Here is a 115343-nt window from a genome sequence, read left to right on the forward strand (position 1 = left end):
TTCATCATCGATCGCACCCTTTTCAGATCTCTCAGCTGAAATGTAACTGTATAGAGCAGGTATGACATACAAAGTTAAAATACTTGCAAAGATCAAACCACCAATGATCGCAATACCCATCGACTTACGGCTCTCTGCTCCTGCACCCAACGCAAGTGCAATCGGCAGGATACCCAGTACAGTAGAAAGACTCGTCATTAAGATGGGTCTGAATCGTGCAACTGCTGCTTCCTTGATAGCCTCAAGGTTTGATAATCCCTGAACCTGTCTCTGATTTGCAAACTCAACGATCAGGATACCATTTTTGGTCACCAAACCGATTAGCATGATCATACCGATCTGACTAAAGATGTTCAGCGTTTGATTAAAGTACCAAAGAGTAAGTAATGCACCGGTCAAAGCCAGCGGTACTGTGAACATGATCACAAGCGGATCACGAAAGCTTTCAAACTGTGCGGAAAGTACCAGATAAACGAGTATTAATGCCAAGAGGAACACGTATATCAGGCTCGAAGAACTCTCAACGAAGTCTCTTGAGGGTCCTGACAGTGATGTTGTAAAAGATGCATCCAACACTTCATCAGCTATTGCATCCATAGCTTCAATGCCATCGCCGATGGTCTTGCCAGGTGCCAAACTAGCCGATACCGTGGCTGACGCATATCTGTTGAACCGATATAATTGAGGCGGGCTACTGGTTTCTCTAAGGGTTACAAGATTATCCATCTGAATGATATCCCCCTCGTCATTGCGCACATAAAGTGATTTAAGGTCGATCGGTGCGTTCCTGTCTTTTCTGGACATTTGCCCGATTACCTGATATTGCTTTCCGTTTTTAAGGAAGAAGCCAAAGCGCTGACCACTATATGCCAGCTGCAGAGTTTCTGCAATATCCCTGGTTGAGACTCCCAAAGCCTGTGCTCTGTCTCGATCGATCGTGATCTCAACTTCCGGCTTGCTGAACTTCAGGTTCACATCCACAAATGCAAAGGTTGGATCCTGACTCGCTTTTTCCATGAATTCAGGAATTACTTCCTTTAATTTGTCGATAGTGTTAGCCTGCAGTACGTACTGTACGGGTTGGCCACCTCGGCCACCTCCAATGCTTTGCTCTTGAGCAACAAAGGTTCGTGCCCCACTCAGATCCTGTATCTTTGTTGAGAGATCATTATATATCTCCTGTTGTGATCTTTCCCTCTCTGAAGCATCAGTCAATATGAGTCGACCAAAACCGGAATTAACCGATCCTGATGAGCCAAATCCCGGAGATGTCACCGTGATCAATCCTTCAGTTTCAGGAACCTCTTCCAATAAAAAATCTGTCAGCTGATTCATGTACCGGTCCATGTAATCAAAAGTGGCTCCCTCAGGGGCAGTTGAACTAACGATCAGTCTGCCTCTGTCTTCCAACGGTGCGAGTTCTTGCTGAAGATTGTTTAAAAATACCCATATGCCACCAATACACAATACCGTGATGACAAGTGCCATCCAGCGCTTTTCCATGAATGATTCAAGGCTTGACTTATATACCTCATTTAGTTTAATAAAGAACGGTTCTGTTTTCTTATAGAACCAGCTGTGCTGTGCATCTGATTTCAGAAACTTTGTGGAAAGCATAGGTGTAAGCGTTAGTGCCACAAAAGATGATATAACTATGGCGCCGGCCATCACTACACCAAATTCCAGGAACAATCTTCCGGTCAAACCTCCAAGAAATAAGATCGGCGTGAATACAGAAACAAGGGCCAGCGACGTAGCCACAACTGCAAAAAAGATCTCCTGCGAGCCGAGGATACCGGCCTCAATCACATCCATTCCATTTTCGATCTTGGCGTAGATATTCTCAAGTACTACAATGGCATCATCAACCACCAAACCTATAGCCAAGACGATAGCAAGTAAGGTCAGAACGTTGATGGAAAACCCGGCAATGTACATGATAAAAAAAGCACCAATTAGTGCTATCGGGATCACGATGATCGGGATCACTGTGGTCCGGAAGTCACGCAAGAATAAAAAGATGATAAGCACTACCAATCCAAGTGCCAGGAAGATTGTTTGTTGGACCTCGTCAATGGATGCCCTTACATATTCTGTGGTGTCAAAACCAACAGCAGTTTGGATATCTTCGGGCAGGTCAGTTTTGATCTGATCCACCCGCTTGTAAAATTCATCGGCAATCTCGATCTGATTGGCACCTGGTTGTGGTACTATAACCACACCCACCATAGGTATACCATTTCTTTTCAGGATGGTCCTTTCGTTGGCGGCACCGAGTTCCGCATTTCCGATGTCTTTGAATCGGATCACATTACCATCAGACTCAGCGATGATCAGGTTGTTGAATTCTTCAGGCTCATAAAGTCTACCCTGTGTCCTAACCGTCAGTTCAGTCAGGTTGCCCTCAATTCTACCTGATGGCAATTCCACATTTTCACGCTGAAGTGCTTGCTGTACATCAAGAGGTGTCAGTCTGTAGGCAGCTAGCCTAAGTGGGTCCAGCCACAGGCGCATGGAATATTCTTTTTCGCCCCAGATCTGTACACTGCTTACGCCGGGGATAGTCTGAACCCGTTCTTTAAAATCATTGAAGGCAACATCAGACAGATCCAGCAGACTTCGTTTATCACTTCTTACGTTAAGAAAAACGATTGGACTTGAATCGGCATCCGCTTTGGATACTACGGGCGGATCGGCATCAGGCGGTAGGTTTCTTACTGCACGCGATACACGAGACTGCACATCATTGGCGGCATCATTAAGGTCAATCTCAAGCTCAAATTCCACAGTAATGGTACTGCGCCCTTCACGACTTGTTGAGGTAATGGTTCGAATACCGGCAATACCGTTAACCTCCTCCTCAAGCGGTTCGGTGATCTGCGATTCAATGATCTCAGCATTAGCACCGGTGTAAGAGGTACTCACCGTTACAATGGGAGGTTCTGTAGCCGGATATTCCCTGATTCCAAGGAACGTGAATGCTACGATCCCTAAGATCAAAATTACCAGCGACATCACGGTAGCGAGTACCGGGCGTCGAATACTTAATGACGATAGACTCATAGTTCACCCTCTCCATATTTATCAACCTGATCAACACGTACGGGCATTCCTGTTCTCACTTGCAATAAACCGGTGGTCAAAACGGTATCTCCGGGAGCAAGTCCCTCTACGATCTGAACATCACTTTCAGTTCGGATGCCTGTGGATACCTGCTGTTCGGCAACCTTCCCATCCCTCAATACATACACTTTTTGTCCCTGTAACTCTGGAACCACAGCTATGGTTGGGATCATTAAAGCATTATCTATCTCTTCCAGTATCAATTCGATATTTGCGAATGCACCGGGCAGTAATCTATTATCATCGTTATTGGCTCTTGCCCTGATCCTGATCGTCCGGGTTTGTGTTTCGATGCGGGGTTCGATCGCATATATGATCGCTTCAAAATCCTCATCCTGCCCCTGAACGCTAAAAATGGCACGATCACCCACTTCCACAACACCGGCGTATCTTTCCGGTACCGAGAACTCAACTTTAATTGGGTTGATGGACTGAAAGTTGGCAATATTTGTGGTCGGGCTGATATAGCTCCCATTACTAACATACTTCAAACCAACTACCCCGTCAAACGGTGCGTTGATCTCTGTCTTATCGATCTGAGCCTTAATGAGCTCAGTTTCGGCTTTTAAAATATTAAGTTCATTGAGGGTTGCATCATACTCCTCCTGACTAATCCCCCCGCGTTCCAACAATTGTTGCTGTCTCTGTTCACGCACTTGAGCTAAACCGATTCGAAACTGAGATTGCTCAAGTCGTGCCTGAAGTTCACTGTCATTTATCTTGATCAGCATCTCACCGGTCTTCACCTGCTCCCCTTCTTCAAGTTTCAGCTCCACGATCTTACCGGAAGTCTCACTCCTGAGTTCGATCGCTTCGTTGGCCAGCAGGGTTCCGGTAGTAAATATTTTATTTTCATAGACCTGTGGCTCAACAATGTGAACATCCACAGAAAGTGGATTGCTCCCAGAGTTTTGCCCCGAAGAATTTCCTTCACCTGCTGACTGTTCTGTTAATTTTGGATAAGCCAGCAGCGCAAGAACTGCCACAACACCTGTTATTATAAGTATTCGCTTCATGTATCAGGATGTATTGTATTAATGTATATAGTTTAAAGATAACTACTAGAAAGCATCAAGCATTCTTTGTTCATGCAAAGCATTGTAAAAGTGCATAAAAAAAGCGGTTGTTTGTTGCCAAACACCGCTTTTTTAAAATAAATATGTAGTCAAACTCAGGCTACTTGAGCTTCAAGCTGCTTGGTTAGATGAGTCTTTGGTACTGCACCAACGATCTGATCAACAACTTCACCATCCTTGAAGATGAGAAGAGATGGAATACTTCTGATACCATATTTGACAGAAATTTCCGGATTACTGTCTACGTCAACTTTTCCGATCTTAGCTTTGCCTTCATATTCTTCGGCCATTTCTTCTACGATCGGTCCGATCATTCTGCAAGGCCCGCACCATTCAGCCCAAAAATCCACCAATACCGGTTTGTCGGCTTTCAATACCTCTTCTTCAAAATTTGAGTCTGTAAATTCAATTGGTTTAGCCATAATGCTGTTATTTATAATTTGATAGTTTTCTTTAAGTTCTCCTCTAATATCGGGATTAATCATACAAGAAATCACATTCTTTTAAGTTATTGGGGCCATAGCAGACCTTTATACTTACTCGATATTCTACTTTAGCTACAACAGATTCTATGACGTTCTAACCTGTAAATCTTAATCAATTACCATGAACCAGCTGAACTGCTTCTTCACCCAGTACTTCACGTAATCCCCTGAGTAATTCATCGTTTGGTTCAACCACAAAATTTCTGACATTCATCCGTATTGGAGCATTTGCTTCATCACTGTGTATGAGCAATCGAACCTGAGAACTGCCTTTATTCAGTGAGAATAAAGTCTCAACCTTCTTCAGGTCATTCTTATCAACATCAGAGGTTTTGATATCGATCTTGATATTAAGCTGCTCCTGATATTTTTCACGAAGGTTTTCCACCCTTTCAAAACTATTGGCAATAACCTTCGGCTCACCACCACGTTTATCTACAACACCATCAATGTATAACACATTATCGGTCTGCAGAAGATTCGCATATTGATCAAAGGTCTTGCTAAATGCGATCACTTCTGTAGAGCTATTCATATCCTCAACCTGCAGAAAGGCAAAAGGACGTCCTTTTTTATCGGTTACCCGTTTAATACCTGTAACTATCGCAATGAATCGAATATTGGCTCGGTCCGACATCCGACTCAACACATCATCACTCAGATCCTGTCTACCAAAAAGCCTGACCTCTTCCTTGAAACGGCTCATCGGATGTCCACTCAGATATAAACCGATCAGATCACGTTCTTTGTTCAGCCTCTCAATCTGTGACCACCTTACAATCTCTCTTAAATTTGGTTCCTGAGAACCGGGACCTCCACTATCCCCACCAAACAGATTACCCTGATTCAACCGTATTTCCTCCTGCTTGCGAACTGCATAAGACAGGATATCCTCAATTGATTCGTGAAGTTGTGCCCGATTTTCATTCAGCGTATCAAATGCACCGCCAATGATCAGACTTTCAAAGGTTTTTCGATTGCAGACTCTGAGGTCTACGCGGGTTGCAAAATCAAAAATTGAGGTGAAGTCACCGTTTTCCTCTCGCTCCTCAACAATATGCTGAATAGCGGATGAACCGACGCCTTTGATAGCCGACATTCCATACTGTACTCGTCCATCTTTGGCGCGGAATCTACCACGTGCCGTATTGATGTTTGGCGGATCTACCGGAATGTTCATGCGCTGACATTCCTCAATGAAGGACGCGATCTTCTTGACATCACTCATGTTGTGTGTCATAACAGCAGCCATGTACTCAGCCGGATAATTGGCCTTAAAATACATGGTGTGGTAAGCCACTACCGAATAAGCTGCGGAGTGAGACTTGTTAAATCCGTAACCCGCAAACATCGCCATTTTGTCGAATACCGCCTTGGCAGTATCCTCATCATAACCTTTTTCAACAGCCTGACTTACAAATTTCTCTTCCTCCGGTGGAAGCAGTTCCGGCTTTTTCTTACCCATGATACGGCGAAGTACATCCGCTTCACCGAGTGAGTAACCACCCATTCGCTGCGCCACTTTCATGATCTGCTCCTGATAGATCATGATACCAAAGGTTGGCTCAAGAATATCTTTCAGATCATCATGATCGTATTCTACCTTTTCACGACCGTGCTTTCGCTCAATGTAATCCGGAATGAACTGCATTGGGCCGGGACGATACAGAGCGTTCATAGCGATCAGGTCATTCATACCCGTAGGTTTTAAGTTCCGCAGATGCTTGCGCATCCCTTCACTCTCAAATTGAAAGGTCCCTAGCGTTCCACCATGCTGATAAAGCTTATAGGTCTTTTCATCATCCAGCGGAATATCATCCAGATCGTATTCCTTGCCGTGATTTTCTTTTACGTATCCAATAGCTGATTTTAAAATGGACAGGGTTTTAAGCCCCAAAAAGTCCATTTTAAGCATACCGGCACTTTCGATCACATTTCCGTCGAACTGCGTCACGTACAGTTCAGCATCCTTTGCCGTGCTTACCGGAATAAATTCAGTGAGTTTATCAGGAGCGATGATAACTCCTGCCGCATGGATCCCGGTGTTACGAACCGAGCCTTCCAGCACATGGGCCATTCTCAGCGTTTCGGCTTCCAGGCCCTCCCCGTCTTTGATATTCCTGAGTTCCTTTACCTCTGAAAAAGCATCATCCAATGAGGTTCCGGGTTTTTCAGGAACCAGTTTAGCGAGGCGATCGGCATCCGAAAGCGGAAGGTCAAGCACCCTTGCCACGTCACGAACAGAAGAACGCGCTGCCATAGAACCAAAGGTGATAATATGAGCAACCTGATCTTTTCCATATTTATCAACCACGTATTCGATAACACTTTGTCGGCCATCGTCATCAAAATCAATATCGATATCGGGCATCGATACACGCTCAGGATTCAGGAATCGCTCAAAGAGCAGATCGTATTTCAGTGGATCAATATTCGTGATACCGGTACAATAAGCAACGACCGAACCGGCGGCTGAACCACGTCCCGGACCAACATAAACGCCCATATCCTTGGCTGCAGCAATAAAATCCTGAACGATCAAAAAGTAGCCGGCAAAGCCCATTTCCCTAATGATACCGAGCTCAAGCTCAATTCTTTCAGTTACCTCTTCATCAATTTCTTTGTAGCGTGGTTTTGCTCCCTCATAGGTCAGGTGCTTTAAGTAATCGTCTTCAGACTCAAATCCTTCAGGAAGATCAAACCGCGGAAGTTGGATCTCCCTTTCAAGTTTGATCGGCTCAATCTTATCAACGATCTCCTGAGTGCTTGCGATAGCCTGGGGCATATCCACAAACAACTCTTTCATCTGTTCCTGAGTTTTGAAATAGAATTCATCATTCGGGAAACCGTAACGGAAACCACGGCCTTTACCTTTCGGCGTACTCACCAACTCCCCATCGTCAATACAGATCAGGGCGTCGTGGGCTTTGGCATCTTCCTCGTTCAGATAAAAGACATTATTGGAGGCAACCAGTTTAACGCCATATTTCTCAGAAAATGACTTAAATACTTCGTTAACTCTCTTCTCTTCCTCAAGCTCATGATTCAGAACTTCCAGATAAAAGTCGTCCCCGAAAGTTTCCATCCACCATTTCAATTCCTCCTCTGCAAATTCCTGCCCCTTGTTAAGGATCAGGTCAGCCAGCCACCCTCTGACCCCACCACTCAGACAGATCAGATCTTCTGAATGTTTGGCGATCGTCTCTTTATCTACACGAGGAAATTTGTAGTAATACCCTTCAGTAAAACCTACCGTGCTGATCTTTGAGAGGTTTTTATACCCATTTTGATTCTTGGCGAAGATCGGAATCTGATACCGGCGGTCACGATTATCTCGCGTAAATTTCTTTTGGAGCCTGTCTTCAACTACATATAACTCACATCCGATAATGGGCTTGATCCCCTCGGCATGGGCCGCCGAGGCAAAGGCAAAGGCCCCGTACATATTTCCGAGATCGGTCAACCCTACAGCCGACATACCTTCGTCTTTGGCCTTGGCAACCAGTTCTTTGATTCCTGCAGTAGCCTGCAGAACTGAAAATTTTGAGTGATTATGGAGATGAGTAAAGGTAGCCTGCTCTACTACCTCGCTACCAGTTGTCTCTTCTTTGTTTCCACTTTTTTTTTGAGCCTCTAGCTGCTCGTCGGTCTGCTTGGTCTTGAACCGTGACGGGGAAACGAGATCAATGTATTCTTCCCGCTTCATGTAGCTTTGTGCCGACTCATAAAGTTTTAGCATCCATCGGGAAATTGATCTTGGTAGCGCCTGTTCGCACCATCTCAAGGAATATTCGGGCGGTTGCTTCCACATCGGCAGCGGCATCATGGGCATCTTCAAAGCCCTGATCAAAGAGAGCATGGTGCAATTCACCTAAGGCCGGCCATTTATAATTTCCGCCACGGCCGCCTTCTATCTTGGCTACATCTGTTCCATCTATTTTTGTATCAACCTTAGGCTTGTCCAGAATAGCAGAAGAGATCTTCTTTCTAAGATACTCAGCACCCATGATCTTCTCATCAAAACTTACATTGTGCCCGATCAGAAAATAGGCGCGGTCGATATCTTTAGAGAATTCCTTGAGCACAAATTCGAGTTCAACCCCTTCTTCATGAGCACGTTCAGTTGAGATACCGTGAATTTTCTCAGAATTGAAAGGAATAGTAAACCCTTCCGGCTTAACAATGTAGTTCCCGCTGTTAATCAACTTACCGGTGTGATCATGCAGCTGCCAGGCAAGCTGAACGAGCCTGGGCCAGTTGTCTAATTCCGTAATAGGAGCCGAAAAATCCTGAGGTAACCCGGTGGTTTCGGTATCAAATATCAGATACATATAGATGTTTTCATTGAATAGAACTTCGAACTTTGAATATACTATTCATTCCTCTAGATATCGAAGTTATTTCCACATGATTTATCCACATTTTAGGTTCGATCTTTAGCCGGGATAAAATTTTACATCTACCTTGGTTTCATTACATTAGTAAGTGATACCTAAAGTGACCAACAAAATATACCTGCCATGAATACATCGAATCCTTATCCTCTTTTCAAAGCCTATATCCTGACTCTTTTCCTTTTTTTTATGGCAATGCCATTAATGGCTCAGTCAACAGTAGGGACTAATGTCCACGTGGATATCTGGAACAGTGAAACGCCGATCGTGCAGGGAAGTAATGAGGAAGTGAGAGGCACGCAGTGGTATCGCGAAGAATGGACGCCGGGCAGGGTTATTTTACGTGATAACAGCATCACTGAGGTACATGATATCAACTACAACACTTATGAGGATAAGATCATCTTCAAAGATGGAAATATAATGAAAGCCTACGATCCAACTCAGGTTCGGGGATTTCAATTTTTGGATAGAATGGGAAATAAAACTCAGGAATTTGTTACTGGTATTTCTGACCGGCAATATGGTATCGACCCTTATGACCTGTTTCGTGTTATCTATAATGGTGATACCAAGTTTTTAGCCCGTCACGAAATGATATTTATCCGTAACAGAGGACGTGATATAGTCACCAATAAACGCTACAGTGAATATGATGAGACTGTAACTTACTATTTAATGAAAGACGGGAAGCTAACTAAAACCCGTTTGCGAAAGCGCAACATCCTGAATGACATTGGTGACCAAAAAGATGCTCTCAACGATTTTGTTAAGTCGAGCAAGCTCCGGCTCAAGTCAGAAGAAGATGTGGCAGCGCTACTCAATTATTACGATCAGATCAAATAACAGACAAAAATCAGGGTACATGACCAGTGCGTTATAGGATCACTTCAAATGAATTATGATCTTTGGATTCGTCCACATCGGTAACGTCTATGTCCTTTACATAGCTTGATACCGGGCCATCCTTACATCGCTCAATAAGTTCTTTCACTTCACTCTCGGTTCCCTGAAATACAGCTTCCACCCTGCCATCCGGTAAATTCTTTACCCATCCTTTTATACCAAGTTTATCCGCATTCTTACGGGTAAAGTGCCTGAACCCTACACCCTGTACCCGGCCGGTTATGTAAATGTGTTTTTTCACTATATACTTATTTTTTACAATTTAAATTCTATTTTCCTTTTCTATTTAATACAAAGGAATCATTACCTTTAGAGTTCAACAAAATCCGGAAAAATGACCTTAACTCAACTTTCTTATATCGTTGCCGTCGACAAATATCGGCACTTTGCTACTGCTGCACAAAAGATCTATATCACACAACCAACACTCAGCATGCAGATCCAAAAACTGGAGGATGAACTCGGCGTATTGATCTTCGATCGGTCCAAGTCTCCGGTGGTCCCTACTGCGATGGGTGAGCAGATCATTGAGGAAGCTAAGAGCATTTTGAGCGGTGCAAAACATATTGAGGATATGGTGGCTGTTCAGGGCGATTCACTCAAAGGCACCTTCCGAGTTGGCATTATCCCAACCATTGCTCCCTACCTGGTTCCATTATTTCTAAAACCATTTATTGATAAACATCCTGATGTTGAGCTGATATTTGAAGAGGCACTGACTTCTGAAGTGCTAAAAGGATTAAATGAGGATTATTTTGATGTTGGGATCATCGCTACGCCAACCGATCAGAATATTTTTGAGAAAGATCTTTTTCTTGAACCGTTTATGGGGTATGTGAGTCGGGAACACGAACTGGCTAAGAAAGACCGGATCACTATTGATGACCTTTACCAGGAAGATCTGTGGCTACTGAATGAAGGACATTGTTTCCGGGATCAGACCATTAAACTATGCAAGAAGAATAACGAGAAGCTCAATAAATCGCCTATCATGTTTGAGAGCGGGAATCTAGAAACCCTGAAGCGATTGGTGGAGCAAGATTTTGGTGTAACCCTGATGCCTTATCTCGCCCTCAACGATATTGACAAACGCTGTGCAAATGGAGTGATCAAAAACTTCAAGGACCCTATCCCTTCCAGAAAGATTCGCCTGGTTTACAGCCGCGAGTTCCTGAAACAAAACCTGATCGAAGCATTTGCGGAAGTCATTAAAGACTCGATCCCTGATGATCTCCGTACCCAGGAAGAGAAGATGGTTATAGAATAATAGAACATGACTTAACGCCTCTTCTTTTTCAACATCTTTATTGTCTGTTTGGAGAGCTAGGTTTAAGGATAGATCTATCTTAGAGACTAAAATATATCACTCAAAAACTTCGGGGTAATCGGCTTTGGTTTCCAAACGACCAGACGAATGATTGAATTCATAGATGTATTTTTAAATAAAGATAATCGAATTACAAAGATCTTTCCTGAATCAAGAGTGTGACTTTTTCATCTTGAATATTAGCAGAAAGAATGATCTACACTTAAGCCTGCGGCTAGCTTTTCTTTAACAGCCCGGATCCGCCCAAAACAACGGCTAAAGCTCCACCAACGAGCATCAGGATGGCTTCGGTAGAACCTGCCCCGCCAAAGGCCTGGTCAAGCTCTGAGCCTAGTGAGTTGTATTCCTGATATCCAAAATAGAGCAGGAGTACACCGGCAATGAGAAGTGCAATAGAAATCGTTCGCTTCATAATATCGATATTTGTTTGGGTTGTCACCTATCTAAGAATTTTAGAAAACAAGCGCAATCAAGTCAAGAATAAAACTCAAATTACTACGTCACAGTAGTTTATCATAATTGCAAACTACAAGCAATTCAAGAATAAAAAATTCGAATAGCCCTGCCACGAACTGTCACCCTCTCTTCTTAGTTTAGTGGTGAAGTAGTATAGATAAATTTTAAAGTGGTCATCCTGAACCCGACTTGTCGGGATGAAGGACCTTCACTACTCAGATCTGTGAAGGTTCTTCGCTTTCGCTCAGAATGACTTATAAAATAAAGACCAGCAAAATACATGCTCGAAATAACCAAAGCCGGAAATCATGGAATTTTGCTGCCGCAGCTGGGCATTGGGCTGGATTACAGCGGCTCCAAGGCTGATCATGTGTTCGTTTCTCATGGTCATGCAGATCATATTCCATGGAAAGTGGATGCCATGGTTTACGCGACGCCTCCCACTAAAAAGTTCATGGAACTGCGAGGGGTTAAATATGAGGTACAGGTCCTGCCATTCGGTGAAACCATTGAGACAGAAGCAGCCAGGATAACTTTTTATCCTGCCGGACATATTCTTGGCTCTGCCATGACTTTTGTTGAAAGTGAGTATGGAAACCTGCTTTATACCGGCGACTACCGGACACCACCCTCGCCTGCCACGGAAGGATTTGAACTGCCCGATACTCCTATCGACAGTTTTATTACTGAAGCGACATTCAGTTTACCGGTGTACAAATGGCAGGGCTATGATGAGTTAAAAGCAGAGATATTGAATTTTGCCCGTTCTGCCCTGGAAGAAGAATTACACCCCCGTCTTTCTGGCTTACAATCTCGGAAAGGCACAGGAGATCATGCATCTGCTGAGCGATCATGGAACATCCCGATTCAAATTCATGGAGCCGGATTTAAGCTCTGCTCGGTCTATGATGAGGAAGGCATCGATCTTGGAAATTACGAAAGCTATGACAGAGACACCTGTGAAGGTAAGATTCTGATCTGCCCAAGTTCAGCCATCAGCAACGGTTTCGCATCAAATGTTAGCAGGAAACGGATCGCCTACTGTAGTGGCTGGGCCGCAATGGAATCGAGACGGAGTCAGCTTACCGTAGATAAGCTCATTCCCATCTCCGATCATCTCGATTTTTTCGAACTGATCGATCTATGTGAAAAGCTAAAGCCTGAAATGACTTACATCACCCATACCCCAAACCCGGATGTGGTGAAGCATTACCTGGATGAAAGGAATCTGGCTTCCAGGTTTTTGTAGAAAGGTTGAAACTGAAATTCAAAATTTAAAATTCAAAATGAAAAAGTTGTTTGCCTGAATATAACCTCTTTTTAAAGCCTCATACTAAAGCAATCGCTGATACAGCTTTGGATAAAGGGGCCATTTTAAATTTTTCATTTTAAATTTTGAATTAGCCCGTGACAATTCAAGCACCACATACCTTCCTCAACCTATCAAAGGTTGCGCAGTCTATAAACGAAACGCGTGGCAGTAATGCAAAGATCAAAATTTGTGCAGATTATTTTGAGTCACTTGAGGATGAGAAAGATCTAGAACTGGCAGCACAATTCCTTGGAGAAGGGGCCTTTTCAGACATTTCAGGGAAACGGGCCTCTGTTGGAAGCCGAACGTATTCAACCCTGGCAGCTGACCTGTGCGAGATCGATTACGACAAGGTATTCAAACCCAGTAAAACGGCATTGGGCAGTTCCTCCGAAACAATAGAGAAACTATTCACCAATATTCCGGAAGCACGTGAAAAATGGTCGCCGCAATACCTGACTCTAAAGGAAGTGGAAGCTATTTACGAACGCCTTCAGGCAGTTTCTTCAAGAGCAGATAAACAGGAGATACTGTCCAATTCATGGGCAAAAATGACGCCCCTTGAAATAAAGTACTTTCTGCGCATTATGGGGAGAGGATCTCTTAGGATAGGATTTGAGACAAAGAGTATTGTTTCATCTATTGCGAAGGCTTTTAAGAAGAAAGGTTGAAGATGTTCGCTACGTTCATATGATCACCGGAAGCATTGGGAAAACGGCCATACTTGCACGAAATGATCAGCTTGAAGACGCCCGATTCAAACTCTTTCAACCCATTGCCTTTATGCTTGCCTCCCCGATCGAAAGCCGATCCGTTGAGAATTTCACGGATTATCTGGCTGAAGAGAAATTTGATGGGATGCGCTGCCAGATCCATGTCAAAGGTGATGAGGTCCGTATTTTTTCCAGAGATATGAATGAGATCACTCACTCTTTTCCTGAGATCGTCACTTTCTTTGCAGATCGTGAAATGCCGGGTATTGTGTTGGACGGAGAAATCTGCGTATTCACGGACAATACCATCATGCCCTTTCAGCACCTTCAAAAACGAATGGGGCTTAAAAAACCATCCAAAAAGATCCTTGAAGAGCATCCAACCATATTGATCTCTTACGATGTGTTGTTTTTTGATGGTGATCCTGTGTTTGAACAGACCCTTTTGGAACGCCGGGATCTGCTATCAAAACTATCCGAAGAACATAATTTTCCGTTAACCACACAACATCTCATCAACCATGAAGATGAGATCGAAATACTCTTCGACCAGGCCCTAGCCCACGGGAATGAGGGTTTAATGCTGAAACACAAGCATTCCACCTACGAATATGGTCAGAGAAGGAAGTCTTGGTTAAAAGTTAAGAAACCCGGCGGCTCTATTGATACCATCATGATGTATGCTCATGCCGGAAGTGGTAAACGCGGTGGCACGTACTCGGATTTCACTTTGGGGGTTTCTGTGAGAGATGACGAGAGATATGAAGAGGAATTCATTCCTATCGGGAAGGCTTACGGCGGATATACCGATGAGGAATTAAAAAAACTGAATAGCAGGATCAAAAAGATCACGGCCGAAAAATATGGCCCAACCCTGGGACTTTATCCGGATATTGTAGTAGAACTGGAGTTTGATGACATTCAGGTCAATAAAAGAACAAAGGCCAATTACACTCTGCGTTTTCCCAGATTTAAAGCCATCCGTTGGGATCTTTCACCGGATGATGTAGATACCCTTAAAGATGTTGAACGATTGTATGAGGAGAAGTTGAATCAGGAACGCCTCAAGCAAAGCAGCAATCCTTCCTTCGAGTTTAAATAATCCTTCAAGTTTACCAATATTCATATTTTTACATACGAAGGGGAATGCGCACCAATTTTAAGAAGTTAAATTAATCAGTATCGGGCCTGAATACCATCCTAAATGCCTTTTAATAGCATTTAACAATCTAAAGGGAGAGCATTTAAAATAAATCGGGTTAAAGGGTTAAACTACATAATACATGCAAATGAAAGAACTAAAGAATTTGACGAAATACATAATAACGGCCGTATTTCTGATCGGTATTACTGCTTGCTCAGGAGACGGTGGTGAGTACTCAAATCAACAACAAAATCAATCGGGTGTGATCCCATCTGTTGAAGCTGTTCAGGCTCGATATGGTTCGCTGCCACTGGTCGAGCGATTCAGCGGAAATGTAAGATCAGAGAATCAAGTTGCCCTCTACCCCGAGATATCCAGCGTGGTACAGGAAGTATATGTCCAGAACGGTGACTTTGTGAAGCGAGGCGATCCAATAGTAAAACTGAACACCGGCATCCTCGAAAAACAATTGCAACAAGCTGAAGCTAATTTTAAGATCAGTAATGCTCAGCTAAAACAAGCTCAGGCTCAGTTTAATGAGATCCAAAGTGAATATCGCAGAGTTAAACAACTTGAAGAAAAAGATCTGACCAGTGAGGCTGAAGTTGATCAGATCGAGGGGCAATTGCTATCAGCTGAGGCTGATGTTGAACTTGGCTGAAGCCCAAAGAGATCAGTCGGCATCGTTAGTTGAGCAGCGCAGAGAAGAACTTAGTAAAGCTATTATTAAAGCACCTATTTCAGGAACTGTTGGGCAGCGTAATGCTGAGATCGGTATGCAGGCAAATACAAATACTCAGCTGTTTCTGATCGGTGACCTTACAAAACTAAAAATTGAGATCGTTCTGACCGAAGAAATGCTTAATCAGATCAATGTCGGTCAAACTGCAAGGGTTTTCGTTAATAACAACGAAGGTAAACAAATCGCCCTGGAGGCCAAGATCTCACGCATATCCCCTTTCCTGAATGAAGTAACCAGAAGTACCGAGGCAGAGATCGATGTTAATAACCAGGATGGCCTTCTGAGACCGGGTATGTTTGTTCCTGTTGATATCCTCTTCGGTGAAAGTGAACAGGCTACACTTATTCCGGTAAGTGCTCTTTATACAAATACTCAAACCGGTGAAAGCGGTGTATTTTTAGCCAGTTCACTTGGTTCAGAAATTGAACCGGTCAGTGACAGTTCAGCAAATGGTTCAAACGGACCGGCTGCCATGTCGACTCCAACCCCGGTTGAGTTTGTCCCCATCAACGTTATTGCTCAGGGTAGAATGGAGCTAGGCGTTTCCGGTGTTGAAAGCGGACAGTGGGTCGTAACCATTGGTCAGGATCTGCTTGCGGAAGGAAGAGAAAGAGCTCGCGTAAGAAGTATGAGCTGGGATCGTATTTACGAATTACAAAATCTACAGCGTGAAGACCTCCTGGAACAGATCATGCAGGAACGCGACCGTTCTTCCAACAATATGAATCTTTAATCTGAAGCATCATGCCAATTACAGAAACTTCGATCAAGCGACCTATTGCCACTTCGATGCTCTTTCTGATCATCATCACCCTTGGTGTTATTGGATTTCGATTCTTACCGGTTGATCTGCTACCACCTATAGAGTATCCACAGCTCACTGTTTCAACCAACTATGCCAATGTTGGTCCTGCAGAAATGGAGCAGATCATCACAGAACCCGTTGAAAATGCCCTTGCCGGTGTACCCGGTGTGGAGCGCGTTCGTTCCAGCTCAAGTCAGGGAAGCAGCCGTGTAACCCTAGAATTTGCCCAAAGTGTGGATGTTGACGTTGCTTCAAACGATGTCCGGGCAGCACTAGACCGCGTTCGTGATGACCTCCCACCCGAGGCAGACCCACCAAGGATCTGGAAATTCGATCCCAATAACTTTCCGATCGTGATCATCGGTGCAAATTCTGACATGAATCTGGCAAAACTCACAACCGTATTAGATCGCGAAATTTTACAACGATTTGAGCAGATCAACGGTGTTGGCTCAATCGATATCTGGGGCGGTATTGAAAGAGAAGTTAAAGTCAATATACGACGGGATCGTCTGATCGCAAGTGGACTGTCGACTGCTGACGTACAACAAGCGATTGCCGGTGAAAATGCTAATCTACCAGGCGGTAACGTAAACTCCGGTGTGAAGCAGCTTTATGTGAGAACCCTTGGCGAATATGAATCTATCGAACAGATCGCCAATACGGTTATTACCACTGTCGATCAAAAGCCCATTAGAGTTAAGGATGTTGCTGAGGTTACTTTTGGATATCAGGATTTGAACCGTGTGGTCTATATTGATGAGCAGCCGATGGCTCGTTTCGGAATTCGTAAACAGACCGGTGCCAACACAGTAGCTGTAGCCGAAAATATCAGGCAGGAAGTGAAGCACATAAATCAGGAACGTAATGATCTTGAATTATTCGTAACCACAGACCAAAGTGAATTTATTCAAAGTTCCATCGATAACGTACAGAACTCTGCTCTTTGGGGAGCCCTGCTCGCTGTTTTTATTCTCTACATTTTCTTCAGAAATGGATCCTCAACCTTCATTATTGCAGTTTCTATTCCGATTTCTATCATTGCAACATTCGCCCTGCTTTATTTCAGTGACCTGACGCTGAATCAAATGAGTTTTGGGGGGTTAGCTCTTGGTGTAGGTCTTATTGTTGATAATGCTATCGTAGTACTTGAAAATATTATCAGGCTTCGGGAAGAAGAAGGTGAAGACCTCAAACCAAGTGCGCTGATCGGAACCAAACAAGTAGCCGGTGCTATTGTTGCCTCTACTCTTACCACCTGCGTGATCTTTTTACCGGTAGTGTTTATGCAGACCGTATCAGGACTGCTATTTCAGGAACTGGCACTCGTGGTTGTATTTGCCCTTGCCTGTTCCCTGCTTGTAGCCCTCACGCTTGTACCAATGCTTTCAAGCCGTTTCCTAACCGTTAAAAAAGGAGGAAATAACAAAAAAGGACGATTTCAAATATTCTTTACCCGCATGGAAGGCAAGTACTCACTTGGCCTTGAAAAAGCACTCAGACATAAACCTGCTATTTTCGGAATTACCGGTATACTTGTTATTGGAAGTTTCCTGGCCATACCAACTATTCCTGTAGAATTGGCGCCTCAAACTGATGCCGATGAGATCGATATAGATCTCCAAATGGCTGACGGTACTAATATCGCCGTTCAGAATTTATATCTGAAAGAGTTGGAAAATATCGTAAGGGCAACTTTACCAATGGATGATGTGGAATACTTTACCACTGAGGTTCGTGATGGCCGAGCCGAGGTTGAAATTGCCATGGTGCCTCAGTCTGAGCGATCCCAAAGTACCTCTGAACTGGCTGAAGAAATTCGTGGAAACCTGGAAGGACAAATTCCGGGCGCCGATATCAGAGTGAGTGCACAATCTGGACTTTGGATCATGCGACGCATATTTGGAGGTGGCGGTGCCGAAGACCTGCAGTTTGAACTGCGTGGTTATGATCTTGAAAAAGCCTATGATCTGGCTCAGGATATCAAGCTTCGGGTTGAAAAACTCCCGGGCATTGTCGAGGTACGATCAGGACAATCAGAAGGAACTCCTGAAGAAAGAATTTTATTCGATCGCGAAAAGATCGCAAATCTTGGTCTCTCTGTAAGGGAAGTAGCTCAGGTCATCCAAACCAATATTGGTGGCAGCCGAGCCGGTTCCTACCGTATTGGCGGTGATGAATATCCTATCACGGTACGACTGAGACCTGAAGACCGACTCGGAACTTTAGACATCAATAATATTTCCGTAAATCTACCCGGTGGTGGAGTGGTTCCGGTTTCATCTGTCATTGTTAAGGAAAGCGGTCGTGGACCTGAAGATATAAACAGGATCAACGGACAACGCGTCACCAACATCACCGCAAACCTTGAGTCGGGAGTGGCGCTGGGTGAAGCCGTAGAAACTATACAAGCTGAACTTGCTGATTTCCCTCTGCCTGAAGGATTCAGTATAGTTTACGGAGGTGAGTATGAAGAACAGCAAAAAGCGGCCGCTGATTTTAGTATGTCGATCATCATGGCTTTGATCCTTATCTATATGGTGATGGCCGGACAGTTCGAGCGTTTTCTCGATCCATTGATCGTAATGTTTTCAGTTCCGTTGGCAATGATCGGAGTGATCCCTGCCCTGCTGATCACAGGCACCACGATCAACATTCAAAGCTTGATGGGAATGATCATGCTGGTCGGTATTGTGGTGAACAATGCCATTGTACTGGTTGACTATATCAACCTGATGAGGCGCGATAAAGGCTTACCCGTTTTTGATGCCGTTATCGAAGCGGGGCGACTCAGACTTCGTCCTATTTTAATGACTACACTGACAACCGTATTGGGACTTCTGCCTCTCTCATTTGGATTAGGTGCAGGAGCAGAAATTCAAGCTTCACTGGCACGAGTCGTTATTGGTGGTTTGACGGCCTCCACGTTGGTTACCCTGGTATTTATTCCAGTAGTTTATGTGACAGCCGATAACATTATGGAAAAAGCTAAAGCGATCAGCTGGAATCCGTTCACTTCAACCAAAGAAGTAGAATTGGTTAAATAACCCGATCTAAAATTATCTTAAATAGAAACCCACAGGGTCATAACCCTGTGGGTTTTATTTTATCTGAAATATTGGCTCAATTAAGAGCCTGCTCAACTGAATTGATCAAGAAAGATGTCAGGCTTTTATCAGGCAACAGAGTTTCGCCACTCCATTTGAAATCAAGGCCATCCAAACGTTCAGCCACTGATTTTTCTCTTCCACCGGGGGAGAGAAAAACAGGAATCACAATTACATCCCCTGAAATATTACCTTGTCTTACCACCGCTCTTAAATGCTGCTTGGCCTGTTCATGTATGTCCTTTGGTGCATCATCACGCACAGTTAGAGCCATAATATTTTTGAATTTTGAAGCCCCTTCCTCTTTTTGTTTTTGTTGAACCTGAGCCGCAAGAGACTCCATGCTTTGAACCCAACCGGTATTATCTTCCTCACCATTGGGTCCGTGAGCAACCAAAACTACGGTTTCTTTCTCCGGAGTTTCACTAAGAGATAATATTCGCTTCCTCAGTATGTCAGCAACAATAGGGTGATCATCCAAAGCATCGGTGAACTGTACCGGTGAGTGTACTTCAATTTGATTGAGCTTTGGGGGAAAGATCATGTTATGCATGAAGTGTGTTTCATCCAAATCCACTCCTGCCATTTCTGCAAACTCATCGGTGTAATGCATCACGGGCATCGGCTGATCTGCCAATTCATCTCTCACACCCAACAGATATTCAGCCTGCCTCAGAATCGGACTATGCTTTGATATAAATAAAGGAATGACTATGATACGTTCTACGCCAATTGCTTCCAGACTTCGCACCGCTTTTTGGAGGGAAACATAATTGGCCATCCCCCAGGCATATTCAACCGGATAGGTTTCAGTCAATGGTTTAGCTGCCTGCTTTACCATTTTGTTCCATGTGGTACCCCCACCATGTGCCATGATCAAAATTCCAACTTTTGATGCTTCCTTATGATCCGTTGCGCTCATTTGTAGATAGTTTAACTGAGTTGATGAATATTTTTTACCCTGAAAAGATACGAATTGAAGGGATTTTCTGAAGTGAGATCGGCTGGTAATTTGTATGTGGTTTATAACCTATAACCTCACTGGTACCCTAGATCCCGGCAGGCATTACGAACCTGCGGTTAGGAACGAGTGTTAACGAGTGCTAAACCTATAAATCCAATTCATAAAAAGACCATCTTCAGATCAATTACAGGGAGATGTTCGTCACCTAAATTAGGCCCGGAAAAACCACGACTCACTGACTGAGTCGTGGTTAAAGGCAATCAGGCTTCCTGAAGGTTTTCTTTCACTATTCGTTCCTGTACATCGTGCGGTACCGGGGCGTAGTGTGAAAATTCCCTTGTATAGGTTGCACTGCCCTGAGTCATTGACTTCAGTTTGGTGGAGTAATGATCAAGTTCTTCCAACGGTACATGGGCCTTGATCTTCTGAATGGATCCTTCACCTTCCATGCCCTGAATCTGACCCCTTCGGGAACTCAAGTCACTCATCACATCACCCATATAATCTGAAGGCACATTCACCTCTATCTGATAAACAGGCTCCATCAGTTTTGGAGCCGCTCGCATGAAAGCATCCTTAAAGGCCATAAGTCCCGCTGTTTTAAAGGCAGCCTCATTGGAATCAACAGAGTGCATAGACCCATCATAGACTGATACCCGTATATCACGGGCACGGCAGCCACTCATTGGAGCATTTTCCATTTTTTCCATCACACCCTTAAGAATGGCGGGCATGAAACGATTGTCTATTACTCCACCTACAATGCAATTCTGAAATATAAGCTTTCCGCCCCAGTCCAGGTCATGCTCCTGAACATCACGAACTTTCAGGTCATCCGGAGTACTCATGCCATCCTCATAAGGTTCAACCAAAAGTTGCACCTCAGCAAACTGCCCGGCCCCTCCCGATTGTTTCTTATGCTTGTACTGTGAACGAACACCTTTGGTGATGGTTTCCCTGTATGGGATCTTAGGCGTGATGAATTCAACATCCAGTTTGAACCGGTTCCTCAGCTGATCCTCGATCACTGCCAGGTGTTCTTCTCCCTGTCCGTGAATAATAACCTGTCGCAGTTCCTGACTGTGTTCGATCCTTACAGAAGGATCTTCCCTCTGTATTTGATGCAGGGCATGCCCAAGTTTATCTTCCTCACCTTCTCGTTTCAACTTAACAGCCGTTCTGATGGTAGTTGGTGGAAATTCAATAGGCTGAAGCTTTACATCATGCCCTTTTTCGTGAAGGGTATCATTCACCTCACCGTCTTTAAGTTTTACAACCGATCCAATATCACCGGTTCTTATCTCACTGATCTCCAAGCGTTTTTGTCCTTCTGTGAGAAACAAACTCCCCAAACGCACCGAGGAATTGTTTGAGCTGTTCACCATATCCATTCCGGGCCTGATACTTCCACCATACACTTTAAAATAGATCAGATCTCCTACATGAGATTCGGAATGCGTCTTAAATAGGAACATGACAGGTTTACCATCAGGGGCGAGCTTAAATTCATCCCCATCCACAGTTTTAGGGGGATTTCCCTGAAGTGGATTTGGGGCTACATCATCCAGGAAGCCCATCACCCGACCGGTTCCCATATTTTTGGAAGCCGTTGAGCAGAAAAGAGGAAAGATCTGACCATTTACCAACGAAATGTGCAGGCCTTTTTCCATCTGTTCTTCATCCAGTTCACCCTGCTCAAAATAGATATCCATCAGGGTTTCATCGTTCTCGGCTATGGTCTCTACCAGTTCCTGATGAAGTTTTTCAGCCTGGGGTTTCATGGAATCAGGAATCGGGAGCTTATCCGGCTTTCCTCCACCATCGGGAAATTCGTACATAGTCATACGAAGTACATCAATGATGGCATGAAAATCTTGTCCCTCACTATAAGGAAACTGTACGACCGTAACCTCTCTTCCAAAATGCTCTCTTGCCTCATCCACGGTTTTCCAGAAATCAGACTGATCAGTATCCAGCTTATTGACTATAAACATAGACGGCACGCTGTATTTCTGCACATATTTCCAGAGGGAGTCGGTTGCTGTTTCCACTCCCTGTTCACTGTTAAGCACAAAAATAGCCGTATCGGCGATCCGAACGGCTCCTGCTACTTCACCTATGTAATCCGAAGTGCCGGGTGTGTCAATTAAGTTGATCTTGTGCCCTCTCCAATCCAGGTTCAAAAACGAAGAGTAAATGGATTTTCCCTTTTCTTTTTCCAGTGAATGGTAGTCAGACACCGTATTCTTTTCTTCTACTGAACCACGACGGTTAATAGCTCCGGCTTCGAAAAGCATCGTTTCGGCCAACGTTGTTTTCCCGGAGCCGGAATGGCCCAATAGAACAACATTTCTGATGCGGGTTGGATCGTAAACTTTCATAGGATCTCCTTATTAATTGACACCAGTTTTATTGCAGCTTAGGTAGCTTAAAAACTAATTCCTGCAAAGAGCAGAAACAGTCTTCAAAATTACCGTTAGATCTGGTTCCGCTCGATTCGGGTCAGAACCAATTGTCTTTGCAGCAAATATTTAAGTGTGTTTTCTTTAAAACAGATTTTAACTTCTGATCGCTTTAGTTGGTTATTGGTTTATTTTGATTGGAAACGGTAAACATTCCAAAGAACCATTTCCCAATAACCAATAACTAAGCTTGCGCCATAAATTCAATGAACAGTAGCCATACTTCTTGAACAGTATGTGAAGAAATAAAATAATCGGAAGCTTGAATAAATCAACATGAAAAATATACTGCTGATACAAACTGGTGGAACCATAGCCATGAATGCCAAAGGCGCCGGGGTGGAATTGGATCCTGATACCTGGTCAAAGGTATTATATGAGGAAATTCCGGAACTCAGTGACATAGCTGAGATCACCACCTTTCCCTTGTTCTTTGAGGATAGTTCCGACCTAAACGCTTCCCACTGGGTTCAACTGGCTGATTGCATAGAGAATAAATACAGCAATTATGACGGATTTGTGATCCTGCACGGAACAGATACCATGGCTTATTCCGCCTCAGCACTTAGCTTTGGACTCAAAAATCTGGGAAAACCGATCATATTTACGGGGAGTCAGCTACCCATGAGTACCATTCGAAGTGATGCCCGCCGTAATTTAGTGAATGCTATTGAGCTGGCAACTATGGATTTTAAAGAAGTTGGGATATGCTTCAACGATGCCCTATACCGTGGTAATAGAGCCACTAAAATGAGCATTGGGGATTTTGACGCCTTTGGATCACCTAATTTTCCTGCGTTAGCTGACATCGGCATCCAAATTGAAACCCGTGTTTCTGAACAATTCGCTTTGGGTAAGTTTCAGAATAAAGCTCACTATTCGGATGAGGTTTTTGTGCTTACGGCTCACCCCAATTTAAATCCGGAATTTCTGAAAGATTTGAACTTGAACAAGATCAGGGCCGTCATCATACGCGCGTTTGGGAGCGGTAATTTCTGCATCAAGGGTAAGTACAGCCTCCTCCCGTTTCTGGATAAATGCAGAGAAAAAGATGTGATTGTCACTATTGTATCTCAGGCCGATTTTGACTCCGTTGACCTTACCCAATATACAGCCGGCCGTGCTGCCCTCGAACATGGTGCCATCAGCGGTAATGATATGACGCTGGAAGCCGCACTCACCAAACTCATGTTTTTATTGGCACATTACGACTCCAAAAACGATATTGAGGCGTTGTTCCAGAAATCTATAGTGGGAGAACTTTAAATAGGTGTTAGGTTTTAGGTGCAAGGTTTTAGAAGTTTCTTGCACAAAAACTAACACCTCATATCTAACACCTAAAACCTAATACGATGTTTTTCATTTTTGATCTTGAGACCATTCCTGATATTGATTTCATTCGTCAGGTGTTGAACGACCCTGATTCAGATGAGGAGAAATTACTTGAACGGGCGAGTGAGGAATTAGCTCGTAACTCGTCCGGTTTCCTACCGCCTATGTATCACCGGATGGTTTCCTGGGTGGGACTTTGGATCGAAAACACCGGAGGCCCTAAACAAAAGCTAGCCTGGAGTGGTGAGGATGAAAAAGAGGGTCTGCTGAAAATTTTCGATGCTATTGGCACTTATAAGGATTTCGGCCTCATTCACCACAACGGTAAAGGTTTTGATATCCCCGTTCTCACTTATCGCGCTTTAAAGCACGGGTTGCAGATGCCGGTTCGTATGAACGATTACGACATCCGTTACCGCTATAGCCGCCATAACGTTGATCTGGTAGATGAATTCAGTAATTACGGGGCTAGTTCGTGGCCTAAGCTTAAGCACCTTGGCCAGCTTATCGGTATTCCATTCAAACAGACCGGAGAGGGAAATGAGGTATACGCCATGTACAAACGCGGTGAGCTCGATCTTATCGAACACTATTGCTATGAAGATGTGATGGCGACCTACATTGTTTGGCTCTACTTTGAGTTCACGGCCGGGCATATTCCCGAAGATCAGTTCCAAAACTTACGCGACCGCGCTATGAGTAAACTGGAAGAGATACAAAGCGGTCCGCCCAAATAGGTAATCAATCTCCGAGGCGGAGTATCAGAAGCTTTATCAACTCAAAAATCAGGAATTAAGAACTCGAACTCGATCTGACGGATAACCCGTCTGATCGATGAATTGGGGCTTGGGTGGTTAAAACCGGCAAACGGTCAGACGGACTTTAAGCCGGCAGACCGTGAATAGTGAATTCTGATATTCTCGGTCAAACGTATCCATCACCCCGTTTCTCTTCAGTAATGTTTTTCTACCCTGGTTTATGGGAAACAAAATGATGGATTACATGCAGCAGCGCACCATCATTTGGCTCACTTGAATTCGAATTACCACGTCTGAGTTCAGGAGAGCCGGGTGATGGAACTACAACCTCGAACTCGATCTGACGGATAACCCGTCTGATCGATGGATTGAGGATTAGGTGGTTGAAACCAGCAAACGGTCAGACGGACTTTAAGCCGGCAGACCGATGAGTAGGAATAATTCTCGGTAACGACCAGCATAGTCTCCGGTAATGACGGAGAACATGTATCACATGCAGCACGACCAGTAATAATTGATCTAAAACCGTATTACACACTAGGTGCTCTCTCTATCATTTTCGTGATAACGTCCGTGGCAACTGTAATATACCGCATCCTATATCACTGTAATCGGCATTTCCGTATCCAAAATGGTTCTATCAACTTACAGACCATACGCTTTGGTTTTTAATGTACCATTGATCGGCAGCACGGCGCGCACCAAGTCCCCAGGTCGGATAAGGATGAATGGTATCTGCAATACCCCGCATACTCACACCATTTTTTATGGCAAGGGCATATTCTGAGATGATCTCCCCGGCATGTGCTCCAACAGCTGTCGCTCCCATGATCTTTCCGGATAATTTTTTTGCATAAATTTTTATCAAACCGGTTGTTTCTCCTTCGGCTAAGGCCCTGTCTATCTTTGAATAGGGAAATCTGTACACCTCAAACTTTACTCCATCCTCAAGAAGTTGATGCTCGGTTTTTCCAACATGAGCCAGTTCAGGATCTGTGAAGGTTACCCAAGAAACCATCTTTTTTTCAATTTTCATGGGAATGAATTTAAGGAGTGATTTAGTCGCTGCGATCTTGGCCATATGATCACTCATATGCGTAAACTGATACCTGCCTGTCACATCTCCCTGCAGCATAAATGTGCCTTTGATTGGTACGGCACGACTCGTTCACCGGAATATTTCCATCTTCAGTTTCAACGCCTGCAGCTTCAAGGTTAAGACCCGCTGTGCTTGCTCTTCGCCCTGTTGCCATCAACAAAGTATCCCCTTTGATTACATCGACTTCTCCATCCCTTTTGATATGAACTCTGATAGAATTTCCATCCTGTTCGATCATTTGAATGGAAGCATGCAGTTCGTAATTCACACCCTGTTTTTCAAGTTCACCCTTTAGGATGTCCACAAGTTCAGGATCATCGTTTGTGAGAATATTAGGTGCCATATCGACTACCGTCACTCTAGATCCCAAATTCACAAAAGCCTGCGACATTTCCGTACCGATCGGTCCCCCACCAATTATAATGAGGTCTTTGGGCAGGTCTTCGATCTCGAACAGACTTTCATTCGTTAAATAATCGACTTTATCCAAGCCGGGAATATCAGGGATAAATGGTTTGGCTCCTGTCGCAATGATGAATTTTTTAGAGGAAACAGTTTTCAATTCTCCATCAGGCTGTTGTATCTCTATGGTGTGAGAGTCCGCAAAAGATGCCATTCCAAACGCAACTTCAATGCCCATTTCCTCAAATATCTCGGGGCGATCGGCGTCTTCATAAACTTCCTTTCGAACCTCATCCACGTGCTGCATCACTTTTTTAAAATCAATATTCGGTTCACCATCTATTAAGCCGAATTTACCTGCCTCCCTGATCTGCTTAGCCACTTTTCCGGCTTTAAGCAATGTTTTAGAAGGAATGCAACCCGTCCACGTGCAGTCGCCACCAAGACGGTCAGCTTCCACCATCATGGTTTTTGCACCGAAATTCGCAGCTATTCCGGAAGCAGTGAGACCTGCTGCCCCACCGCCAATTACGATCATATCATACTCGTATTTAGACATGTTTCTTTTGCTTGTATATCATTTCGTCTTAGTAAGATTAGTATACATATAATATTCTGATAGAATTCAATGTTCAAAGTAACAGACGCTACCAGAGTACCGCAGCCTTACCTAATCTTTTTATAAAACAAAAAAGGCAAAGAGTTTTTCAACCCTTTGCCTTTACATGAATCATTTAGAATGTAATTCAGATCAAGCTTCCTGAGCATTCTGTGTTTCCTGCTCTTGAGCATCTGCTTGCTTTCTGAGTGTAGCCTGAGCTGAGGCCAGATGGGCAACAGGGACTCTAAAAGGTGAGCATGATACGTAATCAAGACCTGTTACGTAAGCAAAGTTAATACTGCTGGGATCACCACCGTGCTCTCCGCAAATACCGATCTTGAGGTCTTTATTGACCATTCGGCCTAAGCGAACACCGGCCTGAACCAATTGTCCGACACCTTCCTCATCAAGTACCTGAAATGGATCCTGTTTAAGAATTCCATTTTCAACGTACGCTGGCAGGAATTTAACAGCATCGTCACGGCTGTAGCCAAAGGTCATTTGGGTCAGGTCATTTGTGCCGAATGAAAAGAAATCAGCTTCCTCAGCGATTTGATCGGCAAGAATAGCTGCACGTGGCACCTCTATCATAGTTCCGACCTTGTAATCAAGTGACACGTCTTCTTTCTCAAGAATCTGCTTAGCTACTTTATCAACGACTTTTCGCTGATTTCTGAATTCTTCAACGCCACCAACCAACGGAATCATGATCTCAGGAAGTACTTCTTTGCCTTCTTTCTTGAGCTCAATAGCGGCTTCAATGATTGCCCGTGCCTGCATTTCGGTGATCTCAGGATAGGTAATTCCCAGGCGGCAGCCTCGGTGACCCAGCATAGGGTTGAATTCCTTGAGTTGATTTATTTTAGCCTGAAGTTTCTGGACAGTCACACCCAGTTCTTCAGCTACCTTTTCGATCTCCTCTTCTTCCTGTGGCAGGAATTCATGAAGTGGTGGATCCAGTAAACGGATCGTCACCGGCAATCCTTCCATAGCCTCAAAGATCTCAATGAAATCCTGTTTTTGGAAAGGGAGCAGATTATCTAAAGCAGCTACACGCTCTTTCCTATTATTGGCGATGATCATTTTTCTCATGAAATTCACGCGCCCGGGTTTAAAGAACATATGTTCTGTTCTTGCAAGACCTATACCCACAGCACCATGACCACGGGCAGCAGCGGCATCTTCCGGTGTTTCAGCGTTGGTGCGTACTTTCATTTCTTCCACTTCACCAACCCAGCTCATGAATATCTGGTACTCTTTACCAAATTCAGGTTCACTCAGTTCTTTTGCTCCTAAGATAACCTCACCCGTACTTCCGTTAAGAGAAATGTAATCTCCTTCTTTTACGGTAACCTCACCGTTTGTAAAAGATCCGTTTTTATAGTTGATTACGATATCGCTACATCCTGCCACGCATGGTTTCCCCCATCCGCGGGCAACCACGGCAGCATGACTAGTCATACCGCCGCGTGAAGTCAAAATACCCTCAGCAGAAGACATACCACCCACATCCTCAGGACTGGTTTCAATACGAACCAAAATTACCGGATCCTCAGATTTCTCAGCCTCTGCAGAATCAAAAACAACTTTACCTACAGCTGCTCCCGGTGAGGCGGGCAAACCTTTACCAAGTATCTTGGAACCATCATCAAGATCTTTAAACTGAGGGTGTAATAATTGCTCTATATGAAGAGGATCGACCAGATCTCTGATGGCTTCTTGTTTGTTCAGTACACCTTCATTCACCATATCAACGGCGATCTTGACAGCTGCTGAACCGGTACGTTTACCATTCCTTGTTTGAAGGATATATAGATCACCATCCTGAATGGTAAACTCGATATCCTGCATATTCTTGTAATGAGCTTCCAGTTTTCTGGTGTGCTTCATAAGCTCATTATATTTTTCTGGATTAGCTTGCTCCAGTTCCTCAATATGTTTTGGAGTCCGAATTCCTGCCACAACGTCCTCTCCCTGGGCGTTGATCAGATATTCACCATATAGCTTTGCTTCACCTGTAGCAGGATTTCTGGTGAAGCACACACCGGTTCCGCTTGTTTCTCCCATATTACCAAATACCATAGCCTGTACGTTCACAGCCGTACCGATCAATCCAAAAATATTACTGATCTGTCGATATTTGACCGCTCGTGCACTGTTCCAGGAATTGAACACAGCATTTACTGCAAATTTTAGCTGCTCCATTGGGTCTTCAGGGAACATGTGTCCGGTATTTTTTCTGTAAATCGCTTTATATCGCTCTGTCAGTTCTTTAAGGTGTTCTGCACCAAGATCAAGATCAGTCTCAACCCCGACTTCTTTTTTCATATTCTCTATCGCTTCCTCAAACTGATCGTGACTTACGCCCATTACAACATCACCGAACATATCAATAAAACGACGGTAGCTGTCGTAGGCAAAGCGTTCGTTATTGGTCTTTCGGATAATGCCCTCAACTACCTTATCATTGATCCCAAGGTTCAGAATAGTATCCATCATGCCCGGCATGGAAACAGCAGCTCCGGAACGAACAGAAATCAGTAGCGGATCTTTTTCGTTACCTAATTTCAGCCCCATTTCAGCTTCAACATGTTCAACCCCTTTTTTGATCTGTTCTTCAAGTCCTTCAGGCCAGCTCATTTCATTATCGACAGTTGCTTTACAAGCTTCGGTTGAAATCGTAAAGCCAGGAGGCACGGGAATACCGATTGTACTCATTTCAGCAAGATTAGCCCCTTTTCCACCCAGAAGTTGTTTCATTTTTCGGTTACCGTCTGTGTTCAGCTTTCCAAAGCGGTACACAAAATTTTCTGAAAGACCCATGTCGTTACCTCATTTTGTTTTCATTTTGAGAATCAGGTTCAATGCCCAATGTTCTTTCTTATCGGGTTTTTGAACCGAACGCTAAAAAATGCAATTCTAATGTGAAGTAAATATGTAGCCCGGAAAAGCGCTTTTATAATGATAAGTTTAGGTGCAAATTATCTCCTCTACTATTTCAATAACCAAATTCTCTTTTTCCTTCAGCTTAACTTCAAGTTCAAAACAGTGCATATTTACTGCTTATTTTGAATTAGCTTTCATGCTACTATCGTACCTGCTTACATTTTTTCTACAGATATGATTAACAAAAACCGTGCCTTTATAATAATTTACTGCTTTGTCTCTTCTTTAATTTTTGATCTAACATTTAAAACAGTAGAATATACTCCATAGATTACCATCAAAATAACCAGTCCATATACCCATAATGGCACATTATGGCCGGCTACTATCAGATATACATAAGCCGAAATAAAAAAGAAGGTAGCACTCAAGGCGGGTAAAACAATGGACTTCTTCTTTCTGTAATTTTTTACCAACCAAGCTATACTAAGTGTAAAAAAGGGAATAGCCCCCACATATATACTCCCAAAAATAATTGGATTAACTCCGTAATTATCACCCAGACTAAAAAACCATGTTTGGATCGTTTCTATTAATTCAGCCAAAATAAGTGTATTTTAAAAAGTGTAATAGTTTTCTGTTCCGATGCAATAATGAACCGATTTATTACGATAATCAGTTCAGTATACAAACTAGTACAATTTAAGCTGTCTAACTTGAGGTCGAAAAATAAAATAGCCGCTCTATTTCTCACACTTGGTGTGTGTGGGATCATGCTATCTATGATGCACTATCATAGTGAAGGACTTCTTTGTGTACACCACGCTCAGGAACAGCATTATACTGAAAATGAACTTCTTTGTCCTGTAGCGGGCCTTGTTGCGGTGACGGCTGACAGCAATCCGACAGATCTAAACCATCTGCTTCAGTATCAGGAAACGTTAGTTGAAGTACAGGAATTACTGCTTACAACAGAAGTTCCTAATACCCTCCTCGGGCGTGCCCCGCCATATATGATTTAATAAACTTGTAAAACTTTCCTGCCATAGCTCTATATGGCAACTCTAAATTATATTCATCAAAATTAAATCATAGATCACAATGAAAAAGTATAACCTATACTCGGTATTAAAGAACGTATTTGTACTAGCTATTAATAGCATCTGTAAGCATTTCATGCTCTAACTCAGCTTCCAGTGAGGAAGAAGAACATCCGGAACCAGTAGGTTTTGTATTAAAATTGAACGGAGATGATATTGTTGAAAAATATCCAAATCAGGATCTTATCAATAACTTCCCCGAAATTGAATCCGATGATGAAACTGCATTGATCGAGATCTTTTTTATCGACGATGACGGAAACGAATTCGTGCCTGACGAACCGGAAGTTTATCTCGATTTTGAGATATCAGACTCCAATATTATCGAAATTGAGCAACACGATGGTGAACTTTGGGAATTTCATGTATTAGGTCTACAGGAAGGAACTGCAAACCTAACCCTTCTTCTCATGCATGATGGCCACCCGGATTTTGAAAGTCCGGCTATCGAAGTCACAGTCGTTCCGGCTGCAACAGCAAAATCAAACTCGGATAAGTAATTGAGGTTTCTAATCATTTCAATTCTTTTATTAGCTGGAGCGTCTCTTAATGAGAATGCTCTTGCTGATAACAGATATATTTTATCCGGTACTGTAACAGACGCTGAAACAGGTGAACCGGTCTCATTCGCATATGTCCATATTGAAGAACTTAACCGTACGGCCGTTGCTGATAATGATGGTTATTACGAATTAAAAAATATACCGGCAGGTAATTTTACGCTAACAATTCACAGGATCGGGTATAGAACCCAAACCAAAGAGATAGCGATAAAAGAAGCTGATGAAACTGTTAATATTATTCTTTCATCCACTGTACTTGGGTCACAATCGGTAGAGGTCATTGGACAAAATGACCGTAATGTTGAAGGTTCAAACCTTGAGCATGCTTCAAAGAAAGTATTTGGCTCAGATCTTCGGCAGAATCTTGGAAACACCCTTTCACAGACCCTCGCCAACCTTCCCGGTTTTGATGAACGAAAAATGGGTGGAGCACCGGGTCGACCTGTAATTCGTGGCCTTGGCGGTGAGCGGGTTCTGATCTTACAGGATGGCATGCGTTCCGGTGATGTTTCTTCACAATCTTCAGATCACGCGGTAACCATCGATCCCATTTCTGCTCAGGAAGTGGAAATTGCACGAGGCCCTCAGGCACTGGCTTATGGTGCTAATGCCATCGGTGGTGTCATCAACGTAGTACGAAATCAAATCGCATCCAGTACACCGTCTAAAACGACCGGTAATTTTACACTAAACGGGGAAACTGTTAACCGGGGCGTCTCAGGTGCGCTTGATATAACCGCTCCGGTCAGAGATCTTGCCGTTAGCCTGAGCCTTAACGGACGTACAGCTCAAGATATTTCCACCCCTATTGGTCAGACGGATAACACTTACTATAGATCTACCAATAATGCCGTTGGTTTAAGCTGGATCAAGAACTGGGGATATATTGGAGGCGCATTCAGTAGTTACTTTAACAATTATGGCATCCCCCCGGATCCACAAGGACATCCGAATGGTGTAGACATAGAAATGGAAAAATTTCAGTACGATCTAAAGTCGGAAGTGATTTTGAATAATGATTTTGTGAATGTAATTGAAGGCAGTTTTTCGCTTAAAAATTATACTCACCAAGAAATTGAATCGAGTGGTGCTCTTGGCACTCAGTTTGGACTTGTAACCTCCAATGCAGAGATCAAGGCCAAGCACCAAAAGATCGGTTTTGTTGATAAAGGGTCGTTTGGGCTTTGGGGTGAGATAGAGGATTATGCCATAATTGGTGCCAGTACACCTGATGCAAATAGTTATAAACTGGCGGCCTTTTTAGTTGAAGAAGCAGATTTCAATAAGCTGCATCTTGAGGGTGGTTTGCGTTTTGACTGGGTCATGAACAAACCGGTTGAGGATGATCCTAATTCTGTGATCGGCAATATCAGGGAGCGCACTTTCCCTGCCCTTTCAAGCTCATTCGCAGCTATCTATTCCCTGAACAGCAGCCTGTCAGTAGGAACAAGCCTGCTTCATTCATTCCGGGCACCATCACTTGAAGAACTGTATTCTGAGGGACCACACCTGGCGTCTTATTCATATGAGATCGGAAATCCGGAACTTGATCCTGAAAGAGGTCTCGCTAAAGAGTTATTTCTACGATATCAGAAGCCTAAAGCCAATGCGGAAGTCACTTTTTACCATAATAATTTCGCAAATTATCTGTATGCCCGTGATACCGGTCAGCCAAATAATAGAAGGCCTGACCTTAATAATTATCAATTTGTGGGAGAAGAAGCCGTTCTTTACGGAACTGAATTATCAGGAGAGTTCATTCTAAGATCCAATTTTGTGCTAAATGCATCCATGAGCTATACCCTTGCTGAACGAAACGTATCAGAGAGTGAGCAGCAAACCACTGGTTATGATGGAGATACACGACCATTACCAATGATCCCGCCATTTAAGTCTAAAGTTTCCTTTAAATACAGCAAGAATGGATTTGAATTGGGAAGCCGGGTTCGCTTTTCCGCAGAACAAGACCGAACCGGAGAGTTTGAGACACCAACCGATAACTACACTCTTTTAGATCTTTTTGCGCAGTACCGCCATGAAGGTGGCAAGTTATTGCACACCTTTTCACTGAATGCCAATAACCTGCTCAATCAGGAATATTATGATCACCTCTCACGCATCAAGGATCTTAGACCTGAACCCGGAATTAATGTCAGCCTTCTTTACCGGATATATTTCTAGAAAAGTATAGATAAAGAAAAAGCCCCGGAAGGTTCAGAACCGGGGCTTTAGTTTTCAGCTTTAAGGAGTTAGAATCGACTAACTGTTAGGGTATAAACATTAATCTCAACTTCTAAGCTATTTACAAGAGTGATCTTTAACACTTTTGTTACATTTTTTTGTAAATATTTTTTAAAAAGCTTTTCAGATAATTTTTAAATCATCATTTGAGCAAAGAATTAGTGTTGATACAAACTATTATATACCTTTGTAATCACACATAACCCTAGCGAATTCTGATATCTGAAATGAGCACCAAACCAAATCCATCACAATACTTTAAGGTTTTAAAAATCGGTTCGCTTTTCATCTTCTTGGTGTTTTTTCATTCCTGCGCACAGTTAAGTGAGCTTGCAAATGTAAGTAAGCCATCCTTATCCGTTGTGGATATGAACATCACAGGATTAACTTTGCAGGATATTGAGCTGACAGCTGATGTAGAGATCGATAATCCTAATAATGTGGGAATTGATCTGAGCTCTTACAGCTATGCTTTAGACGTTAACGAAAAGAATTTTGTGGCCGGAAATGAGCAGCGTGGTATGACCATCAATGCAAAAAACAGCAGTATTGTACGGGTACCTGTTACTCTGACTTTTTCTGAATTGCTACAAACCTTTCAAAGTATGAGAGATCAGGATGAGTCTGATTACAGTTTTGCAGCTGATTTTGGTTTTGATCTGCCTGTACTTGGCACCGTAACTGTACCTGTTAAATATGCCGGAAAGATCCCGGTTGTTAAGCAGCCAAGTATCTCCCTTTCAAATTTTTCAGTTGAGAATCTGTCTTTGTCCGGTGCAGATCTGATAGTCGAACTCAGTGTTCAGAACCCAAATGCATTTCAGCTTATGGTTGATGACCTGAATTTTGATCTGGAAGTAAACGGTCTAAGATCTTTTTCAGGGAGTATTAATGATGAGATCCTGATCGACAGAAAATCGGCTCAAACCATAAAATTACCTTTTAACATTAGTTTCCTCAATGCAGGTATGGCCGCTTACCGGCTTCTTAACAGTGATGAAAACCTAGAGTACAAACTGACCGGTTCCACCCTCATTGGATCTGATCTGCCTTATTTCAAAAAATCTAACTTCGATTTTGATAAATCAGGGTCAGTCGATATCCTTAAATAAATTTAAACTCAAAGTTTACCCATTGACATACGTTAGCTACTACGAAAGCCCGATCGGTTATATCCGAATTCTTTCAAATGGAAAAGCCATCAAGGAGATCAAATTCATGGATTCGGATGGTCCTGAAGATCCCGATGTTCATACTGAATCAGCCCGAACACAGCTTCGTGAATATTTTGAAGGGAACCGACATAGCTTTCAGCTGGAGCTGGAACCTGATGGAACCGAGTTTGAACACTCAGTATGGAATAAACTGATGGACATTCCTAAAGGTGACACCTGCAGTTATGGAGAGGTTGCCAAAAAGATCGGTGACGCTAAAGCTTCACAAGCCGTAGGGAGAGCCAATGGTAAAAACCCTATCGCGATAGTCGTGCCATGTCACCGCGTCATCGGTTCAGACAATAAACTGACCGGTTATGCGGGCGGACTTGAACGTAAAGAGTGGCTTCTGAAGCACGAAGGTGCCCTGCTTATCTAACTTATTTTTACGGATGGAATGAAGCCTTAGTTGTACATTGCGATCAAATAACATTTCATAACCTAATTCTTATCCAATGAGATCTCTGAAGCTTTTGTTATTCTTTTTCACTATTGGCAGCGTCAGCCTTTTTGCTCAGATGCCGGATGCCCCTGAACGATCCGAAGGCGACGGTCCCCACGAACGGCTTATTATTCGCGGCGTAAATTTAATTGATGGAACCGGATCTCCTGCCACAGGTCCGGTAGATATTGTGGTAGAAGGAAACAGAATTGTATCTATCAGCACGGTTGGCTATCCCGGACTCCCCATAAACGAGAACCGACGTCCACAAGCTGATGAGAATACCAAGGTTTTGGACGCCGAAGGCATGTATCTGCTACCCGGATTCTTTGACATGCACGCGCATACCGGTGGCAATGCTCAGGGCACGGTTCCTGAATATGTGTATAAACTTTGGCTTGCTCACGGAATTACTACTATACGCGAACCGGGATCTTTTAACGGCATGGACTGGACCCTCCGCCACAAAGAGCTTAGCAAGAACAACGAGATCACAGCACCAAGGATATCAGCATGGATCGGGTTTGGAATGGATTATGGCAAAGAGATCACCACGCCTGAAGATGCCCGTAATTGGGTGCGTATGATCGATGAAAAAGGTGCAGACGGTATCAAATTTTTTGGAGCACAACCGGCCATTTACTCTGCAGCTATCGATGAGGCTAATAAGCTAGGTTTGGGAACAATGACTCATCACGCCCAGACACGAGTTGTGTACAACAACGCTCTGCATTCTGCTCAATATGGTTTAACCTCATTGACACATTGGTATGGTTTACCGGAAGCCATGTTCGAACACCGGGTGATTCAGGATTACCCATTAGACTATAACTACAACAACGAACAGCACCGATTTGAGGAAGCCGGAAATCTTTGGAAACAAGCAGCAGAACCGGGTTCAGATAAATGGAATTCTGTAATGAATGAAATGCTTGAATTGGACCTCACTTTAAATCCGACTTTCACTATTTACGAGGCTAACCGCGACCTGAGTGCTCAACGCCGAGCTGAGTGGCATGAAAAATACACCTTACCCTCAGTCTGGGAATTCTACCAACCTAGTAAAATGTCTCATGGTTCTTACTGGCTGGAATGGGGAACCGAGCAGGAAATTGCCTGGAAAGAGAATTTCCGATCGTGGATGCAATTTGTGAATGAGTATAAGAACAAAGGCGGCAGGGTCACTTTGGGCTCTGATGCCGGATATATCTATAAACTCTATGGTTTCGGATATATTCAGGAAATGGAAATGATGCGCGAAGCCGGATTCCATCCCCTCGAGATCTTCCAGTCAGCTTCACTGAAAGCTGCAGAAGTTTTGGGTGTAGACGATGAGCTCGGTACTATTGAAGTTGGCAAACTTGCTGATATGGTGATCGTGGATGCAAACCCTATGAAGAACCTTAAAGTTTTATACGGAACCGGTGCCATTTACGTTAATGATGAAAACGTACCCGTTCGAAAAGGCGGTGTTCGATACACTATTAAAGACGGTATTGTGTTTGATGCGAAAGAGCTCTTAAAAGATGTGGCCGATATGGTAGAGGCTGCCAAAAGAAAAGAAAATTACAAGATCACCCAACCGGGACTGGATTGGTAACAGAGGCACAAGATACATGAGTTGGAATTCACGGCGTGATCTACGAAAGGTTCACAGGTGGGGAAGCGCACTGATTGCCATCCCTTTTCTTTTGGTTCTTATCACAGGGCTTCTCCTACAGGTTAAAAAAGAAGTAAATTGGATTCAGCCTCCCTCACAGCAGGGAGTGTCAGGCATACCTTCTATCAGTTTCGAAGATATTTTGTCAGCCTCGAGAGCCGTTCCGGAAGCAGAGATCTCAACATGGGAGGACATCGATCGTTTAGACGTTCGTCCCGATAAAGGAATTACAAAAGTGAGAGCCGTGAACCGATGGGAAATTCAAATCGACAATGAAACTGCAGAAATTCTTCAGGTGGCCTACCGCAGATCTGAGTTATTTGAGTCTTTACACGATGGTTCATGGTTTCACGATTCAGCAAAACTTTGGGTTTTTCTGCCCTCTGGCGTAGTCGTAACCGTTTTATGGATTACCGGTATTTACCTCTTTTTTGTCCCATATGTGGCAAAGAGAAAAAATCGGCGTGCTCTCAAAAAAATGAATAGCTGAATCCGGTTGATTTCCCCTTCTTATTCCACTAAACCTCTCCCATATTCAGCCTTATCTATCCCAAAAAACTGATGGAATAACTCTTCAGCACGTTTTTTGCCTTTTTCGGTAACTATAACAGATTTGGCCTTACTCTTGGAATTGCCGATAAATCCCTTTTCGTGGAGGCGATCGAAATGCTCCCAATTGTGTCTTTTCCATGCTCTTACGGCATAACGGTTCGGTGGCTAAGCAGCGAGGCGGCAATGTTCTTAAGTCTTTAACTGAAAATTCGGAGTATCCGTAAATACGGCATGGATTTCAAAGTCGGCAGGTGTAGGAATGTGCTCCTTGGTTTGAGCAAATCCCGGGATAGTGAAATATTGAAATGCAATAATCATGGCAGCGAGCAGTTTATATGGTTTAATTCAAATTGTTGACCATCTCTTTAGAAAGCTAAACATAGGAAAATGAAGTTGAGAACAGATAAAAATATGAAAGCGTCTCTATTGAAATATTCATTTTGGGGGAATGTTTTCATATAAACTTCATACCCTACACATAAATTCAAACAAATATATATTAACTAAAAAATGCGTACCTCAATTTTATTGAAATACAGCAGACCGAAAATTTAGGGAAAGCATGGAAGCATTAGATTTAGCCCGTTGGCAGTTTGGAATCACCACTATATACCACTTCGTTTTTGTGCCACTTACTTTAGGTTTATCCGTCCTTGTGGCAATAATTCAAACGTTTTGGTATCGAACAGGAGACGAAAGGTATAAGCAGCTCACCAAATATTTTGGAAAATTATTCGTCATTGTCTTTACGCTTGGGATTGTGACGGGTATTGTGCAGGAATTTCAGTTCGGGATGAACTGGAGCGAATATTCAAGGTTTGTTGGAGACATCTTTGGAATCCCACTGGCCATTGAAGCACTGATGGCATTTTTTATGGAGTCCACATTTTTAGGTCTCTGGCTGTTTGGCTGGAATCGGCTCAGCAAGGGAGTTCACCTCTTATCCATTTGGCTGGTTGCCATTGCATCGAATCTCTCAGCTATCTGGATTTTGATGGCTAATTCCTGGATGCAGGTTCCCGTGGGATATGAGATTGTAGGAGGCAGGGCTGAACTGTCCGATTTCGTGGCCATTCTGCTGAATGAACGACTGCTTGTTCAAATGCCTCACACCATCATTGCAGGGTTTGTTACCGGTGGCCTTTTTGTGCTTGGAATCAGCGCCTGGATGATGTATCGCGGGAATCAGGTTCAAACGTTTAAGAAATCAGCACAAATCGCTCTCGTATTTACGGCAGTGGCTTCTCTGTTAACTGCAACTACAGGGCACAGCCAGGCTCAGGACACCGTAAAAAGTCAACCGATGAAAATGGCTGCAATGGAAGGCTTATGGGAAACCGAACAGCCGGCAAGCTTTTCACTTTTTGCTCTGATTGACCAGGAAAACCGGACATCAATGAGAGAAGTGAGATTACCATATATGCTGAGCGTACTGGCTCACAACAATGCCACTTCAGAAGTGAAAGGGCTGAATGAACTTCAGGCTGAAATGGAAGAAAAATATGGAGAAGGAAACTACATCCCTCCGGTTAATACAGTCTACTGGAGTTTTCGGGTAATGGTAGGCTTGGGTACTCTTTTCATATTTATAGCATTTACTGGACTCATCTTATGGTGGAAGGGAAAACTTGAAACCACTACTTGGTTTCATAAAGCTCTGATGGGTGCTCTTTTCTTGCCATATGTAGCAAATTCAGCGGGTTGGCTGGTGACAGAAATGGGGCGTCAGCCCTGGGTTGTCTATGGGCTGCTTCTTACTTCTGATGGGGTTTCACCCTCAGTAGCAGGCAGTTCAATTTGGATCAGTATGGCAGCATTTACCCTGGTTTACGGATTTCTGGCGGCTGTTGCGGTCTTTCTGGTTGTGAAATATGCAAAACCCGGAATCCCTAAAGAGAGCGATAAATCCGGACAAGATTCGGATGAGGTTTCCGACAAATCAGACGCTTTTGCTTACTAATTTCAGGATATAAATAAATAAGACTATGGATTTTCAATTACTCTGGTTTATTCTAATCGCGATACTTTTTATCGGCTACTTCTTTCTGGAAGGCTTTGATTTTGGAGTTGGAATACTGATGCCGTTCATCAGCCGGGATGATGTTGACCGAAGGGTGTGTATCAACACGATCGGTCCATTCTGGGACGCCAATGAAGTTTGGCTAATTACCGCAGGTGGTGCCATGTTTGCCGCATTTCCCCACTGGTATGCAACCCTCTTTAGCGGATTTTATCTGCCGCTTTTGCTCATACTGATAGCATTAATATTCAGGGCAGTCGGTTTTGAATTCAGGTCAAAAGTAAATAAGGTTTTCTGGAAGCGAAGTGCGGATCACTTTATTTTTTGGGGCAGCCTTATTCCGGCATTTATTTGGGGAGTTGCCCTTACAAATATCGTGATGGGACTTCCGATCGGTGAAGATATGAACTTCACGGGCGGCCTGTTTGGACTGCTTTCACCTTACGCCATTCTGGGTGGTTTAGCTTCAACCATAGTATTTACACTTCATGGCGCGGTATTTTTAACACTCAGGACCGACGGACCGCTTATGGAACGTGCATCAAAAGTTGCCCAAAAGATGTGGATTCCTGCAGGGGTGCTCCTACTGGCCTTTGCACTCTTAGGATACAGGTACACCGTTTTATTTGACGGATTGGGCCTCATTCCCGGAACGTTCCCGGCTCTGGCGGTTCTGGCATTTGTTTCGGGTTACTTTTTACTGAAAATAGGTCGAACGGGCTGGTCTTTTGCTGCTACAGGTGCCACCATTTTATTTGGAACGGTCGTTGCGTTTGAAGGTCTCTTCCCAATGCTTATGCCGTCCACGCTAAATCCCGACTGGTCACTGACAATTTACAACGCATCTTCAAGTGAGCTTACTCTTACCATTATGAGTGTGGTAGCTCTTCTGTTTCTGCCATTGATTCTCGGCTACCAGATCTACAGCTACTATGTGTTCAGAAAGCGGGTAACGCGCGATTCAATCCCGACTCATTAACCCATTTTGATGCGTTCTGTACATCCACATAAAGTTGAGAAAGCTCAAAAACGCCTGTTCCGGGATGCACTTACCCGGCGTGGATTCATAGCGGGAATTCTGTTGACTGCTGTGCTGACGGGTTTCACAATTCTTGTTCAGATGTACAGCCTCAGCGTATTGATTGATGCCGCATTCCTGAAAGAGTGGAATACAGAAACGTATTTTCCTTTTATCCTCCTTCTTGTTGGTGCCGTAGTGGTGAGAGCCGTCTTGGCCTGGTCAGATAAGTGGCTCGGACTGAAGCTGGCAATTACTCAGAAAACCGGTTATCGGAAACGTTTTCTGCACAAAATTCATGAAATAGGCCCGATCAGGCTTAAGAAAGAGATGACGGGCGAACTTATCGGTGTACAGCTTAACGGTATTGAGAAGCTGGATGATTTTTTCAGTCTCTACGTGCCTTCAGCTATCCGGATGGGCACAATTCCCATAATTATTTTCGGGGTGGTTATGTGGCTCGACTGGCCCTCAGGTCTGGTTTTGATGATTACAGGGCCGCTGATCCCAATCTTCATGTATCTGATAGGCACCAAAGCCGGTGATAAAATCCGGGAGCAGTGGAGTTCGTTCCGTCGCATGAACGCCCATTTTCTCGATACAATCCAGGGAATGGATACGCTTAAGCTTTTCGGAAGAGAAAAGAGTGCCGGCCGCAGTATCAACAACGTGAGCAGAATGTTTCGAACAACCACCATGAGGGTGCTGAAAGTGGCTTTTCTCTCCGGGATGGTTCTCGAACTGGCGGCCTCAGTAAGTACGGCCGTTGTAGCCGTGGAAGTCGGAGTCCGGCTCATTGAAGGAATGATTGGTTTTCAACTGGGCCTGTTTGTGCTTCTGCTGGCTCCAGAATTCTACCTGCCGTTCCGCTCATTTGGCAGCGCCCATCATGCCGGTATGGAAGGAGCAGAAGCCGGCGCCCGGTTATTTGAAATCCTTGATGAAAATGCGGATAGGCACACAAATCCAGATCCTGTAGTCTCTGATTTCCCAGACTCACCATTTTCTATAAAGCTGAAGAACTTAAAATTCAGCTACCCGGAATCGAACAGTGAGGTATTGAAAGGCGTAAATCTTGAACTTGTGCCGGGTGAAGTTCATACGCTGACCGGACCCAGCGGAGAGGGCAAGTCAACCCTTTTGAATATACTCGGCAAGCTTCTCCACCCGAATGACGGAGATATTCTTGTAAATGGAATTTCCCTTAATGAGCTGGATTCAGGTGAATGGAGAGACCGGATTTCATATCTGCCGCAGTTTCCGCACTTTTTTGCCGGAAGCATTGCAGATAATATCCGTCTGGGAAATGATGAGGCAACGGAAGAAGAGATTATTGAAGCGGCGGAGCTTTCATTGGCACACCCGTTCATTTCAAATCTTCCGGACGGGTATGATACGAACCTGGGTGAGGGCGGACTGAATTTGAGCGGCGGCGAACGTCAGCGATTGGCACTGGCCAGGGTATTCCTGAATAAATCCCCCATCTATCTGCTGGATGAACCCGGCAACTTTTTGAATGAAGAGCTCGAAGAACTGCTGCTTCACTCCATCAAAAAATTGTCTAAGGACCGTATTGTACTGATCACGAGTCATCAGCCAAGAACCATTCTCGCATCCGATCGGCTATCTATTTTAAGCGACGGAATTATATCGGAAAGCGGCTCACCGGATGATCTTTTTCCAACTTTCGTGGAGACTACTGATGCAGGGGAGGATCAAAGATGAGAGAACTGAGTGAAGTACTACAAGAGCTTTTTAGTTTAAAAAAGAGAGTTTCATTATCCCTTGTACTTGGCATCTTCACGGTTATTACGGGTGTGGGACTGCTGGCAGCGTCCGGTTATCTGATCAGCTGGGCAGCGCTGCGTCCGCCAATTTTGGATTTGATTCTGGTTTTAGTAGCGGTCAGATTTTTCGGGATCTCCAGAGCTGCCTTCAGATATGCGGAACGACTTTTTTCGCATGATCTCACGTTCAGAATACTCAAAAATTTACGGGTCCGTTTTTACGAAAAAATTGAACCGTTGCTTCCGGCAAAGGCGATCCGATATCGCTCAGCCGATCTTCTGAGCCGTTTTTCTGACGATGTGGATCAGCTCCAGGAATTTTACCTGAAAACAGTCAGCCCGGTAGCTATTGCGCTATTCTTTATTGTTCTCACCACCATTTTGACGAGCTGGTATTCACCTGTTTTGGGCCTGACAATTTTCACTCTTATGCTTTTGAACGCATTTCTGATGCCAATTTTTGTCAGGTACAAAGCGGGAAAGTCTGCCGAGGAGTTATCCGCCGGAAACGCTGAGCTGAGTCAGTTTATGAGTGATCATATTCGGGGGGCAACGGATCAGCTGTTTTCCGGGCACCATCAGCAGTGGATTAACAGTGGCGAAGAGATAATTGATGAACTTGCTGATATTCAGAAAAAAAGAGCGGGAGCTTTTGGCCTGGAGTCCGGTCTGTTCACGCTTTTAAGTCATATCAGTTTACCGGTCTCTTTCATTTTGCTTTTGCCGCTGATACTGGAAGGTGCAATCAGCGGACTTGTTATGACCGCAATTGTATTGGGTATTTTTTCAGTTTTTGAAGCCCTGGAACCAATGGGCAGCGCGCTTCAGCACTTTTACGAATCCAAAGAGGCAGCAGGCAGATTGCGAGAGATAACCTCTACATCTGAGTCAGATTTAGAGCAAAACAAGAGAGTTGATTTTGCTCCCAACAAGTTTTCAGTCACTTTTCAAAACGTGCAATTTGGTTATGATGATAAGCCGGTACTCAATGGATTGAATTTAAAGATTCAATCCGGAGAGCATGTGCTTCTGAAGGGAGCTTCCGGATGTGGGAAAAGCACAATGGCTCATCTTCTTGTAAAATGGTTTGAACCGTGGAAAGGTGAAATCAGGATAGGAGATCAAAACATCAGAGAATTCAATGGAAGAGATGTTCGTCGATACATAACCGTAGTAGGGCAGCATACACGACTGTTCAATACCTCGCTGCGCAATAATTTGAAAATTGCCAAACCGGAGGCAACAGATGAAGAACTGGTTGAGGCACTAAATCGTGTGGGGTTCAGTGAAGTGCTGAAAACACTTCCAAATGGGTTAAGTACGCAAGTAGGTGAACTGGGTTTAAGACTGAGTGGCGGTGAACGACAGAGAGTCTCGTTGGCAAGGGCACTTCTCAAGGATGCACCCATCTGGATTCTGGATGAACCTCTTTCCAGCCTGGACCGGGAGATGGCTGATGAAATCATGCACACGCTTCAAGACTTGATAGAGAACAAAACGGTGCTTCATATCACCCATCAGAACAGCAAGTACTTTACCGCCGATAAAGTATATCTAATGAAGGAAGGTGAAGTTTATCAAGAGGCCGCTCAACTTGTTTGATGGCTGTATCATAAATGAGGTTCAACTGGAAACCTTGTGGGCAGATAGAACAATCCATCTATTACAAGAAGATGTCTCCACTTCGTCCCGGTCAACTGCACCGGGACTTCGGTCGACATGACAGATTATTGGTTTTAAAAGCGGCGGGCACCGGGTAATGTAGCAGAACAACATTTTACTACGCCCGCCGATGGTAGAGGGAATCATTCCCTGTACCGGCGTAATCATAGCCGTTCAAAGCTCGGATCTTTTATGGCAGTATAGATATCATAGCAACAGCTACCACTCTGAGTATGAACCCACAAGGTTTTCTGTTGAACCATAAATAATATGTAAATAAAAAAAGACAGGGATGCGATCCCTGCCTTTGTAACCTGATAAATCGGAAATCTAAATACCGTTAGTCGAGGTCTTTTTTACAGAAATACCAGTCAACGCACTCATACCCCTCTTCCATACGTTTTTCTGCTTCTTCTGCAGTTGCGGGTGGAGGTACAATTACTTTATCTCCGGGCTCCCAGCCTTCCGGGGTGGCAATATTATGCTTATCAGAAGTCTGCAGTGACTTAACGAGTCGGAGTATTTCTTTCACGGAGCGTCCGTTGGTCATCGGGTAATAGAGCATTGCTCTGAGAATCCCCTTATCATCAATGATAAAGGTGGTGCGAACTGCTGAGGTATCGCTGGCCCCGGGCTGAATCATTCCGTATGCATTGGCAACTTTCATTGACAGGTCTTCGATAATCGGAAATGGGATTTCTACCCCAAAATTTTCCTTGATATTACGAATCCATGCAAGGTGTGAGTGGGTGCTGTCAATTGAGAGTCCAAGCAGTTCGGCATTCAGCTCGTTGAATTTATCAGCATTTTCAGCAAAACCGATAAATTCTGTAGTGCAAACGGGAGTGAAATCTGCCGGGTGCGAGAAAAGTACCAGCCACTTTCCCTCATAGTCTTTCAGTGATTTAATACCTTGAGTTGTTTTCGCTTCAAAATCGGGTGCCTTTTCATTGAGTCTGGGCATTACGATGGGTTGTTGTTTTTCTTCTTCCATGTCTATTATTACTTGGTTTGTATTTATTACTACATGTTAATACAAGTAATATATCCCAATCAGTTTCTGAGTTCAAATAGAACCTTACTATAGTGTGCATTTGAATCAACGATGCCCATTATTTTATGCGATCTGATTGGAAGAGATGATCAAATGAAATGCGCATGGTTTATGATTCATTTCGAACCTTGGCTGCATAGCTAAATAGAGAAGCTGCCACTACAAATAGAGTGATAAAGAATCCGTTTACAGCGATGATTTCAAATATGGAGCTTCCCGTTGCATCAGCCGTGCCCATAAGCAATGCGGTAATTGCAATCACTGTCTGCATAGCGGCCATTGCAAACATGGTGAGTATCGTGCTTTGAATTTAGATATGAAACCGCCCATGATCCCGGTGAAAATGACAAGAAAGTAGAGCAGGTTGATGTCGTTATTTTCCGAGCCAATAATTCCAACGGCCATATTTACCCAAACGAGAAAGAGACCGGTAAAAAGTGCAAAACCGATATGTGTTTTTCTCGTTTTTTGCGAAAGAATCGAGCGGCTACAAAAGGATATACATTCGAATTAAAAATCAATGCTTTCTCGCCATAATCAGCATTTTTACGTTGATTATAATGAATCGAAAAAACTGCCAGACGGGATTTGTTCGCTTCCAAGCGGTAAATTTCGACGGTGTTGGCGGATAGTAGTTCTGTTCGTAAGGTGTTCGAAGAGATTCTTTCTTTTCCATGATTAATATTTTTGATTTGAAAATTTTATTCGGGAATCATTCTCCAAAGAGGTTTGGCTTTTGCTTTGTACATAAATCCAAAGTGGAGCAAATGTTTGATCCAATGTCCGGCCAATCCAATTTCGCCTGTGGTATATCTCAGAGAACGTCCTGTATCGGGGTATGTCTCAAAATCCGGAATTATGGGGTACATCGTCATGGATACAGCAGTTCCGTTTAAAGCATTGGCTCCGGCCGAAGCAATACAGGCGGCTCCCATATTCGCCATGGATGCTCTTCGTACGGGGCTCTCGGCATCACCTTTTATCATGTCTGCGATATTTAATGCAACTTCTCTTGCCATTACCCCTGAAGGCATTCCGGTTCTAGGCGGTGTGGGTGAAATAGGTGTTCCATTGGTACTTTTTGCCGGTTTGGATATTGCATGAGGCGGCGCAAAGGCAATTCCAACGGCAAAAATATTACTATACGTCGTATTTTGATAGGTCTCCGGCCAATCCTTCGGACTCCACTCCTCATACGGTTTACCCGAATAATCGGCATCCACTTTCATGAAACCATTTGGGGCAAAAAGCTGATCTGTTATCTCCTCACCCTTTTTATTGAACGCCTGAAAGGGTACGCCGGTAAATGGCGGCAGCATCATGGAGAAATCAAACCCCTGTTCGGATTCTTTGCCGTCCAGTGTTTCGTAAATAAATTTATTTTCTTGAATGCCTTTTACACCGGCCTGTTTAATCCATGAAATACCGCGTTCAGTAAACAAAGACTCTGTAAATATTCGGCTGTGAGTTACATATCCTCCGCGTTTCACATGCATTCCGCCCATTCCAAAATCACCAAGCTCCATTTCGTTTGTGATCCAGATAAGATCAGCCTTATCGCGAACGCCATGTTTTCTCACCAAATAATCTACGTTAAAAAGGTATTCAAACGCTGCTCCCTGGCAGGTGCAGGTTCCATGGCCTGTGCCAATAACAATTTTCTGTCGCTCTCCCTTCTTCATGCGTTCGATGGTTTCTTCCAGGTGCCGATAAGCATGCTCGGCATGACCGTGAGTACAGACCGATGTTGTGTATCCATTATCGGGGCCAAGTCCTTCCGTTTTATCGAATCGCAGGCGCGGACCGGTTGAATTTATAAGATAGTCGTATGTCAGGATCTCTTTTTCACCCTTTCGCTCCGGGCTGGTGTAGCTGATCTCAATAAATGGCTTGGTAGTTTCTTTATTTCCTTCAGGATAAATGGCGGTAGCTTTTGCCTGATAAAATGGAATTCCAACTTTTTTATATATGGGAGCAAGATCAAATGTTACCTGGTCTGTATTCATAAATCCCACACCCACCCAGATATTTGAGGGGATCCAATTCCATTTCGAATTTGGGCTCACTACAACTACTTCGTGATCCCGTTTCAGCTTTCCGTAAGCGTGAAGTGCCGCTGTATGTCCGGAAACACCGGCTCCCATTATCAATAGACGTGCCATATGTAATTCCTCCAGTCAAATTATAAATGAACTACTAAACTCTCTTTATTAATAAAGTAGCAAATTCATTTGAAATCAGAATGAAAATTTTTAGATGTCTTTAACTTAAACCATAAGCTAGAAGAGATGAACCGCTGTGACTAACGCCAGGACCAGCACAACAACCGCAATCATTAAATCAAGCTCAACATTTTTAATAAGTACCGGGTGAATTCGGGAGTTGCCGAGATTATGGAGTTCTGTTTTCTAATAATCAGTCCGGCTCATACAGGCATAGAATGGAATCTTTACAAATTCATGGAGATGCCGCCATAGAGTACGCTACATTTCATGTCGACTGGATTTCGAATGAAGGAGAGGAGTGGTCATATAATGCCCGAGCACTCGTGCACTGGAAGAAGGATGAATATGGCGTCTGGAAAATCAAAACGATGTTGTTTAACAATCCTCCGCCGGCGGATGTGCAACTATGAAATGGAAAGAGTTTTTATCGGTGATGGATTTTGGGATTTCGCTCATGCCGTCATTGGTCTCCATCATCGGAACACTGCCTTACTTTGAACGGCCATGGATACCGGTCATTATTGGATTGGCGGTACTATTTGGTTTGATTGGACTATTCATTCACAACAATCTTGGTAAGAAGGAGAAGGCATTGGCTGAAATACTCGCCACCGGATACTTCATCAACTTTCTGGAACCGATGGCCAAAAATATTGGCAAAACAACAGAAGTATACTTTAGGAATGATCAGTCATTAAAGCACTTTGATATCGACTGTATAGAGATTACCGTGTACATGCCTATGAATTCAGACAGCCTGGTTGAAATATCCGATGCGCTGAATAATCAAAGAGGGTACCAGAATATCGACATTATCAACGCAAAAGACGGAACGCCGTTTTGGGCGCGGGTAAAAGCAGAAGAATATCGTTTAAACCTGAGTTCGATTCTAAAATGCTGATTATTGAGTTCCCCTCCTGTGTAAGGAGGGGTCAGGGGAGGTAGCCTTAGGGTTTTGAGTCTTTAGTGTCCTGAATTCATCAATTAAACCACCCCTAAATCCCCTCCTTGAAAAGGAGGGGAACTTTCAACCATCTAAATCAAGATATTATTAATCGAACTTAGGTTTTAAAGATTGCTGATTATCCCAGGACCTTGTTTTCGCTGCCCAGATTTGTAAAGATCAGCCTGGGTCATACCAAGACCGAAAAAGATTAAACAGTATTAAGAGGGGTTTGCTGAGCAACTGGAGGATCTGCTGGAAGTAATCGTCAGGACTATGTATTGAGAAAAGTGAGGGTTGAAAGAATATAATTCAGCCCCATTAATTTTTTTCCTTATCAAAAGGTATATCCAAATTCTCCGTCCCGGAATCATCGCCATTAGATGACCACTGTTTTTGAAGATAGTAGCCGATTAACAAAAATATTGAGCCGAAACCCATAAAAAGAGGGATTCGCAAGAGCGCACTGGTCTGGCTCAGATCAACAAAAAAGAGTTTTGCAACAACTACCAGTATTGTGGCCATTCCCACCGTTCTGACCAGACTGTTGCCAACACGAAATCCAACAATTAACACTGCGATACTGTAAATACCCCAGGCTACTGTTATCCAAATCTGCGAGTGATCAACCATCCATAATTCTTTCGCTATCCAGGCCAAAATACCCAGATGTGCAATCATTCTGTATAGAAATCCTTCGTTTTTACTGTCCAGATAGATGGGTGCCAGTAAGCCGGTAATAGCTATTACAAGCAGTTCCGAAAGAGCCGGAAAGTGAATCAAGGCCAGGTTGCCGGTCTGCGGATAACTCAGGTAGTTGATGAGCAGCACCCAGCCTGTTACAAAAAGCAGATGGGAAATCCATGAAAATGAAGTCAGCTGTTTTTTGCTGATCACTATCCGGATTGCCATGGCTTCAAGCACGATGACAACAAGTAGTACTCTTCCGTCCAGCAGCAGAATCAGCCCCAGCGTAAATATCACTGCCGAACTCACAAAATGTACGGCTGCGAGTCTTTTGAACTGCTTTTGTTTCAGAAGAAAAGAATATCCCCCCAGTGCAGCCGAAAATAGAAGAGCGGCATACCCGAGTTCATTAGCAGATGTCTCCCAGATCAACCCGGAAAACAGAAGCAGAGCAAGCGGGCATATAGCGGATAAAAGCTCCAGATGTGCCTGACTTCCTGAAGGTTTCCCAATACTCCCTTTAACTTCATTGATATAAATTCTTATTGGAAAAATCCAAACCAGAACGGCCAGATATACAGAGACTGCCTGTATGAGCGCCCTGTGTAAATCGGGCGGACTGCTGACGTCCAGAATGTTAACCACACATGCAACAAGCAGAACAATACCTCCGCCAATCGCCTGGCTCCAGAGAAGTGAATTCCATCTTTTGAAACGATATATGGAGGCGGCACCGGTTAGAATAATGGCCGTATAGATCATTAGCATGGCCAATGAACCATCCCCGCGATATAGCAGAAAAGGGGTTGCCAGCCCGCCAAGAATTCCGATTAAAGATAGGATAGCCGAATTTTGCTGAACTGAAATGGTGAATGATAAAACCGTCACAGCCACCATAAACCCGAATACGACCGAATAGGACATAAAATCGTAGAGTTGAAACGTGGCAAATCCGGTAATATAGAATACACCGATTCCACCGCCGATCAGAAACTGCCGGATTGTTTCACCTGAGGAAGATTTAAATCCCAGATAGAGCATCACTCCTCCGGTGATCAGGCCAAACGTGCTCCGGATTTCTGGAATGAGCCATCCCTGCTCAACCGAATACCGAAACAGAAAAATCACCCCGAGCAGCAGCATTCCAACGCCTAACCAGTAGAGCCAGTTCTCCTTCAGGATTCTCGGGATCTGAGGTTTGTATTTCTTTGATTTTTCTTGATAAGGATCAGGTGTGCGATAGGAATCTTTTTCGGAGGTTCCAGTTTTGGGACTCTCTTTTCTTATTGGACGCTCCGCCGCTTCCGAGGATGCAAGAATCTGCTCAAGTTTTTCCACCCGTTGTTCGAGCTCTTCAATGCGCCTGCGGTCCGGGTGTTTTTTATGATCTGATTCCATCAAGGTTAAGGTATAATGAAATATTATTTGCAGTTCATTTTCTGAAGGACGATGTACATTTAATAATTTATTTCTCGATCAGACTTTTATGGCAGATTATAAAATTAAACGGAGTTCGCATGAAATTCTGATTCTTTGACCTGATGATATACGATGTCCGATATTTGTAAAGTTTCCGGTAGATGAATGGGCATTTCTGCGCGTAAAGACTGATTAAGGTTCTGAATTCTTTTTTTAATAAAAAGAGAAGAAACTTATTTCGAAACTCATTTACCTGTTGTTCACAATATCAGATGTAATCGGATAGTAACCAAATTTGGGCTCACTACAACTACTTCGTTGTCCCGTTTCAGCTTTCCATAAGCATGCAATGCTGCCGTATGTTCCGAAACACCGGCTCCCATTATTAATAGACGTGCCATATTGAGTCCCTCCAGTCAAATTATAATAGAACTACTAAACCTATATAATGAAAAAGTAGCAAATTCAATTATATCCGTCTTTTATTAAAGGCCCTCAGAATCTTGTTGATGATCCGGGACACCAGGCAAAAACCGCAGGGCAATAATCACCGTTATCATTACCTGTATGTATATCAGTGTCCGTGTCATGTTTATGTTTAATGTGTATCGGGTGAATAACGGCGCAGCCGCTAAGCTATAGGTTTGCAATATTTGATATTATCAGGCTTGAAGAAATTACAAATCTAATTTTTCTTTGTACATCTGCATGTTCAGCTATTAAGGCCAAGGTAGTTTACTCAATTTTTAAATGGCAGGAATTCGGACAAGCTTGCAATCAATGTCGGAATAGAAAAATTTTATGTGGATAAGATTTTTATTCGGGATTCAGCCTGCCACCGCAATATTTACAATATTCTGCATCAGCATCATGTCCTTCCTTGGAACAGTGGGGGCAGACCTCGGTGGTTTGTTTGCTCCATCTCTTGCGACTTAATTCGGCAGTAAATATTCCGGTAGGTATGGCAATAATGCCATATCCCATAATCATGATTATTGCTGAAACCAGTTGTCCCAAATTCGTTTGCGGAGAAATATCACCGTAGCCTACTGTAGTTAACGTGACAATTGCCCAATAGATCCCTCTTGGAATACTAGTAAATCCGTTTTCGGCTCCTTCAATAACGAACATCAGTGAACCAACAATCACCGTTATTGTAACGACAGTGTAGATGAACACAATAATTTTACGGCGGGATGAAGCCAGGGCCTCCCGAAGCTGGTCGATCTCAAGAATATATTGGGTAAATTTGAGTACCCGAAAAATCCGCAGAACCCTGAGCACACGAATCACCAGAAAGAACTGACTTCCCGGAATGAGTAAACTCAGGTAAGTCGGTAAAAAGGAGAGCAAGTCTACAATCCCGTAAAAACTGAAAATATACCCTCGGGCCTTCTCTACAGTTAGGATACGAAGAATATACTCAACGGTAAATAATATTGTAAAAACCCACTCGATTCTATAAAGCCAGTCGCCGTACGCTGCCCGATAGCTGGAGACACTATCGAGCATCACCACCAAAACACTGACAACAATACTGAGGATAAGAATGATATCAAACGCCTTGCCGCTGGGAGTATCGGCTTCAAAGATAATTTTGTGCAGTCGGTGCTTTAAACTCAATTGATTATCACCTTCCATAAAGATTTAGCCTTAATAATAACACGGACGAATTTTATGCAGTAAAATAGTAAATACAAGCAAAAATCTTGCATTTATATACTTTACATGGACAGCCACACTAAGAAGCATTTATAAAAATGGTAGGAAGGCTTTGAAGATACAATCGGGAAAACATTATGAACTGATTTGAAAGATTCAACACGGGATGATCGGCAGTTTTCACCTCTTCAGGGAAATTCAGGATAGCCTACGACCCAAATTCTTTGGCAAGTGATTTTGAAATGGATTTGATGTCATCATCTGCTTCAAATCTGATAAAATTACAAAAACAATTGAAGACAAAACCACTCCGGATTTGTTTTAAGACATCTAAAAAATATTTTTAGATGTCTTTAACTAAAACTATATGACTGAAGAGATAAACCATATTCCACCAGCGGTGATGATACATTATATAGCTTGAATTGAGTACCTGAAATACAAGTAAAGATACATTTGAAGTTTCGCTTTATTCTCTCCATCATTGTAATTCTTAGATATTTAAGCTGTCATCTCAAAAAATGGAACATCGATTTTATCAAAAAAATGAATCGGAACAGAAGAGAATACTCCAGAAAACCGGAGCTGTTTTGTTTGTGATGAGTATCATAATATTGGCAATCTCATACTTGACGGATTTCTATTTATTAATATTTCTGATTCCCGTATTTATATTGATTGCAGCTCCATTCATCGATCTGCCAATGGGGAAAAAGAGCGGCAAGTTTATCTACTATTCCCCTCTGTTTATCACAGAAGAAGAGAGGAATAACAAGGTAACTGTCCACGGGGGTACACTCTTTGATTACGTCTACACCATCAAACCGGATATGCAGGGCCGTGAGAGAACCCAATTTGTTCTATATGGATATATTTCAGGTTTGGTGAATTTTGTCTCAGTGCATGAGAATCAAAATAAAGATAATCTGAAAGTCCGAGGAACGTCCTACATCATTAACCGGCGTACAGCAAGGCGCTTTGGACTTCAACCGGTTCAAAAAGATTTTCTTCAAATTTTGCTTCTTCTCTTCAACTACATTCCTATCACTATTTCATACTCCTTTTTAAAGCAGAAACTGCAGTTTCCAAAAATGTCTGACGTTCAAACATACGAGGGGACATTATCAGAAATAGCGGCACATAAAGAGGAACTGATCCGACTTAAAAACCGACTAAAGCCAGAATAAATGAGTCTTTTCAATAACAAATATATCCAGTTCAACCTTTACCGTGATGCAGACCTGGAGGCGTTTTATGACATTGATTCTAAATACAGGCGGAGCATCATCTTTGCACATATGATGATTCACTTTCTGCCGGTTCTTATCGTGGTTTTGTTCTTTCGGGAATACTGGGGAGAGGCTTATATGCTCGAGGTATGGAGCATAAGCCTACTTTGCTATGCAGCTATTATTGTTGAAACGACTGCCTACATGTATCCAAAATCCCGGAAACATTATAAGCGTTTATTCCCCTGGTTACTTATACCATTTGCAATCATTTGTGGTTATGGGGGCTATGTTATCGGAGCCGAAGTTTTTAAGCCTGAATCCGGATTGCGCCAGCTGAGCACTCTTTACACCAGTATAGGCGTAGGATGTGGTGTATTTCTCTGGACCTACTTGGGAATGTCTCTCATACTGAAAGCATCCAGAGCTATTTATACAAAAAAAGCAGCCATCGAAGCCGATGTTCGATTTGCAACAGAAGTTCAAAAAAGAATTTTGGAAGATGTAGCTATCGAAAAAGATTCAACCAGTGCGTATGCCATGTCTGTTCCTGCAAATGAGCTGGGCGGTGATTTTTTTGAGCTTTCACAGCAAGATGATACTATTTTAGCTTGTGTCGGCGATGTTTCCGGTCATAGTTTTGGAGCGGGATTGTTAATGACTATGACAAAAAGCGCTCTTCAAACGCACCTCGAATACAACAGTGATCCGTCAGAAATCACAAAGGCGCTTAACGGAATGTTTCTTAAACAGTCTGACCGGGCCATGTACGCAACCATGGCGATGCTAAAACTAAATATTTCGTCTCAAAAGGCTGAAGTTTGTAATGCGGGTCATCTTCCGGTGCTTCATTATGTGGCTGCTACGGAAGAGCTGGTAACACGCCGTAACAAAGGTCTTGGATTGGGCATGGTCAGTAAAGCGGAATATACCAATCTGGAATTTTCTGTAGACAAGGAAGATGTTCTTTTTCTCTATTCAGATGGATTAATTGAAACCCGGGATGAAAATTTGGAAGTGAGGGACTTCGGTTTTTTTGAGCATATAATAAAACGGAGAGTTGCCGAAAACCATACAGATCCCAAAAAGCTGACATCAGCGATTCTTAAAGATACTGAAGAATCTGACTATTCGGATAGGTTTGAAGATGATGCAACTTTGGTAGCTATAAAGGTGTAGCTTGAAAATTTAGACCAAGTAGCGGAGTCGAGTTTTTTTTCAGTAACTAGTTCATTTTTGTTGATTTAAAATATGATACTGGCTGACTTAGTTTGAGATTTGTAAAACTACGAAGTACAAATTTGATAACTGTGGTATTTACTCTTTCAAAATCTCCCAAAATCCTCGTGGCGAAATAATCTTGATCCGGGTGATCTTCTTTGAAAGAACCAATAGATCTTTATCACCGGTAACTAAAATATCAGCTTTTGCACTTAATGCTGACTCCAATACCCAACGGTCATCTTCATCTCTGACTTTAATTTTAGAAGGTTTTTCAGGAATTGGTTCTATATGGTGTTTACGAAGAAATAAAAGCGTCCTGGAAACTTTGTTTTGTGGGACCTTAAGTTTTGTGATCAATACGCGTTCCAATTCTTGTAGCACAAATTCTCCTGTCATTAATTGATGATCAGCAAGAATTACTTCAAGCAGGTCTGCACACAATCCTCTTGCTGTGAAGGCACTTACTAAAACGTTGGTATCTGTAAATATTTTCATGCTACACTCCGGGATGAGCATTGATCAATGACGTATATAGCGTTTTTGGAGTGCACCGTAAGACCATAAATCTTTATAAAAGTATGCTCAAGAAATTTCACGAAAAACATCTTCATCTGTGAGCCAACCCTGAGCTTCTCCATAGGGTAAAAGTTCTTTACGCAATTGTTGAAATGACTCGATCGCTAACTGACGCTTTAAAGCTTGCCTTACCAATTCACTTTTTGACTGGCCGGATCGTAATGAAGCCTCTTCAAGAAGCTGTTCAAGTTCTTTATCAATTCGAATGGTGAGAGTTGTGTCCATGGTAATAGAATCAGATTAATTGTTTTACAATGTAACACAGATGTAACGGTCAAACAATTTATTTATTTGGAAAGGGTTACTACGATTCGGTATTAATTTTAACGCCAATAATATTTTTTGAAGTCAGTTTTTTAGTATCCTTATTATGGATTGAAAAAAATCCGAAACAGTCTTTTTTTACTTCAAATCGTTACTCTGTGATTCGAATCTTATCAATATCTCTCATACCGATTGTAGTTCTTCTATTTTATCTGGCTTTTGCGGAACCCGCACCTGAAACTCCTGTTGCCGATCCGGATCCCGAAGAGTGGGTGATGGATGATGAACTGGCCGCGTATCTGGATCAATTTGAACGAGAGTTTGAAGAGGGATTGAACAACAAACGCATTCCCGGTGCGGCGGTCGCTATTGTGAAAGACGGACGGGTGGTATTTCAGAAAGGATTTGGCGTAAAGGAGAAAGGGAAGCCTGATGCCGTGAATGAACATACCGTGTTCAGATTGGGCAGTGTATCCAAGGGCTTTGCATCAGTGCTTACAGGAGTGCTGGTGGAAGAGGGAGCCGTTGATTGGAATCATCCTGTTTCGGGCTATCTTGAGGAATTCAGGCTGCATGACCCGGAACAAACCGGCCGGGTAGAGGTTCGGCATCTGTTGTCGCACACGTCGGGATTGCCCCGCCACGCATACACAAATCTGGTGGAAGACGGACTGAGTCTGGATCGCATCATCCCACGGTTTGAACAGGTTCCCCTCATTGCAAAAGAAGGAGAACAGATAGCCTATCAGAATGCGGCGTATTCAGCGATAGAAAAAGTACTGGAAGTCAGAACGGATACGGATTTTAATACTCTGCTGGATAAAAGGCTTTTCACACCGTTAAAGATGGATCATGCATCGGCAAGCTACGACAGCATTGGTCAATCGGAAAATCGAGCATTGCCTCATGTGTACTACTCCCGCTCCCGGGGACACGTTCCCATCTCCATCTCCAAAAAATATTACAATGCGGTTTCATCAGGGGGCATCAATGCGTCTGCTTCCGATATGGGCAAGTGGCTGCTGCTGTTAACCGGCAATGCTCCTGATGTGATCTCCAAAGAGACGCTGGACGAAATGTATACACCTTTAGCCAGCATCAACAATCGGAGATTTAGCAGGCATTGGACCGGGGTGAACCGCTCGCACTATGGAATGGGGTGGAGAGTGCTGGATAATCACGGACAGAAGATCGTATACCACGGAGGATATGTGAATGGATATCGCAGCGAAATCGCGTTTGCTCCGGAAGATGGGGTGGGGATCTGTATTCTGATCAATACCAATTCAAGTTATCCCCTGGAAGTAATTCCGGACTTGTTCAATCATTTTAAGTCAGAGAATCAATAAGTATCGGTATTATTTTCAGTACATGCGGGCTAAAAACCCTTTCATTTCTTCAGCAAATGTGTCAATTATTTTATCTTTAGCATAAAACATGCTGCGATAACTTATTTATTTGACTTTACATGAAAACGCTACTGTTATTTTTAATAGGATTGTGTCCTATTACCCTTTTTGCCCAAATCAATGAAAGCGATACACTTAAGACAAAAGCAAGCCTTTCTTTAACCGGCTTATATCAACAAGGGAATGTTGAGTCCGTCATTTTCAGAGCAAAATCGGAGTTTAGTTTTCATCCATGGAAGAGATCAGTTTTTAAAACCAATAACTCCTACGTTTATCAGGAATTTGGGAATCAAAAGGCAGATGAGGATATACTTAGCCAAAACTTTTTGTATATACATCCTGATAAGAAAGTGCATCCTCTACTGCTTGGTTTCGTAAGTACCAATTATCGAAGAAAAATTAATTTACGTTATTTAATGGGTGTGGGGGTTACATTCCAGGTATTAAGCAAGAAGTATCACTGGCTAAAATTTTCGATTTCCAGTGAAATTGAACAGACGGATTTTTCCGCGTTTGATTTCAATCGATCACAGTACGACGGAACAAAGTCTATAAATACTATTCGGGGAACTCTTTGGATTAGTGGAAAGTATCATCTGGTCAAAGAGAGGGTGATTTTAAGTCATGAAAGCTATATTCAGCCTTCTCTCGAAGAGAATAATAATTTTAGATGGCATGCGGAACTTGGATTGGAAATGCCTGTCTGGAAGTTTTTGAATTTTAGCATAAACTATCTTCAATCGTATGAGAGTGTTGTGATTCAAGGTCAGAATCAGCAGGACAGATTTTTGACATTCGGAATTACCCTGAAAAGTTTTTGATAGGGCAAGGGGAAACACCCGAAACACAGCCGCTGAATAATCGTGAAACAGCGCATGGAAAAGTTCTCGGAAAAGGATATCGAATGGCTGCTGAATCTGCACAAAAACGGTGATAAATCTTACCCCGGCAGATCAAAGCAGCAGACAAAAAGCCGGAGCTGGAAACGCTGGGCATTCCGTATTGCTTTTGGGCTTAGCGCGCTTCTTTTCCTGATTATCTTTCCGTTTTTTCTGCTGATACGATTTTCGGTCTACCTGAACCTGACGTACGGTCTGGGCGCATGGAGCTCACTTACCGGCGGAATCCTGGCAACCATATTCCTTCTCTGCTTCTACCTGTTTCTCCTCTCTTTCAAGGTAACCAACAAGAAGTTGCTGATTAAACTTGGAGGAATTGGCGTCAGTACAATGGTGCTTGGGTTTTGTCTTTTTTCGCTCTTCTATCTATCAAGCGTTAATGCAAAAAGCGCAGACGTTCAAAGCGTTTACCGCTCCATGCATCCAATCTTACGGGTCGCTGTGTCTACAGTCACACTCGCAGAAAGCGAATTGGTGATTACCGATATTGAGCGATTTGAAGAGGATTACACCAGAATGGGTTTGGCTGTTAACCAGAGGTCATTACACTACCGTCAGGAGAGCGGCTATGTTCATGCAGTGGATATCCGTACGATAGGTCATGGTATTTTACGAAATGCTTTACTTCGAGGATCCCTCGAGTTGATGGGCTTCCGAACGATCAGGCATGTGGGTACGGCTGATCATCTGCATGTGGAATTGAGAGATAAACCATCTTAGGACAATGAATTCAGCCGATTACTCTTTTCCACTCTGTAGTTTAAATCAGGATAGTGTAATCAAAAACACTCCCGCCACCATAATAATCACTCCCACCAGCCTCTCGCGCAGGCCTTTTTCATTGAAAAAGAGGTGCCCCCAGAAGACACTGAGAATGGCGCTTCCCCTTTTGATGGAAATCACGTAGGCCACAAACACAAAATTGATGGCGATCATCTGGGTGACAAACGTCAGGGCGTTAAAGACGCCAATTGCAATCAGCGGTTTGGCCTGATTTATGATCTTCTCTTTCGAGTGATCCGAGAATTTCAGCATGATTGGGAAGAGGGAAACGGCCAGAAAGCTTGTCATGGCCACAGACCAGAAAATTGGTGACGAATTCTGAACGCCAATTTTGTCGATGTTCGACGTAAAGCTCCAGATAAATGCCACAAGGAGCATTAATCTCGGTCCCGGATCAACCAACAGCCGTTTAAATGGCTCCAGAATTCCTTTTCCACGCGTCTGAATGTTCAGCATGTAGGAGCCGCCCACAATCAGTAAAACCCCAAACACACCAATAGTTGACGGATATTCACCCACCATAAACGGCGAGGTAATCAGCAAAAACATGGGTGTGAATGTGATCATCGGAATGGTGACCGACAGGTCCGACATCCGGATGGCCCGCATGTAGAGCACCAGGCTTACCGCATTGAGCAACCCGCCAACCAGGATTGCCTTCCAAAACGAGGCGTTCAGCTCAGGGATACCCACGTAAAACAGAATGGGCAAAAGAATAGGCAGTGCAAAAGCCGACATCGCCCAGGAGATAAAGAACTCGTTGATCTGACCAAGCCCAAACTTACCCGACAGATCTTTCAGCGATTCAAACAGAGCCGTTAAAAATGCAAAGCCAAGATAGATCATTGCGCCTGACTGCGTTGTATCAAATTCATTGCAAGCACCCATATTTTCCGGTTACTGTACATCTATTATCCCAAATCATTTTTTTATATTCAGCCATCGAAAAGATACATGAACCAGCTCAACAAATCAGATCTGATGTTTCTGCTGCTAAAATATATACTAGTCTTCAGTTCTGTTGTATTGTTTTGAGCTTGCACTGCGGCTTTCAATGATAGAACAACGACACCGGAATGCAGAAATCACTGAATGGATAAAGAAATTTGAGCCGGGTAAAAAGCCAATTGACCAGTAAAAGTCTCATGACTCAAGACCAAGATTCACTCTGAATAAACCGCCTTCACTCTCTCCCGTAAATTATAGACACTGCTCATTACCTCGCCATAGGCTCCGGCACTTCGGATGGCAACCAGGTCGCCCCGCTCAATTTCAGGTAGTTGAATGCCTTTCTGAAAAGTGTCGGAGGTTTCGCAGATCGGGCCGACTACATCATAGGTTTGAACGGGTTTGTCTGAGGTGAGCACATCCACTCGGTGATTGGCCTGGTAGAGGGCAGGGCGGATCAATTCGGTCATCCCGGCATCAATCACGGCAAAGTTGGTGGTTACTCCCTCTTTGATGAAGAGCACTTTGGAGATCAAGCTTCCGCACTGACCCACAATACTCCGGCCCAGCTCAAAATGCACCTGCTGACCTTCGCGGAGCTCCAGATTTCGGTCGAACACCTCAAAAAAGGATTTGAAATCGGGAATGGGATTTTTATCCGGAAATTCATAATCGATTCCATAACCGCCGCCCACATTGATATGGTTAAGCCGGATTCCGTTTTTTTCGAAATGATCCTGCATTTCATTCACACGGTTGCAGAGATCCCTGAATGGCTGAAGGTCGGTAATCTGGGATCCGATATGGAAATGAATTCCGGTCAGGCTGATATTCTCCAGACCCGGCAGCATCTCAAACAGATTGGGCAGTTTGTCAGCGGTAATGCCAAACTTGTTTTCATGCAGCCCGGTGGTGATATACCTGTGGGTTTTGGCCTCAACATTCGGATTCAGCCGGATGGAAACGCTGGCGGTTTTTCCGCTCTTTTTGGCCAGACCGTTCAATACCTCCAGCTCCTGCAGCGATTCACAGTTAAACGAAAAAATGTTGTGATCCAGGCCTATCTGAATCTCCTCATCTGTTTTTCCCACACCGGCAAAAGCGAGCTGATCCCCGGTAAATCCGGCCTCAGTGGCCCGCTTGATCTCATTCCCGCTCACGCAGTCGATGCCCAAACCGTACTCGCGAATCACTCCCAGAATCGGCAGGTTGAAATTGGCCTTGATGGCAAAATGCACATGATATCCTTTTGAGAGTCCGTGTGTTTTGATCTCATCCAGCGTACGGCGGAGCAATCCGAGGTCGTAGTAGTAAAACGGGGTCTTCTGTGACTTAAATGTCTCTAAAGTTTGAGCGTCGAACATCTATATTTGTTGGTTCATAAAGAGCGATTATGATACGGAAAACTTTAATCAGTTTTCAGGTTGACAGGGTTCAGTGTGTCAGTATTCTGAAACTTCATAATTATACAGTTCAATTCCCGCCTGCTCGTACTCATCACCCGGCAGCCAGAAATATGCGGTATCTGCGTTTCCAACCAGGAATGACGCCATCACGAATGATCGGACATAAGCCGTTACATAGTCGTAGTTAATGGTCTCCGGTTCATCCGTCGGGCGATGATAGTACTGATTGATCTCGTCATCAAAAGCGGTGAGCCCCATGCTGTAGGTTGGCGACGGAATTCCGGCCCGGGCAAAATGAACATTATCAGATCGGTTAAAGAGATTCTGCTCCGGAACCGGATCGGGGATGGCTTCCAGCCCAAACGCTTCGGCAGAGGCTTTCAGATCTTCATCAGCTTCGGTACGCCCAAGACCAATTACCGTCACTTTGGTGGTATCATTATAGCCGGCTCCGTCAATATTCAGATTATAAACGGTTTGACTGAGTGGAATGGGCGGATTTTCAGCGTAGTATCCACTGCCTAAAAGTCCTTTCTCTTCGGCTGTCCACGCTGCAACGATCACCGATCGTTTGGGAGGATTTTGTGAAAGATATTTGGCCGCGGCCAGAATTCCTGCAGTTCCAACGGCATTGTCCCGCGCTCCGTTGTTTATGGTGTCCTCCTGCGATGGATCGCCAGTTGTTCCGGTATGGTCGTAATGAGCGGTCAGCAGCACGTATTCATCTTTCAGTTCCGGATCACTTCCTTCAATGATTCCAACCACATTGCGGCTGTAAAATCTCTCAGACTCCTCGCCGTGAACCGAAAGCATAACGGTTTCACCGCCAATACTGTTTAGAAATGTGGTTATATCTCCCTGCGTAGAGTTCATCCAAAAGTGGGGAATCGACTCCTCATCTGATGGACTCTCATCCTCACCGTTATCATCGAGTGAAAGCTGATCCCGGCTTAAAAATCCGGCCAGTGTCTGCCACGGCAGCTGTGGATTTTCATACAGCTCAATCAAACCGAGTCCGCCTGCTTCGGCAACCTGCGTCCGTTTCTGAGGTGATGCCTGGAATAGCTGTTGCGGGCTTTCCATTCCCGGGAGTCCGGCTTTTGCGATGACAATTTTACCCTGAAGATCATGCTCTGCAATTTCGTCCTCAGAAGCATATTCCAAAACGATAACTTCAGCTTCCTTATCTCCGCGGAACGGGCTAAGGGAGAGCAAGTGACGATTCATCGTAAACGTGGAGTCCAATACGCTCATCTGAACTGTTTCCGGTGTCCGGTTCATTCTGAAGGGGACATGCTGATAGAATCCATCAAGTCCCGGAGCAGATTTCATCCCATACTGCTGAAAACGGTTGGCGATGTAGCTGGATGCGATTTTGAGTTCCTGTGTGCCGGTATCACGTCCCAGAAATTCATCGGATGCTAAAAAATAGACGTCAAATTCGACATCACTTTTCAGGATGACCTGTTCAATATCAGACGGTGATGGGGTTTGTGCTGTAGCGCTTATCGCTGTAAATGAAAAGACGACGATGATTCCGAGAAGTATTCGTTTCATAAATATGGGAGTGTTTTGATTGAACGTTCAATTATGTTTTTCGACTGCATGGGATCTCATTTACGGAATAATGCTGAAAAAGTTCTCACCAACCCTGATGAGAATAGCAAAATTGGAGCGGTAAACAAATGAAACTGCAAAGTTTTGACAACTGTTATAATGTTTTTTTCATATCAAAGCGGTATTCTGTTTCCTTTCGATTACGCTTGTAACTGACTGTTTTCTATTGATGGACGAAATTTTTTCATATCCGCTGCCCTTTGAAGATCCGGTGATCATCTTTGCCCTGGTGATGCTCATCATTTTGCTGGCACCGATTGCGGCTAAAAAGCTGAAACTGCCGGCAATTGTTGGGCTGATTCTGGCCGGAACGATTGTAGGCCCGGGGCTCCTCGGGCTGATTGAGCGCGATTTCACAATCGAACTGCTGGGTACGGTCGGACTGCTCTACCTGATGTTTATGGCCGGCCTTTCACTCGATTTGATTCAGTTTGAGAAACTCAGAAATAAAAGCATCGGGTTTGGCCTGGTCTCTTTTCTGCTTCCACAGCTGGCCGCGCTTGCGGCGGGAGTCTACCTGCTCGATTACTCCATTGCAACATCCCTGCTGCTTGGTGCGATAGTTGGATCTCATACACTTCTGGCCTACCCGATTGCTGAGCGATTGGGGATTACTAAAAATGTGGGTGTGACCATGTCGATGGGGGGAACGCTGGTCACCGACACTCTCTCACTCGGAGTATTGGCTGTTGTGGCGGGTTCGGTGGGAGATAGCAGCGGACCGGGATATTGGACAGGATTCGCGGCTTCCGTGATCGCATTTGTTACGGTTTCCGTACTTCTGTTACCCCGCCTGGGACGATGGTTCTTCCGGAACGTGAAATCACGGGAGAATATGGACTACATTTTTCTTGTGGCCATTCTTTTCACCACAGCCTTTTTTGCAGAGCTTGCCGGACTGGCCCCGATCATTGGCGCGTTTTTGGCAGGCCTGCTATTAAACAGACTGGTTCCCCCCAGCGGTACTCTAATGAGCCGCGTGCAGTTTGTGGGAAATGCTCTCTTTATCCCATTTTTTCTGATCAGTGTTGGGATGCTGGTGGATGTGTCGGTTCTGGGAAGCCTGGACGTGTGGTTGAAAGCGATAATTTTCAGTGTACTGGTATTCGCGGGAAAGGGGATTGCTTCGCTTGGAATTACAAAGCTGTTCAAATTATCGAGAGAGGAGGGATTTGTTATTTACGGCCTCACTACACCGCAGTCTGCGGCTACGCTTGCGGTAACACTGATCGGTTACGATTTGGGCTTTTTCGATTCAACAGCGGTGAATGCCGTAGTTATTATGATTCTGATCACCTGCCTGGTTGGTCCGTGGCTGGTGGAAAAATATGGCCGTGAAGTTGCCACCCAGGAAGATAAAAAACCGTACAAATCATCCGAAGCTCCTCAACGGATTTTGGTCCCGCTGGCCAACCCCGAAACTTCCGACGCTCTGATGGATATTGCGTTTATGGTTCGCAATCAGAAAATGGATCAGCCACTTTATCCGCTGACTGTTGCGCGCGATGGGAGAGATTCCGAAGCTCAGGTTGCCCGTGGCGAGAAGATGCTGAGTCATGCCGTAATCCATGCGGCAGCTGCTGATGTACCGGTTATTCCGGTGACGCGCGTGGATTTTAATATTGCAAAGGGAATTGCAAGGGCGGTGAGTGAAATGCGAATTTCCAACATAATTATCGGTTGGAATGGCCAGATTTCTGCTAAGCAGAAGATTTTTGGGAGTATTTTGGATCAACTTCTGGAAGAGGTTCAGACCATGATTATGGTGAGCAAGATTGAGCGGCCTGTCAATACATCAAAAAGAATAGTGGTGGCGATACCGCCATTTTCAGAGTTTGAGCCCGGTTTTACGGAGGCCGTACGATCACTGAAATTAATGGCGGATCAGATCGGGGATGAACTCGTCATTGTGACAACCAAAGCCCGTCAAAGTTTTGTAAAACCGAAAGTGAATGACATTCAACCCGAACCGGATATCACTTTTGAGACGATTGAGAAGTGGGCTGATCTGCCGGCCTGGTACGATGGATTTAAAGATGAAGGAGATCTTTTTGTACTTGTGAGTGCCCGAGACGGTGCAATATCCTGGAGGCCGGGACTGGATCGCCTTCCCAGAGTGATTGCGCAGCGCTATCCCGAATTAAGTTTTATTACGGTCTATCCTGCTCAGGGACAGCCTCGGATGAACGCGGATTCTACCCAGCCGGAAAAACTGCAGTTACTGCAGAAGAAACGGATTAAAGTAGGACTGGATCAGGGAGAAGCCGAAGAGGTACTGGAACAGATCATCCACAAAGATCCGGCTTTCGACAACATTGACCTGAGCCGAATTACAAAACGTTTACTCAAAAACTCTGCCGACTATACACCGGAGGTTATGCCGGGAGTACTGCTGTATGAGGCTCACACATCAAAAGTGAAAGAGCAGCTTTTATTTCTTGGGGTCAGCCGGGAGGAACTGAATCTGAAGCAGGTAGCACATCCGGCACATGTTATCCTGATTTTACTCAGTCCAAAGACGTTCTCTGCAGATCGCCATCTGGAAGGGGTAAACGAGGTGGCTCAGCTTATTAAACCGGGAAAAAATCTCTTGAAAGTAAGGGAGGCGGAATCAGCAGAAAAAGTCTACCGTGCAGTGATGGAAACGGAATTGTAGATATTTCTGCTTACTGAGAATCCTGAATAAACAGATTTCAATAAATCAAAGTCTGTACGGTGGCTGATAAAACCGATAATTTTTAGTTTAAGCTAAACTATAGCTATTTTTGCCGTCAAACTTCAAAACACTTTAACCGGAACCGGTTTGCTATATGGACGTTTTTTCCGCAGCACCCCATCATGATATATTTCTACTTGTCTTTCAGGTAGGTGTTCTTTTGCTGGCAGCACGGGCTTTAGGTGAAGTATCCACAAGGCTTGGCCAACCATCCGTTATTGGCGAAATTTTGGCCGGGATTATTTTGGGTCCCTCGCTTTTGGCCGGTGTGTTTCCCGCTTTTGGAGAGCTTATTGTGCCTCAAACGGAAGTAAGGCCGCGAGAAATGTAGCAGAGCTGGCGTTTTATATTGCTAAATCAGATAGAAATAAGGAAGTATTAGCTCTGAATGTTATCATTGACGAACTGCGCCCTGTTTACAATACAAAAGAGAATTATGTTCAAAACAGAAACCTCTTTGCAAACGAATCCGTTAATGAGCTGAAAAGATTGGGTGATGCCTTTGATGTAAAAACAGAGGCGATGGTGCAAAAAGGCAAAAATATCGAAGACAAAATTACAGAGATTGCAAAGGAAAATATGATCGACCTGATTGTTGTAGGAACGAATATCAGGCCGGGAACAAATCGACTTTATCTCGGGCCGAGAGTGGAGAATATTATACAGATGGCCCCTTGTCCGGTCATTGTTTTTAATACCTAACTGTAAAATTAGTTATTACGGCTAATCAAGCCTTTATTCCGTATATAACAGTTTTAAATTCTTTCATTAAAGGGATAAATATCCAAAAAGAAATACTGTCTTGAAAAAGCATAAGCGACTCAAAAAAGACCTCAAACTATTTGATGTCTATGCCATAAGTACCGGAGCTATGTTTAGCTCGGGCTTTTTCCTGTTACCGGGACTTGCAGCGGCTCAAACCGGTCCTTCGGTTGTACTGGCCTATTTCGTAGCAGGAATCCTGATATTACCGGCCATGTTCAGCGTGGCGGAACTTTCCACGGCTATGCCAAGGGCGGGCGGCGCTTACTATTTTATAGACCGCAGCCTTGGGCCACTTTTTGGTACAGTGGGCGGTATGGGATCGTGGTTAGCACTTATATTTAAAAGTGCATTCGCGCTGATCGGTATGGGAGCATACATTGCCATCTTTATTGATCTGCCCATCACACCGGTTGCAATAGCTTTAACAATCTTTTTTGGTATCACCAATGTTGTAGGTGCCAAAGAGAGCAGCTGGCTGCAAAATGTAATGGTTGCCACCCTGGTGAGTATTCTTTTCTTCTACGTTTTTCAGGGCGCTTTTGCAGTTATTGATGTTGATTTTTTTGATGTAATGCGAGAGGAGTTCACACCCTTCTTTGAGTTTGGACCACAGGGATTTTTTGCAACGATTGGTTTTGTTTTTGTTTCGTATGCAGGGCTCACCAAGGTTGCAAGCGTCTCTGAAGAGGTGCAGGATCCCGACAGAAATATTCCTCTTGGCATGATGTTGTCGCTGGCAACGGCCACCTTTATTTATGTAGTCGGTGTGTTTATTATGGTGATGGTCCTGGAACCGGATGCACTTCACAAAGATTTGACTCCTGTGGCTACAGCCGGCGAACTGTTTTTGACCTGGTTGCCGGGTGAAACCGGCTTAATACTGGTAGTAATAGCAGCAATTGCGGCGTTTGCTTCAACAGCGAATGCCGGGATTATGTCTGCTGCACGCTATCCGCTGGCCATGGCGCGCGACGAGTTGATTCCTACCTATTTTTCAAAACTTGGTCGATTTGGAACACCAACCATTGCCACAGTAGCCACTACCATTCTGATGATTTTTCTTTTGGTCACTTTTAATGTTGAGGCTGTGGCGAAACTAGCCAGTGCATTTCAGCTGCTATTATTCGGGATATTGAATATTTCTGTGGTGGTAATGCGGGAAAGCAAAATTGAGGGGTACGATCCGGGATTTAAATCGCCTTGGTATCCCTGGATGCAGATTGCTGGATTCTTTATTTGCGTGTTCTTGATTGCCGAAATGGGATTGCTGTCTGTATTATTTACCGTAGCTATTGCCGCTATAAGCGTTGTGTGGTATTTCACTTACTCTAAAGAAAAAGTGGAGAGGGAAGGAGCTATTTATCACGTATATGCAAAGCTTGGGAAATATCAGCATGAGGGGCTTGAGCGGGAAATGAGAAGCATTATGCGCGAAAAAGGCTTAAGAAAAGAAGACCCTTACGAGAAAGCAGTTGGCCGTGCACTTGTACTGGATCTTTCAAGTGATCATAAAATTGGTGATATAACTGAAAAGGTAAGTAAAAAATTAGCTGATAGGGTTGACATATCTGCAGATACGATTTACTCACTTTTTGTCGAAGATTATCGAGAAGGTATTATTCCGGTTGGTCATGGGTGTGCCATAAAACATATACGTATTGATAAAGATATCGATACCGAGGTTGCTCTGATTCGTATTAAAGACGGACTCCCATTTGAGAATATAAACCTGGAGAGCCATCAAAAAGATCTTGACGAAAATTTAAACAGTCTGATCTACCTGATAAGCTCCACAAAAAGGTCGGGTCAACATCTTCGCATTTTAGCACACTTAGCCGAAATGATTGATACAATCGACTTTAGGGATAGATGGCTTGAAGCTAAAGATGAGGCTGAGTTGAGGGAAATACTGTTGCGGGATGAACGGTTTATAAATCTCAGAGTCAGTAAGGATGATCCCACAAAAGAGATGATAAACAAAAGAGTGAAAAACCTGGATCTTCCCGGAAGTACACTCATAACAGTTATTAAGCGTGGGGGAGAAATAATTTATGCCCACGGAAAAACCCGAATAGAAAATAATGACCGGCTCTCACTCATCGGTGATAAAGAGGATCTTAAGAAACTGAAAGAGAAGTATGAGATTGATTGACAGCTTTACCAATTAGGGAGGCTCTGAATCTTGTTGTATTTGGCATATTGCTGTAGCTGAGTTTAGTCTAAATCTGTATGGTTTCTCTGTTACGATGGCTTAAGTGTTGGACTCTTGATGTTTGATAAGTTACTTTTACAGTTGAAATTAAATTGCTGACTACCTAAAAATCTGAGCAATAATCAATGAAAGCGACGGCAATCCTCACCTGGATTAAAAACCAGTTGAACATCCTTGACTGGCTGCCGAATTACACTAAAAAAGATTTAGCGGGAGATCTGAAATCCGGAGCAACGGTTGGTGTTATTGAAATACCGCAGGCAATGGCATATGCCGTTATTGCCGGACTTTCTCCAATTTACGGTCTTTATGGCTCACTGATACCTCTCCTGATCTACCCGCTATTTGGAACCTCCCGTCACCTGGCACTGGGAATTGTAGCCACCGACATGATTATTATCGCGTCGGGTGCATCGATGGTGGCTGCGCCGGGGACAGATAAATATGTCACAGCCGTCTTGCTGCTCACAATGCTTGTCGGACTGGTTCATATCGCTATGTCGCTTTTTCGAATGGGTTTCCTGGTGAATCTGCTATCCAAACCCGTTATTTACGGTTTTATGGTTGCGGCTCCGATTATTATCGGGTTCAGTCAGATGGGAAATCTGATGGGTATTGAACTTGAGCGCACGCAGTATGTGGGAGTGCTTGCCATGCAGATCATCGATCAGATAGAGATGATTAACCCGGTGGCGCTGGCAATCGGGGCAGGCGGACTGGTTCTGCTTTTCGTTCTGCAAAAAATCAATCCGCTCTTTCCACGGGCTCTTTTGCTGATTGCCGGCGGTGGAGTTGCAGTCTGGTTTTTTAACCTGGAACGCTTCAATATTGATGTGATTGGCGTTGTCCCCGCCGGACTTCCGTCTTTTGAGCTGCATGAATTTACCAGGGAGGATATACGACTGCTGCTACCGACAGTTACTACGCTGGTACTCATTCAGTTGATGGCGATTATGTCGCTCGGTAAAACGTTTGGGAATAAGTACAAATATCCGATCGATCCCAACAAAGAGTTCTTCGCGCTTGGAATGGCCAATTTTGTAGGAAGCTTTTTCCAGAGTCCGCCAATATCGGGAAGTTTTTCGAGGACGGCGGTGAGCGATCAGGCCGGTACCCGAACTCCACTGTCTAATGTGGTAACGGCAATTATCATTGGGCTGACACTTCTCTTTTTAACTCCGCTCTTCTACTTTGTGCCGATGCCGGCTTTGGCGGCGGTAATTATTGCGGCAACCATCTCACTGCTGGATCTGAGCGAGCTGCGCTACCTGTTTAAAACCAAGCGTTCAGAAGCCTACATTGCAATATTCACTTTTTTATGCACGCTCATAATCGGTATTCAGGAGGGAATTTTACTGGGTATCGGGGCATCTCTCTTCTCAGTTCTCTATAGAACCAGCCGGCCGAATGTTGCTGTTCTGGGTCATATTGAAGGCTCACGTACGTTCAGGGATGTGGAAAGGAATAAAAAAGCTCAGCCTATTGATGAGCTGCTGATTCTCCGGTTTGATTCCTCTCTGGAATTCAGCAATGCCGACTACATCAAGGATTTTATAATTGATCACAGCGGTGAACAGAATAAACAGATTCGGGCTGTTGTGATTGATGCCAAAAGTATTAACGATATCGATACTACGGCAATTGAAATCCTGCAATCCGTAAGAGAGACCTTGGAGGAGTGGGACATTGAGCTCCATTTTGCAGGTTTGAAATCCCCGGTTCAAAAATTACTTACCAGATCGGGTTTGGCCAGAAAACTGGGCGGAACTCATTTTCACGAGAGCACCCATGATGCCATTACCTATCTGCTTGAAAAATGGGATCGTGAGGAAGAAGAGAAAGAAAGCGAAGATGAGAAAAATGGAGAAAATGGTACTTCAGAAAAGCCGCATCGCCTGAAAGACTATCTCAGTGATACGGACTGATTTCTGATATAATTCTATTTAAGCTCAGTTCGACATAATAATTTGAACAAAAGCCTCCCCTCATTCACAAGGAGGAGTTGGGAGTGGTTTTCATTCATTGCGAAAGGTTTATGGTTAGAAACTAGGCATCAGATTTTTTTGAACCTCCCCTAAATCCCCTCCTTGCAAAAGGAGGGGACTTTTCACATCCAAATTCAAAGTTTTTATCTCGAACTCACGTTATTTAAGCTTTTCAATAATCTCTTCAAGGGATAGAGATTGCTCTTCACTCTCTTTCATGTTGCGGAGTGTAAACTTGCCTTCCTTCAATTCGTTACTTCCAACGATCAAAGTATAGCGGGCATTTTCGCGGTTGGCGTCTTTCATCTGAGCTTTCATGGATCGTCCCATGTAATCCATGGTAGCTGAGAGATTGTTGGAACGCAGCAATGGGAGCTGTTTCAGTCCCCACTTTCGGGCTTCATCACCCAGGGTAACCACATAAACATCCACCTCTTTGGCAGTGCCGAGCTGAATATCCAGCTCTTCACACGCGATCATGAGACGCTCCATTCCGGCCGCAAAACCGACGGCAGGTGTGGGTTGTCCGCCAATCTCCTCCACAAGCAGATCGTACCGGCCACCGCCGGCCAATGCGTCCTGTGCACCTAAATCCGGACTGATCAATTCAAATGCCGTTTGTGTGTAGTAGTCCATTCCGCGAACAAGGTAAGGGTCTTCCTCGAACTCTATATCAAGATCCTGCAGGTATTCTTTTACCTTATTGTAGTGTGCAAGAGATTCCTCGCTTAGGTAGTCTGTAATTACCGGCGCTGATTCAATAAAGGGCTGATCCTCCTCTTCTTTGGAATCCAGGATACGAAGCGGGTTATTTTCATACCTTTTTTGAGAGACCTCACTTAGCTTATCAAAATTGGGTTTCAGGTGTGATTTTAGAGCCTCTTTATACTTCTCGCGACTTTCCGGATCTCCGATGGAGTTCAGCTTGAGCGTCGTATTCTTGATGCCCACTTTATTGTAGATGTGAATCATAAAGGCGATCACCTCCACATCAGCCACCGGATCGTCACTGCCAATTACCTCAGCGCCAAACTGGTGAAACTGTCGCTGACGCCCTTTTTGAGGACGCTCGGCACGAAACATCGGACCGATGTAGTAAAGCTTTTGTGAACCGCCACGCTGATCGAGATGGTTTTCTACGTACGACCGAACCACAGGAGCCGTCAATTCCGGGCGAAGAACATAGTTATCTTCACCGCGGCTGAATGAAAAGATCTCTTTGGATACGATATCGGTGAGCTGGCCCAATCCCCTTACGATCAGCTCGGTCTGCTCCATAATGGGAGTTCGAATTTCTTCCAGATTGAACTTCTCAGCTTCCTCACGGATCAGGTTTTCTAGATATTGCCATTTTCGAACATCATCGGGAAGGATATCCACCATTCCCAGGTGTGTGGTGTATTTCGGTTGCGCCATTCTTCAGTCGCGTTTACAGTGTTTTTATTATTTCGGTTCAAAGATAAGATTGATTTGGCAAAGATAGTAAGATTGATATTTGAAGTTTAAGGTGGAAAGGTAAAATCAAAAGCTAGCAATTTTTTTCTCGCAGAGTTAACCGCGGATTTACGCAGATTTTCTGCGAGAATCAGCGAAATTTTTCTGCGTATCTCTGCGAGAAATTAGTGTGGATTGATAATTGACCATAGCGACTAAGCTGAAATTTTCTATTTTGCCAATAAGGAAAATTCAACACTTACATTATGTTCAAAACGTTTATACTCTCAATTCTTTTCTCTCTGATATTTTTGAATGGTTACGCTCAAGACCGGGAACTTGTATACGAATCAGGTGGAGAACTGCCGCCGGAGAAATCATCCTATGATGTACACTTTTATGATCTGAATCTGAAACTGAATCCGGCAGACAGCACCGTATCGGGAAGCGTCGGAATCCATTTTGATGTGGTTCATCCCACAAACGTGATTGCTCTTGACCTGGATCCGCGGCTGGATATTGAAACGGTAAGCTGGATCGGTGACGAGAAAGAGCGGTCAGTACGGATAGAGAGATTTGAAAACTCCAAGACGTTCAACATCTATTTCCCGGAAACCCTGCAGCCGGGTCACAACACGTCGCTTGAAGTGGAATATTCGGGAAGACCGATAGTGGGAGAAAACCCACCCTGGGATGGTGGATTGGTCTGGGATCGAACACCATCCGGAGAGCCATGGGTAGGTGTTGCGGTTCAATCGATCGGAGCGTGGGTATGGTGGCCGAATAAAGATCATCCGACGGACAAAGCGGATTCCGTTGCCATTAACTTCATGATGCCTGAAAATCTGGTGGTTGCATCAAACGGCCGGTCCCGGGGTGAGACGGATCATGGCGACGGGTGGAAAACCTCACACTGGTTCGTATCAAGCCCAATCAACAACTACAATGTGACGGTAAATGCGGCTCCATATGAAACCATCAGCGAAACGTACATAAGCACTTCCGGCGATGAGATGGAGATCACATTCTGGATTCTGCCTGAGTTCAGGGAACAGGGTGAGGAACTCTTTCCGCAGTTTGCAGAGCAGATCCGGTTTTTGGAAGAGGTTGCGGGGCCGTATCCGTTCAGGGCTGATAAATATGGAGTAGCCCATGCACCGTACCTGGGAATGGAGCACCAAACCATTATAGCTTACGGAGCAAATTTTGAAAATGACAACCTGTTCGGACAAAATGCCGGGTTCGACGACCTGCACCAGCATGAGCTTGCTCACGAGTGGTGGGGGAACCTGGTTTCGGTTTGGGACTGGCGCGATTTCTGGATCCATGAGGGGATAGGGACCTACATGCAGCCGCTCTATGCTGAACATCTGAATGGTGAGGAGTCTTACAGGAAGATGATGGACTTTCTGCGAACACGAATTTCATCCGAACGAGCAGTCGCTCCGAGGGAGTCGATGACGTCGCAGGATATCAGAGAAGGAGAGCGCGGCGGGGATGTCTATTACAAAGGAGCATGGTTTATGCATACGCTGCGGTATGTTGTGGGAGATGATCATTTTTTTCAAATTTTAAGGCGATTTGCCTATCCAACCGAGGAGATGGAAAGTGTTACAACCGGTGCGCAGGTTCGCTACGCCACAACGGATGATTTGATGTATCTTGCACAGGATATCAGTGGGATGGAACTGGATTGGCTGTTTGAAGCTTATTTGCGCCATGCAGAACTGCCGGATTTAAATATAACGCGAGCCGGCCATCAGGTAGTGATGGAGTGGAGTGTCCCCGGGAAGATGAATTTCCCGATGCCTGTAGAGGTTCGTGTAAATAGTGAGTTGATAACGCTGGTACCTGAAAATAATCGGATCTCATTTGAGATACCCGAAAGCGCAAGTCTTGAGGTTGACCCGAACAATTGGATACTGAAAGAACTTTAAATAAAATGATACCCAAAACTTTAAATCAAAATACTATGAAATTACGCCTGATTTTATTGATGCTGATCATGGGTTTTGCAACAGCTTTGCAAGCTCAGCAAACCTATATTCATGCCGGAGCTTTATTTGACGGAACCGGTGAAGAGCTTCGTTCAAATGTTACGATTATAGTGGATGGAGACTCTATTGTAGATGTTCAGTCCGGATTTTTGGAACCAGATTCGCAGAGTAATCTGATTGACCTGAGTGATAAAACCGTATTGCCCGGATTGATTGATCTCCATGTCCACCTGGAAAATGAGACCGGACCGAATAACTACCTCGACAGATTTACGAAAAATCCCGAGGATGTGGCGTTTGAGTCAGCGGTTTATGCAAAGCGAACTCTGATGGCCGGATTTACAACGGTTCGTGACCTGGGCGGTTCAGGCGTAAACACCTCATTGAGGGATGCGATTGCGGCAGGTTATGTTGATGGCCCGCGAGTGATTAGCGTTGGTAAATCGTTGGCTACAACCGGCGGACATGCCGATCCAACCAACAGCTTTAAGAGAGATCTGATGGGTAATCCCGGACCGGAATCGGGTGTGGTGAACGGTGTGGCTGAAGCGCGCGAGGCGGTTCGTCAGAACTACAAGCTGGGTGTGGATCATATCAAAATTACGGCAACCGGCGGCGTATTGAGTGTGGCCAAATCAGGGCAAAACCCACAGTTTATGGATGATGAGCTGGAAGCGATCATTGAAACCGCGCGCGACTACGATATGCACGTTGCGGCTCACGCTCACGGAAAAGAGGGTATGCTTCGGGCGGTCAAAGCCGGAGTACATACCATTGAGCATGGTACCTACATGGATGAGGAAGTGATGCAGGCAATGGTTGATAATGGCACCTACTACGTGCCTACGATTACTGCCGGTAAATTTGTTGCCGAAAAAGCGGAAGTGGAGGGTTACTATCCGCCGCTTGTAGTGCCAAAGGCCAGGGAAATTGGTCCGCTTATCCAAAATACATTCGGTGAAGCGTATAAATTTGGAGTCAAGATTGCATTTGGAACGGATGCCGGCGTGTTTTATCACGGAGACAATGCCAAGGAGTTTGGCTATATGGTAGAAGTGGGAATGCCGGAGGCTGAGGCATTATTAAGTGCAACTCAAACCGCATCTGTTGTTTTAGGTCTCGAAGATCAAATAGGCAGCGTGGAATCCGGCAAGCTTGCGGATTTGATCGCTGTGGATGGAAATCCCCTAACAGATATTACAATATTGGAAAGTGTGCAATTTGTTATGAAGAAGGGAGTAGTGTACAAAAACGAGTAGATCTGAGTTTTTAAATTATCATATGAAATAGAAAAAGCCCGGCGATAAAACCGGGCTTTTCTTTTTTAGTTGATCGAATGTTTGTCTTAATCACCAAAAAGTGATTTCAGAAATTTACGATGTTTTTCCTGGTTCTTCTGAACCAGAAGGGGCACACCAAAAGCGTAATCTACGATCTTATCTGTAAAATCGTGACTGACCAGGCTGTTTAACGTTTTAGATTTCAATGAGATGATGATGAAATCAATTTGATCTCCCACAACCTGACTGTACACCTCATCTGCAATCTTGCCTTTTCTGTGCAGTGTAAGTTCAAATTTAATCTTATCTGAGATACCGTTATCGTTCTTAAACTTCTGCATCTTCTTCTCAACTTTTTGATCCATCTCTCTTTTTTCTTCTTCAGAAAGTGAGTATGGGAAAAATTGTGCACGATATCTGTAAATATGTTGTGCAGTTACGTTCTCGCTGTTTACAAGTCCTGAGGCAGTCTGAATAGATTTAGCAGACTCTTCTGAGAAGTCGACGGGTACCAGAACTTTCTCCATGTTGTACCGGCTGTTTTCCGGAACAAAGAGAACGGATGCCGAGACATATCTCAAAATTCTCTTAGGAATGACGCCTTCACCTGTATATCCAATTTTTTTACCCATCAGAATCAGGTCGGGCTCCAGGGAATTGGTCACATCGATAATCTGATCTGTAGGTTTACCTTGTTTGATAACAATTCTAATTTCAATAGAATTATCATCAAAATGGCCACTCACTTTTTCCTTAAGTTCATTCCGGATTAAGTCCAGAAACTCCTCTTCAGTCTCCAATTCCGGGAACTGCTCCACAATTTCCAAGGCAGTTGGGCCGGATTCGATCGTGTGGAAAAAGGTGATGGTTTTAGGTTTTACAACGGATGTTAAAAATGCCGTGTACCCGATCAATACTTCATCCATATCGGACAGATCGAGGCATGCCAGCCAGTGTTTTGAATTAATCATAATGTCCTCACTTCGATTGTCTTTGTTTTTGAATAGCGTTCATTACAAGATCCCTGTAGGATTTCCGCTCTTTATCGCGATCTTTGCGCTGCAGATCCTCATGTTCTTGTTGCAGGCCTTGTTGTAAACTGTAGCACATCACAAGCAGAACAATTACAAATGGAAGACCGGTACTTATAGCACCAGCCTGCAGTGCTGTAAGTCCGCCACCAACCAACAGTACGGCAGCGACAACTCCCTCAGTGGAAGCCCAGAAAATTCTCTGACCTACCGGAGCATCCAGTTTACCGCCACTTGTTAATCCATCAATAACTAATGAGCCTGAGTCAGATGAAGTAACAAAGAAACTCATTACAAGGATAATGGCAAGGAAGGATGTAATAGTCGCCCATGGGAACTGGTCAAGCAAAATAAATAGTGATGTTGTTTGATCCGCCTCAACTGCTGATGCAATTTCAGCAAGTCCGTTTGTTTCAAGAAAAATCGCACTTCCGCCGAAAGCACTCATCCACAGGAATGTGATAAGAGTCGGCACAATCAATACGCCGAGTACAAACTGCTTTACAGTTCGTCCCCTCGAAATACGGGCAATAAACATTCCCACGTAGGGTGACCATGAAATCCACCAGGCCCAATAGAAAACGGTCCAGGAAGACATAAAAGAACCCTCTTCATAAGACTGGGTCCAAAATGCAAAAGATGGGAAGTTTTGTGCGTAATGTCCCAAATTTTGAATAAAGGAGCTAAGTATAAAGAATGTCGGACCAACAACAAGGATAAAAAGTAGAAAGAGACCTGCAATACGGATGTTGAACTCACTCAAAACTTTAACTCCCTTGTCAATACCAAGTACAACAGAAATTGTAGCAATTGCTGTTACACCGACAATGATTATGACTTGAAGCATAGTTGTATTTTCAAGCCCAAACACATACTCCATACCGGCTCCTGCTTGCGAAGCTCCAAGACCAAGTGAGGTAGCTAAGCCAAATAGTGTGGCCAGAACTGCTAAAACGTCAATAACATCCCCAATCCACCCGTTAATGCGATCGCCTAATAATGGATAAAAGACCGATCGAAAAGAGAGGGGTAGTTTTCTGTTAAAAGCAAAGAAAGCGAGTGCAAGTGCCACGATAGCATAAACTGCCCATGCGTGAAGACCCCAATGCAGAAAAGTAACTCCCATAGCATCGCGAGTCGCTTCAACAGTTCCAGCTTCGGCGTGCGGCGGATAGAGAAGGTGCCACATTGGCTCAGCTACTGAAAAGAACATAAGTCCTATCCCCATTCCGGCACTAAATAACATGGCAAACCATTCCATAGTGCTAAAATCCGGCTCGGCATCTTCGCCACCCAACCGAATATTTCCATACTTGCTAAATGCGAAGTAGAGTGCGAAACCAATGAAGATGTTTACGGCTATCACAAATAGCCAACTCGCCCATTCTGTAATACCTGATTGAATAGCGCTGAATGTATTTTCGGCCGCCTCACCTGCAATTAAGGTTCCGGCAATTAGAAGTGTAATCAATATTACAGATGGCCAAAATACAGGTTTATGTATATCAAAATATCGATTAATACCGGTTTTTTTTGACTCCGGTCTGTCATCTTGTCCTCGTAATGCCATACGTATTTCACCTATTATTTAAAGTTAAAGTGCTCAGCGGCCGATAATAGAAATTTTGAGCGTTTGAAGAAGATATGATCACATCTTCAAATGGATCAGCCGCTAAACACAGTCAGGATAGTGATTTAATCTGTGGATTAGAAGTAGAATCCGATATTGATATTAAATCGGATATTATACTCGGATTCTCCCAGTCCGAGATCCTCGTGACCGGGTCCAACACCCACGCCAAAGCTATCCGTCAGCCAGGGTTGATTGACTCCCTGTGCTATATCGAAATAGGTGAATACGGGTCCGGCTGAAACCAGAAATCCGGTGATATTTTGAATGGTGTGTTCAAAATTGTCATCCAATGTTAAATTATCACCTGTTGCTCTTGTAGTCGTTCCTTCACCGGTAGTGTTACTCATATAACTGAAGTCGTTATAGAAGTTGAGATTGGTGATCGGTCCCCAATCTACATCATAGGAGTAAGATAGTCCCAGAGTAGCAATCCATGCATCCGTGGATACCTCGTACGGAATTCCATAGGCTCCCATATATACCGTGCTAAGATCGGTTCCTGAGTTATCAGCTACATCCATACCGTAGTAAAGAAACTGAGGTTTGATGTTGATATTACCCATGTTATAGTCGGCATGTACGGCAAATGCATATTGACTGTCCATTTCATCACGGGCCGAGTTGTAGAGTTGTCCATATTGAATGGATGCACCCACTTCGCCATTATCAAGCTGATAGGCTCCCCGAACATTAAATTGGTTTCTTTCAGTAAGTGAAGCATTTCCACCGGGTACTACGTCATACGCATAACGTCCGGAACCACCGCTTCCAAAATTGCCGGTACCGCCAACGGGTCCCTCAGGATCGGCTTGGAAAAAATAGGCAAAATCCCACTGCATGTTATTTGTAGTCTTGGTGAACTTCACACCCATATCGTGATCATCCTCGAGGCCAACATAGTAGGGAAGGCTGAACCACCAGTTGTTTGAGTTGTACTGCAGATTACCAAACGGTACCTGCGTTACACCAAGCTGCATTTGAGTCTGTTCGGTGAAATTGTATTCCAACCAACCCTGCTTTATAAAATGCGTTCCGAATGTAGGATAGAATCTGTATTCGAAATTTAATCCAATTCCGCCTGGGTTATCGTATAAGACATTAACTCTCCAGGTATCCATCGTGAATTGAGAGCTTTGAGCATCTATGTCACTCTCATAGCTGGTAAGCAGCATATTATACCGAAGAGCGCCACCTACGTGTAGCGATGATTCATCATCAGATTGCGCTTCCGCAAGAAAAAGCAATCCGGTGAATAAGGTGAAAATAACACCTATCAAAAAAGTTGTAATCAGTTTATATAAACCTCTCATGTGTAATTGTTTAGTTAGTATTTGTTTTGGTCAGTTATACTTAAAGAAAGGGAATTGATGTTGTATAATTCCAATTATTTAGGGCTTTTGGAATTGTTTACAGCTAAAGTATTGTTCAATGATCGTTTACAATTATTTTTAAACCTTAAATCGAACTAATGAATACCCTTATATGGTACAGAAATGATCTCAGAATCGAAGATCACGAGCCATTTGTGCGAGCGTCAGAGGAAGGCCGAGTAGCTGCACTTTACTGCTTCGACCCCAGACAGTTCAAGGAATTGGATTATGGGTTTAGGAAAACGGATTCTTTACGAGCTCAGTTTTTAATTGAATCCATTCAAACGCTGCGGAAAAAACTAAGAGAGGTGGGAGGAGAATTAATGGTCAGATTCGGAAAGCCTGAAGAGATTATTCCTGATTTGGTTGAAGAGCTTGAAATAGATCAGCTTTACTACCATAGAGAAGTTACGCCGGAAGAGATCCTGGTAGAAGATAGTGTTCAAAACTCAGTAGAAATACGTAGTGAAGGTTATTGGGGACATGAAATGTATCATCCCGACGATTTGCCGTTTTCGCTGGATAATATTCCCGGTGTGTTCACGCAGTTCAGAAAAAAAGTGGAGAAGAAAGGTGAGGTTCGAAAACCTCTGCCTGTTCCTGAAAAGGTGGACTTCGTTGACATCAATAAACCGGGTGAAATACCGGATTTGAATGATTTGGGTTTAGAGAATAAAGCCCCGGATGACCGAGCCGTACTCAATTTTAAGGGAGGAGAGGATGAGGCTTGGAAGCGTCTGAATCATTACTTTTTTGAAAGTGACGAGCTTCGAAATTATAAATTTAAACGAAATGGTCTGTTGGGGGCAGATTTTTCATCCAAGTTTTCTCCGTGGCTGGCCAATGGATCTATCTCGGCACGATCGATTCATGATCAGGTTGAGAAATATGAGAAAGAAGTACATAAAAATGTATCCACGTATTGGATGAAGTTTGAGCTGATCTGGCGGGACTATTTCCGATACTCAGCACGGAAACACGGAGCTAAGATCTTTAAGCTGGGCGGCATTCAGGAGAAAGACCTGGACAAACAAACGGATGATACTCTATTCGAAAAATGGAAAGAGGGAGAAACCGGGATTCCTTTTATTGATGCGAATATGCGGGAGCTGAAGCTGACCGGATATATGAGCAATCGCGGCCGGCAAAATGTGGCGAGCTTTCTGGCACAGAATCTCAATTTTGACTGGCGCTGGGGTGCCGCCTGGTTTGAGTCTCAGCTGCTCGATTATGATGTGTGCAGCAACTGGGGAAACTGGGCGTATAATTCAACCGTGGGACACGATCCCCGAAACCGGTATTTCAACATTGTGGGTCAGGCACAAAAATACGACTCTGATGGGGAGTATGTCCGCCACTGGCTGCCGGAGCTGCAATATGTGCCGGATGAGTTTGTCCATGAGCCGTGGAAGATGAGTGAGGATCAGCAAAAGCTGAATGAGTGTATACTCGGGGAGGATTATCCCAAGCCCATGATTGATCTGGAAGCGAGCTATGAGGAGATTAAGAAGCGGGGGTAAATCACATCCTGTAAGATCAATAACTTACACTTAGTCTTTTAACTTGAATATGTTTTCCTGAAAACTTACTATGGGTGATGCTTAAATCAGGAAAACAAATAGCACCTGAGTTTATCAGGTTGTTTTTACTCGAGAAAGTTCGTTCACTCTCATTTGGAAGAGACGTTGTTTCTGCTCTGCTGATGTTTATTTTTATTGGATTTTTACTGTTCTATCTGGTAGGGCTGGCCGTCTTTCTTGGGCTGATTTTGAAGAATTTGTTTGAGGTTCAGGATGTGCCGTCGTTCCTAAATGAGGGCGCGGTATTTTACCTGCTTGCAGAATTTTTGATTCGCTTTACATTTCAAAAGAAGCCGCTTTTTGATCTCAATAGCTTTCTCCACCTGCCCATTAAAAAATCCGGGATAATTCACTATTTGCTGGCGCGATCCCTTTTTTCGCCCTTTTCCCTTCTGGTGATAATCCTTTTCGTGCCGGTTACTATTTCTGATATCAACCCGGTTTATGGCCCGCTCTATTCGTCATTGTGGATTGCCACTCTATTCTTTTTAAGCATCGCCATGCATAATCTTGTGCTTTGGCTAAAAGAGGTGAATGATGAACGATTTATAGGTACAGTGTCAGTTTTTACTATAACCGTTGCGCCTTTTCTTTTGCTTTACTTTGATGTCATCAATCTCGGTGAAATTACCGCTCCTTTTTTTAATCTCTCTTTATTGGGACCTGTTCCGCTGATCGTAAGCATTGTTGTTTGTATTAGTTTGTTATATGTTCGTCTACCGGCGATATCTCGGTAAAGCTTATCTTGACAGTGTCACAAAGCAGAGTTTTGCTTTTATGAGCGGTGCCGGCAGAGATCTCTTCAGCCGATTTGGTGTGGCAGGCACTTACGCCGATATGGAGCTGAAATTGATCCTGCGCCATAAAAAAAGTCGTGGTTATCTCATATTATCATTTGTAGCCATATTCTATGGGTTTTTTATGTATAGTACAGAGGGACCAGTGATGGAAGCTTCCGCAGTCTATCTTTTTGTGGGTATACTTATTATCTCCGTCTTCTTCATTAATTACGGTCAGTTTTTTCTGAGCTGGAACGCCAACTCATTTGATTATTTCATGGTTAAGCAAAACGGGCTTGAGGCGCTTGTTCGCGGGAAGCTACTGCTTCTAATTGTTTTCATTCTCTTTTTGTATCTACTCTCTCTTCCATATGTATATTTCGGTTGGCAGATCGTGATATTTCACACGGTGGCTCTTCTTTACAGTGTAGGAATTGGTATTCATGTTATTGTAAGGTTGTCGCTTTGGGAACCTAAGCCGATGGACATTAATAAAGGAGCAATGTTCAACTACGAAGGCATCGGGTTCGCACAGTTTCTAATGGGCATTCCGTTTTTTCTACTTCCATATGTTATTTATGCTCCTGTAAGCATTCTGTTTGATTCCTACTCGGCAATGGCTGCTGTAGGGCTTTTTGGACTTACAGGAATCATCTTTTATGAAAAGATAGTCTCATACAACGTTAGACAATTACAGGCCAGGCGCCATAAAATATCATCATCATTCAGGCAGGGAACATGATAAAAGTTGAGAATTTAAAAAAGATGTACGGATCCGATGAGGCTCTGAATATCACGGAACTTATGATTGATAAGTCGGAGTGTTTTGGACTTGTAGGCAACAACGGTGCAGGCAAAACAACGCTCTTTCGTCTGATTTTGGATCTTATCCGTGCATCTTCAGGCAAGGTTACTATCAACGGGGAAGATGTAACAAAGACGGAGGAATGGAAAACTTATGTCCGTTGCTATCTGGACGAACACATGCTGCTCTCCTTTCTTTCTCCGTCAGAGTACTTCGAAACACTCAGGAAGATTTTTGGGTTGAGTGAGCAGGATATGGAGAACCACCTTGAAAAGTTTTCTCCGCTGTTTAATGAAGAGATTCTTGGAAAGAAAAAGTATATCCGGGATCTCTCGAAAGGAAACATCAAAAAAGTAGGTATTGCTGCTGCATTCATGGGAGCTCCATCTGTAGTACTGCTCGATGAACCGTTTGAAAATCTGGACCCGACGTCTCAGAACCGGCTCAAAAAAATTATTACGGATGAGCGCGAAATAAACGGCACTACATTTCTTATTTCAAGTCACGATCTGATTCATGTGACTGATATCTGTAACCGAATCATTCTTCTCGAAAAAGGCCATGTGCTACGAGATCTCAAGGATGAAAAAGAGGTGATGGCCGGCGCCCTGGCTGATTATTTTGACCGGTGATTAAAGGATATCTCTCGACTTCAATCTTCTCCGCTTCCGCTTCGAAGATTTTCGCTCGAGATGACAGACTGTATAATCCCCTCTCGAGAGGGGAAAAGCGCAAACGAAACGGCGAAGCCGGGTGAGTTTAGCGAGGGGTGTGTTGCATACGTTGATCTGGAGAAGAACAGGTTTTCCGTTTCACGGCCTTATTCGAACACACCCCTGAATTACAAAACCAACGCTTCGCGCTGTTTTGTGATTCGGTCCCCTCTCGAGAGGGGATTTCGAAGCCTTTAAAATGTTTTTGCTTGCAATCTGTCACTGGTAGCACAGTGAGGAGCGTCAGCGACGAATGGAGCCGAGACATCTCCTCTTGAAAGGCACGGAATTATAATATGAAGATCTCTCGATGCGTTTGCCTCTGCATGCCTTTTTTACAAATGCCCCTGTCTTCTCGACCGATCGAACATAGAGAGAGTGGAGAGATCTCCATTCGGATGGCAATGAGCAAATACAGCTAGATTATCTTTTGAAAAACAAGTAGCCTACCCCCGACAGGTTTTCAATTAAAAAAATTTCTTTAATTAAGACTACATTGTAATCGGAATCAATTATCATTTAAAAAATTAAATCATGGCAAAAAAGGAAGTGAAAGATTTTACTGTCAATGGAAAGAAAATCACTTGTCCGATTTGTGAGCACGATCAGTTTTGGACGCGCAGAACGTTAATGAACACGCGAGGAGCCAGTTTCTTCAGTTTCGATTGGTTGAACCGGGATGCGATTAATAAAATCTGCGACAACTGCGGATATGTGTATTGGTTTTACCGGGATAGATTGGATGAATAATGATTTTGGTAAAGATTATTTAAATTTAAAAATGCAGCTGAAATGAAAAGAGAGATCAAACGAGTTTTAACTATCACCGCATTTGCCTTTTCTGCACTTATACTGATTGTGATAATCAATCAGCTCATTCAGTTTGCAAACTATTTGGGAGACATTCACCCGGTGTTTGGACAGATCTCACTGGTGGTTTTTTTGTTGATTGCTGCAACTGCAATTTTTGCTCCGATTTGGCTTTATATCAAACTTCCCGACAGGCTGATTCCTCCTGAATCTGATGAAGGTGCAGATTTCGATCACTACATCAAAGAGCTATCCGGGCGATTGAGCAAGAATCCTATTGTTAAGATGGATCAGGTGTCCGGCGTGGATGATGTTAAGGAGGCAATAAGATTATTGAATAAAGAATCTGACAAATCGATTAAGCGAACTGCAAACCGGGCGTTTATTACCACGGCTATTTCGCAAAACGGTGCGCTGGATGCACTCTTTATACTGGGGCTCCAGTTTCGTCTGATCTGGGAAATTGCCCATATCTATGCTCAGCGCCCGACGATCAAGGATTTGAGCTATTTATACACGAATGTGATGGTGACCGCATTTATAGCCAGCAGCATAGATGAGGCGGAGTATTACGAAATTGTTGAATCATCCATGTCGCAGGGGATTGGCTCGGTACTCTCATTTGTACCCGGAACCTCGATGGTCATTAATTCGGTGATTACCGGAAGCTCGAATGCGTTTTTGACCTTGAGGGTGGGGAAAGTTGCACAGCAGTATTGCGGTACGCTGGTTAAAAAACGCCGGCAGTCGATACGGAATTCAGCAACGGCGGAGGCCGCTAAAATGCTGGCGGGAATTGTGTATAATGGAACTAAGATTGTAGTAAACCATATTGGCAAGGCCCCGTTGAGACTGGCTTCCAAACCGTTTCGGAGAGGAAAAAAAGATCAGGAAGAGTAGTTGCTAACCAGCCGGTCGGCGGAATCAGTTGGGTTATTGTGTTGCTCTTCGGGGTTGCGTACCTACGGCACGCTGATTAAATGGGCATGGTCCATTGCGTTTCTACCCATATTACGTCCCTAACGGGACGTGGGATTGAGCTCAACCCGAAGTATCTTAGACAGAGCATTATAAACCGAGTGTTGTACCGATAGGCTAAATTATTGAGTTCCACATGGATATTGGCCAATTAAGATGTAGGGAATTCAATATCGAAACTGTCCCGCTAGGGACAGCATATGGGTAGAAAAAACCATCACCATTCATTCTCAAGCACCGCAGGTGCGACTCTGTTGGATTGCGTACCTACGGCACGCTGATTAAATGGGCATGGTTCATTGCGTTTCTACCCATGTTACGTCCCTAACGGGACGTGGGATTGAGCTCAACCCGAAGTATCTTAGACAGAGCATTATAAACCGAGTGTTGTACCGATAGGCCAAATTATTGAGTTCCACATGGAGTTTGGCCAATGAAGATGTAGAGAATTTAATATCGAAACTGTCCCGCTAGGGAAAGCAGATGGGTAGAAAAAATCATCTCCATTCATCCTCAAGCACCGCAGGTGCGACTCAATCGAAATTGTGACCCCGCCGGGACTCGAACCCAGATCTAAAGCTTAGGAGGCTTTCGTTCTATCCTGTTGAACTACGGAGTCATTTTTACCGCAGAGGCGCAAAGGCTGTGGAGAGGGTTTAAATTTCTGGCCTCTTGAGCGTTAGTGAGTCGTTTTTGCAATCAATAGCTTTGTTTTAAATGCAATATCAAGTGAATCATTAAAAAGCTGTTTACGATGATAAAATCAATTACAGAACACCATACACAACACTCCGCGCACTTTGCGCCCTTGCGGTAAATGGAGCCGGAGATCGGATTTGAACCGACGACCTATTCTTTACGAGAGAATTGCTCTACCCCTGAGCTACTCCGGCTTTTGTGAGTGCTTAAGATAACAAGAATTAGGAGTTTAGAACAAGAGTCAGAAAACAATCAATATGGTACGAGAATGTTGCGTACCTACGGCACGCTGATTAAGTGGGAATGGCTCATTTTGTTTCTACCCATGTTACGTCCCTAGTGGGACGTTAGGTTGAGAAGCTAGGGAGAGTAGAATGTTTGTAAAATTTTAAATATGAACTATTGCATTCCATGCCCATTTATCTCCTGATTGGCCGGGTGTTGGAACTGTCCCGTCAGGGACAGCATATGGGTAGAAATGGAGAACATCTAATTCTATCTCATAGCACCGCAGGTGCGGCTCTTATCAGAGTTGCGTACCTACGGCACGCTGATTAAATGGGCATGGTTCATTTCGTTTCTACCCATGTTACGTCCCTAGAGGGACGTGGATTTGAGATCTATCTCATTCATTTATGAAAATCAAATGATCTACCCTTGATAAGTGTAAATGTGGATTATGTAGGCCTGGATATTTGAAGGTAGGGAATACAGTATTAATACTGTCCCGCTAGGGACAGCATATGGGTAGAATAAATGCTCCTTTAAATCTCAATAAGCACCGGAGGTGCGACCCTCACGGTTTCTATGGAAACGCAAAATCAAACCTTTAAAACCATGGCAGAAATTAAGCTTCCGCTACGTCAGCTTCCGGATTCTTCCCAAAAAACTTCAAGATGAAATAGAGGATAATTAATCCGGCAAGAAGTCCCCAGGCCGGGTGCATCCAATCAAAAGCTGCAGGGAGTTCGCCGACTGCCAATGCCACAAATGCAACAACCAGCGCATATGGTAGCTGCGTTCTAACGTGGTCTATCAGATCACAGGCAGAAGACATGGCGCTAAGTACGGTTGTGTCAGAAATGGGCGAGCAGTGATCCCCGAATACGGCTCCGGCCATAACGGAGCTGACCGCTCCAAGCAGAATTCCGTAGTTCTCACCACCGGCAAACCCGACTCCGGCACCCATCGCGATGGCCAGGGGAACAACCACAGGAAATAAAATTGCCATGGTTCCCCAGGATGTCCCGGTTGAAAATGCGGTAACTGCAGCGATAAAAAAGACGAGGCCGGGCAAAAGTTCGAGCGGCAAGGTGTCTTCCAGAAGTCCGGCCAGATAGGTGCCGGTTCCGATCTCCTGAGTTACCGCGCCAAGTCCCCATGCCAGAATTAATATGATCACAGCCATCAGCATAGACTGCATTCCTCCAACCCAGGATTCCAATGCCTGATTGATAGTTAATATTTTTTGAAAAACAACCAGTCCAATGGCAACTATACACCCTGTAAACGATGCCCAAAGCAGGGCAGCAAAAGGATCGGCATTACCAATAATAGCGGTTAACCCGCCTTGGCCGGGTTCGAGACCGGCGCTTCCTGTACTGTAGAGTCCGTAAAGAGCAACCAGAATGACCGAAATAACAGGGAATGCGGCATTCTGCCATCTTTTGGGTTTGTCCTCCCTTGGCTGAAGACTGGAAAGACTTACGTCTGTAGCGGGCATGGAACCTTCCCGAATCACACCGCCGCCGGATGCAGCCCGTTTTTCAGCATCGTACATGGGGCCAAATTCCCGCTTCATTAAAATCGTCATCAAAACAAAAGCGAGTGCCAGAATAGGATAGAACAGATAGGGAACAGAGTGCAGGAAAATCGTGAATGCGTTATCTGCCCCGGCCATCAGCTGAGCAGAAAGTTCAGGATCAGCAGTAATCTCAGCGATTCCGGAAAGGGAGTTTTGAATCTGAGTGATTTCGAAACCAATCCAGGTGGTGATTACGGCGCTCACCGCCAGCGGAGCCGCCGTGGAATCCACAATATAGGACAGTTTTTCCCGTGAGATTTTCAGCCTGTCGGTCATCGGGCGCAACGCATTACCGCGAATGAGCGTATTCGCGTAATCATCAAAAAAGATGAACAGTGCGGATGCCCAAGATAGAAGCTGTCCTTTCTTCCGATTTGTGGCAAACTTACCGAGTATATCAACAGCTCCCTGTGTACCGCCACCGCGCGACATCACTCCAACCATTCCTCCCAGCAGCATACTGAATACGATAATAGCGATGTGATCGGCGTTCACCAAAGCGTTTACGAGCAGATCCAGGGATTGAGCCGTTCCCTCAAATGGATTCAGGTTGACCACGAAAAGAGCGCCAATCCAGATTCCTGCAAAGAGTGATAAAACAACCTCACGGGTAATCAGAGCCAAACCGATGGCCACGATGGGAGGGATTAAGCTAATCCAGGTACCGAAGTAACCATTGCCGTCAGTTTCGGTTTGTACCCATGCCTGGACATCGAGCCATCCAAATACGAGCAGAGAGAGAAGAATGAAGAGAGTTACAAAGCCAAATTTTTTCATCACGATCTGTTATGGATAATCTTTTTTCAGAAGTGAAAATACAAGCATTGACATTAAATACAATTTAAATATCCAAGATAAGTGGAATATGCCGTGAATGGGTAAATTTTTGTTAGCTCGTCAGATCCCTAAAAGCTTATAAAGCTATCAAATGTAGAGCAGGGGTTTGGGATTTGAACATTAAGCAAAGCTCAATATTGGTGTGAGCGTGACAGTGATTCCATATTTTGATATGTTAGAACGCGAATGGTTAATATATTGGCATCCACAATAAAAGGAATATTTAAAACGGGTAATTCATTGACTAAGGGTAGCAGATCACATAAAAGATTTAGCCGGCGAAGGGCACAGCTGGTGAAAAAAATCGAAGAGAAGGGGATAAAAGATCAGAATGTGCTTCAGGCCGTGAACTCGGTTCCAAGGCATATCTTTGTTGATACGGCTTTTGAAAATCGGGCTTATGAAGATTCAGCGCTTCCTATTGGCAATGGTCAGACTATTTCTCAACCGTACACGGTGGCTGCACAAACTGAACTTCTAGAAGTGAAAAAGGGTGATAAAATTCTTGAGATTGGCACCGGATCAGGATACCAGGCGGCTATTCTGTTACACATGGGTGCAGAAGTGTATAGTGTTGAGCGTCACGAAAAACTTTACCTGAATGCCAAAGAGATTTTACAGGAGCTTGGTTACCGTCCACATTTAAAATTGGGTGACGGCTCTCTGGGGTGGAGTGCCTACGCACCGTACGATGGAATTGTAGTTACGGCCGGTGCGCCCGTAGTGCCGGAAGACCTGAAACAGCAGCTGGAAATTGGAGGAAAGCTGGTTGTACCGGTTGGAGATCAGAAAAGCCAGGTGATGATACGAATTACACGAACCGGTGAGGATGAGTTCAAAGAGGAGAGACTGAATCACTTTAAATTTGTGCCATTGATTGGAGAGAAAGGCTGGGACTGATAACATTGAGTCAGCAAATTGCTCCTGAATTATCCGGGAAAAATAAAAGATCATTTACACTTCAGATGCTATCCGGTTCCAGTAAAAGAGGTTACAGGAAATCAGCTAATCGTTCCTTCTATACTGATCTGAATAAAAGAAAAACTCTAAAAAAAGTGCGATTAAAGAGATTGAGAGTGGATAATTCGCGCAAATCTAATCTTTGTTAAAAATCTATTTTTGAGGGTTAGTATCTGTTGTGTCAACTGTTTAGCGTCAAATCAATAGGTAGTAGTTATTTTTTAAGGTAAGGAACGCCCATCCGTTTTTTAGATGTTATTTAGCCAATCTGATACAAAATAATTTTATGTCAGATCCTTAACCCTAATCAAACAGATACGATTTATGAAACGAATTATAATGATAAGTACGCTAGTACTGGCTACGTTTTTTATAGCCATGGCACCGTACAGTATTTCAACACAGAATGACGACAATCACGACATTGTGAGCATTGCGCAAGATACAGACAATTTATCAACTCTTGTTGCCGCTATCGAAGCAGCCGGATTGGTTGATGTTCTGAAAGGCGACGGACCCTTTACGGTTTTCGCGCCTACAAACGCTGCGTTTGAAGCACTACCTGATGGAACTCTGGAAAGCTTATTGATGCCAGAGAACCGGGATCAGCTGGTGAAAATTTTAACCTATCATGTGATTTCCGGCGAAGTGATGTCAGGAGACCTGAGTAACGGTATGAAAGCCGGAACTGTTGAAGGTTCTGAAGTAACAATTACACTGGGTGATTTCGGTGTCAGAGTAAATGGCGCGAATGTAGAAGCTGCTGATATTGATGCATCCAACGGTGTTATTCACGTGATTGATGCTGTAATACTGCCACCACAAGACAATTCTGGATACTAAAATTCAAAGAAATGTTTTGGTTAAAGAGGCCCGGCTTGAGAGAGTCGGGTTTTTTTTGTTTATACGATTCCCCTTACACTTCACTATTCAAAATCTAATGAGAGTTAGAGATAAAGATGCCTCAATCTGACGATTATCGATAAAATTATATCGAACTCAGGTTAATCTAAATGTGAGTAGAGCTTCCTTTCAGTCTATCCTGCTCTTTGAATTTCCTCATTTCAAATTATTTCCGCAGGTGATGGTCAATCATTTTTCTGTATAGAGTTTCAAAAGTTTCGGGCAGATCGGTTTGAGTACTTACTCTAAGAAGTTGGTCGGCAATGAGCTCATCAGGTGATTCATAGCCGGCAGAAAGCTTTTCAAAGTCTTCCAATCGCGCATCGGAGACAACTTCTTTCTCTTTTTCCCTGGATTTTAATCGGGAAATGATGGTTTCGTCAGAAGCCTGAGCTTCAATAAACATGTAATTGGCATCCAAAGACTCAAGCAGCTTAACCAAATTCTGTCGGTTTGATCTCTTGCTGAATGTTGCATCGAGTATTGCGCTCTTCCCGGATTCCAGAACTGTTGTGATTTTCTCAAAAAGATGCCCGTATGTTTTTTCAGACATCTCTGCCGAGTAAAGTTTCTCCCGTTCTTTAGGATTTGAACGTTCATACAGTGGAAGGCCCGCCAGGTTTTTTCGTGTGCGGTCGGATGAGAAATGATCGATACTCAAAGTTTTAGAGAGATGTTCGGCTAACGTACTTTTCCCTGTACCAATACGCCCCATAAAAATCAGTACTACAGGCCGTGATCCCAAAAGCGCATATCGCAGGGAGAGATGAAAATAATCGGTAGCTGTTTTTTGCAGCTTTTTCCGCTTCTCCGGAGAATTTTCATCTCCGGCACTTTGCAGGCTCTTTACCTTTCCTTTTACATATCCCCGGTAGCACTTATAAAATTCGATGATTTTGGATAAGTCAGGGTCATCGAGTTTTTGAGTCATCCGATCAATAAAATATCGGCTTTCATTCCGGCGGTCTTGAAAATCCAGATCCATAGCCAGGTAGGCCAGATCGGCAGCCAGATCGCCACAGCGAAATCGCTCGTTGAATTCTATGCAGTCATAAATACAGATGCTTTCGGGACCGATGTGAATATGTTCGAGGTGCAGATCCCCGTGGCCGTCCACGATTCGTTTCTGATTTATTCGCCGGTTAAAAAGGGATTGATTTTTTTTATAATAGCGATCGGTGAAATATTTAATGGCCTGATACTCTTCATTTTTGATTGTCTTACCTATGAATGATTTTGTTTGCTGAAAGTTTTCATCGGTGTTGAACCGGATCTGTTCAATTTCACCATATTGAAGAACATCATCGTCCGGATCCTGTTTCAGATAAAAATTCGCCAGTTTTTCAGCAACCCGGTCCAGATGCTTCAGGGTAAGTGTATCATTTTCTATATAGGAATAGAGGAAATACTTTCCATCCAGCAGGTTCATTTTAACGGCATATTCAACAATTTCTCCAGGGGATTCTGTATTGAATGAAAATCCATCACCATTTTTTGAAATGGGAACAACACCCAGATAAATACCGGAGCAAAGTCTTCTGTTGAGTTCTACTTCTCGTTCACAAAAGTGCTTACGCTTTTCGAGGGTGCTGTAGTCGAGGAAACCGAAATCAACGGGCTTCTTAAATTTATAGACAAAAGGAGGGACCATAAACACATGAGAAATGTGTGTCTGAATGTGCTTAACACTTTCAGGTTGATGAGGATATGCTTCCTTTTGCTCAAGGAACTCCCACAAGCTGTTTACTGATTCTGATTCATTGCCGGATTTGCTCATGATTTTATCAGCCCTTTTTTAAATATTTAATTTCAGGTCTCTCCAGTGATCTTTGGATGCATCAACCATTATATATACGCGTTTACCGGTTGAGATTTTATTGGAAAGTGTCCCTCCGACAGCTGGGGGATGATAATTACTTGATTTAAGCCAAACACCAAAAATTTGGGTGAAATCAATACTTATGTGGTCATCCCCCTGCTCTCCCGAAAGCTTTCGGGATCGCTTTCCCTCCGTCAGCCGACGGAGGGACTATTTCAATATTTTAAAACCAACTGGTAAACGCATTACGTATCTAAATTCCAAAAAAAACTCAAGGAGTCACAATTTTAGTTCATAATCAGGAGAAAAATATTTTTTGATTTTTTAGTGTGTAGTGAGATCTAAACAGCCATCGAAAAAATCTTGCATCTTTAAAATTTTAATTCTACACTTGTAGAAACAGTTCTAACAATGTAGAATTATGAAGCTATCAAAATCTGAAGAACAACTGATGCAGTACATCTGGAAAAGCAAAAAGGCGTTCATGAATGAACTGCTTGAGATGTATCCGGAACCCAAACCTGCAAATACCACTGTAGCCACGCTATTAAAAAGGATGAAGGACAAGGGATTCATCGACTATGAACAGATGGGCCGGTCGCGGCAGTACTATCCGGTTGTAAAAAAGTCGGACTATTTTTCCCGGCACATCAACGGATTGATTAAAAAATATTTTGATGATTCGCCCTCAACGTTTGCGTCTTTTTTTACTTCAGAGACCAATTTAACCGAAAAAGAACTTCAGGAGCTTAAAAGTATCGTAGAACAGGAAATTAAAAAGAAGAGATCATGATCGCTTACATTTTAAATTCCACTCTTTGCTTACTCGCGCTATTTCTAATTTACAGGCTGCTTCTGGCCAACGAAAAGAGCTATCGCTTTAATCGTTTCTATTTATTGATAGCTTTGGTACTTGGGCTATCACTCCCATCACTCGATTTTTTCATGGGAACCAATCAATTCATTGTGGGTCCTTCCGAAAATATTGCGGGAATTGATGCTGAAAAGATTACGGCCATCAAACAGGCACCTACTATTTTTGTAACCGGCAATATATTCCCGGAAAATGTAGAGCCACTGGAGTTCACTGCTGCTGAATCTGCCGGCACCGGCACAAGATTTCCCATGTTCACGGTTTTGTTTTTTACCTACGCTTTGATCTCACTTATTCTGTTTTCCCGGTTTATATATGGCATTTATTCTATATATAGTCGTGCAAGAAAAATGGACGAGGTAGATCTGGGAAGAACCAAGCTAAAGCTTTCAGAACGGACTGTTGTTCCTCATTCATTTATGGATGCTATTTTTGTGAACAAGCATGATTTTGAAGAAGGGATGATCAGCGATCAGATTCTGGATCATGAAATAGCGCACATAAACGGTAAACACACCCTCGATGTATTTTTTGTGGAGCTGCTAAAAGTCATCTTCTGGTTCAATCCTGCACTTTATCTATTTCGTCGAGCCATATTGATCAATCACGAATTTTTGGCCGACGAAAAGGTAATTGATAAGTATGAGGATGTAAATGACTACCAAAATCAACTGTTAAAAGTGACGGAAAATCACGCCAGAGTAAATTTTGCCAGCAATCTGAATTTTTATCTCACAAAAAAGCGACTTCTAATGATGACTAAGAAACGGTCATTTGTTCGAAGTTCCCTAAAGATGGCGGTATTAACTCCTGTCCTGCCTCTGTTAATTCTGATGTTTAATACCAGGGTGATTGATAAAGATCACTTACTGGGAACCTATGAAACTGAACTATTTGCCGATACGGTTCAAGTGGATGAAAATTTTTCCTATCTGAAGTGGAAAACAGAGGAAGGTGATTTCTTTCATGGCTCCAATAAATTATTTGATCCTCAGACAGGAATACTTAAAAAGGAATCGATATATCATGAGGGGAATTTGATTGCTCATAAAAGTTATAATGACTTTGGCCAGGTTTGGTTTCGTACGGACTACAAATATGAGAATGGGTTACCAATTACTAAAAGGACGAATATATCAGGTGATCTGATGTCTGAGTTTATCTATCCGGTCCCTGATAAAGAATACCGGGGTGTTCAAAGATATTACACTGCGGATGGCAGTCTGCAGTATGAGGCTAATTTTTTGTCACACTCAGAAAATTTCCACGGATTGGTTACCGAATTTGGTACCGAGGGAAATATCATTGAACAAGAACGCTATGAGAATGGTGAACTCATAGAAAAGATCAAATAATTTGTGATGAGTTATTTTAGCAACCAATCTTATTTATTACTAAGCGAAAAGGTGAAATTGCATTCTACTTTTGCGGCTCAAATTTCCGGATTTAAAAGTAACGACAGCCTCATAAATATTGATGTCAATGAATGTAAAATTATGAAAAGGAGGGAGGCATGATTACTTATCTAATCTATTCATCGATAAGCCTTACCCTCTTGCTTCTCATATATCGCTATTTCCTGGAAAAAGAGAAGCGGTTTACGTTTAACCGGGTATTCCTGCTTTGGTGCCTCATTTTCTCTTTCACCATTCCGATTGATTCCGATGGGCTTGGAACAGGCTGAAATGCCCTGGTCTGCAATGTTCACATCCGGTGATAATGAAACAACGAACTACGTGATCGCAGAAGGCTTATGGATAGATTCAGAAATCCAGACGGCAGCAACGGAACGTAGCTCAGGCGTTATACCAAGTCAGACGCTCTACACAATCGCCTTTCTTCTGTATGTTTCGATATCGGCTCTGCTGTTTATCAGGCTGATACGAATCATTCACAGAATCCAGTTAAAGATCCGGCGCAATCCAAAACGGCTCATACAAGGTTGCGAAGTAGTTCTTCTGAATGAAAAGGTAGTGCCGCACACGTTTATCAATACGGTTTTTCTGAACAGGAAACAGTTTGAAAGTGGAGAAGTTCCTGAATGAGGTGCTGAATCACGAGCTTACCCATGCCCGGCAGAAGCATTCACTGGATATCCTTTTTGTGGAGTTTTTAAAAGTGATCTTCTGGTTCAATCCGCTGCTTTATCTCTACAAGCACGCGATTGCACTTAATCACGAATACCTGGCTGATGAGGCGGTGATTTCAAAAGGCACTGTCATAGAAAACTATCAGCGCATGCTGTTGAAAACCATGGAAGGGAGTGCTGTCCACGGATTGGTAAGCAGCCTCAATTTTTCTTTAACCAAACGGAGACTACAAATGATGACTCAATCCAAAACAAGAGTGAAGTTTCTTCTAAAACTTGCCATGCTGCTCCCGCTTTTTGCCGGACTGTCGCTGATGCTGGGATGTGAACCGGCCACGAATGAGATTTCTGATGAAATTGAATCGGTTGATGAAGTAACCATTGAAATTCTGAATGATAATGCACTGCTGGTGAATGAGAAGCGTATGACTTTGGATGAACTGGAGGGCTATTTATCGGAACTGCCCGAAGGCCCGGAGTTGGTCAGGATGAAAGTCAGCCCCGATGCTGAATTTGGATTCATTACAGATGTTCAAACTATTCTTCGAGAGAATGAGGCACTTCGGATAAATTACTCTACGGAAAAAAGTGATGATGGCAGTGAGCTGGAAAGAGTCACAAATGAGTTTTTAGATGCAGCAAAACAATACATGGATATTGAGACGACTCCCTCAAACAGTGATAAAATTAAGAGGAAGTATGATGAAGTACTGGAACTCTACGAAGCAATTCAGTCAGTTGATAGCGCAGATTTAAATGCTCCGCCGCCACCTCCGCTGGTACCTTCACCGGAACAACGCTTCGAGGATAGTGCTGATTTGAATCTGCCACCGGCTCCTCCTGCACCACCGGCACCGGTAGAAGCAGGAAATTTGATGCAGATCTTAATGAACAGTCAGGGTATGCTTTTGATGAATGAAGCTCCGGCTGAATTAAACGAGGTAAGAGTAAATATCAAGCAGTTTGTGGAGAACAGTGCCTCAAGCCCATCCAAAGCTGTGATAGGAATAAAAACAGTCCCCGATACTCCTTATGATCAATACCTTGAACTGCTGGATGAAATCAAAGCAGCCTATGCTGAGCTGAGAAATGAAGAGGCTCAAAATCAATTTGGCCGTTCCTTCGCGTCTCTCCAGGAGAACAGTTCAGAGATGGAGAGAATAAAAGAGACTTATCCGATGAAGCTGTCTATTGTGCCGCCGGATAAAAATTAACCGGTCGCATCTCATCGAACCGTTACAGAATTTGCCGGTATCCAAATCAGCTCGTCTTGTCCGGTTTTTGCCCGAACTTCAAACTCCCATTCGCCTTCGGGTATTTCATACTTCCATTTATTGCCGGAAATGTACGAGAATCCTGTCAGCTGTTTTTCCTCTTTGGGCAGGAGTGTGAAGCGGAGTAGCTCATCCATGCAGACCCAATCTTGGGGCATTTCACTGTGCCAGATCAGTTCTCTGTCACTGCCGGATGAATCGTAAGCCAGAATTTGAAATGCACACGGACCGGTTTCGATCCGTGTAGTGTCGCTTGAGGTATTTTCAGCCCAAATTTCTGTTTCGAGTGATTGGCTTAAATGATCCCAACTGATTTCAGCCCGGAGCTGAATACCGTCATCTATTTTTATACTGTGATTCGGCAGTCCCGGTTCATCAAAACTCTTTAAACGTTCTTCACAAGAAGCGAATGAAAAAATGAATAGCACCGAAAGCAGGTAGACAGGAAGTGATATGTTTTGAAATGGAATCATGACTTAAAAAATTTTAAAAATAGACTGATAATCCAAAATAATGAAAGGTCAAATCCATTAAATTCCCTCTTGGAGTCCTGAGTCCTGAGTCCTGAGTCCTGAGTCCTGAGTCCTGAGTCCTGTAAAATAAAAAACCCCGAACCGGCAGGTGCCAATTCGGGGCTATAAATTTTGAACGGTTCTGCTCCGGTTTATTTCGGATTCAGAATGTTATCAATTCGTCGTTCTGCATCAGCGAGGTGAATTTTTGTAGCACGGTCGCTCACACGGTTTTTCGTGTTGTTGATATCGCGCTGCAGAATTTCAAGCTGCTCGCGAACCATCGGACGAATGTCGGATTGACTTACGTCAACTGATGTAAATCCTACAAACTGCCGGAATGCAGCCGGTACACTTGGAAGCTCTTCAGTCATCAGATATTCCATTCGTTCAATGTATGCACGCTGTAGATTTCTTCTGTAAACAGAGATCGCACGATTTCTGTCGAGCTCGGTCCAGATGGTTCCGCGAACATCATCCATAAACTCATATGGAGAATACACATCTGCATCCAGTCTGTTGTCGTACTCGATCAGACGAGCAATTCGCTGTGGATCGATCAGGTTGTTCAGTACGGAAACTTGTCTTCCGCGGAAATTATCAACAAAATCGGCCTGATTTACACGGCTCAGGATGTCCTGATTCAGAATCCATGAAGGATCAGAGAATGCATGTGTTTTCAGGAAGTCCATTGCTTCTTTTTGAATCTCTTTTGGTGTCGGTTCATACACGCCACCTTCCTGGTCGAAGGTTTTGTCGTTTTCATAAACACCACCCACATTCTGAGTTACGTGGCCCATGTAACGGCTCCACTGGCCCAGAATTTGGCCATAGAGTTCATCCAGCTCGGAGAAATCTTCACCATACTGGCTTGTCCAGTCGATCAGGTTGTCGGTGATGACCTGCAGGTTGGCAATTCCGTAGGTACTCGCCTTCATGCTGTTGTCGCCCAGATCTTCATTTTGAGATCTTGGATCAATCTTGGAACCGGTTTGGCGTCCGTAGAAGTAAACAGGATCGTCTGCACGTTCTTTTGTCCATTCGTGGAGCTGTTTTTCCTGTTCTTCGAGTGACATGTCGCCGAACCAGGTGTAGCCCCACTTTACGGCCCATTTATCGTATGGTCCGACTCGAGGGAAGAAATTTGTTACTCCGTCACCCGGCTGTGCGATGTAGTTAAATCTGGCATAGTCCATAATGGATGGAGCTGTACCGTGATTGGACGTGTAGGTTGGAGATCGAAGTGAATCGACCGGAACAGCGGCACTGGATCCAAAGTTGTGCGGAAGTCCGAGTGTGTGACCTACTTCGTGTGCCGAAACAAAACGAATCAGTTCACCCATCACGTCATCATCAAACTGAACGGAACGAGCTTCCGGGTTGGCAGCTGCTGTCTGGATGAAGTACCAGTTTCTAAGCAGGCGCATCACGTTGTGATACCACCCAATAGCAGAGGTCATAATTTGACCGGATCTTGGATCGTGTACATGAGGACCGAATGCATTTTGTATCGGTGATGCAAAATACCGGATAGTTGGATAGCGTGCATCTTCAAGGCTAAATTCGGGATCGTCTGTAGGAGCCATTTTGCCGTAGATGGCATTTTTAAATCCGGCTTCTTCAAACGCTACCTGCCAGTCATCCACACCCTGAATCAGCCACTCTCTCCACTCTTTGGGAGTTGCCGGGTCGATGTAAAAAATGATCGGTTCTTCGGGTTCTACCAGTTCACCTCTCATATAGGCTTCTTTATCTTTTGGAACCAGTTTCCATCGGGTTACATGGCTAACCGGTTTTGCGCGATGCTCTTCGGTTCCAAAATCAGTCTGTGTGGTTGAGAAGTAACCAACTCGCGCATCTGGCTCACGTCGCTGCATTGGTTCTTCCGGAAGCAGATGCATGCTGTGATTGATCTCAAGTGAGATGGTATTCGCATCCGAGTTGGACGGTGGATTCTGAGCGTCATAGGTGAGGATGTGTCTCGCTTCCACGTTCTCAGGGAAACTGCGAATCTCTTCAATAAAAGTTCGGTCCCCATCAACACGGCGTACCTGGTACCGGGTTCGGTTACCTTGTTGCAGGCCAAGAGCCGGTACATCGGTTGTAAACAGGCTTGTTATATCAATGACAGATCCTGTTGAATCAGCATTTAAAGCCGCAATGTCAAAAGATGCGAGAATGGGCTCAAAATTCGAATTTCTTACAGCCTCGTAAACCGGCAGAGTGTCTGAAGCCGTATTACTGAAAGAGACGCGACGCATTAAGATTTTGTCATCTCGTTTTTCCCAGCGAAGTACCTGGGTATTATTCTTCATGCCCCCGTAGGCAATACCGTCTGCAGTTTTTGCAATTCGTGAAACCATAAGCATTTCACGGTCCAGCATTTCGTCGGGTATTTCGTAATAGTATGTTGATTTATCTTTGTAAACATTGAATAGTCCCTCATCTTTCTCGAAGTCATCTTTGATTACTTCAGAAAATGCTTTGGGTTCATCGGAAGATGAAGCTGCATCCCGGCTTGGGCGTTCTGATGCATCATCAGAACTTTGAACGCTGTCTGTACTGGCACAGCCGGCGATCAAAAACGCAGCAAGAAGCATTACTGAAAGCTTTTGTACGATATTTATCATAAAACGTATGTATTAGTTAAGATTAAGCCTTTAAAATGTATCATTTTAAAATATCCAAGATGAATGTAAAATGATGATAATAATACAGTTTTCGAAGAAATGATTATTGAATGAAAAGCGTCGAAAAAACATTACGATAAAAGTATAACTCATATCCGTTTATAAATATGAACACAAAGAAAATCGAGTTTAAAAGTTCAACGGGTGATTCCCTTGCAGCAAAAATTGATTATCCCGATGGTGAACACAAGGCGTGCGCACTGTTTGCCCACTGCTTCACCTGTTCAAAAAATTTGAAGGCTGTTGGAAATATTGCAAAAGCATTGAATAAAAACGGAGTTGCCGTTTTACGCTTCGATTTTACGGGTCTGGGCGACAGTGAAGGAACATTTGAGGATACCAACTTCAGTTCCAATGTTGAAGATCTTGTCGCCGCCTCAGAGTATATGGGAGAAGAGATGAGTTTGCCGTCAATCCTGATTGGTCACTCCCTTGGCGGCGCTGCTGTGATTCAGGCTGCCCATAAAATGGATTCAGTTAAAGCGGTAGCCACGATTGGTGCTCCGTCCGATCCAAAACATGTAGAGATGCACTTTGAGTCGAAAAGAGAAGAAATTGAAGAGAAAGGATCTGCTATTGTAAATCTGGCCGGACGTCCGTTTAGAATTAAAAAACAGTTTCTTGACGATTTGGAGAAAACAAAAATGGATAAATATATTGAGAATCTAGACAGGGCTTTATTGGTTATGCATTCACCGTTGGATGATACGGTAGGCATCGATAATGCGGCCCATATTTACAAAACTGCAAAGCATCCGAAAAGTTTTCTTTCTCTGCATGAAGCGGACCACCTATTGATGGATGAGGCTTACAGTCTTTATGCGGGAGCGATCATCGCCGAGTGGGCATCGATCTATCTCTAAATTTTATTACATTCATCGATAAGCATAACAGTAAATCAAAATCAATCTTTACAATATGACTAAGTTATTCATTTCAACATTTACAGCATTATTAATTTTCGCATCCTGCACTCAAGTTGAGCAGGAAGAGACCGTTATGGATTATGAAACTCAATCCATTGATCAGGCGGTTGTAGTGATGCACGCAACAGAAGGTAACAGCGTTGAGGGAACGGTTGTTTTTACACAAACAGAAGAAGGAGTGCGGGTTGAGGCCGATATTTCCGGTCTGGAAGCAGATTCAATGCACGGTTTCCATATTCACGAATATGGCGATTGCAGAGCGGATGACGGAACCTCTGCCGGCGGACATTTCAACCCCGAAGAGATGGAACACGGCGGGCCGGATGATGAGATGAGACATGTTGGCGATCTCGGAAATCTTCAGTCTGATGCAGATGGAAATGCAACGACGGATTTTGTTGACTCCAAACTTCAGCTTTCAGGAATGAGCTCCATATTGGGACGGGGAGTAATTATTCATGCCGGTGAAGATGATCTTGAAACACAGCCTACAGGAGCTGCAGGAAGCAGACTTGCATGCGGTGTAGTTGGTGTGGCAAATCCGCAATAATGAAATACGTTATCACGTTTATCTTTTAACATAAAACCCTGCCATAGAGCAGGGTTTTTTATTTCTAACAGGTATCTGTTTTTGTTAAATTGATTCTATGAAATATCTACTCTTTGCTATTGCTCTACTTACTGCTCAAACGGTATCCGGTCAAAACTACAACGATGTTGCCGGAGAATGGACCGGCGCTATTCAAATTAACGGTCAAAATCTGACTACAGATTTTAAATTTAGCTACCAGGACGGTGAGCTGGATGGGACTATAGACATTCCGCAGCAGATGGCGTTTAATCTCCCAATAGAGTTCACAAAGGCGGAAGGCGACTCTCTTATCTTTCAATTTCAGACAGGAACGGGAGTTGCAGTATTTAGAGGTGTCTGGCAAAGCTCTGAGAATAAAATCTCAGGTATGTTTGAACAGATGAATACAAGTTTTCCTTTTTCCATTGAAAAGAATGATGATGCCTTGGCTGATGATAATGGCGTATCCATAGGAGATGATATAACTATTCAAACCCGTGCAGGACAGGTGAGCGGTACACTTCTGCTGGCAGATGAGCCGGCTCCCCTTGTGGTTCTTTTAACCGGATCAGGTTCACAGGATAGAGATGAAACGGTAGCCGGTTTTAGTATTTTTGCGCAACTGGCAGATTCACTTTACAGCCATGGGTATTCATCCTTCAGATATGATGACAGGGGAGTGGGACGATCCATGGGTGAAACGGATGCAACTTTGTATGACCTTGCCGAAGATCTGGAGGATATTGTCTTGCATCTTCAGGACGAGTACGGTTCCGCAATATCAAAAACTGTTTTGTTGGGGCACAGTCAGGGTGGTTTGGTTGCCGCACTCTCATCAGATGAAATCTCAATCGACGGGATCGTTTTTATGGCAGCACCTTTTTTGCCCGGGAGTGAGATCATCAACAGTCAGATTAAAACAATATCAGAAGCTCAGGGTATTGACGATGAGATTGTTGAACAAAATCTGGAGTTTCAGCAGAGAATTTATGAAGTAGTTCGAAATGAGGACGACTGGGATGACATCGAGCAGGATCTGTATGACCGGCTTGAAGAGCAGATTAACGAACTGCCTGAGCAGCAGCGCGAGGCACTTGGTGATATGGACTCATTTATCCGTAGCCAGATTAATAGGCAGCTGGCAGCGGCAAAAACGGTTTGGTTTAAATCGTTTATTGAATATGATCCGCAGAGTGATATTTCGACGCTCGAAATTCCAATGCTGGCAATATTCGGAGAAAAAGATTCACAGGTGATTTTGGAACCAAATCGTACGATGGCAGAATCTTTGAAAGAAAATTCCGGGTTAAATCTTACGATCGTTGAAATTGAATCCGCCAATCATCTATTTCAACAGTCAAACACAGGGCTTCCCAGCGAGTACGGTATGCTCGATAAAAGGTTTGCCGATGGTTTCGTGGAAGAGATCGTGGAGTGGCTTCAGACTCTTTAATTTTTAGTTCACCGCAGAGACGCAGAGTTCGCAGTTAATGTTCTCCGCGCCCTCCGCGTCTCAGCGGTGAACCTTACTCAGGCTTCCAGGTTTTCATACCATCGCGAATAACGTCGGCCAGCTTATCCACGGAAACGCGATCCTGTTCCATGTTATCACGATAGCGAATGGTGACGGTGTTATCTTCCAGCCCATCAAAGTCAACGGTAACGCAGAACGGCGTGCCGGCTTCATCCTGGCGGCGGTATCGCTTGCCTATTGAACCGGACTCGTCATAAAGCACGTTGTATTCATCACGGAGTTCGAACTCAATCTTCTTGGCCAATTCCTGAAGCTCAGGTTTTTTGATAAGTGGGAAAATCCCAACTTTGGTCGGAGCCAGTTTTGGATGGAGCTTCAGTACCGTTCGGGTATCGCCATCCACTTCTTCCTCGCGATATGCATCACAAAGCACCATTAGCGTGCAGCGGTCCAATCCGATAGAGGTTTCAATCACATACGGTGTATACCGCTTCTGCTGTTTCTGATCGTAATACTCCATTTTCTTTCCGGAATACTCCTGATGGCGTGAAAGGTCAAAATCGGTCCGGTTGTGAACGCCTTCCACTTCCTGCCAACCGATGGGGAAATTAAACTGAATGTCGGCAGCCGCGCGGGCATAGTGTGCCAGCTTATCTTCCGGATGCGGTACGGTTCTCAGGTTTTCTTCCCGAATTCCCAGGTTTTTATGCCACTCGATCCGGCTGTTGAGCCAGTTGTCATAGCTCTCTTCATCATTTCCCGGCTCTACAAAATATTGCATTTCCATCTGTTCAAATTCCCGCATGCGAAAAATAAACTGACGGGCAACCACTTCGTTGCGGAAAGCTTTTCCAACCTGAGCAATTCCAAAAGGAATCTGAACACGAGCGGTGTCCATTACATTTTTAAAGTTCACAAAAATTCCCTGGGCGGTTTCAGGCCGCAGATAGATGGCGTCATCATCGCCGGATGATGTAGCACCGTAGTGGGTTTTGAACATCAGGTTAAACTGGCGCACGTCCGTCCAGTCGAATGCTCCTGAGTCGGGCGCTTTGATCTCTTCCTGCATGATGATATCGTAGAGGTCTTCACAAAGGCCTTTGCGGGTTCCGGTCGTGTCGAGCTGTTCCTGTAGTTTGTCAGCCTCGTCATCTTTTCCTTTATCACGAAGCTTCTGAATATGCTGTTCAATGAGCATGTCGGCCCGATACCGTTTTTTCGACTGCTTGTCGTCAATCATCGGGTCATTAAATCCTTCTACGTGGCCACTGGCCTCCCAAACTTTTGGATGCATAAAGATGGCCGCATCCACACCTACAATGTTGTCATGGTGCTGAGTCATTGACTTCCACCAGTTGGCCTGAATGTTTCGTTTCAGTTCAACACCGAGCGGGCCGTAATCGTAAACAGCTGCAAGACCTCCATAAATATCGGATGATTGAAAAATAAACCCTCTTGCTTTCGACAGGGAAACAATTTTGTCCAGTGAATCTAAATTCTTTTCAGGCATATAAAATCTGTGGTTAGTCGGTTTGAAATCGAGTTTCAATTCGAAAATATTTACAAACAGCAAAGATATGAAAAATCTTACCGATCATGAATCGTTTGTATTGAGGATTTCTTATTTTCAGATGTGTTCGTAAAACTTGTTGCAACATTAAGTCGATTGTTCGATACAAATATCCAATAGATACACTTTGGATTTAGACTAAAAAAAAGAAAAATCATTTTATGACGTCATTCAGAGTCGGACTACTAGGCGCTACAGGAGCTGTAGGCCAAAAATTTATTAAAATTCTCGAGAATCACCCCTGGTTTCAAATTACAGCTTTAGGCGCTTCCAAACGGTCTGCCGGCAAACCTTATGCAGAAGCTGCAAACTGGATTGAAAGTACTCCCATGCCGGAAAGTGTCAAACAGCTGAAGGTTCTGGAGTGCAAATCAGAACTGTTTAAAGATGTAGACTTCGTTTTTTCCGGGCTTGACTCGTCTGTGGCTACAGACATTGAAGGGGATTTTGCCAAAGCGGGAATTCCGGTAATCAGTAATGCGAAAAACTACAGAACAGATCCAACGGTTCCGCTTTTGATACCGGAGGTCAATCCGGATCATATTGATCTGATTCATGAGCAGCGATTTACAAAAGATGGAAGCGGGTGGATTGTTACGAATCCGAATTGTGTCGCGGTTCCGCTCACAACCTCGCTGAAACCACTTCATGATGCATTTGGCATCTCATCACTGGTAGTTACGTCGATGCAGGCGATATCCGGTGCGGGTTATCCGGGCGTTCCAAGTCTCGACATTATGGGAAATGTGATTCCGTATATCGGGGGTGAAGAGTCTAAAATTCGGCAGGAGCCCTTAAAATTGCTGGGCACTCTGTCTAAAGGTGCCGTTAAATATGCCGACTTTCCTATTGAGGCCACCGCAACACGTGTGCCGGTCATAAATGGCCATCTCTTGTCAATTACAGTCGGTTTGAAAATGAAAGCAGATCTGGATGAGATTAGGGATGCAATGAATAACTGGAAAAGCCCGATTCACGAACTGGATCTGCCATCAGCACCCGAATTTCCGTTAAAGGTTCATACCGATCCCAGATACCCACAGCCCCGTTTGCATGCAGACAGCGAAGGTGGAATGCAAACCGCAGTTGGTCGAATTAGACAGGCCCATGTGATGGATGTGAGCTATATCGCTATGGCGCATAATACGGTTCGCGGGGCTGCAGGCGGTGCGATATTGAATGCTGAATTACTGGTAAGAAAAGGGTTTTTGAAATAATTTGGGTTGACAGAAAACCCTGATTTATTTATGCTTAGTGATCTTTAAATAAAAAAGGTCGTTATGCGCAAATATCACATTATATCTCTACTTATTATTTCTATCTCTTTTTCGGTATTCGGCTGTTCTTCAGCAGGACAAGTGAATTCTTCAGCTTCCAATTATGAAGAAGTACCGATGCCTGAGCAGGCGTTATCATTTGAATATCCTGAACCGGATGTTTGGGCAAAATACCCCGGCGGAAGTGCGGCAGTTCTGGAACATATTAAAATGAATTCAATGATCCCTGAAAAAGCCAGACTAGAGGGATACAGTGGACGCCTTCTGATTACCTATGTGGTTGACAAGGAAGGCAATGCAAGTATGGCAGAAGTATTGAGAAGTCCGCACGATTCAATCACGTCTATGTATGAAGAAATTATTGAAAGAATGCATAGGTGGGAACCGGCAGTGCTGGATGGAGAGCCGATTGAGCAGCGATATGTTATCAGCTCATATTTTAGAGAAGGTGAAAATCAATAGATAGGAGGCAGAACGTCACACAAAAAACATAACTGCCCTGTTTGTAAACTGCATCGAAAAGCGACATTGAGATAGTAGAAGAGTAAAAAAAACTCGTGACACGAGATGAGTCATGCCACGAGTGATACCATTATTTAATTAACGTGAGTTAGAGATAAGAATTTGCTATAGAGTGTCCCCCTTTCTCCCTTCGCTAAAGCTTTGGAAAACAGGTCGAAGGGGGACTTTTTAGCGTCAGTTCCATATCCCAAAGTGACGTTAGTTGTGTGAAATCTTCGTTCCCAATACATCCAGGAATTCTGCCAGCCATTTCTGATGACCGGGCCACGCAGGTGTAGTCACCAAATTTCCATCTCTGACAACTTCTGTGGGTTCCACTTCCTTGTAATCTGCACCGGCCAGTTTCATCTCAGGGCCGCAAGCCGGATAGGCTGTCAGGGTTTTCCCTTCAATTCCGCCAACGGCCGCCAGTATTTGAAGTCCATGGCAGATTGCCGCAATGGGTTTGTCTTCTTCTACAAAATGGCGAACCATTTCTATCACATTGTTATCGAGTCTCAGATATTCAGGTCCGCGTCCACCGGGCAGAACCAATGCGTCATACTTTTCAACTTTCACATCATCAAAAGAGTAGTTCAGGTTGAAATTGTGTCCGGTCAGCTCTTTGTAGGTCTGATCTCCGACAAAGTCATGAACCGCGGTTGGGCAGGATTCTCCTTTCTTTTTATTCGGGCATACAGCGTGTACGGTATGACCAACCATTTGAAGGGCCTGGAACGGCACCATAATTTCGAGGTCTTCACCATAATCCCCAACAATCATTAAAATTTTCTTTGCTCCCATAAATTCTCCTTGTTTTAATTTTAGTTGATATGTTCATCTATAAAAACCTGAATGAAAAAGAGATCGTTCTATGCACATCTACCGTCAGACCGTTGCTTTTTCGGTCAGACGGATGAAATTGGCGAAAAAGACCTGTCAGCACCCACCGGATCTGACAGCGTCTGGTGCCAAACAATAATTTCTCTTAGCTTCGCACAGATGGTTTTGCTGGGATAAATTTTACGCTCGTGTGTTGAACCCATAAATGGGTTTATGAGTTTCTCGCAGAGCTGCGCGGATGTTTTCGCAGAGGTTCGCTGAGATGAATCTTTATCTAAATTGTAGTTAGAATTGAAAAACGCCACGAAATCACAATGGCTCGAAGGTGCACGAAGGGTTTAGCTCTTTGAAATTCGTTGTACGGATTTCAAAAAAGATTGTCCAATTCCGATAGGAGTTTCCTGTTTATTGGAAGCTACAAGTCAAGAGAAAAACGGCTCTATCGGAGCCTCCTGTTTGAATTTGGAAGTGATAGCAAAACATAAGTGATTACCGTCTAATGGATAAAGGTTCTCGCAGAGTTTCGCAGATTAATTCGCCGATTTACGCAGATATTCTCATCACTTGTTAGTAGGATTACAGACAAACTCACCCTGATCGCCATCCTGCTCTTTTACAAAAACAGCAGCGGTTAACCCGGGAACGGTGAACGTACCGTTTTCAACCCGGCTCTTTTTAACGACATTGTCGGAGCCTGATTTCTGCATTGGATGAAGCGTCATTCCTGAGAGATTCAGATCGATTGACTGTTCATCCAGGCTGCTGTTAAAAATGACGAGAACACCATCCAGGTTTGGATCCAGATCCTCACCTGCACAAACACCGTCCGAATAGCTCATCGCAATAATGCCGGGAATCTGATCGGGTCCTGTATTGTGGAAACCTACCCGTTTGTTAATTACCTCAGCAGTCTGCAATCTGAAAAGGGGAGAGCTGTACCGGATTTCCAACTGCTCTCGGAACAGTTGATGTGCAAGCTCCATATGCTCTTTTTGCAGATCGATATTCGGATTGGTTAAAAATTCTTCCTGTCCGTCCCAGAGGTCAGAATTATCCCAGCCGGGCGGCAGACCGATTCCCCAGTTGTTGGTTTCCAGGGTGAAATCGATAGCATTGTACCAGTCGCCGGAATCGTAGCTGTTTCGATCCATTGACTTCGATCTCAGGATATCGGTTCCCATCTGATGGAACGGCACTCCCTGTCCGAAGTTAATCATCGCCTGACTTAGCAGGTGCACCCGTACACGTTCGTCCATTTCCAGATCGTGTGGCAATTTGGATTGAGTATTATCCCAAAGCGTCTCATTGTCGTGTTTGTCGATGTAGTTGACCGATTCCTGAGGAAGTTCAGCATAACCGATCATCTCATTGCCGCCGGTAACCGTTTCTCCGAATCTATTGATATATGGGTAATCTTCAAGGTTTCCGGTCATGCCAACTCGGATTCGATCACCTTGATCCAACAGCACGGCAAGCTCTTCATCTAAATCTCCCGCATCCTCATTCGGGAAGAGATATCGCCCGTTGGTAAAACCCTGATCCCGGCGATTGTTGGTATAGTTACCGCCTCGAATTCCATCCCGGCTTCGGTCGTTAAAATTCCCGATTCCGGTTCCGCCCATCATAAATTGAGTGGCCTGATCAAAAATGCGATTGTCGGCAACTTCACCGAAATTCCATCCTTCTCCATAGATGTAGATATTCTCACCGTCAACGCCGTCTTCTTCGAGTGTAAGTTTGGCCAGTTCCTCAGTCAGGCGCTCCATCACATAGCGCGGATGGTGTCCCATCAAATCAAATCGAAAAGAGTCAATTTTGTACTCTTTTGCCCACAGAATCACGGAGTCGATGATGAGATTTTCCATCATATTGAACTCCGCGGCGGTATTGGAGCAGCAGGTGGACGTTTCCACAGCACCGGAGTTTGGATCCAGGCGGTGATAGTAGTCGGGAACGACTTTATCAAGAACTGAGAATCGGGATAAACCGGTTGCGTGCGTGTGATTGTAGACTACATCCACTACGGTATTCAACCCAATTTCATCAAGTGCCTGAACCATTTCCCGGGTTTCCAGAATACGCTGAACACCTTCCGGATTTGTTGAATAGCTGCCTTCCGGCACGTTAAAGTGAAACGGATCGTATCCCCAGTTGAAACCGTCGTAATCGGCTAATTTATTACCGTGCTCCGGACTGCGATAGATACGCTGAATTTCGAGTGTGGTAGGGTCATCCGCTGCCAGACTTTCAAAAACTTCCCGAATCGGAGTTGTGCCATATTTTTCACAATCATCAGACAATTTTTCATTGGTTCCGATCACTTCACAAATTCGATTGAACGGGTCGTCCAGATCTACACGATCGGCTTTATCCTCCTTGATGGAGGCGATATCGTTGATGGGAAGCAGGTGCAGATGAGTCAGTCCCGATTCACTCAACCTCTTCAGGTGAGCCATCGCATTGGAAAGTTCGTTTCCGTTTTCTCCATTATGTGTGAAAGCCAGGTAGGTGCCGCGATGCTCTTCCGGAACGGATTCGTCGATAATACTGAAATCCCTCATATGAGCTTCATAGAGGGTGATGTCGGTGGGGTGCGGCAGCTCTTTTTGAAGCTGATCCCAGCCGGCCGGCTTCAGGTCATCATCGCTTAAATTTACAAACTGGCTGTAATGGCTGTCTGTGGAGAGACTGACCGAGTAAGGATCGGTGACTTCAAACGTGTTGATTTGGCTGTTTTCAGGATGAAAAACGGTAACATTCAGGCGATAGAAATTTCGATCCCATTCGTCTGAGCCTTCAAAGACCCAGACTCCGTTCTGCGATTGGTATTCCACCGGATCAACGGTATCGATCTCATTTTTAGAATCATCAAAGATAGACAGTGTTACATTTTGAGCAGTCGGAGCCCAGATTTTTAAGGTAATTCCATCATCGGTATAGATCGGGCCGAGTTGGCCATCGTAGGTGTAGAGATCATCAATCACTCCGTGAGTTTGAACACGGGTAACTTTAACAGGAATGCCATTCAGATCGTAGGCCACGGCCAGAAGTTGTCCTTTAAGAGCTTCCTGATATTTGCTTCGCTCTCCATTCACCGAAAAAACTGGTCTGTCGGAAATATGGCGGAATTTATCGGCTTGGTAAGCGGTTAACATGCCATCTTCCGAAAGTTCTATGGACTGTCCTGATGGAGAGCCAAATCGCTGAATGGATAGATCTGCATCAAGACTGTACCTCAGTTCGTAGGTTTCAGCATCCACGCCGGGATCCCAGATCAGCCGGTCTGCAGATACCCAGTGAGCCGATGCACCTTCAACCGGAAGTTCCGGTGAGAGCTGTGTGGTTTGTTGCGAAGTTGTACAGGAAGAAAGGATCAACCCTGTAATGATAAATAGCAGAAAATAGAATGATCTCATGGCTCTTTTTTTATTCTTTAATTCACAGCAGAATAATAAAGAAATATGAATTGAATATAAGCTGCTGAAGTGAAATGATCGATTGACTCTCAGCGGTTTACAGGGCAATGCTATTCATAAAAAGCAGTGAAGTTGTGTTAATTTGATAACAATATCATGGTTTTATCGTAAACTATATAGGTAGATTGATCAAAGAAAGTTTTACGCTTTAAGAAGTCTGTTGCTTAGCCTCAGGCACGTTATTGTCGGTTCCATGATTATAAAAACTTACCTGAGGTTCATATCAATCTTTTAAACAGGAGGATTCGTTGATACGAGCATATTGGATTGGAGTTATTATTGGAGGGCTGTGCATCATTAGCGGTTGTACTCAAACGTATCAAATTTCGATTGACGAAATTCCGGAGACGGACCCATTTTATACAACCGGATATCCGATTGCAGATATTTCAGGCCAGATTGAGAAGGTTCAGCAGTCCCTTGTTCGAATCTCTTCAACAGCGAGATATAGAGTCTTTCTGATTGACGACCGTTTGCAAATTACAACTGAAGAAGCTGACTCACTCAATCCTTCAGATATCGCAATCAATCAAACAGTGATAGAAGAAAGTGCAGCCGGGACGGCTATTGTGGTCGCAAAAACAAGCAGCCGCGGTTACCTGCTTACCTGTGCTCATACTGTCGAATTTCCGGATCGTGTGTATAGTTATCGGGTTGGAGAGAATATTGCACCGAATACTTATGTCCGTACGATTGCTGTAAAACAGAGTCAGGTTAATATGGCGCTCACTGAAAATACGCTGGCGCTATACAATTTAGAGGATGAAGACCGGGTAAATGATCTGGCACTTATCAGTATTGACCTGAATAATTTTGATGAGGTGGCAGAAGATTTGATTCCGATTAATATGGAGATGGGATATTCTGAAAACCTGAAATCGGGCAGTGTGGTGTATGTGATGGGATATCCCCGGGGTTATCAAACCGTTACTCGAGGAATTGTTACACTAGCCAACAGGAACGAGAGTGGCGGTTTTCTAACAGATGCACTCTTTAATCGGGGAATCAGTGGAGGGATCATTATTGCATCAAAAGATAATTTCAAGTCGTTCGACTGGGTTGGGATAGCTAATGCAGGTGTTGCCAATCGCGACTATTTTCTTGTTCCCGATATCGATCAGATCGATTTTGATTTACCCTATCAGCAGTATAGTGGGGATATTATGGCAAGTGAGATTTCAACACTGAACTACGGTCTGACGCACAGCATACCTACACAAACAATTCGTGAATTTTTGAGTGGAAACCGCAGCGTACTTCGTAATCTGGACCGAAGCTACCGACTTCCAAAAGACTGAATAATGTGAGTTCGGGATATGGAATTTGCTAAAGAGTGTCCCCCTTATGAAGGGGGCAATGGGGGATGAAAAGTAGTAGATTCAAGGTTAATGATGAATTTTCAAGCCAAATCTTAGTCCATCAGGTCATCCCCCTCGCCCCGACAGCTGTCGGGACTCTTCCCCCTTCGAAGGGGGACTTTTTGGCGTCACTTCCATATCCCTAACTCATGTCATTCAGTTTAATCATAAATACTGTGGTAAGGCTACATCGTATTGCTTCGTGGCAAAGAGCTGCAGTTTATTGCCACGAGGACACAAAGACTCAAAGTATCACGAAGTAAACTTTAATTAACAAGGCTCCCATAAATCAAATTCATCTGACCGCGTGTAGCTATCTGTTGAAGATCATTTAAAAATTCTCTCAATCTTTTCGGCTGAAATCAATAGTTTGTGAACCGGATGAAGAAACAGTTTGCAGACATAGCTTTCCCGACAGCCGTTCGGCAGGTTTTTACCTACGAAACCCGCGATGATTCCATCAAGCCGGGCATGAGGGTTTGGGTGCCGCTGCGCAATGAATTTGCCATTGGGATGGTAGTGAGAGTTCATTCCGAAAAGCCGGAATTTGAAACGCGTCCCATCGAGCGTATTCTGGATTCGGAACCGATCATGAATGAGACCGTGCTAAAACTCACGGAGTGGATTCACAGGTTCTACTTTTGCAGCTGGGGTGAGGCGATTCAGGCCGCGCTTCCGGTGGGATTGAATTTCTCATCTGAGAAAAGACTAAGAGTTAAAAAAGGTTTCAAGGGCGAAATCACTGAGGAAGAGCTTGCGATACTAGAGGAGATCGACGAGAAGTCAATGACCCTGAAAGATGCCGAAAAAAGATGGCGGGACGGCAAGGGAAAAACTTTTTTCAAAAAGGCACTGAAGCAGGGCTGGATCACAATTTGGGAAGAGCCGCGGCAAAAGGTGGATTTCAAAAAGATCAAACACTGGCGGATTAAGGATGGAGTTGAACCGGATTCTGTTTTGGACGGGTTGACCGAAAAAGAACGGGAGACCAAATGGGTTCAGGCTTTTAAAGAGTTAACGACTCTTGAATTGCCAATGCCAAACAGCGAGCTGCAGGAGATGAATGAGCTGTTTACCTCCTACTCCCTGAACCGAATTGAAAAGGAGGGATGGATTGAGTCGGTCGATCTGCCCGTGAAAGGGGAGGAGATCTACAAAGGTGTATTTGAACCGGATCAACTGAACAGCCTGATGGGAGAGCAGGAGGACGCTTTTGATCAGATTCGGGAAGCACTGGATTCAAAATCCTTCAGGAGTTTTCTGCTATTTGGTGTGACAGGTTCCGGGAAAACGGAAGTTTATATTCACGCACTGAAACATGCGCTGGATCAGGGCAGGGGCGGACTGGTATTGGTTCCGGAAATTGCGCTTACGCCTCAAACCGTGAAGCGATTTTATCAGATTTTTGGGGATCAGATTGCCGTGCTGCACAGCCGTTTGAATGAGCGCGAAAAGTATGAGGCGTGGCAGAGTTTGAAATCCGGCGAGAAACGAATTGCCATCGGTCCGCGATCGGCGGTTTTTGCACCGGTCGAAAACCTGGGGCTGATTGTAGTGGACGAGGAGCACGACAACTCCTACAAGCAGCACGATCCGGCGCCGCGATATCACGCCCGTGATGTGGCCATTATGAGAGCTCACATGGAGGGAGCGGTAACCATTTTGGGATCGGCTACGCCGGGAATGGTTTCGGTTCAGGCTGTGAAAGAGGAGAAGCATACGCTGCTGCATCTGCCCATGCGTCCCACCGGAACCATGCCTGAAGTGAGCATTCTGAATATGAAGGAGTACAAGTCGGCCATGCGCGGTCCGCTGACGGTGGAGCTATACGAAGAAACCCAAAAAGCTCTCGATCGGAATGAACAGATTATTTTCCTTTACAACCGGCGCGGGTTTGCCTCCTTCATGCAGTGCGAAGATTGCGGACATATCCCGGAGAGTCCGGAGAGCTCGACCAGCCTGACCTATCACAAGCGAAAAAATATTTTACTGGATCACTACAGCGGTTATTCCCGGCGCGCTGATACCCGGTGCGAAATGTGCGGTTCAACGGATTTAAAGACCAAGGGCAGCGGCACACAGCAGGTGGAAGAGCAGGTGCAGGAGATTTTTCCGGACGCCCGTTTGCTGCGGATGGATATGGATACCACCTCAGGCAAGCATGGACATCAGAAAATATATGATCAGTTTTTATCGGGCGAAGCTGATATTCTGATCGGTACGCAGATTGTAGCCAAAGGCCTCGATTTTCCAAATGTGACGGTAGTTGGAGTGATTAACGCCGATACAGAGCTGGCCTTTCCGTCATTCCGGGCAGGAGAGCGAATGTATCAGCTGCTGAGCCAGGTTGCGGGACGTGCAGGCCGTGCGGAAAAACCGGGCGTGGTTTACGTTCAAACCTGGAAACCCGATCATCCGGCCATCAAATGCGCCCGCACACACGATTTCAAAACCTTTGCGCGGTATGAACTTCAACAGCGTGAGATGTTGATGTTTCCACCATATTCCCGAATGATTGTATTTCAGTTTAAATGTCAGTCGTGGAGCAAGGTTCAGGCGGTGGCTGATAAGTTTTGCGATGCCATGCGAATGGTGGTCGGTGAAAATCCGGTGATGGGGCCGTCGCCATCGGTGATAGAGTGGATGAACGGCCAGCACCGCTGGGAAGCCAATATCAAACTGGACCGCAAGTACAACGCCTCAGCTATCGAGAAGCTCCTGGATGAAATCTTTAAAAAGTATGATTCCATCAAACCGAAGGGGTCCGGCGCGGTGCGTATTAATGTGGATGTGGATGCGGTGGAGTAGAAGCAGACTTGAGACGTGAGATATGAGAACTGAGATTCAAAAAAGAAGAATGAGTTAAATTAATGCGTCAAAGAGATTAAACCACCTGTTCAAAAATTTTGTCCTTAATATCAATATGGTAGAAGTGAATAGATGGGGCGAGTTTTCGCCTCCTTATCTGTCCTAAAGACAAAACCGATTTAGTGAAATATCTTTATGGGGGTTAAGATTTCAATCTCTCAGACATAAAAAAACAGCCCCGGATTAGGGAGCTGTTTCAAATGGATTATTAAACTAGGAGGTCTGCTTTATTCAGGTGAAACCATAATTTTTACCTGACTTTTATCTTTTACAAGCACTTCAAAGCCTTTCTCAACAACATCATCGATTTTAATCCGGTCAGTTATCATGTCATCTCCGCTAAAATAACCGTCGCGCATCAGTTCCAATACCGCGGGATAAATATGCCTGTATGCAATAATGCCTTTTATTGTTTTCTCTTTGATCACAATGTCATTAAAATTGATGGCTGCACTATCTTCCCAAATACTTACCACGATAATTTCACCGCCGGCACGGGTTGCATGTATGCCTTGCTGAAGAACTTTTTCGATACCTGTTACCTCAAACGAGACATCCACTCCACCGTCTGTCATCTCGTTAATTTTTTCAACGGGATCTGATTTTGATGAATCTATTACGACAGCCCCCATCTGCTCAGCTTTTTTCAGACGAGCTTCTGAGATTTCAGACACATAAATTTTGGATGCCCCTGCAGCTTTTAAAGCATCAATGACCATTAATCCTATTGGACCCGCTCCAAATACAGCAGCGGTATCTCCGGCTTTAAGATTGCTTTGGCGAACAGCATGCAAGCCCACAGCTGCTGGCTCAACAAGTGCACCTTGTTCAAAAGAGAGATCGTCAGGCATTTTGTGGGCCATGTGCTCTCCAACCACGGTATATTCCGAAAAGCCCCCTCCACCGCCTGATAGACCGTGGAAGCCGAGTTTTGGAGATAAATTATAAAGATGATCTGTGTATTCTCCATCTTTATTTGGGGCATAAATGGGCTCTATAGCCACCCGGTCGCCCGGTTTAAGCTTGGTTACTTTTTCACCTATTTCGACAACTTCACCTGCGAATTCATGACCCATAATTATTGGAGCCTTTTCGCCCGAAATGGGGTGAGGCTCATCTACAGGGATAAAAATTGGACCCACCATAAATTCGTGTAAATCACTGCCGCATATTCCGCATGCTTTTACTTTTACCTTAACATTATGGCCTGTTGCCTTGGGTTCTTCTACATC

At 44.0% G+C, this 115343-nt stretch carries 93 protein-coding genes, 2 tRNA genes and 1 pseudogene (2 of these 96 cut by a window edge); 55 read left to right on the plus strand and 41 right to left on the minus strand.

Translation table 11 applies throughout. From position 1 onward, the window contains the following. The 5 genes from U5K35_RS08260 to U5K35_RS08280 form a co-directional block, all read right to left on the minus strand. Positions 1-3063 carry the 5' portion of an efflux RND transporter permease subunit gene (locus tag U5K35_RS08260; RefSeq protein ID WP_322570984.1) on the minus strand. 42 nt of this gene lie to the left of the window's left edge, so the window shows 3063 of its 3105 coding nt (coding positions 1-3063); it begins with the start codon at positions 3061-3063; its stop codon lies beyond the left edge, outside the window. Beyond that, the gene (locus U5K35_RS08265; RefSeq protein WP_322570985.1) at positions 3060-4139 is read right to left on the minus strand and encodes an efflux RND transporter periplasmic adaptor subunit; all 1080 of its coding nucleotides are present in this window, start codon (positions 4137-4139) and stop codon (positions 3060-3062) included. Before U5K35_RS08265 ends, U5K35_RS08260 begins: the two co-directional genes overlap by 4 nt. A gap of 155 nt (positions 4140-4294) precedes the next feature. Further along, positions 4295-4621, minus strand: a complete 327-nt coding sequence (gene trxA, locus U5K35_RS08270) for a thioredoxin (protein WP_322570986.1) — start codon at positions 4619-4621, stop codon at positions 4295-4297. Positions 4622-4796: 175 nt separating this feature from the next. Beyond that, the gene (gene dnaE, locus U5K35_RS08275) at positions 4797-8423 is read right to left on the minus strand and encodes a DNA polymerase III subunit alpha (protein WP_322570987.1); all 3627 of its coding nucleotides are present in this window, start codon (positions 8421-8423) and stop codon (positions 4797-4799) included. Beyond that, positions 8407-9015, minus strand: coding sequence for a 3'-5' exonuclease (locus tag U5K35_RS08280; protein WP_322570988.1), 609 nt, complete (start codon positions 9013-9015; stop codon positions 8407-8409). The genes dnaE and U5K35_RS08280 overlap by 17 nt, the downstream gene beginning before the upstream one ends. A gap of 189 nt (positions 9016-9204) precedes the next feature. Here U5K35_RS08280 and U5K35_RS08285 point away from each other — a divergent pair, with 189 nt between their 5' ends. Then, a complete protein-coding gene (locus U5K35_RS08285) occupies positions 9205-9924 on the plus strand; it encodes a hypothetical protein (RefSeq protein ID WP_322570989.1) in 720 nt (239 codons plus the stop codon). A gap of 31 nt (positions 9925-9955) precedes the next feature. On the opposite strand, the gene U5K35_RS08290 is transcribed toward U5K35_RS08285, so the two are convergent. Further along, entirely contained in the window at positions 9956-10225 is a 270-nt protein-coding gene (locus tag U5K35_RS08290) for an acylphosphatase (RefSeq protein WP_322570990.1), read from the minus strand. Positions 10226-10318: 93 nt separating this feature from the next. Here U5K35_RS08290 and U5K35_RS08295 point away from each other — a divergent pair, with 93 nt between their 5' ends. Continuing rightward, positions 10319-11251, plus strand: a complete 933-nt coding sequence (locus U5K35_RS08295) for a hydrogen peroxide-inducible genes activator (RefSeq protein ID WP_322570991.1) — start codon at positions 10319-10321, stop codon at positions 11249-11251. A gap of 274 nt (positions 11252-11525) precedes the next feature. On the opposite strand, the gene U5K35_RS08300 is transcribed toward U5K35_RS08295, so the two are convergent. After that, entirely contained in the window at positions 11526-11723 is a 198-nt protein-coding gene (locus U5K35_RS08300; RefSeq protein WP_322570992.1) for a DUF3185 family protein, read from the minus strand. A 324-nt stretch (positions 11724-12047) separates the two neighbouring features. Here U5K35_RS08300 and U5K35_RS08305 point away from each other — a divergent pair, with 324 nt between their 5' ends. From U5K35_RS08305 to U5K35_RS08330, 6 genes are all read left to right on the plus strand, one after another. Beyond that, the gene (locus U5K35_RS08305) at positions 12048-13016 is read left to right on the plus strand and encodes a hypothetical protein (protein WP_322570993.1); all 969 of its coding nucleotides are present in this window, start codon (positions 12048-12050) and stop codon (positions 13014-13016) included. 158 nt (positions 13017-13174) lie between these two features. Then, the gene (locus tag U5K35_RS08310; RefSeq protein WP_322570994.1) at positions 13175-13750 is read left to right on the plus strand and encodes a hypothetical protein; all 576 of its coding nucleotides are present in this window, start codon (positions 13175-13177) and stop codon (positions 13748-13750) included. After that, positions 13722-14894 carry an ATP-dependent DNA ligase gene (locus tag U5K35_RS08315; RefSeq protein ID WP_322570995.1) on the plus strand — a complete coding sequence of 391 codons (1173 nt, stop codon included), beginning with the start codon at positions 13722-13724 and terminating at the stop codon, positions 14892-14894. Before U5K35_RS08310 ends, U5K35_RS08315 begins: the two co-directional genes overlap by 29 nt. A gap of 187 nt (positions 14895-15081) precedes the next feature. After that, positions 15082-15597, plus strand: coding sequence for an efflux RND transporter periplasmic adaptor subunit (locus U5K35_RS08320; RefSeq protein WP_322570996.1), 516 nt, complete (start codon positions 15082-15084; stop codon positions 15595-15597). Next, on the plus strand, positions 15581-16411 hold the full coding sequence (locus U5K35_RS08325) for an efflux RND transporter periplasmic adaptor subunit (protein WP_322570997.1): 831 nt from the start codon (positions 15581-15583) through the stop codon (positions 16409-16411). The genes U5K35_RS08320 and U5K35_RS08325 overlap by 17 nt, the downstream gene beginning before the upstream one ends. An 11-nt stretch (positions 16412-16422) precedes the next feature. After that, on the plus strand, positions 16423-19530 hold the full coding sequence (locus tag U5K35_RS08330; protein WP_322570998.1) for an efflux RND transporter permease subunit: 3108 nt from the start codon (positions 16423-16425) through the stop codon (positions 19528-19530). Between the two features lie 76 nt (positions 19531-19606). Here the strand turns inward: U5K35_RS08330 and U5K35_RS08335 are convergent, their stop codons facing one another. Together U5K35_RS08335 and U5K35_RS08340 are read right to left on the minus strand one after the other, a co-directional pair. Continuing rightward, the gene (locus U5K35_RS08335; protein ID WP_322570999.1) at positions 19607-20512 is read right to left on the minus strand and encodes a sirohydrochlorin chelatase; all 906 of its coding nucleotides are present in this window, start codon (positions 20510-20512) and stop codon (positions 19607-19609) included. A 302-nt stretch (positions 20513-20814) separates the two neighbouring features. After that, positions 20815-22935: an elongation factor G gene (locus U5K35_RS08340; RefSeq protein ID WP_322571000.1), complete on the minus strand. Its 2121-nt coding sequence runs from the start codon at positions 22933-22935 to the stop codon at positions 20815-20817. A gap of 357 nt (positions 22936-23292) precedes the next feature. Here U5K35_RS08340 and U5K35_RS08345 point away from each other — a divergent pair, with 357 nt between their 5' ends. Both U5K35_RS08345 and U5K35_RS08350 read left to right on the plus strand, forming a co-directional pair. After that, positions 23293-24282: an asparaginase gene (locus U5K35_RS08345; RefSeq protein ID WP_322571001.1), complete on the plus strand. Its 990-nt coding sequence runs from the start codon at positions 23293-23295 to the stop codon at positions 24280-24282. A gap of 86 nt (positions 24283-24368) precedes the next feature. Then, entirely contained in the window at positions 24369-25085 is a 717-nt protein-coding gene (locus U5K35_RS08350) for a ribonuclease H-like domain-containing protein (protein ID WP_322571002.1), read from the plus strand. 661 nt (positions 25086-25746) lie between these two features. Here U5K35_RS08350 and U5K35_RS08355 read toward each other — a convergent pair. From U5K35_RS08355 to U5K35_RS08370, 4 genes are all read right to left on the minus strand, one after another. Next, the gene (locus U5K35_RS08355) at positions 25747-26142 is read right to left on the minus strand and encodes a hypothetical protein (protein ID WP_322571003.1); all 396 of its coding nucleotides are present in this window, start codon (positions 26140-26142) and stop codon (positions 25747-25749) included. A gap of 49 nt (positions 26143-26191) precedes the next feature. Beyond that, positions 26192-27166 (minus strand): dihydrolipoyl dehydrogenase family protein, encoded by a 975-nt coding sequence (locus tag U5K35_RS08360; protein WP_322571004.1) that lies wholly within the window; start codon positions 27164-27166, stop codon positions 26192-26194. 192 nt (positions 27167-27358) lie between these two features. Further along, positions 27359-30031 (minus strand): pyruvate, phosphate dikinase, encoded by a 2673-nt coding sequence (ppdK, locus tag U5K35_RS08365; RefSeq protein WP_322571005.1) that lies wholly within the window; start codon positions 30029-30031, stop codon positions 27359-27361. Positions 30032-30360: 329 nt separating this feature from the next. Further along, positions 30361-30699, minus strand: a complete 339-nt coding sequence (locus tag U5K35_RS08370; protein WP_322571006.1) for a hypothetical protein — start codon at positions 30697-30699, stop codon at positions 30361-30363. A 177-nt stretch (positions 30700-30876) separates the two neighbouring features. Here U5K35_RS08370 and U5K35_RS08375 point away from each other — a divergent pair, with 177 nt between their 5' ends. The 7 genes from U5K35_RS08375 (at position 30877) to U5K35_RS08405 (ending at position 37804) form a co-directional block, all read left to right on the plus strand. Next, complete coding sequence (locus U5K35_RS08375; RefSeq protein WP_322571007.1) at positions 30877-31116, plus strand: hypothetical protein; 240 nt, start codon at positions 30877-30879, stop codon at positions 31114-31116. 218 nt (positions 31117-31334) lie between these two features. Continuing rightward, positions 31335-31694, plus strand: coding sequence for a hypothetical protein (locus tag U5K35_RS08380; RefSeq protein ID WP_322571008.1), 360 nt, complete (start codon positions 31335-31337; stop codon positions 31692-31694). Further along, entirely contained in the window at positions 31695-33938 is a 2244-nt protein-coding gene (locus U5K35_RS08385) for a TonB-dependent receptor (RefSeq protein WP_322571009.1), read from the plus strand. 287 nt (positions 33939-34225) lie between these two features. Beyond that, positions 34226-35110 carry an LEA type 2 family protein gene (locus tag U5K35_RS08390; RefSeq protein ID WP_322571010.1) on the plus strand — a complete coding sequence of 295 codons (885 nt, stop codon included), beginning with the start codon at positions 34226-34228 and terminating at the stop codon, positions 35108-35110. A 22-nt stretch (positions 35111-35132) separates the two neighbouring features. Next, positions 35133-35591 (plus strand): methylated-DNA--[protein]-cysteine S-methyltransferase, encoded by a 459-nt coding sequence (locus U5K35_RS08395; protein WP_322571011.1) that lies wholly within the window; start codon positions 35133-35135, stop codon positions 35589-35591. 76 nt (positions 35592-35667) lie between these two features. Then, positions 35668-37254: an amidohydrolase family protein gene (locus U5K35_RS08400; RefSeq protein WP_322571012.1), complete on the plus strand. Its 1587-nt coding sequence runs from the start codon at positions 35668-35670 to the stop codon at positions 37252-37254. Positions 37255-37270: 16 nt separating this feature from the next. Beyond that, the gene (locus tag U5K35_RS08405) at positions 37271-37804 is read left to right on the plus strand and encodes a PepSY domain-containing protein (protein ID WP_322571013.1); all 534 of its coding nucleotides are present in this window, start codon (positions 37271-37273) and stop codon (positions 37802-37804) included. 20 nt (positions 37805-37824) lie between these two features. Here U5K35_RS08405 and U5K35_RS19680 read toward each other — a convergent pair. Both U5K35_RS19680 and U5K35_RS08410 read right to left on the minus strand, forming a co-directional pair. Continuing rightward, positions 37825-37998: pseudogene (locus tag U5K35_RS19680) on the minus strand (DUF6429 family protein); the annotation flags it as partial. A gap of 57 nt (positions 37999-38055) precedes the next feature. Further along, on the minus strand, positions 38056-38184 hold the full coding sequence (locus U5K35_RS08410; protein WP_322571014.1) for a hypothetical protein: 129 nt from the start codon (positions 38182-38184) through the stop codon (positions 38056-38058). A 244-nt stretch (positions 38185-38428) separates the two neighbouring features. Between U5K35_RS08410 and U5K35_RS08415 the strand changes: the two genes are divergently transcribed. Genes U5K35_RS08415 through cydC form a run of 4 tightly spaced genes read left to right on the plus strand, consistent with a single transcriptional unit; the run spans position 38429 to position 44293 of the window. Beyond that, the gene (locus U5K35_RS08415; protein ID WP_322571015.1) at positions 38429-39826 is read left to right on the plus strand and encodes a cytochrome ubiquinol oxidase subunit I; all 1398 of its coding nucleotides are present in this window, start codon (positions 38429-38431) and stop codon (positions 39824-39826) included. Positions 39827-39851: 25 nt separating this feature from the next. Then, on the plus strand, positions 39852-40865 hold the full coding sequence (gene cydB / locus U5K35_RS08420; RefSeq protein ID WP_322571016.1) for a cytochrome d ubiquinol oxidase subunit II: 1014 nt from the start codon (positions 39852-39854) through the stop codon (positions 40863-40865). Positions 40866-40874: 9 nt separating this feature from the next. Continuing rightward, a complete protein-coding gene (gene cydD / locus U5K35_RS08425; RefSeq protein ID WP_322571757.1) occupies positions 40875-42629 on the plus strand; it encodes a thiol reductant ABC exporter subunit CydD in 1755 nt (584 codons plus the stop codon). Then, entirely contained in the window at positions 42626-44293 is a 1668-nt protein-coding gene (cydC, locus tag U5K35_RS08430; RefSeq protein WP_322571017.1) for a thiol reductant ABC exporter subunit CydC, read from the plus strand. The genes cydD and cydC overlap by 4 nt, the downstream gene beginning before the upstream one ends. A gap of 400 nt (positions 44294-44693) precedes the next feature. On the opposite strand, the gene U5K35_RS08435 is transcribed toward cydC, so the two are convergent. From U5K35_RS08435 to U5K35_RS08450, 4 genes are all read right to left on the minus strand, one after another. Continuing rightward, positions 44694-45347 (minus strand): peroxiredoxin, encoded by a 654-nt coding sequence (locus U5K35_RS08435; protein ID WP_322571018.1) that lies wholly within the window; start codon positions 45345-45347, stop codon positions 44694-44696. Positions 45348-45516: 169 nt separating this feature from the next. Further along, positions 45517-45696, minus strand: a complete 180-nt coding sequence (locus tag U5K35_RS08440) for a hypothetical protein (protein ID WP_322571019.1) — start codon at positions 45694-45696, stop codon at positions 45517-45519. Between the two features lie 228 nt (positions 45697-45924). Next, positions 45925-46083 carry a hypothetical protein gene (locus tag U5K35_RS08445; protein WP_322571020.1) on the minus strand — a complete coding sequence of 53 codons (159 nt, stop codon included), beginning with the start codon at positions 46081-46083 and terminating at the stop codon, positions 45925-45927. 25 nt (positions 46084-46108) lie between these two features. Continuing rightward, positions 46109-47569, minus strand: coding sequence for a hypothetical protein (locus U5K35_RS08450; protein ID WP_322571021.1), 1461 nt, complete (start codon positions 47567-47569; stop codon positions 46109-46111). A gap of 278 nt (positions 47570-47847) precedes the next feature. On the opposite strand from U5K35_RS08450, the gene U5K35_RS08455 reads away from it, so the two are divergent. Continuing rightward, positions 47848-48042: a hypothetical protein gene (locus U5K35_RS08455; protein ID WP_322571022.1), complete on the plus strand. Its 195-nt coding sequence runs from the start codon at positions 47848-47850 to the stop codon at positions 48040-48042. Then, the gene (locus tag U5K35_RS08460; protein ID WP_322571023.1) at positions 48039-48533 is read left to right on the plus strand and encodes an STING domain-containing protein; all 495 of its coding nucleotides are present in this window, start codon (positions 48039-48041) and stop codon (positions 48531-48533) included. The genes U5K35_RS08455 and U5K35_RS08460 overlap by 4 nt, the downstream gene beginning before the upstream one ends. A 363-nt stretch (positions 48534-48896) precedes the next feature. Here the strand turns inward: U5K35_RS08460 and U5K35_RS08465 are convergent, their stop codons facing one another. The 3 genes from U5K35_RS08465 to U5K35_RS08475 form a co-directional block, all read right to left on the minus strand. Continuing rightward, the gene (locus tag U5K35_RS08465) at positions 48897-50660 is read right to left on the minus strand and encodes a DUF2339 domain-containing protein (RefSeq protein WP_322571024.1); all 1764 of its coding nucleotides are present in this window, start codon (positions 50658-50660) and stop codon (positions 48897-48899) included. A 281-nt stretch (positions 50661-50941) separates the two neighbouring features. Next, positions 50942-51082 carry a hypothetical protein gene (locus tag U5K35_RS08470; protein ID WP_322571025.1) on the minus strand — a complete coding sequence of 47 codons (141 nt, stop codon included), beginning with the start codon at positions 51080-51082 and terminating at the stop codon, positions 50942-50944. A 415-nt stretch (positions 51083-51497) separates the two neighbouring features. Next, positions 51498-52322: an ion transporter gene (locus U5K35_RS08475; RefSeq protein WP_322571026.1), complete on the minus strand. Its 825-nt coding sequence runs from the start codon at positions 52320-52322 to the stop codon at positions 51498-51500. Positions 52323-52864: 542 nt separating this feature from the next. Here U5K35_RS08475 and U5K35_RS08480 point away from each other — a divergent pair. Both U5K35_RS08480 and U5K35_RS08485 read left to right on the plus strand, forming a co-directional pair. Further along, entirely contained in the window at positions 52865-53530 is a 666-nt protein-coding gene (locus U5K35_RS08480) for a hypothetical protein (protein WP_322571027.1), read from the plus strand. Then, positions 53531-54751 (plus strand): PP2C family protein-serine/threonine phosphatase, encoded by a 1221-nt coding sequence (locus U5K35_RS08485; RefSeq protein ID WP_322571028.1) that lies wholly within the window; start codon positions 53531-53533, stop codon positions 54749-54751. 138 nt (positions 54752-54889) lie between these two features. Here the strand turns inward: U5K35_RS08485 and U5K35_RS08490 are convergent, their stop codons facing one another. Beyond that, a complete protein-coding gene (locus U5K35_RS08490) occupies positions 54890-55291 on the minus strand; it encodes a putative toxin-antitoxin system toxin component, PIN family (protein ID WP_322571029.1) in 402 nt (133 codons plus the stop codon). A gap of 87 nt (positions 55292-55378) precedes the next feature. Further along, positions 55379-55597, minus strand: a complete 219-nt coding sequence (locus tag U5K35_RS08495) for a ribbon-helix-helix protein, CopG family (protein ID WP_322571030.1) — start codon at positions 55595-55597, stop codon at positions 55379-55381. A 197-nt stretch (positions 55598-55794) separates the two neighbouring features. On the opposite strand from U5K35_RS08495, the gene U5K35_RS08500 reads away from it, so the two are divergent. The 3 genes from U5K35_RS08500 to U5K35_RS08510 all read left to right on the plus strand — a co-directional run bounded on the left by U5K35_RS08500 (position 55795) and on the right by U5K35_RS08510 (position 58664). Then, complete coding sequence (locus U5K35_RS08500; RefSeq protein ID WP_322571031.1) at positions 55795-56985, plus strand: serine hydrolase domain-containing protein; 1191 nt, start codon at positions 55795-55797, stop codon at positions 56983-56985. 119 nt (positions 56986-57104) lie between these two features. Continuing rightward, complete coding sequence (locus U5K35_RS08505; protein ID WP_322571032.1) at positions 57105-57866, plus strand: DUF481 domain-containing protein; 762 nt, start codon at positions 57105-57107, stop codon at positions 57864-57866. 54 nt (positions 57867-57920) lie between these two features. After that, positions 57921-58664, plus strand: coding sequence for a hypothetical protein (locus U5K35_RS08510; RefSeq protein WP_322571033.1), 744 nt, complete (start codon positions 57921-57923; stop codon positions 58662-58664). Positions 58665-58709: 45 nt separating this feature from the next. Here the strand turns inward: U5K35_RS08510 and U5K35_RS08515 are convergent, their stop codons facing one another. From U5K35_RS08515 to U5K35_RS08525, 3 genes are all read right to left on the minus strand, one after another. Next, entirely contained in the window at positions 58710-59615 is a 906-nt protein-coding gene (locus tag U5K35_RS08515) for an EamA family transporter (protein WP_322571034.1), read from the minus strand. A 275-nt stretch (positions 59616-59890) separates the two neighbouring features. Further along, positions 59891-61039 (minus strand): diaminopimelate decarboxylase, encoded by a 1149-nt coding sequence (gene lysA, locus U5K35_RS08520; RefSeq protein WP_322571035.1) that lies wholly within the window; start codon positions 61037-61039, stop codon positions 59891-59893. Positions 61040-61117: 78 nt separating this feature from the next. Beyond that, positions 61118-62638 carry a M28 family peptidase gene (locus U5K35_RS08525; RefSeq protein WP_322571036.1) on the minus strand — a complete coding sequence of 507 codons (1521 nt, stop codon included), beginning with the start codon at positions 62636-62638 and terminating at the stop codon, positions 61118-61120. Positions 62639-62867: 229 nt separating this feature from the next. Between U5K35_RS08525 and U5K35_RS08530 the strand changes: the two genes are divergently transcribed. The 5 genes from U5K35_RS08530 (at position 62868) to U5K35_RS08550 (ending at position 70316) form a co-directional block, all read left to right on the plus strand. Next, the gene (locus U5K35_RS08530; RefSeq protein ID WP_322571037.1) at positions 62868-65354 is read left to right on the plus strand and encodes a cation:proton antiporter; all 2487 of its coding nucleotides are present in this window, start codon (positions 62868-62870) and stop codon (positions 65352-65354) included. Between the two features lie 154 nt (positions 65355-65508). Then, positions 65509-65745, plus strand: a complete 237-nt coding sequence (locus U5K35_RS08535; protein WP_322571038.1) for a hypothetical protein — start codon at positions 65509-65511, stop codon at positions 65743-65745. A gap of 17 nt (positions 65746-65762) precedes the next feature. After that, a complete protein-coding gene (locus U5K35_RS08540) occupies positions 65763-66116 on the plus strand; it encodes a universal stress protein (RefSeq protein ID WP_322571758.1) in 354 nt (117 codons plus the stop codon). A gap of 100 nt (positions 66117-66216) precedes the next feature. Next, complete coding sequence (locus U5K35_RS08545; RefSeq protein WP_322571039.1) at positions 66217-68331, plus strand: amino acid permease; 2115 nt, start codon at positions 66217-66219, stop codon at positions 68329-68331. 185 nt (positions 68332-68516) lie between these two features. After that, positions 68517-70316: a SulP family inorganic anion transporter gene (locus U5K35_RS08550; RefSeq protein WP_322571040.1), complete on the plus strand. Its 1800-nt coding sequence runs from the start codon at positions 68517-68519 to the stop codon at positions 70314-70316. A gap of 219 nt (positions 70317-70535) precedes the next feature. Here U5K35_RS08550 and hisS read toward each other — a convergent pair whose 3' ends face one another. Then, a complete protein-coding gene (gene hisS / locus U5K35_RS08555; RefSeq protein WP_322571041.1) occupies positions 70536-71792 on the minus strand; it encodes a histidine--tRNA ligase in 1257 nt (418 codons plus the stop codon). A gap of 284 nt (positions 71793-72076) precedes the next feature. Between hisS and U5K35_RS08560 the strand changes: the two genes are divergently transcribed. Beyond that, the gene (locus U5K35_RS08560; RefSeq protein ID WP_322571042.1) at positions 72077-73747 is read left to right on the plus strand and encodes a M1 family metallopeptidase; all 1671 of its coding nucleotides are present in this window, start codon (positions 72077-72079) and stop codon (positions 73745-73747) included. A gap of 35 nt (positions 73748-73782) precedes the next feature. Next, the gene (locus tag U5K35_RS08565) at positions 73783-75066 is read left to right on the plus strand and encodes an amidohydrolase family protein (protein ID WP_322571043.1); all 1284 of its coding nucleotides are present in this window, start codon (positions 73783-73785) and stop codon (positions 75064-75066) included. Positions 75067-75152: 86 nt separating this feature from the next. Here U5K35_RS08565 and U5K35_RS08570 read toward each other — a convergent pair whose 3' ends face one another. The 3 genes from U5K35_RS08570 to U5K35_RS08580 all read right to left on the minus strand — a co-directional run bounded on the left by U5K35_RS08570 (position 75153) and on the right by U5K35_RS08580 (position 79061). Next, on the minus strand, positions 75153-76058 hold the full coding sequence (locus U5K35_RS08570) for a universal stress protein (RefSeq protein ID WP_322571044.1): 906 nt from the start codon (positions 76056-76058) through the stop codon (positions 75153-75155). Positions 76059-76065: 7 nt separating this feature from the next. Next, positions 76066-77688 carry a BCCT family transporter gene (locus U5K35_RS08575; RefSeq protein ID WP_322571045.1) on the minus strand — a complete coding sequence of 541 codons (1623 nt, stop codon included), beginning with the start codon at positions 77686-77688 and terminating at the stop codon, positions 76066-76068. A gap of 137 nt (positions 77689-77825) precedes the next feature. Further along, positions 77826-79061, minus strand: coding sequence for a hypothetical protein (locus U5K35_RS08580; RefSeq protein ID WP_322571046.1), 1236 nt, complete (start codon positions 79059-79061; stop codon positions 77826-77828). Positions 79062-79219: 158 nt separating this feature from the next. Between U5K35_RS08580 and U5K35_RS08585 the strand changes: the two genes are divergently transcribed. The 6 genes from U5K35_RS08585 to U5K35_RS08610 all read left to right on the plus strand — a co-directional run bounded on the left by U5K35_RS08585 (position 79220) and on the right by U5K35_RS08610 (position 84708). Continuing rightward, entirely contained in the window at positions 79220-80641 is a 1422-nt protein-coding gene (locus U5K35_RS08585; protein ID WP_322571047.1) for a DASH family cryptochrome, read from the plus strand. A 77-nt stretch (positions 80642-80718) separates the two neighbouring features. After that, on the plus strand, positions 80719-81438 hold the full coding sequence (locus U5K35_RS08590; protein ID WP_322571048.1) for a DUF5687 family protein: 720 nt from the start codon (positions 80719-80721) through the stop codon (positions 81436-81438). Beyond that, on the plus strand, positions 81410-82222 hold the full coding sequence (locus U5K35_RS08595; RefSeq protein ID WP_322571049.1) for a DUF5687 family protein: 813 nt from the start codon (positions 81410-81412) through the stop codon (positions 82220-82222). Before U5K35_RS08590 ends, U5K35_RS08595 begins: the two co-directional genes overlap by 29 nt. Further along, positions 82219-82917: an ABC transporter ATP-binding protein gene (locus U5K35_RS08600; protein ID WP_322571050.1), complete on the plus strand. Its 699-nt coding sequence runs from the start codon at positions 82219-82221 to the stop codon at positions 82915-82917. Before U5K35_RS08595 ends, U5K35_RS08600 begins: the two co-directional genes overlap by 4 nt. 615 nt (positions 82918-83532) lie before the next feature. Next, positions 83533-83748 (plus strand): hypothetical protein, encoded by a 216-nt coding sequence (locus U5K35_RS08605; protein ID WP_322571051.1) that lies wholly within the window; start codon positions 83533-83535, stop codon positions 83746-83748. Between the two features lie 42 nt (positions 83749-83790). Continuing rightward, on the plus strand, positions 83791-84708 hold the full coding sequence (locus U5K35_RS08610; RefSeq protein ID WP_322571052.1) for a DUF697 domain-containing protein: 918 nt from the start codon (positions 83791-83793) through the stop codon (positions 84706-84708). 624 nt (positions 84709-85332) lie between these two features. Here the strand turns inward: U5K35_RS08610 and U5K35_RS08615 are convergent. From U5K35_RS08615 to U5K35_RS08625, 3 genes are all read right to left on the minus strand, one after another. After that, positions 85333-85405, minus strand: a tRNA-Arg gene (locus U5K35_RS08615). Between the two features lie 199 nt (positions 85406-85604). Further along, positions 85605-85679: transfer RNA gene (locus U5K35_RS08620), tRNA-Thr, on the minus strand. Between the two features lie 653 nt (positions 85680-86332). After that, a complete protein-coding gene (locus tag U5K35_RS08625) occupies positions 86333-88066 on the minus strand; it encodes a Na+/H+ antiporter NhaC family protein (RefSeq protein ID WP_322571053.1) in 1734 nt (577 codons plus the stop codon). Positions 88067-88312: 246 nt separating this feature from the next. Here U5K35_RS08625 and U5K35_RS08630 point away from each other — a divergent pair, with 246 nt between their 5' ends. Both U5K35_RS08630 and U5K35_RS08635 read left to right on the plus strand, forming a co-directional pair. Beyond that, entirely contained in the window at positions 88313-89026 is a 714-nt protein-coding gene (locus U5K35_RS08630; protein WP_416221607.1) for a protein-L-isoaspartate(D-aspartate) O-methyltransferase, read from the plus strand. 384 nt (positions 89027-89410) lie between these two features. Then, positions 89411-89929: a fasciclin domain-containing protein gene (locus U5K35_RS08635; protein WP_322571055.1), complete on the plus strand. Its 519-nt coding sequence runs from the start codon at positions 89411-89413 to the stop codon at positions 89927-89929. A 226-nt stretch (positions 89930-90155) separates the two neighbouring features. On the opposite strand, the gene U5K35_RS08640 is transcribed toward U5K35_RS08635, so the two are convergent. Continuing rightward, on the minus strand, positions 90156-91766 hold the full coding sequence (locus U5K35_RS08640) for an AAA family ATPase (RefSeq protein ID WP_322571056.1): 1611 nt from the start codon (positions 91764-91766) through the stop codon (positions 90156-90158). Between the two features lie 463 nt (positions 91767-92229). Here U5K35_RS08640 and U5K35_RS08645 point away from each other — a divergent pair, with 463 nt between their 5' ends. The 5 genes from U5K35_RS08645 to U5K35_RS08665 all read left to right on the plus strand — a co-directional run bounded on the left by U5K35_RS08645 (position 92230) and on the right by U5K35_RS08665 (position 95985). After that, positions 92230-92601, plus strand: a complete 372-nt coding sequence (locus tag U5K35_RS08645; protein ID WP_322571057.1) for a BlaI/MecI/CopY family transcriptional regulator — start codon at positions 92230-92232, stop codon at positions 92599-92601. Continuing rightward, a complete protein-coding gene (locus U5K35_RS08650; protein WP_322571058.1) occupies positions 92598-94037 on the plus strand; it encodes a M56 family metallopeptidase in 1440 nt (479 codons plus the stop codon). Before U5K35_RS08645 ends, U5K35_RS08650 begins: the two co-directional genes overlap by 4 nt. 158 nt (positions 94038-94195) lie before the next feature. Continuing rightward, positions 94196-94366, plus strand: coding sequence for a hypothetical protein (locus tag U5K35_RS08655; protein WP_322571059.1), 171 nt, complete (start codon positions 94196-94198; stop codon positions 94364-94366). A 1-nt stretch (position 94367) separates the two neighbouring features. After that, positions 94368-94727, plus strand: a complete 360-nt coding sequence (locus U5K35_RS08660; RefSeq protein ID WP_322571060.1) for a hypothetical protein — start codon at positions 94368-94370, stop codon at positions 94725-94727. Continuing rightward, positions 94708-95985 (plus strand): M56 family metallopeptidase, encoded by a 1278-nt coding sequence (locus U5K35_RS08665; RefSeq protein WP_322571759.1) that lies wholly within the window; start codon positions 94708-94710, stop codon positions 95983-95985. The genes U5K35_RS08660 and U5K35_RS08665 overlap by 20 nt, the downstream gene beginning before the upstream one ends. An 11-nt stretch (positions 95986-95996) precedes the next feature. Here the strand turns inward: U5K35_RS08665 and U5K35_RS08670 are convergent, their stop codons facing one another. Together U5K35_RS08670 and U5K35_RS08675 are read right to left on the minus strand one after the other, a co-directional pair. Beyond that, on the minus strand, positions 95997-96518 hold the full coding sequence (locus U5K35_RS08670) for a hypothetical protein (RefSeq protein ID WP_322571061.1): 522 nt from the start codon (positions 96516-96518) through the stop codon (positions 95997-95999). Positions 96519-96709: 191 nt separating this feature from the next. Beyond that, a complete protein-coding gene (locus U5K35_RS08675; protein WP_322571062.1) occupies positions 96710-99187 on the minus strand; it encodes a zinc-dependent metalloprotease in 2478 nt (825 codons plus the stop codon). 167 nt (positions 99188-99354) lie between these two features. Here U5K35_RS08675 and U5K35_RS08680 point away from each other — a divergent pair, with 167 nt between their 5' ends. The 3 genes from U5K35_RS08680 (at position 99355) to U5K35_RS08690 (ending at position 102197) form a co-directional block, all read left to right on the plus strand. Continuing rightward, positions 99355-100110 carry an alpha/beta hydrolase gene (locus U5K35_RS08680; protein WP_322571063.1) on the plus strand — a complete coding sequence of 252 codons (756 nt, stop codon included), beginning with the start codon at positions 99355-99357 and terminating at the stop codon, positions 100108-100110. Positions 100111-100165: 55 nt separating this feature from the next. Continuing rightward, positions 100166-100723 carry a superoxide dismutase family protein gene (locus U5K35_RS08685; protein WP_322571064.1) on the plus strand — a complete coding sequence of 186 codons (558 nt, stop codon included), beginning with the start codon at positions 100166-100168 and terminating at the stop codon, positions 100721-100723. A gap of 97 nt (positions 100724-100820) precedes the next feature. Beyond that, on the plus strand, positions 100821-102197 hold the full coding sequence (locus tag U5K35_RS08690; RefSeq protein ID WP_322571065.1) for an alpha/beta fold hydrolase: 1377 nt from the start codon (positions 100821-100823) through the stop codon (positions 102195-102197). Between the two features lie 73 nt (positions 102198-102270). Here the strand turns inward: U5K35_RS08690 and U5K35_RS08695 are convergent, their stop codons facing one another. Beyond that, the gene (locus U5K35_RS08695; RefSeq protein ID WP_322571066.1) at positions 102271-103728 is read right to left on the minus strand and encodes a glycine--tRNA ligase; all 1458 of its coding nucleotides are present in this window, start codon (positions 103726-103728) and stop codon (positions 102271-102273) included. Between the two features lie 221 nt (positions 103729-103949). On the opposite strand from U5K35_RS08695, the gene asd reads away from it, so the two are divergent. Together asd and U5K35_RS08705 are read left to right on the plus strand one after the other, a co-directional pair. After that, on the plus strand, positions 103950-105005 hold the full coding sequence (gene asd / locus U5K35_RS08700; protein WP_322571067.1) for an aspartate-semialdehyde dehydrogenase: 1056 nt from the start codon (positions 103950-103952) through the stop codon (positions 105003-105005). Positions 105006-105068: 63 nt separating this feature from the next. Next, entirely contained in the window at positions 105069-105527 is a 459-nt protein-coding gene (locus tag U5K35_RS08705; RefSeq protein WP_322571068.1) for an energy transducer TonB, read from the plus strand. 258 nt (positions 105528-105785) lie between these two features. Here U5K35_RS08705 and U5K35_RS08710 read toward each other — a convergent pair whose 3' ends face one another. Next, positions 105786-106370, minus strand: a complete 585-nt coding sequence (locus U5K35_RS08710) for a DJ-1/PfpI family protein (RefSeq protein WP_322571069.1) — start codon at positions 106368-106370, stop codon at positions 105786-105788. Between the two features lie 599 nt (positions 106371-106969). Then, the gene (gene pulA / locus U5K35_RS08715; RefSeq protein WP_322571070.1) at positions 106970-109825 is read right to left on the minus strand and encodes a pullulanase-type alpha-1,6-glucosidase; all 2856 of its coding nucleotides are present in this window, start codon (positions 109823-109825) and stop codon (positions 106970-106972) included. Positions 109826-110133: 308 nt separating this feature from the next. On the opposite strand from pulA, the gene U5K35_RS08720 reads away from it, so the two are divergent. Then, on the plus strand, positions 110134-111183 hold the full coding sequence (locus U5K35_RS08720; protein ID WP_322571071.1) for a serine protease: 1050 nt from the start codon (positions 110134-110136) through the stop codon (positions 111181-111183). A 441-nt stretch (positions 111184-111624) separates the two neighbouring features. Next, the gene (gene priA / locus U5K35_RS08725) at positions 111625-114051 is read left to right on the plus strand and encodes a replication restart helicase PriA (protein ID WP_322571072.1); all 2427 of its coding nucleotides are present in this window, start codon (positions 111625-111627) and stop codon (positions 114049-114051) included. 287 nt (positions 114052-114338) lie between these two features. Here priA and U5K35_RS08730 read toward each other — a convergent pair whose 3' ends face one another. After that, positions 114339-115343, minus strand: partial view of a 2,3-butanediol dehydrogenase gene (locus U5K35_RS08730; RefSeq protein WP_322571073.1) — the 3' portion only. The gene runs 45 nt beyond the window's last position; 1005 of the gene's 1050 nt are visible here — the last part of the coding sequence; its start codon lies beyond the right edge, outside the window — the gene reads right to left on this strand; the stop codon is at positions 114339-114341.

Origin of the sequence: Rhodohalobacter sp. (assembly GCF_034521535.1) — a bacterium.
In the GTDB taxonomy this organism is placed as follows: Bacteria; Bacteroidota; Rhodothermia; order Balneolales; family Balneolaceae; genus Rhodohalobacter.

What these genes read in the sequence shown, in the direction of transcription:
- U5K35_RS08265 (WP_322570985.1), bottom strand. Translation starts at nt 4,139, where the DNA reads ATGAAGCGAATACTTATAATAACAGGTGTTGTGGCAGTTCTTGCGCTG.
- trxA (WP_322570986.1), bottom strand. Translation starts at nt 4,621, where the DNA reads ATGGCTAAACCAATTGAATTTACAGACTCAAATTTTGAAGAAGAGGTA.
- dnaE (WP_322570987.1), bottom strand. Translation starts at nt 8,423, where the DNA reads ATGCTAAAACTTTATGAGTCGGCACAAAGCTACATGAAGCGGGAAGAA.
- U5K35_RS08280 (WP_322570988.1), bottom strand. Translation starts at nt 9,015, where the DNA reads ATGTATCTGATATTTGATACCGAAACCACCGGGTTACCTCAGGATTTT.
- U5K35_RS08285 (WP_322570989.1), top strand. Translation starts at nt 9,205, where the DNA reads ATGAATACATCGAATCCTTATCCTCTTTTCAAAGCCTATATCCTGACT.
- U5K35_RS08295 (WP_322570991.1), top strand. Translation starts at nt 10,319, where the DNA reads ATGACCTTAACTCAACTTTCTTATATCGTTGCCGTCGACAAATATCGG.
- U5K35_RS08300 (WP_322570992.1), bottom strand. Translation starts at nt 11,723, where the DNA reads ATGAAGCGAACGATTTCTATTGCACTTCTCATTGCCGGTGTACTCCTG.
- U5K35_RS08305 (WP_322570993.1), top strand. Translation starts at nt 12,048, where the DNA reads ATGCTCGAAATAACCAAAGCCGGAAATCATGGAATTTTGCTGCCGCAG.
- U5K35_RS08320 (WP_322570996.1), top strand. Translation starts at nt 15,082, where the DNA reads ATGAAAGAACTAAAGAATTTGACGAAATACATAATAACGGCCGTATTT.
- U5K35_RS08325 (WP_322570997.1), top strand. Translation starts at nt 15,581, where the DNA reads ATGTTGAACTTGGCTGAAGCCCAAAGAGATCAGTCGGCATCGTTAGTT.
- U5K35_RS08330 (WP_322570998.1), top strand. Translation starts at nt 16,423, where the DNA reads ATGCCAATTACAGAAACTTCGATCAAGCGACCTATTGCCACTTCGATG.
- U5K35_RS08335 (WP_322570999.1), bottom strand. Translation starts at nt 20,512, where the DNA reads ATGAGCGCAACGGATCATAAGGAAGCATCAAAAGTTGGAATTTTGATC.
- U5K35_RS08340 (WP_322571000.1), bottom strand. Translation starts at nt 22,935, where the DNA reads ATGAAAGTTTACGATCCAACCCGCATCAGAAATGTTGTTCTATTGGGC.
- U5K35_RS08345 (WP_322571001.1), top strand. Translation starts at nt 23,293, where the DNA reads ATGAAAAATATACTGCTGATACAAACTGGTGGAACCATAGCCATGAAT.
- U5K35_RS08350 (WP_322571002.1), top strand. Translation starts at nt 24,369, where the DNA reads ATGTTTTTCATTTTTGATCTTGAGACCATTCCTGATATTGATTTCATT.
- U5K35_RS08355 (WP_322571003.1), bottom strand. Translation starts at nt 26,142, where the DNA reads ATGAAAATTGAAAAAAAGATGGTTTCTTGGGTAACCTTCACAGATCCT.
- U5K35_RS08360 (WP_322571004.1), bottom strand. Translation starts at nt 27,166, where the DNA reads ATGTCTAAATACGAGTATGATATGATCGTAATTGGCGGTGGGGCAGCA.
- ppdK (WP_322571005.1), bottom strand. Translation starts at nt 30,031, where the DNA reads ATGGGTCTTTCAGAAAATTTTGTGTACCGCTTTGGAAAGCTGAACACA.
- U5K35_RS08375 (WP_322571007.1), top strand. Translation starts at nt 30,877, where the DNA reads ATGATGCACTATCATAGTGAAGGACTTCTTTGTGTACACCACGCTCAG.
- U5K35_RS08390 (WP_322571010.1), top strand. Translation starts at nt 34,226, where the DNA reads ATGAGCACCAAACCAAATCCATCACAATACTTTAAGGTTTTAAAAATC.
- U5K35_RS08400 (WP_322571012.1), top strand. Translation starts at nt 35,668, where the DNA reads ATGAGATCTCTGAAGCTTTTGTTATTCTTTTTCACTATTGGCAGCGTC.
- U5K35_RS08405 (WP_322571013.1), top strand. Translation starts at nt 37,271, where the DNA reads ATGAGTTGGAATTCACGGCGTGATCTACGAAAGGTTCACAGGTGGGGA.
- U5K35_RS08410 (WP_322571014.1), bottom strand. Translation starts at nt 38,184, where the DNA reads ATGATTATTGCATTTCAATATTTCACTATCCCGGGATTTGCTCAAACC.
- U5K35_RS08415 (WP_322571015.1), top strand. Translation starts at nt 38,429, where the DNA reads ATGGAAGCATTAGATTTAGCCCGTTGGCAGTTTGGAATCACCACTATA.
- cydB (WP_322571016.1), top strand. Translation starts at nt 39,852, where the DNA reads ATGGATTTTCAATTACTCTGGTTTATTCTAATCGCGATACTTTTTATC.
- cydD (WP_322571757.1), top strand. Translation starts at nt 40,875, where the DNA reads ATGCGTTCTGTACATCCACATAAAGTTGAGAAAGCTCAAAAACGCCTG.
- cydC (WP_322571017.1), top strand. Translation starts at nt 42,626, where the DNA reads ATGAGAGAACTGAGTGAAGTACTACAAGAGCTTTTTAGTTTAAAAAAG.
- U5K35_RS08435 (WP_322571018.1), bottom strand. Translation starts at nt 45,347, where the DNA reads ATGGAAGAAGAAAAACAACAACCCATCGTAATGCCCAGACTCAATGAA.
- U5K35_RS08440 (WP_322571019.1), bottom strand. Translation starts at nt 45,696, where the DNA reads ATGTTTGCAATGGCCGCTATGCAGACAGTGATTGCAATTACCGCATTG.
- U5K35_RS08445 (WP_322571020.1), bottom strand. Translation starts at nt 46,083, where the DNA reads ATGGAAAAGAAAGAATCTCTTCGAACACCTTACGAACAGAACTACTAT.
- U5K35_RS08450 (WP_322571021.1), bottom strand. Translation starts at nt 47,569, where the DNA reads ATGGCACGTCTATTGATAATGGGAGCCGGTGTTTCCGGACATACAGCG.
- U5K35_RS08455 (WP_322571022.1), top strand. Translation starts at nt 47,848, where the DNA reads ATGGAATCTTTACAAATTCATGGAGATGCCGCCATAGAGTACGCTACA.
- U5K35_RS08460 (WP_322571023.1), top strand. Translation starts at nt 48,039, where the DNA reads ATGAAATGGAAAGAGTTTTTATCGGTGATGGATTTTGGGATTTCGCTC.
- U5K35_RS08465 (WP_322571024.1), bottom strand. Translation starts at nt 50,660, where the DNA reads ATGGAATCAGATCATAAAAAACACCCGGACCGCAGGCGCATTGAAGAG.
- U5K35_RS08470 (WP_322571025.1), bottom strand. Translation starts at nt 51,082, where the DNA reads ATGGCACGTCTATTAATAATGGGAGCCGGTGTTTCGGAACATACGGCA.
- U5K35_RS08475 (WP_322571026.1), bottom strand. Translation starts at nt 52,322, where the DNA reads ATGGAAGGTGATAATCAATTGAGTTTAAAGCACCGACTGCACAAAATT.
- U5K35_RS08480 (WP_322571027.1), top strand. Translation starts at nt 52,865, where the DNA reads ATGGAACATCGATTTTATCAAAAAAATGAATCGGAACAGAAGAGAATA.
- U5K35_RS08485 (WP_322571028.1), top strand. Translation starts at nt 53,531, where the DNA reads ATGAGTCTTTTCAATAACAAATATATCCAGTTCAACCTTTACCGTGAT.
- U5K35_RS08490 (WP_322571029.1), bottom strand. Translation starts at nt 55,291, where the DNA reads ATGAAAATATTTACAGATACCAACGTTTTAGTAAGTGCCTTCACAGCA.
- U5K35_RS08495 (WP_322571030.1), bottom strand. Translation starts at nt 55,597, where the DNA reads ATGGACACAACTCTCACCATTCGAATTGATAAAGAACTTGAACAGCTT.
- U5K35_RS08505 (WP_322571032.1), top strand. Translation starts at nt 57,105, where the DNA reads ATGAAAACGCTACTGTTATTTTTAATAGGATTGTGTCCTATTACCCTT.
- U5K35_RS08510 (WP_322571033.1), top strand. Translation starts at nt 57,921, where the DNA reads ATGGAAAAGTTCTCGGAAAAGGATATCGAATGGCTGCTGAATCTGCAC.
- U5K35_RS08515 (WP_322571034.1), bottom strand. Translation starts at nt 59,615, where the DNA reads ATGGGTGCTTGCAATGAATTTGATACAACGCAGTCAGGCGCAATGATC.
- lysA (WP_322571035.1), bottom strand. Translation starts at nt 61,039, where the DNA reads ATGTTCGACGCTCAAACTTTAGAGACATTTAAGTCACAGAAGACCCCG.
- U5K35_RS08525 (WP_322571036.1), bottom strand. Translation starts at nt 62,638, where the DNA reads ATGAAACGAATACTTCTCGGAATCATCGTCGTCTTTTCATTTACAGCG.
- U5K35_RS08530 (WP_322571037.1), top strand. Translation starts at nt 62,868, where the DNA reads ATGGACGAAATTTTTTCATATCCGCTGCCCTTTGAAGATCCGGTGATC.
- U5K35_RS08535 (WP_322571038.1), top strand. Translation starts at nt 65,509, where the DNA reads ATGGACGTTTTTTCCGCAGCACCCCATCATGATATATTTCTACTTGTC.
- U5K35_RS08550 (WP_322571040.1), top strand. Translation starts at nt 68,517, where the DNA reads ATGAAAGCGACGGCAATCCTCACCTGGATTAAAAACCAGTTGAACATC.
- hisS (WP_322571041.1), bottom strand. Translation starts at nt 71,792, where the DNA reads ATGGCGCAACCGAAATACACCACACACCTGGGAATGGTGGATATCCTT.
- U5K35_RS08560 (WP_322571042.1), top strand. Translation starts at nt 72,077, where the DNA reads ATGTTCAAAACGTTTATACTCTCAATTCTTTTCTCTCTGATATTTTTG.
- U5K35_RS08565 (WP_322571043.1), top strand. Translation starts at nt 73,783, where the DNA reads ATGAAATTACGCCTGATTTTATTGATGCTGATCATGGGTTTTGCAACA.
- U5K35_RS08570 (WP_322571044.1), bottom strand. Translation starts at nt 76,058, where the DNA reads ATGATTAATTCAAAACACTGGCTGGCATGCCTCGATCTGTCCGATATG.
- U5K35_RS08575 (WP_322571045.1), bottom strand. Translation starts at nt 77,688, where the DNA reads ATGGCATTACGAGGACAAGATGACAGACCGGAGTCAAAAAAAACCGGT.
- U5K35_RS08580 (WP_322571046.1), bottom strand. Translation starts at nt 79,061, where the DNA reads ATGAGAGGTTTATATAAACTGATTACAACTTTTTTGATAGGTGTTATT.
- U5K35_RS08585 (WP_322571047.1), top strand. Translation starts at nt 79,220, where the DNA reads ATGAATACCCTTATATGGTACAGAAATGATCTCAGAATCGAAGATCAC.
- U5K35_RS08590 (WP_322571048.1), top strand. Translation starts at nt 80,719, where the DNA reads ATGCTTAAATCAGGAAAACAAATAGCACCTGAGTTTATCAGGTTGTTT.
- U5K35_RS08595 (WP_322571049.1), top strand. Translation starts at nt 81,410, where the DNA reads ATGTTCGTCTACCGGCGATATCTCGGTAAAGCTTATCTTGACAGTGTC.
- U5K35_RS08600 (WP_322571050.1), top strand. Translation starts at nt 82,219, where the DNA reads ATGATAAAAGTTGAGAATTTAAAAAAGATGTACGGATCCGATGAGGCT.
- U5K35_RS08605 (WP_322571051.1), top strand. Translation starts at nt 83,533, where the DNA reads ATGGCAAAAAAGGAAGTGAAAGATTTTACTGTCAATGGAAAGAAAATC.
- U5K35_RS08610 (WP_322571052.1), top strand. Translation starts at nt 83,791, where the DNA reads ATGAAAAGAGAGATCAAACGAGTTTTAACTATCACCGCATTTGCCTTT.
- U5K35_RS08625 (WP_322571053.1), bottom strand. Translation starts at nt 88,066, where the DNA reads ATGAAAAAATTTGGCTTTGTAACTCTCTTCATTCTTCTCTCTCTGCTC.
- U5K35_RS08630 (WP_416221607.1), top strand. Translation starts at nt 88,313, where the DNA reads ATGGTTAATATATTGGCATCCACAATAAAAGGAATATTTAAAACGGGT.
- U5K35_RS08635 (WP_322571055.1), top strand. Translation starts at nt 89,411, where the DNA reads ATGAAACGAATTATAATGATAAGTACGCTAGTACTGGCTACGTTTTTT.
- U5K35_RS08640 (WP_322571056.1), bottom strand. Translation starts at nt 91,766, where the DNA reads ATGAGCAAATCCGGCAATGAATCAGAATCAGTAAACAGCTTGTGGGAG.
- U5K35_RS08645 (WP_322571057.1), top strand. Translation starts at nt 92,230, where the DNA reads ATGAAGCTATCAAAATCTGAAGAACAACTGATGCAGTACATCTGGAAA.
- U5K35_RS08650 (WP_322571058.1), top strand. Translation starts at nt 92,598, where the DNA reads ATGATCGCTTACATTTTAAATTCCACTCTTTGCTTACTCGCGCTATTT.
- U5K35_RS08655 (WP_322571059.1), top strand. Translation starts at nt 94,196, where the DNA reads ATGATTACTTATCTAATCTATTCATCGATAAGCCTTACCCTCTTGCTT.
- U5K35_RS08660 (WP_322571060.1), top strand. Translation starts at nt 94,368, where the DNA reads ATGCCCTGGTCTGCAATGTTCACATCCGGTGATAATGAAACAACGAAC.
- U5K35_RS08670 (WP_322571061.1), bottom strand. Translation starts at nt 96,518, where the DNA reads ATGATTCCATTTCAAAACATATCACTTCCTGTCTACCTGCTTTCGGTG.
- U5K35_RS08675 (WP_322571062.1), bottom strand. Translation starts at nt 99,187, where the DNA reads ATGATAAATATCGTACAAAAGCTTTCAGTAATGCTTCTTGCTGCGTTT.
- U5K35_RS08680 (WP_322571063.1), top strand. Translation starts at nt 99,355, where the DNA reads ATGAACACAAAGAAAATCGAGTTTAAAAGTTCAACGGGTGATTCCCTT.
- U5K35_RS08685 (WP_322571064.1), top strand. Translation starts at nt 100,166, where the DNA reads ATGACTAAGTTATTCATTTCAACATTTACAGCATTATTAATTTTCGCA.
- U5K35_RS08690 (WP_322571065.1), top strand. Translation starts at nt 100,821, where the DNA reads ATGAAATATCTACTCTTTGCTATTGCTCTACTTACTGCTCAAACGGTA.
- U5K35_RS08695 (WP_322571066.1), bottom strand. Translation starts at nt 103,728, where the DNA reads ATGCCTGAAAAGAATTTAGATTCACTGGACAAAATTGTTTCCCTGTCG.
- asd (WP_322571067.1), top strand. Translation starts at nt 103,950, where the DNA reads ATGACGTCATTCAGAGTCGGACTACTAGGCGCTACAGGAGCTGTAGGC.
- U5K35_RS08705 (WP_322571068.1), top strand. Translation starts at nt 105,069, where the DNA reads ATGCGCAAATATCACATTATATCTCTACTTATTATTTCTATCTCTTTT.
- U5K35_RS08710 (WP_322571069.1), bottom strand. Translation starts at nt 106,370, where the DNA reads ATGGGAGCAAAGAAAATTTTAATGATTGTTGGGGATTATGGTGAAGAC.
- pulA (WP_322571070.1), bottom strand. Translation starts at nt 109,825, where the DNA reads ATGAGATCATTCTATTTTCTGCTATTTATCATTACAGGGTTGATCCTT.
- priA (WP_322571072.1), top strand. Translation starts at nt 111,625, where the DNA reads ATGAAGAAACAGTTTGCAGACATAGCTTTCCCGACAGCCGTTCGGCAG.